Source organism: Pseudomonas sp. KT_2_4 (assembly GCF_041410225.1).
Classification (GTDB): domain Bacteria; phylum Pseudomonadota; class Gammaproteobacteria; order Pseudomonadales; family Pseudomonadaceae; genus Aquipseudomonas; species Aquipseudomonas paracarnis.
In genome coordinates, this window is the sequence record NZ_CP166962.1 from 5837655 (window position 1) to 5951810 (window position 114156).

The 114156-nt window shown below is 60.0% G+C and carries 100 protein-coding genes, 4 tRNA genes and 3 pseudogenes (2 of these 107 running past the window's edge); 65 read left to right on the top strand and 42 right to left on the bottom strand.

Going from position 1 to position 114156, the window contains the following annotated elements:
- On the top strand, nt 1-432 hold the end of the coding sequence (gene glp / locus AB9N64_RS26980) for a gephyrin-like molybdotransferase Glp (RefSeq protein WP_191949245.1). It extends 795 nt beyond the left edge of the window; only the last 432 of its 1227 coding nucleotides appear in the window; the start codon falls outside the window, past its left edge; it ends in the stop codon at nt 430-432.
- A 70-nt stretch (nt 433-502) separates the two neighbouring features.
- On the opposite strand, the gene AB9N64_RS26985 is transcribed toward glp, so the two are convergent.
- Together AB9N64_RS26985 and AB9N64_RS26990 are read right to left on the bottom strand one after the other, a co-directional pair.
- Nucleotides 503-832: an EscU/YscU/HrcU family type III secretion system export apparatus switch protein gene (locus AB9N64_RS26985; protein ID WP_014717698.1), complete on the bottom strand. Its 330-nt coding sequence runs from the start codon at nt 830-832 to the stop codon at nt 503-505.
- Entirely contained in the window at nt 829-2406 is a 1578-nt protein-coding gene (locus tag AB9N64_RS26990; protein WP_014717699.1) for a flagellar hook-length control protein FliK, read from the bottom strand. Before AB9N64_RS26990 ends, AB9N64_RS26985 begins: the two co-directional genes overlap by 4 nt.
- Nucleotides 2407-2606: 200 nt before the next feature.
- Here AB9N64_RS26990 and ccmA point away from each other — a divergent pair, with 200 nt between their 5' ends.
- From ccmA to AB9N64_RS27040, 10 genes are all read left to right on the top strand, one after another.
- On the top strand, nt 2607-3242 hold the full coding sequence (gene ccmA / locus AB9N64_RS26995; RefSeq protein WP_014717700.1) for a cytochrome c biogenesis heme-transporting ATPase CcmA: 636 nt from the start codon (nt 2607-2609) through the stop codon (nt 3240-3242).
- Nucleotides 3239-3907, top strand: coding sequence for a heme exporter protein CcmB (ccmB, locus tag AB9N64_RS27000; protein ID WP_014717701.1), 669 nt, complete (start codon nt 3239-3241; stop codon nt 3905-3907). The genes ccmA and ccmB overlap by 4 nt, the downstream gene beginning before the upstream one ends.
- Nucleotides 3908-3994: 87 nt before the next feature.
- A complete protein-coding gene (locus tag AB9N64_RS27005; protein ID WP_014717702.1) occupies nt 3995-4750 on the top strand; it encodes a heme ABC transporter permease in 756 nt (251 codons plus the stop codon).
- Nucleotides 4747-4923: a heme exporter protein CcmD gene (ccmD, locus tag AB9N64_RS27010; RefSeq protein WP_003172771.1), complete on the top strand. Its 177-nt coding sequence runs from the start codon at nt 4747-4749 to the stop codon at nt 4921-4923. Before AB9N64_RS27005 ends, ccmD begins: the two co-directional genes overlap by 4 nt.
- Entirely contained in the window at nt 4920-5378 is a 459-nt protein-coding gene (ccmE, locus tag AB9N64_RS27015; RefSeq protein WP_014717703.1) for a cytochrome c maturation protein CcmE, read from the top strand. Before ccmD ends, ccmE begins: the two co-directional genes overlap by 4 nt.
- Nucleotides 5379-5381: 3 nt before the next feature.
- Nucleotides 5382-7370, top strand: a complete 1989-nt coding sequence (locus AB9N64_RS27020; RefSeq protein WP_014717704.1) for a heme lyase CcmF/NrfE family subunit — start codon at nt 5382-5384, stop codon at nt 7368-7370.
- Nucleotides 7367-7903, top strand: coding sequence for a DsbE family thiol:disulfide interchange protein (locus AB9N64_RS27025; RefSeq protein ID WP_014717705.1), 537 nt, complete (start codon nt 7367-7369; stop codon nt 7901-7903). The genes AB9N64_RS27020 and AB9N64_RS27025 overlap by 4 nt, the downstream gene beginning before the upstream one ends.
- Entirely contained in the window at nt 7900-8373 is a 474-nt protein-coding gene (locus AB9N64_RS27030) for a cytochrome c-type biogenesis protein (RefSeq protein ID WP_014717706.1), read from the top strand. Before AB9N64_RS27025 ends, AB9N64_RS27030 begins: the two co-directional genes overlap by 4 nt.
- A complete protein-coding gene (ccmI, locus tag AB9N64_RS27035; RefSeq protein ID WP_371359798.1) occupies nt 8366-9556 on the top strand; it encodes a c-type cytochrome biogenesis protein CcmI in 1191 nt (396 codons plus the stop codon). Before AB9N64_RS27030 ends, ccmI begins: the two co-directional genes overlap by 8 nt.
- 16 nt (nt 9557-9572) lie before the next feature.
- The gene (locus AB9N64_RS27040) at nt 9573-9968 is read left to right on the top strand and encodes a hypothetical protein (RefSeq protein ID WP_005786516.1); all 396 of its coding nucleotides are present in this window, start codon (nt 9573-9575) and stop codon (nt 9966-9968) included.
- 454 nt (nt 9969-10422) lie between these two features.
- Here AB9N64_RS27040 and AB9N64_RS27045 read toward each other — a convergent pair whose 3' ends face one another.
- Complete coding sequence (locus AB9N64_RS27045) at nt 10423-11364, bottom strand: transposase (protein ID WP_172832683.1); 942 nt, start codon at nt 11362-11364, stop codon at nt 10423-10425.
- Nucleotides 11365-11691: 327 nt separating this feature from the next.
- Complete coding sequence (locus AB9N64_RS27050; protein ID WP_371359799.1) at nt 11692-13143, bottom strand: MFS transporter; 1452 nt, start codon at nt 13141-13143, stop codon at nt 11692-11694.
- A 216-nt stretch (nt 13144-13359) separates the two neighbouring features.
- Here AB9N64_RS27050 and AB9N64_RS27055 point away from each other — a divergent pair.
- The 6 genes and pseudogenes from AB9N64_RS27055 to AB9N64_RS27080 form a co-directional block, all read left to right on the top strand.
- Nucleotides 13360-13457: pseudogene (locus tag AB9N64_RS27055) on the top strand (hypothetical protein); the annotation flags it as partial.
- 79 nt (nt 13458-13536) lie between these two features.
- Entirely contained in the window at nt 13537-14103 is a 567-nt protein-coding gene (gene phnN, locus AB9N64_RS27060; protein ID WP_014717708.1) for a phosphonate metabolism protein/1,5-bisphosphokinase (PRPP-forming) PhnN, read from the top strand.
- Nucleotides 14104-14508: 405 nt separating this feature from the next.
- Complete coding sequence (locus AB9N64_RS27065) at nt 14509-16074, top strand: M57 family metalloprotease (protein ID WP_371359800.1); 1566 nt, start codon at nt 14509-14511, stop codon at nt 16072-16074.
- 1570 nt (nt 16075-17644) lie between these two features.
- Nucleotides 17645-19351 (top strand): M10 family metallopeptidase C-terminal domain-containing protein, encoded by a 1707-nt coding sequence (locus AB9N64_RS27070; RefSeq protein WP_371360402.1) that lies wholly within the window; start codon nt 17645-17647, stop codon nt 19349-19351.
- A 381-nt stretch (nt 19352-19732) separates the two neighbouring features.
- Entirely contained in the window at nt 19733-21127 is a 1395-nt protein-coding gene (locus AB9N64_RS27075; RefSeq protein WP_371359801.1) for a M10 family metallopeptidase C-terminal domain-containing protein, read from the top strand.
- Nucleotides 21096-21524 (top strand): M10 family metallopeptidase C-terminal domain-containing protein, encoded by a 429-nt coding sequence (locus tag AB9N64_RS27080; RefSeq protein ID WP_371359802.1) that lies wholly within the window; start codon nt 21096-21098, stop codon nt 21522-21524. The genes AB9N64_RS27075 and AB9N64_RS27080 overlap by 32 nt, the downstream gene beginning before the upstream one ends.
- 118 nt (nt 21525-21642) lie before the next feature.
- On the opposite strand, the gene AB9N64_RS27085 is transcribed toward AB9N64_RS27080, so the two are convergent.
- The 9 genes from AB9N64_RS27085 to gcl form a co-directional block, all read right to left on the bottom strand.
- Complete coding sequence (locus tag AB9N64_RS27085) at nt 21643-22848, bottom strand: MFS transporter (RefSeq protein WP_323558752.1); 1206 nt, start codon at nt 22846-22848, stop codon at nt 21643-21645.
- Nucleotides 22849-23099: 251 nt separating this feature from the next.
- Nucleotides 23100-24101, bottom strand: coding sequence for a sulfate ABC transporter substrate-binding protein (locus AB9N64_RS27090; RefSeq protein ID WP_014717712.1), 1002 nt, complete (start codon nt 24099-24101; stop codon nt 23100-23102).
- Between the two features lie 93 nt (nt 24102-24194).
- Nucleotides 24195-25019 carry an ion transporter gene (locus AB9N64_RS27095; protein ID WP_014717713.1) on the bottom strand — a complete coding sequence of 275 codons (825 nt, stop codon included), beginning with the start codon at nt 25017-25019 and terminating at the stop codon, nt 24195-24197.
- A gap of 31 nt (nt 25020-25050) precedes the next feature.
- On the bottom strand, nt 25051-25926 hold the full coding sequence (locus tag AB9N64_RS27100) for an urea transporter (protein WP_038449570.1): 876 nt from the start codon (nt 25924-25926) through the stop codon (nt 25051-25053).
- Between the two features lie 131 nt (nt 25927-26057).
- Nucleotides 26058-27473, bottom strand: a complete 1416-nt coding sequence (gene pyk, locus AB9N64_RS27105) for a pyruvate kinase (protein WP_014717715.1) — start codon at nt 27471-27473, stop codon at nt 26058-26060.
- Nucleotides 27463-28743 (bottom strand): glycerate kinase, encoded by a 1281-nt coding sequence (locus tag AB9N64_RS27110; protein WP_019820389.1) that lies wholly within the window; start codon nt 28741-28743, stop codon nt 27463-27465. Before AB9N64_RS27110 ends, pyk begins: the two co-directional genes overlap by 11 nt.
- A gap of 176 nt (nt 28744-28919) precedes the next feature.
- Nucleotides 28920-29810 (bottom strand): 2-hydroxy-3-oxopropionate reductase, encoded by an 891-nt coding sequence (locus AB9N64_RS27115; RefSeq protein WP_019820390.1) that lies wholly within the window; start codon nt 29808-29810, stop codon nt 28920-28922.
- Between the two features lie 128 nt (nt 29811-29938).
- The gene (gene hyi, locus AB9N64_RS27120) at nt 29939-30721 is read right to left on the bottom strand and encodes a hydroxypyruvate isomerase (protein ID WP_014717718.1); all 783 of its coding nucleotides are present in this window, start codon (nt 30719-30721) and stop codon (nt 29939-29941) included.
- Between the two features lie 10 nt (nt 30722-30731).
- Entirely contained in the window at nt 30732-32507 is a 1776-nt protein-coding gene (gene gcl / locus AB9N64_RS27125; protein ID WP_003189987.1) for a glyoxylate carboligase, read from the bottom strand.
- A gap of 256 nt (nt 32508-32763) precedes the next feature.
- On the opposite strand from gcl, the gene AB9N64_RS27130 reads away from it, so the two are divergent.
- Nucleotides 32764-33204 carry a heme-binding protein gene (locus AB9N64_RS27130; RefSeq protein ID WP_020302584.1) on the top strand — a complete coding sequence of 147 codons (441 nt, stop codon included), beginning with the start codon at nt 32764-32766 and terminating at the stop codon, nt 33202-33204.
- 131 nt (nt 33205-33335) lie between these two features.
- Here the strand turns inward: AB9N64_RS27130 and AB9N64_RS27135 are convergent, their stop codons facing one another.
- Both AB9N64_RS27135 and AB9N64_RS27140 read right to left on the bottom strand, forming a co-directional pair.
- Nucleotides 33336-33794: a transposase gene (locus tag AB9N64_RS27135; RefSeq protein ID WP_014717720.1), complete on the bottom strand. Its 459-nt coding sequence runs from the start codon at nt 33792-33794 to the stop codon at nt 33336-33338.
- Nucleotides 33795-33997: 203 nt separating this feature from the next.
- Complete coding sequence (locus tag AB9N64_RS27140) at nt 33998-34603, bottom strand: TetR/AcrR family transcriptional regulator (RefSeq protein ID WP_014717721.1); 606 nt, start codon at nt 34601-34603, stop codon at nt 33998-34000.
- Between the two features lie 134 nt (nt 34604-34737).
- Here AB9N64_RS27140 and AB9N64_RS27145 point away from each other — a divergent pair, with 134 nt between their 5' ends.
- A complete protein-coding gene (locus AB9N64_RS27145) occupies nt 34738-35658 on the top strand; it encodes a DUF808 domain-containing protein (RefSeq protein ID WP_014717722.1) in 921 nt (306 codons plus the stop codon).
- Between the two features lie 70 nt (nt 35659-35728).
- Here the strand turns inward: AB9N64_RS27145 and AB9N64_RS27150 are convergent, their stop codons facing one another.
- The 3 genes from AB9N64_RS27150 to AB9N64_RS27160 form a co-directional block, all read right to left on the bottom strand.
- Nucleotides 35729-36265, bottom strand: coding sequence for a hypothetical protein (locus AB9N64_RS27150; RefSeq protein WP_371359803.1), 537 nt, complete (start codon nt 36263-36265; stop codon nt 35729-35731).
- Between the two features lie 209 nt (nt 36266-36474).
- Entirely contained in the window at nt 36475-37263 is a 789-nt protein-coding gene (locus tag AB9N64_RS27155; protein WP_014717723.1) for a VacJ family lipoprotein, read from the bottom strand.
- On the bottom strand, nt 37256-38554 hold the full coding sequence (locus tag AB9N64_RS27160) for a serine protein kinase PrkA (RefSeq protein ID WP_003189995.1): 1299 nt from the start codon (nt 38552-38554) through the stop codon (nt 37256-37258). The genes AB9N64_RS27155 and AB9N64_RS27160 overlap by 8 nt, the downstream gene beginning before the upstream one ends.
- 233 nt (nt 38555-38787) lie before the next feature.
- On the opposite strand from AB9N64_RS27160, the gene AB9N64_RS27165 reads away from it, so the two are divergent.
- Complete coding sequence (locus AB9N64_RS27165) at nt 38788-39156, top strand: hypothetical protein (protein ID WP_014717724.1); 369 nt, start codon at nt 38788-38790, stop codon at nt 39154-39156.
- Between the two features lie 106 nt (nt 39157-39262).
- Here the strand turns inward: AB9N64_RS27165 and AB9N64_RS27170 are convergent, their stop codons facing one another.
- Nucleotides 39263-40816 carry a glycosyl hydrolase family 17 protein gene (locus AB9N64_RS27170; RefSeq protein ID WP_014717725.1) on the bottom strand — a complete coding sequence of 518 codons (1554 nt, stop codon included), beginning with the start codon at nt 40814-40816 and terminating at the stop codon, nt 39263-39265.
- 332 nt (nt 40817-41148) lie between these two features.
- On the opposite strand from AB9N64_RS27170, the gene AB9N64_RS27175 reads away from it, so the two are divergent.
- The 3 genes from AB9N64_RS27175 (at nt 41149) to AB9N64_RS27185 (ending at nt 44223) form a co-directional block, all read left to right on the top strand.
- Nucleotides 41149-42000: a glycine betaine ABC transporter substrate-binding protein gene (locus AB9N64_RS27175; protein ID WP_003233255.1), complete on the top strand. Its 852-nt coding sequence runs from the start codon at nt 41149-41151 to the stop codon at nt 41998-42000.
- Nucleotides 42001-42256: 256 nt separating this feature from the next.
- Nucleotides 42257-42568: a DUF485 domain-containing protein gene (locus AB9N64_RS27180; RefSeq protein ID WP_003190001.1), complete on the top strand. Its 312-nt coding sequence runs from the start codon at nt 42257-42259 to the stop codon at nt 42566-42568.
- Nucleotides 42565-44223: a cation acetate symporter gene (locus AB9N64_RS27185; RefSeq protein WP_014717727.1), complete on the top strand. Its 1659-nt coding sequence runs from the start codon at nt 42565-42567 to the stop codon at nt 44221-44223. The genes AB9N64_RS27180 and AB9N64_RS27185 overlap by 4 nt, the downstream gene beginning before the upstream one ends.
- A gap of 228 nt (nt 44224-44451) precedes the next feature.
- Here AB9N64_RS27185 and gltA read toward each other — a convergent pair whose 3' ends face one another.
- Complete coding sequence (gltA, locus tag AB9N64_RS27190; protein WP_014717728.1) at nt 44452-45741, bottom strand: citrate synthase; 1290 nt, start codon at nt 45739-45741, stop codon at nt 44452-44454.
- A 365-nt stretch (nt 45742-46106) separates the two neighbouring features.
- On the opposite strand from gltA, the gene sdhC reads away from it, so the two are divergent.
- The 11 genes from sdhC (at nt 46107) to AB9N64_RS27245 (ending at nt 60224) form a co-directional block, all read left to right on the top strand.
- On the top strand, nt 46107-46481 hold the full coding sequence (sdhC, locus tag AB9N64_RS27195; protein ID WP_014717729.1) for a succinate dehydrogenase, cytochrome b556 subunit: 375 nt from the start codon (nt 46107-46109) through the stop codon (nt 46479-46481).
- Nucleotides 46475-46843, top strand: coding sequence for a succinate dehydrogenase, hydrophobic membrane anchor protein (sdhD, locus tag AB9N64_RS27200; protein ID WP_003172805.1), 369 nt, complete (start codon nt 46475-46477; stop codon nt 46841-46843). Before sdhC ends, sdhD begins: the two co-directional genes overlap by 7 nt.
- 3 nt (nt 46844-46846) lie before the next feature.
- On the top strand, nt 46847-48619 hold the full coding sequence (gene sdhA / locus AB9N64_RS27205; RefSeq protein ID WP_014717730.1) for a succinate dehydrogenase flavoprotein subunit: 1773 nt from the start codon (nt 46847-46849) through the stop codon (nt 48617-48619).
- An 11-nt stretch (nt 48620-48630) separates the two neighbouring features.
- Nucleotides 48631-49335 carry a succinate dehydrogenase iron-sulfur subunit gene (locus AB9N64_RS27210; protein ID WP_003172807.1) on the top strand — a complete coding sequence of 235 codons (705 nt, stop codon included), beginning with the start codon at nt 48631-48633 and terminating at the stop codon, nt 49333-49335.
- Nucleotides 49336-49597: 262 nt separating this feature from the next.
- Nucleotides 49598-52429 (top strand): 2-oxoglutarate dehydrogenase E1 component, encoded by a 2832-nt coding sequence (locus AB9N64_RS27215; protein ID WP_014717731.1) that lies wholly within the window; start codon nt 49598-49600, stop codon nt 52427-52429.
- 44 nt (nt 52430-52473) lie between these two features.
- On the top strand, nt 52474-53697 hold the full coding sequence (odhB, locus tag AB9N64_RS27220) for a 2-oxoglutarate dehydrogenase complex dihydrolipoyllysine-residue succinyltransferase (RefSeq protein WP_014717732.1): 1224 nt from the start codon (nt 52474-52476) through the stop codon (nt 53695-53697).
- Between the two features lie 99 nt (nt 53698-53796).
- Nucleotides 53797-55233, top strand: coding sequence for a dihydrolipoyl dehydrogenase (gene lpdA / locus AB9N64_RS27225; RefSeq protein ID WP_014717733.1), 1437 nt, complete (start codon nt 53797-53799; stop codon nt 55231-55233).
- Between the two features lie 204 nt (nt 55234-55437).
- A complete protein-coding gene (gene sucC, locus AB9N64_RS27230) occupies nt 55438-56607 on the top strand; it encodes an ADP-forming succinate--CoA ligase subunit beta (protein WP_371359804.1) in 1170 nt (389 codons plus the stop codon).
- Entirely contained in the window at nt 56604-57485 is an 882-nt protein-coding gene (sucD, locus tag AB9N64_RS27235) for a succinate--CoA ligase subunit alpha (protein WP_003190013.1), read from the top strand. Before sucC ends, sucD begins: the two co-directional genes overlap by 4 nt.
- A 428-nt stretch (nt 57486-57913) precedes the next feature.
- On the top strand, nt 57914-59227 hold the full coding sequence (brnQ, locus tag AB9N64_RS27240) for a branched-chain amino acid transport system II carrier protein (protein WP_003190014.1): 1314 nt from the start codon (nt 57914-57916) through the stop codon (nt 59225-59227).
- A gap of 256 nt (nt 59228-59483) precedes the next feature.
- Complete coding sequence (locus AB9N64_RS27245) at nt 59484-60224, top strand: DUF599 domain-containing protein (RefSeq protein ID WP_019816707.1); 741 nt, start codon at nt 59484-59486, stop codon at nt 60222-60224.
- Between the two features lie 84 nt (nt 60225-60308).
- On the opposite strand, the gene AB9N64_RS27250 is transcribed toward AB9N64_RS27245, so the two are convergent.
- The gene (locus AB9N64_RS27250; protein ID WP_003190018.1) at nt 60309-60566 is read right to left on the bottom strand and encodes a hypothetical protein; all 258 of its coding nucleotides are present in this window, start codon (nt 60564-60566) and stop codon (nt 60309-60311) included.
- Between the two features lie 157 nt (nt 60567-60723).
- On the opposite strand from AB9N64_RS27250, the gene AB9N64_RS27255 reads away from it, so the two are divergent.
- The 4 genes and pseudogenes from AB9N64_RS27255 (at nt 60724) to AB9N64_RS27270 (ending at nt 64439) form a co-directional block, all read left to right on the top strand.
- Nucleotides 60724-61200, top strand: a complete 477-nt coding sequence (locus tag AB9N64_RS27255; RefSeq protein ID WP_073453057.1) for a PaaI family thioesterase — start codon at nt 60724-60726, stop codon at nt 61198-61200.
- The gene (locus AB9N64_RS27260) at nt 61197-61649 is read left to right on the top strand and encodes a PaaI family thioesterase (RefSeq protein WP_371359805.1); all 453 of its coding nucleotides are present in this window, start codon (nt 61197-61199) and stop codon (nt 61647-61649) included. Before AB9N64_RS27255 ends, AB9N64_RS27260 begins: the two co-directional genes overlap by 4 nt.
- An 89-nt stretch (nt 61650-61738) precedes the next feature.
- Nucleotides 61739-63643: a molecular chaperone HtpG gene (gene htpG / locus AB9N64_RS27265; protein ID WP_014717738.1), complete on the top strand. Its 1905-nt coding sequence runs from the start codon at nt 61739-61741 to the stop codon at nt 63641-63643.
- Nucleotides 63644-63709: 66 nt separating this feature from the next.
- Nucleotides 63710-64439, top strand: a pseudogene (locus AB9N64_RS27270) (dienelactone hydrolase family protein).
- A 99-nt stretch (nt 64440-64538) separates the two neighbouring features.
- Here AB9N64_RS27270 and AB9N64_RS27275 read toward each other — a convergent pair.
- Nucleotides 64539-65405 (bottom strand): pirin family protein, encoded by an 867-nt coding sequence (locus AB9N64_RS27275; protein ID WP_020301699.1) that lies wholly within the window; start codon nt 65403-65405, stop codon nt 64539-64541.
- 62 nt (nt 65406-65467) lie between these two features.
- Entirely contained in the window at nt 65468-65884 is a 417-nt protein-coding gene (locus AB9N64_RS27280) for an OsmC family protein (RefSeq protein WP_014717741.1), read from the bottom strand.
- Nucleotides 65885-66023: 139 nt separating this feature from the next.
- Here AB9N64_RS27280 and AB9N64_RS27285 point away from each other — a divergent pair, with 139 nt between their 5' ends.
- Nucleotides 66024-67046: an amidohydrolase family protein gene (locus tag AB9N64_RS27285; protein ID WP_038449587.1), complete on the top strand. Its 1023-nt coding sequence runs from the start codon at nt 66024-66026 to the stop codon at nt 67044-67046.
- A 96-nt stretch (nt 67047-67142) separates the two neighbouring features.
- On the top strand, nt 67143-68768 hold the full coding sequence (locus AB9N64_RS27290; protein WP_333959123.1) for a methyl-accepting chemotaxis protein: 1626 nt from the start codon (nt 67143-67145) through the stop codon (nt 68766-68768).
- 185 nt (nt 68769-68953) lie between these two features.
- Here the strand turns inward: AB9N64_RS27290 and fabB are convergent, their stop codons facing one another.
- The 5 genes from fabB to AB9N64_RS27315 form a co-directional block, all read right to left on the bottom strand.
- The gene (fabB, locus tag AB9N64_RS27295) at nt 68954-70174 is read right to left on the bottom strand and encodes a beta-ketoacyl-ACP synthase I (RefSeq protein WP_003190033.1); all 1221 of its coding nucleotides are present in this window, start codon (nt 70172-70174) and stop codon (nt 68954-68956) included.
- 11 nt (nt 70175-70185) lie between these two features.
- Nucleotides 70186-70701, bottom strand: coding sequence for a 3-hydroxyacyl-[acyl-carrier-protein] dehydratase FabA (fabA, locus tag AB9N64_RS27300; RefSeq protein ID WP_003190035.1), 516 nt, complete (start codon nt 70699-70701; stop codon nt 70186-70188).
- A gap of 249 nt (nt 70702-70950) precedes the next feature.
- Nucleotides 70951-72852, bottom strand: coding sequence for an ATP-binding protein (locus AB9N64_RS27305; protein ID WP_014717744.1), 1902 nt, complete (start codon nt 72850-72852; stop codon nt 70951-70953).
- Nucleotides 72849-73778 carry an ABC transporter substrate-binding protein gene (locus AB9N64_RS27310; RefSeq protein WP_371359806.1) on the bottom strand — a complete coding sequence of 310 codons (930 nt, stop codon included), beginning with the start codon at nt 73776-73778 and terminating at the stop codon, nt 72849-72851. Before AB9N64_RS27310 ends, AB9N64_RS27305 begins: the two co-directional genes overlap by 4 nt.
- A 1-nt stretch (nt 73779) precedes the next feature.
- Nucleotides 73780-75900, bottom strand: a complete 2121-nt coding sequence (locus AB9N64_RS27315) for a TonB-dependent receptor plug domain-containing protein (RefSeq protein WP_371103639.1) — start codon at nt 75898-75900, stop codon at nt 73780-73782.
- Nucleotides 75901-76095: 195 nt separating this feature from the next.
- Here AB9N64_RS27315 and AB9N64_RS27320 point away from each other — a divergent pair, with 195 nt between their 5' ends.
- The 9 genes from AB9N64_RS27320 to AB9N64_RS27360 all read left to right on the top strand — a co-directional run bounded on the left by AB9N64_RS27320 (nt 76096) and on the right by AB9N64_RS27360 (nt 84382).
- Nucleotides 76096-77121, top strand: coding sequence for an NAD(P)H-dependent glycerol-3-phosphate dehydrogenase (locus tag AB9N64_RS27320; protein WP_014717747.1), 1026 nt, complete (start codon nt 76096-76098; stop codon nt 77119-77121).
- Nucleotides 77122-77131: 10 nt separating this feature from the next.
- Nucleotides 77132-77479, top strand: coding sequence for a DUF4389 domain-containing protein (locus tag AB9N64_RS27325; protein ID WP_014717748.1), 348 nt, complete (start codon nt 77132-77134; stop codon nt 77477-77479).
- Nucleotides 77476-77925, top strand: coding sequence for a phosphohistidine phosphatase SixA (sixA, locus tag AB9N64_RS27330; RefSeq protein WP_014717749.1), 450 nt, complete (start codon nt 77476-77478; stop codon nt 77923-77925). Before AB9N64_RS27325 ends, sixA begins: the two co-directional genes overlap by 4 nt.
- Nucleotides 77926-78447: 522 nt before the next feature.
- Complete coding sequence (locus tag AB9N64_RS27335) at nt 78448-80097, top strand: AMP-binding protein (protein ID WP_014717750.1); 1650 nt, start codon at nt 78448-78450, stop codon at nt 80095-80097.
- Between the two features lie 30 nt (nt 80098-80127).
- Nucleotides 80128-80571 (top strand): hotdog fold thioesterase, encoded by a 444-nt coding sequence (locus tag AB9N64_RS27340; protein WP_014717751.1) that lies wholly within the window; start codon nt 80128-80130, stop codon nt 80569-80571.
- A 97-nt stretch (nt 80572-80668) separates the two neighbouring features.
- Nucleotides 80669-81472: an alpha/beta fold hydrolase gene (locus AB9N64_RS27345; RefSeq protein ID WP_014717752.1), complete on the top strand. Its 804-nt coding sequence runs from the start codon at nt 80669-80671 to the stop codon at nt 81470-81472.
- Nucleotides 81469-82323, top strand: a complete 855-nt coding sequence (locus AB9N64_RS27350) for an alpha/beta hydrolase (protein WP_019816698.1) — start codon at nt 81469-81471, stop codon at nt 82321-82323. Before AB9N64_RS27345 ends, AB9N64_RS27350 begins: the two co-directional genes overlap by 4 nt.
- Before the next feature lie 102 nt (nt 82324-82425).
- On the top strand, nt 82426-83244 hold the full coding sequence (locus AB9N64_RS27355) for a DUF4892 domain-containing protein (RefSeq protein ID WP_019816697.1): 819 nt from the start codon (nt 82426-82428) through the stop codon (nt 83242-83244).
- 73 nt (nt 83245-83317) lie between these two features.
- Nucleotides 83318-84382 carry an AI-2E family transporter gene (locus AB9N64_RS27360; protein WP_003190063.1) on the top strand — a complete coding sequence of 355 codons (1065 nt, stop codon included), beginning with the start codon at nt 83318-83320 and terminating at the stop codon, nt 84380-84382.
- A gap of 156 nt (nt 84383-84538) precedes the next feature.
- On the opposite strand, the gene AB9N64_RS27365 is transcribed toward AB9N64_RS27360, so the two are convergent.
- Nucleotides 84539-85570 carry a HAMP domain-containing sensor histidine kinase gene (locus tag AB9N64_RS27365; protein ID WP_014717755.1) on the bottom strand — a complete coding sequence of 344 codons (1032 nt, stop codon included), beginning with the start codon at nt 85568-85570 and terminating at the stop codon, nt 84539-84541.
- Nucleotides 85570-86334 carry a response regulator gene (locus AB9N64_RS27370; protein ID WP_014717756.1) on the bottom strand — a complete coding sequence of 255 codons (765 nt, stop codon included), beginning with the start codon at nt 86332-86334 and terminating at the stop codon, nt 85570-85572. Before AB9N64_RS27370 ends, AB9N64_RS27365 begins: the two co-directional genes overlap by 1 nt.
- Before the next feature lie 259 nt (nt 86335-86593).
- On the opposite strand from AB9N64_RS27370, the gene pyrF reads away from it, so the two are divergent.
- Nucleotides 86594-87292 carry an orotidine-5'-phosphate decarboxylase gene (gene pyrF, locus AB9N64_RS27375; RefSeq protein WP_003190068.1) on the top strand — a complete coding sequence of 233 codons (699 nt, stop codon included), beginning with the start codon at nt 86594-86596 and terminating at the stop codon, nt 87290-87292.
- 123 nt (nt 87293-87415) lie between these two features.
- On the opposite strand, the gene AB9N64_RS27380 is transcribed toward pyrF, so the two are convergent.
- Nucleotides 87416-88423, bottom strand: a complete 1008-nt coding sequence (locus AB9N64_RS27380) for an NADP-dependent oxidoreductase (RefSeq protein ID WP_014717757.1) — start codon at nt 88421-88423, stop codon at nt 87416-87418.
- Between the two features lie 228 nt (nt 88424-88651).
- Here AB9N64_RS27380 and AB9N64_RS27385 point away from each other — a divergent pair, with 228 nt between their 5' ends.
- The 4 genes and pseudogenes from AB9N64_RS27385 to AB9N64_RS27400 all read left to right on the top strand — a co-directional run bounded on the left by AB9N64_RS27385 (nt 88652) and on the right by AB9N64_RS27400 (nt 93107).
- Nucleotides 88652-89413 (top strand): SDR family oxidoreductase, encoded by a 762-nt coding sequence (locus AB9N64_RS27385; RefSeq protein ID WP_014717758.1) that lies wholly within the window; start codon nt 88652-88654, stop codon nt 89411-89413.
- 200 nt (nt 89414-89613) lie between these two features.
- Complete coding sequence (locus tag AB9N64_RS27390) at nt 89614-91026, top strand: PLP-dependent aminotransferase family protein (protein ID WP_019816696.1); 1413 nt, start codon at nt 89614-89616, stop codon at nt 91024-91026.
- A 995-nt stretch (nt 91027-92021) separates the two neighbouring features.
- Nucleotides 92022-92201: pseudogene (locus AB9N64_RS27395) on the top strand (HAMP domain-containing protein); the annotation flags it as partial.
- Between the two features lie 201 nt (nt 92202-92402).
- Complete coding sequence (locus AB9N64_RS27400) at nt 92403-93107, top strand: methyl-accepting chemotaxis protein (protein WP_370694800.1); 705 nt, start codon at nt 92403-92405, stop codon at nt 93105-93107.
- Between the two features lie 36 nt (nt 93108-93143).
- Here AB9N64_RS27400 and AB9N64_RS27405 read toward each other — a convergent pair whose 3' ends face one another.
- Together AB9N64_RS27405 and AB9N64_RS27410 are read right to left on the bottom strand one after the other, a co-directional pair.
- On the bottom strand, nt 93144-93956 hold the full coding sequence (locus AB9N64_RS27405; protein WP_019816694.1) for an alpha/beta fold hydrolase: 813 nt from the start codon (nt 93954-93956) through the stop codon (nt 93144-93146).
- Nucleotides 93957-94244: 288 nt separating this feature from the next.
- Nucleotides 94245-95003, bottom strand: a complete 759-nt coding sequence (locus AB9N64_RS27410; protein ID WP_019816693.1) for a hypothetical protein — start codon at nt 95001-95003, stop codon at nt 94245-94247.
- A gap of 371 nt (nt 95004-95374) precedes the next feature.
- Here AB9N64_RS27410 and AB9N64_RS27415 point away from each other — a divergent pair.
- The 4 genes from AB9N64_RS27415 to AB9N64_RS27430 all read left to right on the top strand — a co-directional run bounded on the left by AB9N64_RS27415 (nt 95375) and on the right by AB9N64_RS27430 (nt 95789).
- Nucleotides 95375-95450: transfer RNA gene (locus AB9N64_RS27415), tRNA-Glu, on the top strand.
- Between the two features lie 3 nt (nt 95451-95453).
- Nucleotides 95454-95529, top strand: a tRNA-Gly gene (locus tag AB9N64_RS27420).
- Between the two features lie 105 nt (nt 95530-95634).
- Nucleotides 95635-95710: transfer RNA gene (locus tag AB9N64_RS27425), tRNA-Glu, on the top strand.
- Between the two features lie 3 nt (nt 95711-95713).
- A tRNA-Gly gene (locus AB9N64_RS27430) sits at nt 95714-95789 on the top strand.
- Nucleotides 95790-95868: 79 nt separating this feature from the next.
- Here AB9N64_RS27430 and AB9N64_RS27435 read toward each other — a convergent pair.
- Nucleotides 95869-96660, bottom strand: coding sequence for a LuxR C-terminal-related transcriptional regulator (locus tag AB9N64_RS27435; protein ID WP_014717763.1), 792 nt, complete (start codon nt 96658-96660; stop codon nt 95869-95871).
- 137 nt (nt 96661-96797) lie between these two features.
- Between AB9N64_RS27435 and AB9N64_RS27440 the strand changes: the two genes are divergently transcribed.
- The 3 genes from AB9N64_RS27440 to gltS all read left to right on the top strand — a co-directional run bounded on the left by AB9N64_RS27440 (nt 96798) and on the right by gltS (nt 99593).
- Nucleotides 96798-97901: a polyamine ABC transporter substrate-binding protein gene (locus tag AB9N64_RS27440; RefSeq protein ID WP_014717764.1), complete on the top strand. Its 1104-nt coding sequence runs from the start codon at nt 96798-96800 to the stop codon at nt 97899-97901.
- A 28-nt stretch (nt 97902-97929) separates the two neighbouring features.
- On the top strand, nt 97930-98217 hold the full coding sequence (locus AB9N64_RS27445) for a hypothetical protein (RefSeq protein ID WP_014717765.1): 288 nt from the start codon (nt 97930-97932) through the stop codon (nt 98215-98217).
- Nucleotides 98218-98381: 164 nt separating this feature from the next.
- On the top strand, nt 98382-99593 hold the full coding sequence (gene gltS / locus AB9N64_RS27450) for a sodium/glutamate symporter (protein ID WP_014717766.1): 1212 nt from the start codon (nt 98382-98384) through the stop codon (nt 99591-99593).
- Nucleotides 99594-99598: 5 nt separating this feature from the next.
- Here the strand turns inward: gltS and AB9N64_RS27455 are convergent, their stop codons facing one another.
- On the bottom strand, nt 99599-101089 hold the full coding sequence (locus AB9N64_RS27455; RefSeq protein ID WP_019816690.1) for a PLP-dependent aminotransferase family protein: 1491 nt from the start codon (nt 101087-101089) through the stop codon (nt 99599-99601).
- Nucleotides 101090-101166: 77 nt separating this feature from the next.
- Here AB9N64_RS27455 and AB9N64_RS27460 point away from each other — a divergent pair, with 77 nt between their 5' ends.
- Nucleotides 101167-102828, top strand: coding sequence for a M24 family metallopeptidase (locus AB9N64_RS27460; RefSeq protein ID WP_019816689.1), 1662 nt, complete (start codon nt 101167-101169; stop codon nt 102826-102828).
- A gap of 536 nt (nt 102829-103364) precedes the next feature.
- Here the strand turns inward: AB9N64_RS27460 and AB9N64_RS27465 are convergent.
- From AB9N64_RS27465 to AB9N64_RS27490, 6 genes are all read right to left on the bottom strand, one after another.
- Nucleotides 103365-105104, bottom strand: coding sequence for a dipeptidase (locus tag AB9N64_RS27465; RefSeq protein WP_371359807.1), 1740 nt, complete (start codon nt 105102-105104; stop codon nt 103365-103367).
- 95 nt (nt 105105-105199) lie between these two features.
- The gene (locus AB9N64_RS27470) at nt 105200-106417 is read right to left on the bottom strand and encodes a phospholipase D-like domain-containing protein (protein WP_014717770.1); all 1218 of its coding nucleotides are present in this window, start codon (nt 106415-106417) and stop codon (nt 105200-105202) included.
- Nucleotides 106418-106473: 56 nt separating this feature from the next.
- On the bottom strand, nt 106474-107121 hold the full coding sequence (locus AB9N64_RS27475; RefSeq protein WP_019816688.1) for a MotA/TolQ/ExbB proton channel family protein: 648 nt from the start codon (nt 107119-107121) through the stop codon (nt 106474-106476).
- 25 nt (nt 107122-107146) lie between these two features.
- Nucleotides 107147-109432 carry a TonB-dependent receptor gene (locus tag AB9N64_RS27480; RefSeq protein ID WP_019816687.1) on the bottom strand — a complete coding sequence of 762 codons (2286 nt, stop codon included), beginning with the start codon at nt 109430-109432 and terminating at the stop codon, nt 107147-107149.
- Nucleotides 109433-109456: 24 nt separating this feature from the next.
- On the bottom strand, nt 109457-110185 hold the full coding sequence (locus tag AB9N64_RS27485) for an energy transducer TonB (RefSeq protein WP_074059220.1): 729 nt from the start codon (nt 110183-110185) through the stop codon (nt 109457-109459).
- A gap of 2 nt (nt 110186-110187) precedes the next feature.
- Nucleotides 110188-110595: a biopolymer transporter ExbD gene (locus tag AB9N64_RS27490; RefSeq protein WP_014717774.1), complete on the bottom strand. Its 408-nt coding sequence runs from the start codon at nt 110593-110595 to the stop codon at nt 110188-110190.
- A gap of 190 nt (nt 110596-110785) precedes the next feature.
- On the opposite strand from AB9N64_RS27490, the gene AB9N64_RS27495 reads away from it, so the two are divergent.
- Both AB9N64_RS27495 and AB9N64_RS27500 read left to right on the top strand, forming a co-directional pair.
- Complete coding sequence (locus AB9N64_RS27495; RefSeq protein ID WP_014717775.1) at nt 110786-111340, top strand: GNAT family N-acetyltransferase; 555 nt, start codon at nt 110786-110788, stop codon at nt 111338-111340.
- Nucleotides 111337-112911 carry an alkaline phosphatase gene (locus tag AB9N64_RS27500; protein WP_371359808.1) on the top strand — a complete coding sequence of 525 codons (1575 nt, stop codon included), beginning with the start codon at nt 111337-111339 and terminating at the stop codon, nt 112909-112911. The genes AB9N64_RS27495 and AB9N64_RS27500 overlap by 4 nt, the downstream gene beginning before the upstream one ends.
- Nucleotides 112912-113049: 138 nt before the next feature.
- Here AB9N64_RS27500 and AB9N64_RS27505 read toward each other — a convergent pair whose 3' ends face one another.
- Nucleotides 113050-113694 (bottom strand): hypothetical protein, encoded by a 645-nt coding sequence (locus AB9N64_RS27505; protein ID WP_019817272.1) that lies wholly within the window; start codon nt 113692-113694, stop codon nt 113050-113052.
- Between the two features lie 89 nt (nt 113695-113783).
- On the opposite strand from AB9N64_RS27505, the gene AB9N64_RS27510 reads away from it, so the two are divergent.
- Nucleotides 113784-114156, top strand: partial view of a LysR family transcriptional regulator gene (locus tag AB9N64_RS27510; RefSeq protein ID WP_014717778.1) — the beginning only. 560 nt of this gene lie beyond the right edge of the window; the window shows 373 of its 933 coding nt (coding positions 1-373); it begins with the start codon at nt 113784-113786; its stop codon lies beyond the right edge, outside the window.

A 114156-nucleotide genomic window follows, 5' to 3' on the forward strand; every position in this document is an offset into this window, starting at 1 on the left:
TTCCTTGGCATTGCCTTGCGGGAAGAGGGTGAGCTGGCGCTGTGGAAACTGGCGATCAAACCGGGCAAGCCGCTGACCTTCGGGCATTTTCGTGGCGTGCCGGTGATCGGCCTGCCGGGCAACCCGGCCTCGACCCTGGTGACTTTTGCGCTGCTGGCGCGCCCGTATCTGCTGCGTCGTCAAGGTGTGCTGCAGGTGCAGCCGCTGCGCTTCGAAGTGCCGGCAGGGTTCGTCTGGCCCAAGCCCGGCAACCGCCGCGAGTACCTGCGCGGGCGGATCGAACAGGGCAAGGCGATCATCTACCGCAACCAAAGCTCCGGGGTGCTGCGCAGTGCGGCGTGGGCTGAAGGCTTTGTGGAGGTAGTGGAAGGCACCACGCTGGCCATCGGCGACCGGGTCAACTTCATTCCTTTGAGCGACGTCCTGAACTGAACACAGATCAAAAATGTGGGAGCAGGCAAGCCAGCTCCCACAGTTGGATGTGTGGGGAGCTCATGAGCAATCAGTAATCGTCACCCTGCTCAGTGACATCCCGCTCTACTGGCCCTGCTTCCGGGTCGTAGCCGGCCGGGAACTTGCCCTTCAACGTCCAGGCAAACGCAATGATCTCGGCAATCGTGCGGTACAACTCTTCCGGAATGCTGTCCCCCAGTTCCATGCGCGCCAGCAGCTTCACCAACTCGGCGTTTTCATAGATCGGTACTTCATTCTCCCGTGCCAATTTGAGGATGGCTTCGGCCAGGGCGTCGTCGCCTTTGGCCGTCAGGGTGGGGGCCTGTTGGCCGTCGTACTTGAGGGCGATGGCCTGGCGGGGTGGGGCGGCGTTTTTCATGCGGTTTCATCCACCCAGCGTTGCTCCAGCCCGGTTTTTGGCCCACGGGGCGGGGTGCCCAGATGGCAATCCAGGTCGCCGACGTTAAGCCCGGATGACACCAGGCGCTCGCGCAGGCTGCCCAAATGGCTTTCGATCAGGCTGGCGGTGAATGGGCGGCTGGCCCACAGCTGGCTGGACAGTTTGCCTTGAGACAACTGCGCCTGAACCTGCAGTGGCCCCAGCGGCTCCATGTCGAAGGCCAGTTCTACGCGCCAGAGCATCTGTTTCGGGTCTTTTTTATCCTTGCGCTCGGGCTGGTCCTTGTCTGGCGCGGGCTCCTCGCGTTGGAACTTGACCTGCAACGGCACAATGTCTTGCAGGGTGCGCATGGGGATCTCCAACTGCCAGGTCGTTTGCAGGCGGCCATCGGCGGTGATGCCGGTCTGTTCCAGGCTCGACAGTTGATGGCTCTGCAAGCGCGAGATCGCCCCGGCGGCCAGGCGTAGCAGGCTTTCCAAGTCGCCTTCACCTTCCAGTTTTGCCATGAGCCGCTCGGGCAGCGGGAAGCCGGCGGGTATCTGCCGGGCGCCGACCTGGCCGAGGGTGTTCAACGGGCTGCGCACGAAGTGCGGCAACACCTGGGCCAGGGTATTGGCGGCGAGGATCGCATTCAGGTTGGTACTGGCAGGCAAGGCGGGCAAAAGGTCTGCGACCAGGCGTAACAGCGCGCCTTTCATGTCCAGCGGTGGGATTTGCGGGTTCTGCCCGGCAAGCAATTTGGCTTCCAGAAAGGCGCCGCTGTTCTGCACCACCTGGGCCAGTATCTTGGGATTGCTGACCTGTGCCAGATCGGGCAACGCCGCCAGCAAGCGCTCGGCGGCGGCCCGCAGCTCGGCCGATGTGCTGTCGCCACGGGGCAGGTTTTGCAAGGCGGTGAACACCGCATCCAGCGAGCCTTGGCGACTTTGCTGAGTGGCAAGTTGCTGCGTCACGGCCAGTTGGTCCTTCAGGCCGCTTAGCGGTACGAAGTTCAGGGTCTGCGCGTTCTGCACCACGGCGCTGAGCAAGCTGCCCACCCTCAGCGGCTGAGGGCTTTCCAGGGTCAGGGTGGCACCGGCCAGGGCGTTATTGAGCACACTCACCAGCGAGCGATAGATCGCCGGTTGCGCCGTGCCCTGGGGCAGCATCTGCGTGGTCAGCACCTTGGCCTGCAATAACGTACCCACCGGTATTTGGTTAGTGTCGAGGCGGGTGAGGGCGGCCACGTTGGCACTCATGGCTTGCTGCAAGGTAATGGCCAGGTTGCCCGCAGGCGTCTGGCTCACCGCCACATTGCTGCCCAGGGGCAAGGGCTGGGCGCTGCTGGCTTGCACCAGCGTCTGGCGACCGCCGGCGAGGGTCAGTTTGAGCAATAACTGAAAGGCCTCGCCGCCTTGTTTAAGCGCGATGACCTCGGCGTTCACGGTTTTCCCCGGGTCGATCAACCCGGCCTGCGGCTCCAGCAGTTTGAGCAACGCGCCGGCCCCAGGCAGCGGAGTGGGCCCGGGTGCGGAGGTTGGCGGCAGTGGAGGAAGGTTGATCTCGCCGGTCATCGTGCGCATCGTCTCTGGGGAAATTGCCCTCTTTAGAGTAGGACATCGCATGTATAATGCCGTCCGTCTGCAAAGAGAGCGGTAAAAACCTCACAACTATTTGATCCAGCTCTCTAAAATCGGTCGCCAAAGTCGTTATTGTGCATCTCACTATAACGGCCGCTGCACCGCCGACTTGAACCGTAAAGGCCCGCGATCTCTTGACCAGCCCTCTTCTTGAAGCCGTAGCGCTTGCCTGTGAACGCGACCTGCGCCTGCTGTTCGAGCAACTCGACCTGCGGCTTTCGGGGGGCGACATGGTGCAAATCAGTGGCCCCAATGGCAGCGGCAAGACCAGCCTGCTGCGCCTGCTGGCCGGGCTGATGCAGCCGACGGCCGGCGTGGTGCGGCTCAACGGCAAACCGTTGCACGAGCAGCGTAGCGAGCTTGCGCGCAACCTGGTCTGGATCGGCCACGCCGCTGGCATCAAGGACGTACTCACCGCTGAAGAAAACCTCAGTTGGCTCAGCGCCCTGCATCATCCTGCTTCCCGTGACGCCATCTGGCAGGCCCTGGCCGCGGTGGGCCTCAAGGGCTTTGAGGACGTCCCCTGCCACACCCTGTCCGCCGGCCAGCAGCGCCGCGTGGCCCTGGCCCGCTTGTACTTGCCCGGCCCGCCGTTGTGGATTCTCGACGAACCTTTCACGGCCCTCGACAAACAAGGCGTGGCTCAACTCGAAGCACATCTGGCCCAGCACTGCGAGCAAGGTGGCCTGGTGGTGCTCACCACCCACCACACCTTGGCGCGTATGCCCGCTGGCTACCGTGAGCTGGACCTTGGGCGGTGGTCGCTATGAGTGTGTTCGCCCTGTTGGTCGCCCGCGAAGCCCGGCTGTTGTGCCGTCGCCCCGCCGAACTGGCCAACCCGCTGGTGTTCTTTGCCATCGTGATCGCGCTGTTCCCGCTGGCGGTTGGCCCGGAGACTAAACTGTTGCAAACCTTGTCCCCAGGACTGGTGTGGGTCGCCGCACTTTTATCGGTTCTGCTCTCGCTGGACGGGCTGTTTCGCAGTGATTTCGAAGACGGTTCCCTGGAACAGTGGGTCCTTTCGTCGCACCCTTTGCCACTTCTGGTACTGGCCAAGGTGCTGGCACACTGGGTTTTTTCCGGCTTGGCGCTAGTCTTGCTCTCGCCACTGCTTGCCATGATGCTCGGGTTGCCCGTTGAATGCCTGCCGGTGTTGCTCCTGTCCTTGTTACTCGGCACGCCGGTGCTCAGCCTGTTGGGGGCGGTGGGCGCAGCGTTGACCGTCGGCTTGAAACGGGGCGGCCTGTTGCTGGCCCTGTTGATTCTGCCTTTGTATATCCCGGTGTTGATCCTGGGCAGCGGCGCTTTGCAAGCCGCGCTTATGGGGATGCCGGCGACCGGTTACCTCTTGTGGCTGGGTAGCCTGACCGCCCTGGCGGTAACCCTGACACCCTTTGCTATAGCCGCCGGCCTGAAAATCAGCGTCGGTGAATAATGAGGTCTGACCCGGCGTCAATAACGCTGAGTCAGTAAAGACCCTGAGCTTTTCGCCACGACGAAAAGCACCGTGATGGAAACAGCAATGAACTGGACCTGGTTTCACAAGCTCGGCTCGCCCAAATGGTTTTATGGCATCAGCGGCAAGCTGCTGCCGTGGTTGAGTATCGCCGCCATCCTGCTGATCGGCATCGGCCTGGTCTGGGGCCTGGCCTTTGCGCCGCCGGACTATCAGCAAGGCAACAGCTTTCGCATCATCTATATCCACGTGCCTGCCGCGATGCTGGCCCAGTCCTGCTACGTGATGCTGGCGGTGTGCGGCATCGTCGGCCTGGTATGGAAGATGAAGCTGGCCGATGTAGCCCTGCAATGCGCCGCGCCCATCGGTGCGTGGATGACCGCCGTGGCGCTGGTGACCGGTGCGATCTGGGGCAAGCCGACCTGGGGCTCATGGTGGGTGTGGGATGCGCGCCTGACCTCGATGCTGATCCTGCTGTTCCTGTATTTCGGCCTGATTGCCCTGGGCAACGCCATCAGCAACCGTGACAGCGCCGCCAAGGCCTGCGCGGTGCTGGCGATTGTCGGCGTGATCAACATCCCGATCATCAAGTACTCGGTGGAGTGGTGGAACACCCTGCACCAGGGCGCCACCTTCACCCTCACCGAGAAACCGGCGATGCCCGTGGAAATGTGGGCGCCGTTGCTGCTGATGGTGCTGGGTTTCTACTGTTTCTTCGGCGCCGTACTGCTGCTGCGCATGCGCCTTGAAGTGCTCAAGCGTGAAGCCCGTACCAGTTGGGTAAAGGCCGAAGTGCAAAGCTGCCTGGGAGCACGTGGATGAGTTTTGCTTCTTTCAGTGATTTTCTCGCCATGGGCCACCACGGCCTGTATGTCTGGACGGCCTATGGCATCTGCCTGGCGGTGCTGGCCCTCAACGTCGCCGCGCCGATCCTGGCCCGCAAGCGTTACCTGCAACAAGAGGCGCGACGTCTGCGCCGGGAGACCGAAAAGTGAATCCGCTGCGTAGAAAGCGTCTGTTGATCATCCTTGCCATCCTGGCCGGCGTCGGCATTGCCGTGACCCTGGCCCTGAGCGCCCTGCAGCAGAACATCAACCTGTTCTACACGCCCACCCAGATCGCCAATGGCGAGGCACCGGTCGATACGCGCATCCGCGCTGGCGGCATGGTGGAGCAGGGCTCGTTGAAGCGTTCCGGCGATTCGTTGGACGTGACCTTCGTGGTCACCGATTTCAACAAGGCCGTGACCATCACCTATCGCGGCATCCTCCCGGACCTGTTCCGTGAAGGCCAGGGCATTGTCGCCCTGGGCAAGCTCAACGCCGACGGCGTGGTGGTGGCTGACGAAGTGCTGGCCAAGCACGATGAAAAATACATGCCGCCCGAGGTCACCAAAGCCTTGAAAGACAGCGGCCAAACCGCGCCCGCCACCCCAGTCAAGGAGGGCTGAGCCATGACGTCCGCACTGTTTATTCCGGAGCTGGGCCAGTTGGCGATGATCCTCGCGCTGTGCTTTGCCGTGGTCCAGGCCGTGGTGCCCTTGCTCGGTGCCTGGCGCGGCGACCGCCTGTGGATGAGCCTGGCGCAGCCTGCCGCCTGGGGCCAGTTTGCCTTCTTGCTGTTCGCCTTTGGTTGCCTGACCTACGCCTTCATGACCGACGATTTTTCCGTCGCCTACGTCGCCAACAATTCCAACAGCGCTTTGCCCTGGTACTACAAGTTCAGCGCCGTGTGGGGCGCCCACGAAGGTTCATTGCTGTTGTGGGCCTTGATCCTCGGCGGCTGGACCTTCGCTGTATCGGTGTTCTCGCGCCAATTGCCGCAAGTGATGCTGGCGCGGGTGCTGGCGGTGATGGGCATGATCAGCATCGGCTTCCTGCTGTTTTTGATCATGACCTCCAACCCGTTCACCCGCATCCTGCCGCAGATCCCGGTGGACGGTCACGACCTCAACCCGTTGCTGCAGGATATCGGCCTGATCGTGCACCCGCCGATGCTCTACATGGGCTATGTGGGCTTTTCTGTGGCCTTCGCGTTCGCCATCGCCGCCTTGCTCGGCGGGCGTCTCGACGCTGCCTGGGCGCGCTGGTCACGGCCATGGACCATCGTCGCCTGGGCCTTCCTCGGTATCGGTATCACCCTGGGCTCGTGGTGGGCCTATTACGAACTTGGCTGGGGCGGCTGGTGGTTCTGGGACCCGGTGGAAAACGCCTCCTTCATGCCGTGGCTGGTGGGTACCGCGCTGATTCACTCCCTGGCCGTCACCGAAAAGCGTGGCGTGTTCAAGAGCTGGACGGTACTGCTCGCCATCGCGGCGTTTTCCCTCAGCCTGCTCGGCACTTTCCTGGTGCGCTCGGGCGTGCTGACCTCGGTGCATGCGTTTGCCTCAGACCCTGAGCGCGGCGTGTTCATCCTGATCTTCCTGCTGTTTGTGGTCGGCGGTTCCCTGACCCTGTTCGCCCTGCGTGCTCCGGTGGTCAAGAGCCACGTCGGTTTCAACCTGTGGTCGCGGGAGACCCTGTTGCTGGGCAATAACCTGGTACTGGTGGTGGCTGCATCGATGATCCTGCTCGGCACCCTCTACCCGCTGGTACTGGATGCCTTGAGCGGCGCCAAGCTGTCCGTGGGGCCGCCGTACTTCAATGCGTTGTTCATCCCGTTGATGGGCCTGTTGATGGTAGTGATGGCGGTCGGCGTGCTGGTGCGCTGGAAAGACACCCCGGTGAAATGGCTGGCGGGCATGCTGATGCCGGTGCTGCTCGGCAGCGTGGCCCTGGCGGTGATCGCCGGGTTTGCCTACGGCGACTTCAATTGGGCGGTACTCGCCACCTTCCTGCTGGCGGCCTGGGTGTTGCTGGCGGGGGCGCGGGACATCGTCGACAAGACGCGCCACAAAGGCCTGATCAAAGGCCTGCCCACTCTGACCCGCAGCTATTGGGGCATGCAGATCGCCCACATTGGTATTGCGGTGTGCGCCCTTGGGGTGGTGCTGTCCAGCCAGAACAGCGCCGAGCGCGACCTGCGCCTGGCGCCGGGCGAGTCCATGGACCTGGCCGGTTACCACTTCATCTTCGAAGGTGCCAAGCACTTTGAAGGGCCGAACTTCACCTCCGACAAAGGCACGGTGCGCGTGGTGCGCAATGGCAAGGAAATCGCCGTGCTGCACCCGGAGAAACGCCTGTACACCGTGCAAAGTTCGATGATGACCGAGGCTGGCATTGACGCAGGTTTCACCCGTGACCTGTATGTGGCCCTCGGTGAACCTCTGGGCGATGGCGCCTGGGCCGTGCGCGTGCATGTCAAACCGTTCGTGCGCTGGATCTGGTTCGGCGGGTTGCTCACCGGGTTCGGCGGGTTGCTCGCAGCGCTGGACCGGCGCTATCGGGTCAAGGTCAAGAGCCGGGTGCGTGAAGCGCTTGGCCTTTCGGGAGCTGCGGTATGAAGCGTTGGTTGATGGTTGTGCCGCTGGCGATGTTCCTGCTGGTGGCGGTGTTCCTGTATCGCGGGTTGTACCTGGACCCGGCCGAGCTGCCTTCGGCGATGATCGGCAAGCCGTTCCCCGCCTTCAACCTGCCAACGGTGCAGGGTGACAAGACCCTGACCCAGGCAGATTTGCAGGGCAAGCCGGCGCTGGTCAACGTGTGGGCCACCTGGTGCATCTCTTGCCGCGTCGAACACCCGGTGCTGAACAAGCTGGCCGAGAAGGGCGTGGTGATCTACGGCATCAACTACAAGGACGACAATGCGGCGGCCGTGAAGTGGTTGGCGGAATTTCATAACCCGTACCAGCTGGATATCCGCGACGAAGACGGCAACCTGGGGTTGAACCTGGGCGTGTACGGCGCGCCGGAAACCTTCTTCATCGACGCCAAGGGTGTGATTCGTGACAAGTTCGTCGGCGTGATCGACGAAACGGTGTGGCGCGAGCAACTGGCCGCCAAGTACCAGGCCCTGGTCGATGAGGCCAAGCCATGAAGCGTTGGTTGACCGCTGCCGTTTTAACCCTGGGCCTGGCCGGCGTGGCCCACGCCGCCATCGACACCTACGAATTTGCCAACGACGCCGAGCGCGAGCGTTTCCGCGACCTGACCAAGGAACTGCGCTGCCCCAAATGCCAGAACCAGGACATCGCCGACTCCAACGCCCCGATCGCCACCGACCTGCGCAGAGAGATTTTCCGCATGCTGGGGGAGGGCAAGGACGACCAGCAGATCATCGACTTCATGGTCGACCGCTACGGTGATTTCGTACGCTACAAACCGGCACTCACCGGCAAGACCGCGCTGCTGTGGTTTGGCCCGGCCGGGCTGCTGCTGGCCGGCGTGGTGGTGATGGCCGTGATCGTGCGTCGGCGCCGTGTCGCACCGATTGATGGCGCCGATGCGCTGTCCCCTGAAGAGCGTAAACGCCTCGACCAATTGCTGGACACCAAGACTGATGATTGATTTCTGGCTCGCAGCCGGTTTGCTGCTACTGATTGCCCTGAGTTTCCTGTTGATCCCTGTGTTGCGTGGCCGTCGTGCCCAGCGTGAAGAGGATCGCACCGCGTTGAACGTGGCGCTGTACCAGGAACGCGTCGCCGAGCTGCAAGCGCAGCAGGACGAAGGTGTGTTGAATACCGCGCAACTCGACACCGGCCGCGCCGAAGCGGCCCGCGAGTTGCTGGCCGACACCGAAGGTGTGGAAAAACCCCGCGAATCGCGGTTAGGCAAACCGCTGCCGTTTTTGGCGGCGTTTCTGGTGCCTGTGCTGGGCGTGGCGCTGTACCTGCATTATGGAGCGAGCGACGAGGTTGAACTGACCCGTGAGTTTTCCCAACCGCCGGTGTCCATGGCCGACATGACCCGCCGCCTGGAACGCGCCGCCGCCGCGCAACCGGATTCGGCAGAAGGTTTGTACTTCCTTGGGCGCGCCTATATGGCCCAGGACCGTGCCGCCGATGCCGCCAAAGTCTTTGAACGTACGGTTGCGTTGGCCGGGCGCCAACCGGAACTGCTCGGCCAATGGGCCCAGGCGCAGTACTTTGCCGACAACAAACAATGGTCGCCTCAGGTTCAGGCGCTGACCGACGAAGCCTTGAAGCTCGACCCCAAGGAAGTCACCAGCCTTGGCCTGTTGGGTATCGCTGCCTTTGAGGGCCAGCGTTATCAGGAAGCCATCGACTACTGGAACCGCCTGCTCGCGCAACTGCCGCCAGAGGACAATTCCCGTGTCGCCTTGCAAGGCGGAATTGACCGCGCAGCAGAGAAGCTCAAGGAGAGCGGTGGCAGCCTGGCTCAGGCGCCCAAGGCGCTGCTGACCGTGCGGGTGGACGTATCTGCCGAGGTGAAAGCCAAGGCCCTGCCAGGCGACAGCGTGTTCATCTTCGCCCGCGCCGTAAACGGCCCCCCGGCGCCCTTGGCGGCCAAGCGTGTAACCGTCGACGCATTGCCGGTCACCGTCGAACTGGGCGATGCCGACGCGATGATGCCGCAGTTGAAACTGTCCAACTTCCCCGAAGTCCAACTGGTTGCGCGCATATCCCGGGCCGGCCAACCGACCGCTGGCGAATGGATCGGCCGCAGCCAACCGTTGGCCAGCAGCACCACTGCGCTGCAGCAATTGACCATCGACACTCCGGACCAGTAATTCTGAGGACACACCCATGACCGCATTTGCACGCATCACCCTGCTCAGCCTGGTACTGGGCCTGAGCGCCTGTGCGGTCCACCGCCCACCTGCGGCGCCGACCGGCCCGACTATTCCACCGTCTGGCCCCTCGACCCAGCCGAGCACCAAACCATCTGGCCCGGTGACGCCGCCGCCCAAGCCTCTGCCAAGCAAATCGCCGACCTTCGCCCCACCGCCGGGCGCCGCCAGCCACTGGGACGGCAAGATGCAGGTGTACGTGCTGGATGACCAGCCTGACACCTTCTACCGCCAGCGCACCTACTACCGCTGGAGCAACGGCTGGAGCCGGTCCATCAGCCCCAACGGGCCATGGGAAGAAACCAACGTGCAGGGCGTGCCGCCGGGGCTGAGCAAGCAGTACGCGCAATGACAAAAGGCGACCGTGTTCAGGTCGCCTTTTTTATTTCCGATTTGAAATGCTCTCCACTGTGGGAGCGGGCTTGCCTGCGATGACTATAGGTATCTACACAACTTTGTAGATTGTAGCCGCCGTTGGGCGGAACCCTAAGTGGCTGTTACCTCAATAACGGATATGTACTCGGTCTGGATCCAACATATTGGTCGGCTGCCAAGCCGCCTTCGCGAGCAAGCCAGCTCCCACATTTGGATCGCAGCGCTTCAGTTGGCCCAGCGTCGGCTGTCAAGCCGTCACGGGAGCAAGCTCCCTCGCATCGCCCTCTAGTTGGGCGGCAGCTTGCCTGACAGCCGACACCTGACCAATTGTGGGAGCTGGCTTGCCTGCGATGACGGCCTGCCAGCCGATACCTATCTACCTGACGCCCCGCAATCCAAGTGTGGGAGATTCTATGGTTGAGGGGCAACCCTCAACCAACTTTTGGCTGATATTCGCTTTGCCCTTTCAGCAGAGCGAACACCACCCTAGCAAGCTTGCGGGCCAGTATTACCAGCGCCTGTGTGGTGCTATAGCCTCGCGCCCTCTGTGCTTGATAAAACGCTTTCCATGTCTCTGTTCGGCTAGCCGCCATCGCTGCGTTATGCAGCAGGCGCCGAGCTTCTGAGTCGCCGCGCTTACTTAAACTACGACGACCATCCTTCTGTCCTGACTTGTTGACGCGCAAATCCATACCAAGAAAGGCGATAAACGCGTCCGAATTCCTGAACTCTCCCCGTTGGAAGGTGGCAATCAAACGCGCGCCAGTCAAAAAACCGATACCTTCGACTTTCAAGCAACGCTTCAACTGACCCAGTAAACCTGCTTCTTTCAGGCAGTCACTGATCATTTTTTCGATTAACCCTTCCAGTCTCTGCATCGACTTCACCTGCTCGGCAAACGAGGCCTTAAGAAGCGGCTCGTTCGCCCAGCTTTGCGTCAGGCTGACGCGCGCCTGAACCAAGGCTGCGCGCCGACGAAACAGGCTTAGAAGATGGCGATACAGCGGTGATGGAGGTGTCCAGGGACGCAGTTCGTCTGCCTCCTTTCTCAAATAGCGGACGAGCAGCTTGGCATCCAAAGCATCGGTCTTGGCCCGGATCTTCACGCTTTCGCGGTAATGCTTGAGCTCATAACCTCCAACCATGTAAACCACGCAACCAGCTTCATGAGCTAGATCAGCAAACTCCAAGTGGTAGATATTGGTGGCTTCAATTGCGATGGCCACTTTGCAGGACAAGGCCTTCAGCCATTTTTTGATAGCGGCTTTGGTGTTTGGGATTGTTTCTAACAGATCGACTTCAGCGTGATAAATCACCAGTTCATTCTTAGCGACATCGACGCCTACGATTGGCTTTGAGACAGAAACTGGCATTGCCATGGGGCTTCCTCCGGGCTAAGGTTTTGAGCACTTGAAGGGCTCACCCAGAGGCGCAGGCTTGTTCCTATCGTCGGTCATAGCCAGATGCATTCTTTATCGGCGCTTGGGTGAAAGGAGGAGGGGCGAAATCTCCCACGGTCTGTACTGCGTCAACAGTCAGAATCGGGCTTTGTCCCTTCTCCTCCCTTCAAGTCCTAGCATACAAGCGGGCTTGCTCGCGAAGGCGGCCTGACAGTCGATCGGGATGTTGGATCTAACCCGGCGTCCTGTCGGGTTACCCCCGCACTCAAGATGTACTTGGTTCGTCCGCCCGCACCCACTTCACACCGGCGCAGTCTCCTGGCCTTTCAATGTGCGCCTGGCGATGACAATGGCCAGCACCGCCAAGCTGAAGGTGGCCCAGGCCATCAGTTGAGTCCCTCCTACAAATGCCTGTATAGCGTTGCCCATGACTTCACTGGCCTGGTCGTGCGCCAGGGTGGCCGAGATTGCGTGCGCGCCTGCCAAGGTTTCGCTTGCCAGTTGCATTTGCATAGGGCTCAAGAAGTCCGGTAGGTGCAGCGTGCCACGGTAGTACGCCGTCACCAGGCCACCGAGCACGGTGGTGCCGAGTACTACGCCGACTTCATAGGCCGTCTCGCTGATGGCTGACGCGGCGCCGGCTTTGTTGGCTGGGGCGGCCGACAGGATCACGTCGTTAGAGACGGTAGCAATGGCGCCGACGCCAATGTTCAACAAGGCAAACGCAACCACGATCACCGTCAAACTGCTACCGAGGCTGGCCACCAGCAAAAACGCGCCGGCGGTGGAGGCCAGCAGGATGGGAATCAGGACATTGACCGAGACGCGCTGGGCGACCGGGACGATCAGGATCCCCACCACAATTGCCATGAGTTGGCCCGGTATCAGCGCCAGGCTGGCGTTCAAGGGCGACATGCCCAGGACGATTTGCAGCAACTGAGTGGCAAAGAACACGAAGCCGATCAGGAAGGCCAGGCTCATCAGGTTGATGGTCACCGAGCCGCTGAACGTCTTGTTGCGAAACAGGCTCAGGTCCATCAAGGGGGTAGGGAGGCGCAACTGACGGCGTACGAATTGCCAGCCGCTCACGATTGCAACGGCCAATACCGCCAGTGCCCAGGCGTCCGGCCCTTCACTGGCGACATGCTTGATGCTGTACACCAGCGCACTGAGGGCGACCATCGAGAGCGCAATGCTGATGACATCCATCGGCCCCGACGCGTCCGGCTCGGACTCAGGCAGCAGCCAGAGGCCGAGGATCAACAGAGGCACCAGCACCGGTACGGCCAGGAGAAAAATCGACCCCCAACTGAAGAACTCCAGCAATATGCCGCCGACCAACGGCCCAAGCGCAGAACCGACGGTCAAGGTGGTTGCCCAGATCGCCACGGCCAGGCGACGCTCTTCCCGGTCCTCGAACACTGAGCGAATCAGCGCCAGCGTTGACGGCATCAACATCGCCCCGAAAACCCCCATGCATGCGCGTCCCACGACCAGCTGCGTGGCGGTGCTGGAATAAGCGGTCATCACCGACACCAGGGTAAACCCCAGTGAGCCGATCAGCAGGAGTTTGCGATGGCCTTTGCGATCCCCCAGGCTACCCATGGAAATGAGCAATCCTGCCAGCATGGGCGGCGGCATGACCTCCGCCACGATGTCCAGGTCTACCGAAGATTGGGCCAAGGCCATGCCGAAGCCGAGAATGGCTGCATGGGGCAATGCCTGACACAGGGCCATCAATTCATTCGGCACATGCACACTCCCTGAACGGCACGCGCCTACTACAATTACGTCGAACGCTATGTTCTAGATCCTTGTTTAAACTGTCAGCTGTAGGATGAAAAACATTCCCATGTAGGAACGTGCTGAGCTTTCTATAGATTGTGAGTAGGGGCGACCATTGAGCATTTGTTTCATGTTGTATCGTTGTTACAAATTTACATACTCACTCCAATAAGCCCGGAAAGCCTGGTGCACGTGCCGAGCGTGGTGCGCGGTGGGTCACACTCGGGTAATGTGGCCGCCGCCGGCCTGCAAGGGCAGGTTGGCTGGAAATACTTTCCAGCCCTGACGATGGCTTGACGCGCCGAATGCTGACACCGGGGCGCCGGTACAGGTCTGGAGACAAGCGAAGAGGGTGTTTTGATGGCGGGCAGGTTGATCTATCTCATCGGGCCATCGGGGTCGGGCAAGGACAGCCTGCTGGACGCCGCGCGCCCACGCCTGGTCGAGCGTGGGTGTCGCCTGGTGCGGCGGGTAATCACACGGTCAGCGGAGGCGGTGGGCGAAGCGGCGCAAGGCGTGAGCCCCGAGCAGTTTGCGGCGATGGAGGCCGAGGGTGCATTTGCCTTGAGCTGGCAGGCTAATGGCTTGTCCTACGGCATCTCCAAGGACATCGACGATTGGCTGGCCGCCGGCGACGATGTTTTGGTCAACGGCTCCCGTGCCCACCTGGCGCAGACCCGCGAGCGTTATCCGACCTTGCTGGTATTGCTGCTGACGGTGGACCAAGCGGTGTTGCGCCAACGTCTGATTGCGCGTGGGCGGGAGTCGTTGGCGGATATCGAGCAACGCCTGGCGCGCAATGCGCGGTTCACTGCCGAATTGATCGCAGGTCACGGCGCGGGTTTGTTCGTGTTGGATAATTCCGGCCCATTGGCGCACACCGTTGAACGCTTGCTGTGCTGCCTGGACCACCGGCATTGCGTATGAGCCTGACCCAAGTCCCGGTAGGTTAGGACAACCCCGTCATGTAGTGCCTGATGAGGCCAGGTCTCAGATAAAACCCTGGCACTGAGCTTATTTTTTTCTGATGTGTTTGAGTGGGTTGCTGAATGTTTGAAGTTTAACTGTCGACCCGATTAAATTAACGCTTTGCGCGTTTTTACGTCTGTAGTATCAGGGTTTTAGCGTGATTGATAAGGGGCGGCTGTGCTGCGCTGAATAAACTGTGTGCGGATTTTTTGCGGTCGTGTTTATAGGGTTTTCTTGCAAAGAATTAGCGATGGTGAAGGCGTTTTCAATATGGGAGCTTTATCGGGCTGACTACGGAACAGTCGGCATCGATAACTCCTGTACATGGACGATTCATTTCACTGTTCAGAGTAGTAAAGTGCCATGCATATCCCAGTTAGACAGTCTTTCCAGTCGCATCCCCCTGAGACATTGAACTCCAATTTTTCACCTGATGAGAAGCAAGTTATTCGTTGGGCCAATAATAAAAAATCTTTCACCACGGACCAGGCGGCGAAACATATTACGCGCAGTAATGCGAAGTTTAAGGACAGTAATAGAGATGGAAAAGTTGTGGTGGGGTTTAACTTTTCCGGGGGGTTCAATGCGGCGCAGAAAGAGCGAGCCAGGCAAGCCCTTCAATACTGGGCGGATATCGCCAATATCGAATTTGTTGAAAATGACTCAAACACCGATGGCAAGATCACTATCAAGGGGACTGGCGGATCGGGAGGCTGGGCAACCTTTCCGTTCGGTCAGCATGCAAAAGTCCAGGCCAATATAGGCACTTCGGGTGGGCAGAACCCGACCATGGGCAGCCACTTTCTGGGTTTGTTGATCCATGAACTGGGGCATACCCTGGGGCTCAGTCATCCAGGTGAATACAATGGCCAAGGCTTCAACTACGAGCGCAGTGCCGAATATGCACAGGACACCAAGGCACGCAGTGTCATGAGCTATTGGGCCGAGACCCATCAACCGGGGCACAAGTTTGCCGGCCGCAGCCCGGCGGCACCGATGATGGACGATGTCGCGGCAGCACAGCGGCTCTATGGCGCCAATACGAAGACCCGCAATACCGACACTACCTATGGCTTCAATTCCAATGCCGGTCGCGAGGTCTACAGCCTCAAGCAGGGGAGTGACAAGCCGATTTTTACCGTCTGGGATGGCGGCGGTAACGATACGCTCGATTTCTCCGGGTTTACCCAGAACCAAACCATCAACCTCAAGGCTGAGGCGTTTTCGGACGTGGGAGGCTTGCGCGGGAACGTATCGATTGCCAAGGGCGTCATTGTCGAAAATGCCATCGGCGGTGCTGGCAACGATACCTTGACGGGAAACGAGGGCAACAATCGCCTTACGGGCGGCAAGGGTGCCGATAAGTTGCACGGCGGTGCAGGGGCAGACACATTTGTGTATCACCGCATCGGCGATTCGACACCGCAGAACCCAGACGTTATTCAGGACTTCCAAAGCGGGCTCGACAAGATCGACCTCACCGGCGTTCTCCAGGAGGCAGGGATCAAGTCGTTGAATTTCGTTGATAAATTCGGCACAAAAGCGGGGGATGCCGTGCTCGGTCATGACTCGAAGACTGGCCGTTCCACGTTGGCTGTGGATACAACGGGGAACGGCACGGCGGATCTGATGATCGCCAGCCAAAGCCAGATCAAGCAGACGGATGTGATCTGGAACGGTGAGGCGCCGACTGTCACACCGACGCCTGGGCCCACTGTTGTCCCTGTGTCGGAACCCGTTCCGAGTCCCGTTCCCAGTCCCATTTCGGAGCCGACTGACTCCAAGCCTGATCCCAAGCCTGACCCTGACCCACAGCCAGAGCCGAGGCCAAGCCCCGGCCCGGCGCCCCGGTCGGGGAGAAGGTTTATCCAGAAAGTTTTTTCATCGTTCAAGGGGTTTGTAAATAAGGTGCGGTCGATATTCCGGTGAGTCCGGTGGCTATTGGCTAGTCCCTTGATCAGCCCAGAGCATGCCATCGCAGCGTCTGACCAACAACACGCGTACCTTTCACCGCCTTGAGCTTGCAGCTTTTCCTGACGGTGATTGCCTGGGAATGCCAGCCCCTGCAACCCAACGATTGCGCTTGCACCTTTGTGCCGTAGCGCCGCTCTCCCGGTTACCTCTGTCCAGGCTTGAACGCGCGCATCACCGCGTTCAAGCCTGCCTGCCGTACGTTTTCTCCCTTCAGCCGTGTCCTTTGCAGCGGGCTATCAGCGCTCGGTGATCGTTCTGCTTCGTCGCTTCATAGGGCGCCTGCAAGGCTCTGCTCAACCGTCGAACACTCCCGTTGAGGCACACACTGGCCGTATTGCAGTGCGTTTTTCATGTTTCAGTTTTGGAGCGTCAGCCGGATCGGTTGTTGCAGTACATTCAATGACCGTCCTCGGCCAGACTAAAGCCGTTGTATGAGCACTGCAGGTTTTTTCTTTCAATACGAACTCTGCTATTCGTCTGTGCATTGGGTTGTTGTGTAGGACGGGTTAAAAGTTGCCAGTCGGGTATAGGTTTTTGGGCGATTGGGGTGTTGTCTGATTGTGAATAACGCTTTGCAATAAAAATTATGTAAAGTGTGTTTGTGAGGTTTAATGTTCATGCAAAACAAAGAGTTATCATGTTTGCGGTTAAAGTGCTATCTGTTCTGGGGTTTCGGAAGTTTTCAAGTATAAGATGAAAGTGTTTTTAAATTTTAGAGTGTGTCGAGTTGAATTATTTCACCGCTGGTGTACGGCAAGGGAGTGTGCGAATTTAACGCTGTGCCGATAACTACTGCTGCTCTTGGTGGGCGGGAATCGGTATCTCGAACGTGCTGATGTTACAGCCTCGAGTCTGATTTTTATGAGGACGTTGGTTTATGAGAGTGCCAGGACCATCCACACCTAATATTGTTATACCCAAGGAACCAGCTCTTAATAGCAGTATCAGCCCAGAAAGCCCTGCCGGGGCCTATACACTCAATAGTAAAAAGCCGATGTTTACTACGGAACAGGCGGGAAAACACATCACCCGCAACGGTTTCAAGGTTCATGATAATAATGGTGACGGCAAAATTACCTTGTCCGTTCGCGTCTCCAAGGGCTTTACCCCGCAGCAGGCAGAGCAGGTCAGGCAGGCACTGCAATCCTGGCAGGATGTCGCTAACGTTACATTTACTGAAAAACCGCAACATTCAGACGGTCATGTTGATATCAGTGAAATGCCCGGAACACCGGGGGGAGTGGCCTCACTGCCTGATAAGTTCATGACTCGAACCTTCGTAAATATTGGAACGGCGAATGCGGGGGCGAACCCTTCACTGGGTCATTATTTTCGCGGGGTGCTTATCCATGAAATAGGTCATTCAATCGGCCTGGAACACCCGGGGCGTTATGATGGTTTTGGTAACTATGGGCGTGACGCAGTCTATGCAGGGGATACTCGAGCGCGTTCGGTGATGAGTTACTATTCAGAAAAAAACCAGCCAGGCCACGACTTCAAATTGTTGAACCCTTCTGCGCCGATGATGGATGACATCTCGGCTGTCCAGAAACTGTATGGGCCGAATACCAATACGCGCAATACCGATACAACCTATGGGTTTAATTCCAATACGAACCGTGAAGCGCTTAGTTTGAAGTCGACAAATGACAACCCTGTTTTTTGTGTGTGGGATGGTGGTGGGAAAGACACGTTGGATTTCTCTGGGTATTCACAGCCTCAGAAAATCAATCTCAATGCCGAGTCTTTTTCGGATGTCGGTGCGTTGAAGGGTAATGTCTCCATAGCCAAGGGCGTCACACTGGAAAACGCGGTGGGCGGCAAGGGAGATGACGCTCTCATAGGTAACCAGGTCGCCAATCGTCTCAAAGGGGGCGGTGGAGCAGACCGGTTGTCAGGGGGAGGGGGGGCAGACACTTTTGTCTATGACCATGCCAATGATTCCACGCCGGATAACCCCGATGTAATTCTGGATTTTGAAAGTGGTGCAGACAAAATTGACGTCTCCGGGGCTTTGAAAAGGGCCAATCTCAGTGCGCTTAAATTCGTTGATCGCTTAACGGGTCAACCCGGCCAGGCTGTGATGAGTTACAGCGAGGGCAGTAATGAGGGAAGTCTGGCCCTGGACCTGACGGGCAACGGCAAGGCTGACCTGTTCGTAAAAAGCATCGGCCGGATAAACGCGGGTGATGTTGTGGCACACGGCGATACCCCTACGCCAAACCCTGAACCGAAAGACCCCAAGCCTGCGCCGCGGCCTCAATTCGACGAGCCCAAAACCAAGCCTGAGCCCAAACCGAAGGAGCCAAAGCCTGAGGAGCCCAGGCCAAGTCCAGACCGCTGTGAGCCGAAGCCACAGCCAGACCCTTGTGAGCCGAAGCCAAGTCCAGACCGCTGTGAGCCGAAGCCACAGCCAGACCCTTGTGAGCCGAAGCCAAGTCCGGACCGCTGTGAGCCGAAGCCACAGCCAGACCCTTGTGAGCCGAAGCCAAGTCCGGACCGCTGTGAGCCGAAGCCACGGCCAGAGCCTTGTGAGCCGACGCCACGTCCAGACCTGTGTGAGCCAAAGCCGCGCCCGTCCCCGCGTGAACCCAGGCGGCCTGAGACCCGCGAGCCGACGCCACGTCCAGACCCGTGGGAGCCAACGCCACGCCCGAAGCCGCGTGACCCTCGGCCACGCCCGGAGACCCGCGAGCCGACGCCACGTCCAGCCCCGTGGAAGCCCACGCCACGCCCGCACCCGCGTGACCCTTGGCCATGCCCGGAGACCCGCGAACCGACGCCACGTCCAGACCCGTGGGAGCCAACGCCACGCCCGAAGCCGCGTGACCCCCGGCCACGCCCGGAGACCCGCGAGCCGACACCACGTCCAGACCCGTGTGAGCCAACGCCGCGCCCGAAGCCGCGTGACCCCCGGCCACGCCCGGAGACCCGCGAGCCGACACCACGTCCAGACCCGTGTGAGCCCATGCCGCGCCCGTCCCCGCGTGACCCCAGGCCACGGCCTGAGCCCCGCGAGCCGACACCACGTCCGGCCCCGTGTGAGCCCATGCCGCGCCCGAACCCGCGTGAGCCCCGGCCATGGCCGGTGACCCGCGAGCCGACGCCTCGTCCAGATCCCTGTGATCCGCAACCGGATCCTTGCGAGCCGAGAGCTGCCAGTCGAAACGATCAGTCGGCGTATTCAGCGCGGTCTTGGAACGGGCGCCATTCACCGGCAGCCGCACGCTGAATACGTTCAAGTAGCGTGCTGCTTTTATAAGTAAAAAAGTCGCGCTGATTGCTCGATTTAAATCGAGTCTGTTGCAAAATCAAATCATGTATTACGCAGTGTATAAGTGCAAACAATCAGCAATGGCTTGATGTTCGTCAGTAAAGCGGGTGCTGTGATACTTATATAAAGATTGGTTTGTCGGGTAATTAATTTTCTTGGGTTGTGAATGGTTGAATGGGTGGGCGGTTATGCACGGACTGGCCGTAGCGGCTCGGAAGGGGAGGTTGATCGACTTAAAGATTTGAATGGCTATTAATGAAGTTGGATGTCTAGGAATTCACCGGTGACTTACGTGTGAAGTGTTGTGTTGTTGTTTTTAACTAACTGAGAAACGTGATTATGATCAATGCAAATACACCCGCTGCAAATTATTATGTGCCCACACCGAACGCGGCCCCTCAGCCGTCTCAGGTGCTACGTTCTGGCAATCCAGCTGAAAGTGAGGCTGCCAGTTTCCTTCATCGCGACGCGAACTTAGCAGCCGACAAACAAGCCTCAACAAACTCTCAATTGCTTAATCTTTCTGCTCCGCTGATAGGGGCACGCACTCATCAGCAGCGAATGTATGGATTGAGTCTAAACTCGGGGCTGCTTCGACTTGGAGACATCCATTCCGGCAACGTGGTGACGGCCCGTTGCTATCCGATGGCAGAGGAAAATACCAAACCCACTCCTGAGCCCCGGCCAAACGGCGGTACCAAGCCGGCAGCCGATCAGCCCCAGCCAAACGGCGGTACCAAGGGGGCAACAGATCAGTCTCAGCCAAACGGCGGTACCAAGCCGGCAGCCGATCAGCCCCGGCCAAACGGCGGTACCAAGCCGGCAGCCGATCAGCCCCAGCCAAACGGCGGTACCAAGGGGGCAACAGATCAGTCTCAGCCAAACGGCGGTACCAAGCCGGCAGCCGATCAGCCCCGGCCAAACGGCGGTACCAAGCCGATAGCCGATCAGCCTCGGCCAAGTGGCTACACCACGCCAGTAAGTGATAGGCCCAAGCCCAACATCGACACCACGCCAGTCGGTGGTAAGCCCAAACCCAGCGTCGACACCCTGCCAGTCGTTGATAAGCCCAAACCCAGCGTCGACACCCTGCCAGTCGTTGATAAGCCCAAGCCCAACGTCGACACCCTGCCAGTCGTTGATAAGCCCAAGCCCAACGTCGGCACCCTGCCAGTCGTTGATAAGTCCAAGCCCAACGTCGACACCATGTCAGTCGTTGATAAGGCCAAGCCCAACGTCGACACCCTGCCAGTCGTTGATAAGGCCAAGCCCAACGTCGGCACCCTGCCAGTCGTTGATAAGCCCAAGCCCAACGTCGGCACCCTGCCAGTCGTTGATAAGCCCAAGCCCAACATCGACACCCTGTCAGTCGTTGATAAGCCCAAGCCCAACGTCGACACCCTGCCAGTCGTTGATAAGCCCAAGCTCAACGTCGACACCCTGCCAGTCGTTGATAAACCCAAGCAACCCCGTGACACCAGAACCGATGACACCACCTATGGATTCAACTCGAATACTGGCAAGGCGGAAACGACCCTGACGTCCGCGGCCGATAAGCCAGACTTCAACGTATGGGATGAGCGTGGGAACGATACCTTTGATTTCTCTGGCTTCAAGCAGGATCAAATCATCAACTTGCGCGGTGGTTCGTTTTCCAGCGTGGGGGGGGCTGAAGGAAAACGTCAGGATCGGCGAGAAGACGGTGATCGAAAATGCTGTGGGGGGCCATGGTAACGATCGCATCATCGGTAACAGTGCGGATAATGTGCTCACCGGTGGCGCGGGGGCCGATACGTTGGTGGGCGGTGGCGGTTGGAACACCTTCAAGTTCAACGCCTTTAGCGATTCAACCCGTGCCAATGCCGACTTGTTGTTGGACTTCAACACGGGGCAGGACAAGATCGACCTGTCGCAAATGGTGCTCGACGGCAAGGTAGCGTTGAACTTCGTCGAGAACTATACGGGGGCGGCAGGCGACACCATCATCAAGTTTAATCCGCAAACGGGACGTTACTTGCTGGCGGTCGACCTGGATGGCGATGGCAAGACCGACTTCCTGATCAAAAGCACCCGAATGATCAGTCCAGAAGATGTCATCGGGCTCAACATCAAAGAGGGCAGTTATCTCTAATGCCTTGATCGCGCGCCTTTGACGGGCGCCACTGCTGGAAGCAAGGCGGGGGCGGGACTTACTCACGTGTTGATTAAGTCCCGCCCTTTTGTGCGTTTTGAAGTGGCGCACGGGCTTGTCAGGACGCTTGGACGGTGGCCAACGCGGCTTTACGTGCAACGCTCATGAAACGCAACAACGCAACCAGCGCAAATGCACTGCCCACCAGCATGACGGCCAACCAGCCGCCATGTTCATACACGCTGCTGGCAATCGCTGAACCGAACGCACCGCCGATAAAAATGCTGGTCATGTACAGCGCGTTCAGGCGGCTGCGGCTGTTGGCATCGAGGGCGTAGATGGCGCGCTGGCCGAGGACCATATTCATCTGCACGCAGAAGTCCAGAACCACACCGGTGACTGCCAGGCCGATCACGCTGTAAAGCGGGTGTACCAACGCCGGCAGGAAACTCAGCGCGCCAAACAGCATCGCCAGCAACGAGGCGCGGTGGGTATGGCCTGCGTCGGCCAGGCGACCGGCCATGGGCGCGGCGATGGCGCCAAGTGCACCGACCAGGGCAAACAGTGCGATCTCGCTTTGGCTCAGGCCGTGGTTACGCGCCAGTTCCAGTGGTACGGCAGTCCAGAACAGGCTGAAGGCGGCGAACATGCAACCCTGGTAGAACGCCCGCTGGCGCAACAGCGGTTGTTCACGCAACAGGGTGCCCAGGGAGCGCAGCAACTGGCCATAGCTGGCACTGTGATCGGGTTGGCGCTTGGGGATTGTCAGCATCAGCACCACGCTGATGAACGCCATCAGTGCGGCGGCCGCTATGAACATCGCACGCCAGCCGAAGTGATCGGCCACCACGCTCGACACCGGCCGTGCCAGCAGGATGCCCAGCAGCAGGCCGCCCATGATGCTGCCGACCACCCGGCCCCGGGACTCGGCCGGCGCCAGGTGTGCGGCCAGCGGAATCAGGATCTGCACCGAGACGGAACTGAAACCGATCAGCAGCGACACCAGCAGGAACAGGTTCGGCTGTTCGATAAACGCCGCACCCAGCAGGCTGGCGATCGCCACGACGGTGGTGGCGATCATCAGCTTGCGGTTTTCCAGCAGGTCGCCCAGAGGCACCAGGAAAAACAGGCCCAGGGCATAGCCGATTTGCGTGAGGGACACGATCAGGCTGGCCATTGCCGGCGTCAGGCCAATGTCCGGGGCAATCAGCTCGATGATCGGTTGCGCGTAGTAGATGTTGGCGACAATGGCGCCGCAGCAAAACGCGAACAGCATGACCATGCCCCGGGTCATGGTGCCTGCAGCGTGAGAGGTTGCGTTCATGGTGTACTCATAAAGGCGAAGGACGATGGCGTGAGAGAGTAAAGACAAGGCTCGCAAGTGAGTAGACTGCTTGTGGTGATATCACTTATGCCGAGTGATGATACATTCAGACACATCTGCCTTACGCATAAAAGTGGGAGCTGGCTTGTCTGCGATGGCGGTGCACCAGTCACCAGAAATATGACTGATAGATCGCTTTCGCAGGCAAGCCAGCTCCCACAGGTTTGACCGAGTTGATTCAGTCAGATGGATTATTGGCCAGAGTAGATCTGGTCAAACACCCCACCATCATTGAAATGGGTCTTTTGCACTGTGCGCCAGTCGCCGAAGGTCTTCTCCACCGACAGGAAGTCCACCTTGGGGAACCGGTCGGTGTACTTGGCCAGCACCTTAGGGTCCCGTGGGCGCAGGTAATTGTTGGCCGCAATTTCCTGGCCTTCGGGCGACCACAGATACTTGAGGTAGTCCTCAGCCACCGCACGGGTGCCTTTTTTCTCGACCACTTTATCCACCACCGACACCGGCGGTTCGGCTTCGGCGGAGACGCTTGGGTAGACCACTTCGAACTGATCACGGCCAAACTCACGGGCGATCATTTCCGCTTCGTTTTCAAAGGTCACCAGCACGTCGCCAATCTGGTTGGTCATGAAGGTGGTGGTGGCGGCGCGGCCACCGGTGTCCAGCACGGGCGCTTGCTTGAACAACTTTCCAACGAAGGTCTTGGCCTTGTCTTCATCGCCGCCGTTCTTCAACACGTAGCCCCAGGCCGACAGGTAGGTGTAGCGGCCGTTGCCCGAGGTCTTCGGGTTGGGCACGATCACTTGCACGCCATCCTTGAGCAGGTCGGGCCAGTCTTTCAACGCCTTGGGGTTGCCTTTGCGCACGATAAAGACTGTGGCTGAGGTGAATGGCGCACTGTTATTCGGCAGGCGTGTCACCCAGTTGTCCGGCACCAGCTTGCCGTTATCGACCAGGGCATTGATGTCGGTGGCCATGTTCATGGTGATCACGTCGGCGGGCAGGCCGTCGATCACCGAGCGCGCCTGTTTGCTGGAGCCGCCGAAGGACATCTGCAACGTCAGCTTGTCGTCCGGGTGCTCGGCTGCCCAATGCTTCTGGAAGGCGGCGTTGTAGTCCTTGTAGAAATCGCGCATCACGTCGTAGGAGACGTTGAGCAGGGTGGTCGCTGCCTGGGCGGAGCCCGCCAGGGCCAGGCCGGCGGCCAGGAGGGAGGCGCTGAGGATTTTTTTCACTGCTCATTCCTTGTTGTTCGAGAAGAGGGAGGCAATTTGCCAGCGACTATAGCCGGGCCTTCATAGAGCTTTAAAGATTAAAAAGAACTTTGCTTATTCCAGTTTGCGAAACAGATTGCTGCCACAGCGCGCACAAAACGCGGCGTTGGGTTCATGGCTGTCCTTCTTGCACACTGGGCAGTCGGTATGCAGCTGTTCGCCGCGCATGGCACTGGCCAGTTCAGCGGTAAAAATACCCGTCGGCACGGCGATGATCGAGTAACCGGTGATCATCACCAGCGATGAAATAACCTGGCCCAGGGGCGTCTTGGGCACGATATCGCCGAAGCCCACGGTGGTCAGGGTGACGATCGCCCAGTAGATGCCCTTGGGGATACTGGTAAAGCCATGTTCCGGGCCTTCGATCACGTACATCAACGTGCCGAACACCGTCACCAGGGTGCACACGCTGACCAGGAACACCACGATCTTCTGCTTGCTGCCGCGCAGCGCCGCCATGAGGTAGTTGGCCTGCTTGAGATACGGGCTGAGCTTGAGCACGCGGAAGATGCGCAGCATGCGGATGATGCGGATGATCAGCAGATACTGGGCGTCGCTGTAGTACAGCGCGAGGATGCCGGGGACGATGGCGAGCAGGTCCACCAAGCCATAAAAGCTGAAGGCATAGCGCAGCGGCTTGGGCGAGCAATACAGGCGCAGGCCGTACTCGATGGCGAAGATCAGCGTGAAACCCCACTCGATATAGGCCAGCACGTCGGCGTAGTTCTGGTGAATTGTGTCGATGCTGTCGAGCATCACGATCACCAGGCTGGCGAGGATGATCAGCAGCAGGATGCCGTCAAAGCGCCGCCCGGCGACGGTGTCGCTTTGGAACACCATGATGTAGAGGCGCTGGCGCCAGTCGTTGTTGCTGTCCATAAACCCTGCCTGAAACGAATATCGAGCAAGCCTAGGGCGATTCGTACGGGCTGTCCATGTGAGGCTTGTGCAGCATTCGCTGACCGGCGCGCACCAGCCAGCACGCGAGGATAAACGGCGCGGTCAGCGCGGGCAGGTGCAGGGCGGCGAAGCCTGGGGTGAGCAGGATGGCCAGGCCGATACCCAGCAGTGGCAACCAAGGCTGGCGACGCGACGAGCACAGGGCCAGGGCGGCCAGCGCGGGGTTATAACTGTGCAGGCCGAGCAGAGCGCCAGTGGCGTCGTTCAACCACAGGCCGGCCAGCATGCCGAGAGTGGCGCCGCCCAAGGCCCACGCGACGGCGCGACGGTCGGCCAGCAGCAAGCCCAAGGCGATCAGCACACCCGCCAGGGGCTGGTCCAGCAGCATGATTTGCCCAAGGCCGGTGAAGGGCGCGGCCAGTATAGCGACAGTGTCGGGCTCGCTCAGCGCAAGGGTGTTCTGCGGGACCTGGCCGAGCAGCAACCAGCCCAGCCCAACAAAGGGCGCGGTGTACGCTGGCAAATCCAGGGGTTGGGTCGCGTGTTTCAACCAGTGCCGGGTGAGGATGGCACTCAAGCCGCCGCACGCCAGGATCAGCGGCGGCACCAGCGCCGACCAGGCAAAGTGCTGGCTGATCAACAGGCCCAGCAATACGCCGTTGTAGCTATACAGCCCGGCCTGGCGCTCGGCCTTGGGATACCCCCGGCGCTGGGCCGTGAGCAACCCCGCGACACCTCCCAGCAAGGCTCCGCCGAGCAACGCCGGGGCGCCGATCAGGATCGCCAGCAGGCACAGCAGGCCGCACAGCGGGTGGCGCTGCAGGAAGATTTGGCTGAAGCCGTTGAGCAGGGCTTCGGCCCAGTCGGGGCAGGTTGGGTTGTGCATTTGGGTTGAGTCAATAAGACCGAGTTGCCCTCCTCGCAGGCAAGCCAGCTCCCACATTTGATTGATGTTCGACATGCAAACTCGATCAAATGTGGGAGCCGGGCTTGCCCGCGATGAGGCCCTGACAGGCGCTAAATCAGCGTCTCTATACGCAGCGAATTGGTGGACCCCGGCTGCCCGAACGGCACCCCTGCGGTAATCACCAAGGTATCGCCACGCTGCGCCATGCCCTGGGCCTGGGCAATTTCCAGCGCGGTGGAACACACCTCATCCACCTGGCGCAGCCGATCATTGACTACCGAGTGCACGCCCCACGCCACGCTCAGGCGTCGCGCCGTGGACAGGTTGGGCGTGAGGTTGAGAATCGGCGCCACGGGCCGTTCCCGCGCCGCACGCAAGCTGGAACTGCCGGACTCGCTGTAGTTCACCAGCACCGCTACCGGCAGGATGCTGCTGATGCGGCGGATCGCGCAGCTGATGGCGTCCGACACCGTGGCATCTGCCTTGGGCCGGCTGACATCCAACTGTGCCTGGTAGTCTGGGCCGTTTTCCACCTGGCGGATGATCTTGCTCATCATCTGCACCGCTTCCAGCGGGTACTCGCCCGAGGCGGTTTCCGCCGACAGCATCACCGCGTCCGCACCTTCAGCCACCGCATTGGCGACATCGGTGACTTCGGCGCGGGTGGGTGCTGGCGAGAAGCGCATGGATTCGAGCATCTGCGTGGCCACCACCACCGGCTTACCCAGTTGGCGGCAGGTGCTGATGATGTCTTTCTGGATCTGCGGCACGCTCTCGGCCGGCACTTCCACGCCCAAATCACCCCGGGCCACCATGATCGCGTCGCTCAGTTCGGCGATTTCGCGCAGCCGTTGCACCGCTGACGGCTTTTCGATCTTGGCCATCAAAAACGCCTTATCACCAATCAGCTCGCGGGCTTCGCGGATGTCTTCCGGGCGCTGCACAAACGACAGCGCCACCCAGTCCACACCCAGCTCCAGGCCGAAGCTCAGGTCGCGGCGGTCCTTGGCGGTGAGTGGGCTCAGTTCCAACAGCGCTTGTGGGACGTTCACACCTTTACGGTCAGACAGTTCGCCGCCATTGAGCACGGTGGTGTCGATGGCGTCGGCATGCTTGGTGATCACGCGCAGGCGCAGCTTGCCGTCGTCGAGCAGCAGGTCCATGCCCGGCTCCAGGGCCGCGATGATTTCCGGGTGGGGCAGGTTGACCCGGCGTTGGTCCCCCAAAGTTTCATCCAGGTCCAGGCGCAGGGCCTGGCCGCGTACGAGCTGCACCTTGCCTTCGGCAAAGCGTCCCACCCGCAGCTTCGGCCCTTGCAGGTCCATGAGGATACCGAGCGGGTAGTTGAGCTGGCGCTCGACCTGGCGAATCCACTGGTAGCGCTGGGCATGGTCGGCGTGGTCGCCGTGGCTGAAGTTGAGACGGAAGATATTTACCCCGGCCTCCACCAGCTCGCGGATGTCGTCGATACCGTCGGTGGCCGGGCCCAGGGTGGCGAGGATTTTGACCTTCTTGTCAGGCGTCATGGTTGGCAGTCTCAAGGATCAGGATGGCGCGGAAGTCGTTGACGTTGGTGCGCGTCGGCTCGGTGACGATCAAGTCGCCCAGGGCGGCGAAATAGCCGTAGCCGTTGTTGTTGTCCAGCTCATCACTGGCCGACAGGCCCAGGGCTTCGGCACGGCGGTAGCTGCAGGGGGTCATGATCGCGCCGGCGTTGTCTTCAGAACCGTCGATGCCATCGGTATCGCCGGCCAGGGCGTACACGCCGGGCAGGCCCTTGAGGCTGTCGGTGAGGCTCAAGAGGAATTCCGCGTTGCGCCCGCCACGGCCGTCGCCGCGTACGGTGACGGTGGTTTCGCCCCCCGAAAGGATCACGCACGGCGCCGCCAGTGGCTGGCCGTGCTGCACGATCTGGCGGGCGATGCCGGCGTGTACCTTGGCCACATCGCGGGCTTCGCCTTCCAGATCACCGAGGATCAGCGGGCTGAAACCGGCCTGGCGCACTTTTACTGCTACCGCTTCCAGGGATTGCTGCGGGCGGGCGATCAATTGGAAGTGGCTGCGGGCAAGCACCGGGTCGCCGGGCTTGACGGTTTCCGAGGCCGGGTTCTGCAACCAACTGCGCACCGAAGCGGGGGCGTCGATGTGGTAACGCTTGAGGATCGCCAGGGCCTGTTGTGAGGTGCTCGGGTCACCGACGGTCGGGCCCGAGGCAATCACCGTGGCCTGGTCGCCCGGTACATCGGAGATCGCGTAGGTGTACACCGTGGCCGGCCACGCAGCCTTGGCCAACCGACCGCCCTTGATCGCCGAGAGGTGCTTGCGCACGCAATTCATCTCGCCAATGGTGGCGCCGGATTTAAGCAGGGCTTTGTTGATGGCTTGCTTGTCCGCCAGGGTGATGCCCTCGGCGGGCAGGGCGAGTAGTGCCGAGCCACCGCCGGAGAGCAGGAAGATCACGCGGTCGTCTTCACCCAGATGGCTGATCAGTTCCAGCACGCGCTGGGCCACGGCCAGGCCGGCCGCATCCGGCACCGGATGGGCGGCTTCGACCACTTCGATTTTTTTGCATGGCGCGCCATGGCCGTAGCGGGTGACCACCAGGCCCGAGACCTCGCCCTGCCAACAGTCTTCGACGACCAGTGCCATGGCGGCCGCGGCTTTGCCGGCTCCGATCACGATCACACGGCCACTGCGGTCGGCAGGCAGGTAGGGTTCAAGGACTTGCCGGGGGTGGGCGGCGTCGATGGCTGTGGCAAACAGCTCGCGAAGCAGGTGTTGCGGATCGACCGACATAAGCGGGCTCCCGGGGGATTCTTGTTATTAGAGGTGCAGCGATCGTTCCCACGCTCTGCGATCGTTCCCACGCTCTGCGTGGGAATGCAGTCCGGGACGCTCTGCGCCCAAAGCGTGACGCGGAGCGTCACAAGAGGCATTCCCACGCGGAGCGTGGGAACGATCAGCGGTGTGGGTTATTTTTCGCGAATCGAGAAGTTCGCCATATGCTCCAGGCCCTTGATCAGCGCCGAGTGGTCCCAGTTGCCGCCGCCAATTGCCGTGCAGGTGCTGAACACTTGCTGGGTGCCGGCGGTGTTCGGCAGGTTGATCCCCAGTTCCTTGGCACCAGCCAGCGCCAGGTTCAGGTCCTTCTGGTGCAGGTTGATGCGGAAACCCGGATCGAAGGTGCCCTTGATCATGCGCTCGCCGTGCACTTCCAGGATCTTCGACGATGCAAAGCCACCCATCAGCGCTTCACGCACTTTGGCCGGGTCGGCGCCGTTTTTGGAGGCGAACAACAACGCTTCGGCCACCGCCTGGATGTTCAGCGCGACGATGATCTGGTTGGCCACCTTGGCGGTCTGGCCATCGCCATTGCCGCCTACCAGGGTGATGTTTTTGCCCATGCTCTGGAACAGCGGCAACGCGCGTTCGAACGTCTGCGGTTCGCCGCCGACCATGATGCTCAAGGTGCCGGCCTTGGCACCGACTTCACCACCGGACACCGGTGCGTCCAGGTACTGCGCGCCGGCCTGGTTGACCTTGGCGGCGAATGCTTTGGTCGCAGTAGGGGAGATCGAGCTCATGTCGATCACCACCTTGTTCGGTGACAGGCCCGCAGCCACGCCGTCGGCGCGAAACAGCACGTCATCGACTTGAGGGGTGTCGGGCACCATGACGATGATGAACTCGGCTTCCTGGGCCACTTGTTGCGGGTTGGCCAGCGCCACGGCGCCGGCGCTGATCAGTTCAGCCGGAGCCTTGCCGTGATGTTCGGAGAGAAACAGTTGATGGCCTGCTTTCTGCAGGTTGGCGGCCATGGGTTGGCCCATGATGCCGGTGCCGATGAATCCGATTTTAGCCATGATCAAAATCCTCGTTTAATGTGGGAGCTGGCTTGCCTGCGATGGCATTACCTGGGTATGCCTGATACAGCGAGGTGTCCGCATCGCTGGCAAGCCAGCTCCCACAGTGTTTTGTGTTGTGTCAGTTGTCAGATGGCGTTATGGGTTTTGAGCCAGCCCAAACCCGCCTCGGTAGTGGTCAACGGCTTGTACTCACAGCCGACCCAACCCGCGTAACCAATGCGGTCCAGATGCTCGAACAGGAAGCGGTAGTTGATCTCACCGGTACCTGGCTCGTTGCGCCCTGGGTTGTCCGCCAGTTGAATGTGGTTGATCTCGCCCAGGTGCGCCGCCATGGTCCGCGCCAGGTCGCCTTCCATGATTTGCATGTGGTAGATGTCGTATTGCAGGAACAGGTTGGCGCTGCCCACTTGCTCGCGAATCGACAGGGCCTGCGCCGTGTTGTTGAGGTAGAAGCCGGGAATGTCGCGGGTGTTGATCATCTCCATCACCAGCTTGATACCCGCCGCCTGCAGCTTCTCGGCGGCGTACTTGAGGTTGGCGACGAAGGTCTTTTCTACGGTCTCGTCATCAACGCCTTGTGGCCGGATACCCGCCAGGCAGTTGACCTGGGTGTTGCCCAAGACCTGGGCATAGGCGATCGCCAGTTTGACCCCGGCACGGAACTCCTCGACCCGGTCCGGGTGGCAAGCCAGGCCGCGCTCGCCCTTGGCCCAGTCACCGGCTGGCAGGTTGAACAGCACCTGGGTCAGGCCGTTGGCGTCCAGCTGCGCCTTGATATCGGCAGAGCTGAATTCATACGGGAACAGGTACTCCACGCCCTGGAAACCGGCATCGGCAGCCGCTTTGAAGCGGGCAAGGAAATCCTGTTCGGTAAACAACATGGACAGGTTGGCAGCAAAGCGCGGCATAGGGTTCTCCTTAATCGAGCAGGGAAATGGCAGTCGGCGCATCGTTGCCGACCAGGGCCAGATCTTCGAATTCATTGACAGCGTTGATCTCGGTGCCCATGGAAATATTGGTCACCCGTTCCAGAATAATCTCAACGATCACGGGCACCTTGAATTCTTCGATCATCTCTTGGGCCCGGCGCAAGGCCGGTTGGATCTGGCCTGGCTCGAACACACGCAGAGCCTTGCAGCCCAAGCCCTCTGCAACCGCCACATGGTCGACGCCATAGCCGTTGAGTTCGGGGGCGTTGAGGTTGTCGAAGGACAGCTGCACGCAGTAGTCCATCTCGAACCCACGCTGGGCCTGACGGATCAGGCCCAGGTAAGAGTTGTTCACTACCACATGGATGTACGGCAGCTTGAACTGCGCGCCCACCGCCAGTTCTTCGATCATGAACTGGAAGTCATAGTCGCCCGACAAGGCCACCACTTTGCGGCTCGGGTCGGCCTTGACCACGCCCAGCGCTGCGGGAATGGTCCAGCCCAATGGGCCGGCCTGCCCGCAGTTGATCCAGTGGCGGGGCTTGTACACATGCAAGAATTGCGCGCCGGCAATCTGCGACAGGCCGATGGTGCTGACGTAGCAGGTGTCTTTTCCGAACACCTGGTTCATCTCTTCGTACACGCGTTGCGGCTTGACCGGCACATTGTCGAAGTGAGTCTTGCGGTGCAGGGTGGCCTTGCGCTGTTGGCAGTCATGCAACCAGGCACTGCGGTCCTTGAGCTTGCCGGCGGCTTTCCACTCGCGGGCCACTTCAATGAACATCGTCAGCGCGGAGCCGGCGTCAGAAACGATGCCCAGGTCCGGCGTGAACACGCGGCCAATCTGGGTCGGTTCGATGTCGACGTGAATGAATTTACGGCCCTCGGTGTACACCTCGACCGAACCGGTGTGACGGTTGGCCCAGCGGTTGCCGATGCCCAGCACCACGTCCGACTTGAGCATCGTCGCGTTGCCGTAGCGGTGCGAGGTTTGCAGGCCGACCATGCCCACCATCAGCGGATGGTCGTCCGGGATCGTGCCCCAGCCCATCAGGGTCGGGATCACCGGGATGCCGGTCAGCTCAGCGAACTCCACCAGCAACTCGCTGGCGTCGGCGTTGATCACGCCGCCACCGCTCACCAGCAATGGGCGTTCGGCTGCGTCGAGCAGAGCCAGGGCTTTTTCCACTTGCACACGGGTCGCCAGCGGCTTGGCTAGAGGCAGCGGCTGGTAGGCGTCGATGTCGAATTCGATCTCGGCCATCTGTACGTCGAACGGCAGGTCGATCAACACCGGGCCAGGGCGGCCGGAGCGCATTTCATAAAAGGCCTTCTGGAACGCGTAAGGCACTTGGCCGGGTTCCAGCACCGTGGTTGCCCACTTGGTCACTGGCTTGACGATGCTGGTGATGTCCACGGCCTGGAAGTCTTCCTTGTGCATCCGGGCGCGGGGGGCTTGGCCGGTAATGCACAGGATCGGGATCGAGTCGGCCGAGGCGCTATACAGGCCGGTGACCATGTCGGTACCCGCCGGGCCCGATGTGCCGATGCACACGCCGATATTGCCGGCCTTGGTGCGGGTGTAGCCCTCGGCCATGTGCGAGGCGCCTTCAACGTGGCGAGCAAGGACGTGATCGATGCCACCCACCTTCTGCAAGGCCGAATACAGCGGGTTGATCGCGGCGCCTGGGATACCGAAGGCGGTATCCACACCTTCACGGCGCATCACCAGGACGGCGGCTTCGATTGCTCTCATTTTGCTCATGGTTTTGGTGCCTCTTGCGTTTTGTAATTGTATACAAGTGGTGTCTGTCCAAAGTGTATTCACGGCGAGCTACGTTGGTCAATGCCTTTCGTGAACTGACCTTTGCGTTCGTCGGAAGCGCTTTTTTCGACGTATGGAGCCTTTGTTGAAAAATATTGTATACAAAAACAGATATCATTGTGTTCTATTTGTGTCATCGGGCATCTGATCAAACAGACCTCACCGCGTTACCCATAACAAGATAAGGACGGCACCTATGAGCGCTTTAACCTTGAAACTCGCCACCCAGCTGGCCACCCAGGCCCTTACTGCAGGCCGCACCATTTCGGCTGCGCCACTGACCATCGCCGTGCTCGACAGCGGCGGCCATCTGGTCACCCTGCAACGCGAAGACGGCGCCAGCCTGCTACGCCCGCAAATCGCCATCGGCAAAGCCTGGGGCGCCATTGCCCTGGGCAAGGGTTCACGTTTGCTGGCACTGGACGCCCAACAGCGCCCGGCGTTTATCGCGGCCTTGAACAGTCTGGGGCAGGGCAGCGTCGTGCCGGCACCGGGTGGGGTGTTGATTCGGGATCAGAGCGGCATGGTGCTCGGCGCAATTGGGATCAGCGGGGACACGTCCGATATTGACGAGCAGTGTGCGATCACAGCGATAGAGGGGGTGGGGTTGATGGCGGATGCGGGGGTGTCGGCTTGAATCGTTCTGACTGTGAGTAAGCTATCGCAGGCAAGCCAGCTCCCACATTGGCGGTGTTCACAAATCCAACTGTGTGAATCCAATCAGTGTGGGAGCTGGCTTGCCTGCGATGCAGTCGACTCGGTCTACAGTCAAACCCAAATAGCATCCCACAGCGGATAGTCGCCAAACTTCTTTACCAGCCCAGCCCTGAGTGGATTAGCTACGATGTAGCGTGCAATCCCCTCAAGGCTTTCCTCTCGACGCACGGCATGATCATGAAAGCCCGGCTGCCAGAGGCGACCTTGGCGGCCAGCCACCGCATTCACAATTCGGGTGCTCTTGGACTTCACTTGTCGCATCAAGTCGGCAAGCGAACCTTTCTCCAGAGCAACAAGCCAATGGAAATGATCAGGCATTACTACCCAGGCCAATGAGGTTGCGAGCCCTTTATATTGAACGATTCTGAATTGGTGTACGACCAGACGGCCAAGTCTGAAGTCGCTGAAGATGGGCTCACGTTCAAGGGTGTTGGTGGTGAGCAGGTAAATGCGGTTGGATTCGTTATAGCGGCCGATGCGCAGGCGTTTTGAAGCAGGTAGATCAGGCATTCCTTGGCCTCTCTTCAGATGGTGTTCTGAGAGGCTAGACTGAGGGGCGAAGGCTGATCGGCAGGCTTTTAGCAGGATGTGTCTGGATGGGCGCTATCGCGGGCAAGCCCGCTCCCACAGGGGATTATGACCAATTTACATTTTGTGTCCCGCGCAAATCCGTGTGGGAGCTGGCTTGCCTGCGATAGCCTCTGCGCGGTCTATCAATCCGGCTCACACCCCTTGAGCACCAACCGAATGATCGTCTGCGCCGCCGCCTCATAATCGGCCTCATCCAGCTTGGCCTTGCCGGTTACCGCCGAGATCTGCCAGTCGAAATCGGCATAGGTCTGGGTGGCTGCCCAGATGCTGAACATCAAGTGGTTGGGGTCAATTGCTGCGATCAGGCCACGGTCAACCCAGCTCTGGATGCAGTCGATATTGTGCTTGGCCTGGGCATTGAGCTGTTCAACCTGGTCGGTGCTCAGGTGTGGGGCGCCGTGCATGATTTCGCTGGCGAACACCTTGGAGGCAAACGGCAGGTCGCGGGAGATGCGGATTTTGGAGCGGATGTAGTTGCTCAATACTTCCTTGGGCTCGCCTTCGGGGTTGAACGGCGTGGAGGCGGCCAGGATCGGCTCGATAATGCTTTCGAGCACCTCGCGGTAAAGGTTGTCCTTGGATTTGAAGTAGTAATAGACGTTGGGCTTGGGCAGCCCGGCCTTGGCGGCGATGTCGCTGGTTTTGGTCGCGGCGAAGCCCTTGTCGGCAAACTCCTCGCTCGCCGCCCGCAGGATTTTTTCTTTGTTGCGCTCGCGAATGCTGCTCATAAACCAGACGTTTCCTTGCCATGACAGGCGGTTGCGCATGGTAGCACCGGCCATCCGCAAGCCTCAACAATCTGCCCGCAACGCCTTGCGCCGCGCTATGCTCGCGCCATCTCTCTCTAACGGAAGTTCGGTTCATGGCAGGAAGCAGCTTGTTGGTGTTGATCGACGATATCGCGGCGGTACTCGATGACGTCGCGCTGATGACAAAAATGGCCGCCAAGAAGACATCGGGCGTGCTGGGCGATGACCTTGCACTGAACGCCCAGCAGGTCTCCGGCGTGCGGGCCGAGCGGGAAATTCCCGTGGTGTGGGCGGTGGCCAAGGGCTCGTTTATCAACAAGTTGATCCTGGTGCCGACGGCCCTGTTGATCAGCGCCTTTGCTCCGTGGGCGGTGATACCACTGTTGATGCTTGGCGGTGCCTATCTGTGTTTCGAGGGCTTCGAAAAACTCGCGCACAAATTCCTGCACAGCAAGGCTGAAGATCAAGCCGAACACGCACAGTTGGCTGAAGCGGTGGCCGATCCGGCAACCGATCTGGTGGCGTTCGAGAAAGACAAGATCAAGGGTGCCATCCGCACCGACTTCATTCTGTCCGCCGAAATCATTGCCATCACCCTCGGCATTGTCGCCGACGCGCAGCTCACACAGCAGGTGATTGTGCTGTCGGGTATCGCCATTGTCATGACCATCGGCGTATATGGATTGGTGGCTGGTATCGTCAAGCTCGACGACCTGGGGCTGTGGCTGACGCAGAAGCCGGGCCAGGTGGCACGCAGTATTGGCGGCGCGATTCTGAGTGCGGCGCCGTACATGATGAAGAGCTTGTCGGTGATCGGCACGGCGGCGATGTTTATGGTCGGTGGTGGCATTCTCACCCATGGCGTGCCCGTGGTGCACCACTGGATCGAGACGGTGAGCCAAAGCACAGGGGCGCTGGCGTGGCTGATGCCGACGTTGCTGAATGCGGTGGCGGGGATTATTGCCGGTGGGGTGGTTCTGGTATTGCTCACCTTAGTGACCAAGCTCTGGGTTGTTTTAAAATCCAAACCATAACGTGCCCATGCTTTCTCAAAACAAGCAGTGCCAGGCGGCGCTGCTTGTTTTTCAGCTAACAGCGCTTCACTTAATGAAAGACATCGTAACCGTGATCGGCAAAGTTCAGTAGAAGCCTTGCCTCGGAACCCTCGGTCGTCAGATGCTCAGTGGTCAGGCTGTAATAGTACAAACGAGGCAAGGCGCTGCTCATCCCGTTAATCATTTGGTCGCCCACTGTCGAATTGTTTCCTCCTAGGCTATCGATATATTCAAGCACTCGCTCCGCATTCGCGGCGATATCAGCGCGCTCACTGTCGCTGAGGCTGGGATCGTTCCAATTGCCTCCAACCTTATCGTAGAAATCGTCGATCCTGTGTTCTTCAAGCCGCGCTGCATAGGGATTCGTGAATGGATCCAGGTGAGCGGACGTCGGCATTTTATCGGCGGGCAATGGTGTAAGCAGATTGTCGAACAAGGGGTTTTTGGTGATTTCGTCTACGGTCCGATAATCGCCAGCTGCCCGGCCGGTGTTTTCGGTTGGGGCTTGCAGCTTCGGCATACCAAACTGTTGTGCACTGGCGTCTATCGAGCCAGCCGCCAAATTCAAGGTGTTCGGAATGAACATGATGTGTCCTTTTGAAGAAGTTTAATCAGGAATACCTCGGCGGCCTTGGGTGAGCCGCCGGGTCAGTACCTGTGTGTAAACTTTCATTCAAGAGGTTCCACTGTTTTCGCCGTCTGGCGGTGATCAATGGCTCAAAGTGTGACGATAGATGGCGTTTACAGGATTGAGGCCAAGGCCATTGCGATGACCTTGGCTTTGGTCAATGACGTTTACTCGGCAATCTGCAATTTGCGCGATTCCGTATAGATATACCGCACCTTCTCATACTCGAACGGCGAGTTCATCTGGCCGTAGCGGAAGCTGGTCTGGTAGCGCTTGTCCACGGCGCGCAGGGCCCAGACTTCCGGATGGTTGGAGCTGACTTCGGATACGTTGAGGAAGTTGATCTGCGATTCGGCGCTGTAGTCCACCAGCAAGCCGGTGGTGTCACGCAGGTTCGACGGGCCAAAGATCGGCAACACCACATAGGCGCCGCCCGGTACGCCGTAGAAGCCCAGAGTCTGGCCGAAGTCTTCGCTCTGGCGCGGCAGGCCCATGGCGGTAGCCGGGTCCCACAGGCCGGCGATGCCAATGGTGGTATTGACCAGCAGGCGCCCGGTGGTTTCCAGCGAGCGGTGGCCCTTGAGCTGCAACAAGCTGTTCATCAGGTTGGGCACATCGCCCAGATTGTTGAAGAAGTTGCTCACGCCGGTGCGCAGGAAGCTCGGCGTGACGTAGCGGTAACCGTTTACTACCGGCAGGAATACCCACTGGTCGAAGCGATAGTTGAAGTGGTACACGCGGCGGTTCCACGACTCCAGTGGGTCGTAGACGTTAAGCGCGGTGAGCGTGGAGCGTTCGAACTCACGCTGGTCCAAGCCTGGGTTGAACTTGAGCTTGGTCAGCGGCTCCTTGAAGCCGTCGGCATCGACCTTGACGGGTTCTTGGGCCTTGCTGTTGTCGGCATTGGCCACGCCTGCGCACATCAGTGCGGCGAGCAGCAGAAGATATTTAGCCACGGAAGAACTCCAGCATGGCGTCGGCGTTGACGCGGTAATTGAGGTTGCCGCAATGGCCGCCCAGCGGGTAGACGGTCAAGCGATCGCCGAAGGTTTTACGCAGGAAGCCCAGGTCGCCAGGGCCGAGGATTACATCGTCGGCGTTATGCATCACGGCAATTTTCGGGCTGTCGCGCAGGTAGTCCTTGAGGGCGTAGAGGCTGACCTGGTCGATCAGTTGCAGCAGGCTGCCGCCATCGGAACGCGCGCGCCACATCGGGATCACTTGTTCGGTGAGGTAGCAGTCGAAGTCACACTGCAGGGCACGCTTGAGGAACGGCGTGAGGCTGGTGCCTTCGGTGATCGGGTATTTGGGTGGAATGATCAGGCCGCGGCGGTTGATCAAGTCCGAAGTGAACGCAATGTCAGCGGCCGAGAAGCGGAACGAGGTGCCGATCAGCATGGCCATCTGTTCATTGCTCAGGTGCTGCTTGGACTGCTGGAAGTCATAGAGCAAGGCATCGTTGAGGTCGATGTAGCCTTTCTGCTGGAAGTAACGCGTCAGTTTGCTCAGCACCAACTCATAGAAGGTGGTGCTGTTGTTGATGCCCTTGACCTCGGTCTGTACCAGCTTGTCGAGGTTGGTGATCGAGGTGTAGAGGTTGACCGGCGGGTTGAGCAGCAGCACTTTCTTGAAGTTGAAGCTACGGCGGGTCTCATCCAGCTTGCTGACAAACGCCGCATCCAGGGCGCCCAGGCTGTAACCGGTGAGGTAGAAATCAGTCACTGGCAACGAGGCGTTCTGCGCGCGTACGGCTTGCATCACGCGGTACATGTCTTCGGCGTCTTCCTGGGTGATGCCCGGGGTGGCGAAGCGCGAAGCGGCGCTGATGAAATCGAAGCTGGTTGGCGAGGAGAGCTGCACCACATGGTAGCCGGCCTGGTAATACAGCTTTTTCAGGTATTCATTGATGCTGCTATCAAAGCGTGCACCGGTGCCGGCGATCAGGAAGATCAAAGGCGCAGCACGGTCCTGCTTGGCAATGCGGTAAGTGAGTTTCTTCACCGCCCAGAAATTGTCCGGCAGGCTGAACTCGCGCTCGGGGCGCATCGTCAGGGTGTAGTCGGACTGGTTGATCTCGTCATCTGTCGGCAGGGTTGGCCGCAGATCGGGAGGCGTGGTGGCGATGGTTGCTTCGAACGGGTTGGTCAAAGGGTAGCCATAGCTGGCTTGGTCGATATCGACGGCCAGTGCTGACGCACTCAAAAATAGGCTGCCCAGCAAGGCAGCACAGCGCAAGGAACGGAGCATGACTTAATCCCTAAGAGGAACGGGCTGAATGAAGTTCGCAGGCTATGACCACCGCCTTGTCACCGAAGTGCCAGCACTCGGCACGAAAAGTCGGAAAAAACGTCGGAATCGGGGTAATAGTAGCGAGACGATACACTTTGCCATGCTTTGTTGAACAGATATCTGTGCGAACACCTTGCTAACGGCCGCCGTGGGATTAAGCTGGGCGCCGTTTTTGCCTATCGGAGTGCCCCATGTCCCGTCGTTTGCCGTTGATTCTGCTGCTTATTGCCCTGCCGTTATGGCTGGCCGCCAGTTATGCCGCACGCTACGGCTTCATGGAGGATGGGCAATGGGTTGGCATCTGTGCTGATGAGGCCAGCCGCTGGGAATGCCAGGTGCGTTCGAATTTGGGATTGATGATTCATTTCAAGCTGCTGGGGTGGGCGGCGTTGATCACCTCAGTGCTGGGCTTTTTTGTACCGGGGCGTGCGGGATGGGCGTTGGCGGTGGTGGGCTTGGTGTTCGGGTTGCCGGCGCTGGCGTTGTACAACACGACGTTTGCGGTGTTTGCGGTGGTGATTGCGGGGTTGCGGTTGGTCAGGAAGCCGCGCGGCGCCTGATGTGGCCTCAGCGCAGGCAAGCCAGCTCCCACATTTGACCGTGCTCACAGATAGAAATGTGTGAACCCAATCAACTGTAGGAGCTGGCTTGCCTGCGATAGCGGTGTTACGCCTTGCGCACTCGCAAGCAACGCCACAAAGCCGCAACCATCAGCACGCTGACCACTGCCCAACCCCAGGCCTGCTGGTTCAACAGCCCTTCACGGTACAACTGCGGCGCAACGCCGGCACCGATGATAAAGGCCAGCAACGCAATCTCCCGACGTGGTCCGGTCACCGGGCGTACCAGGTACACCAGGGCCGGCAACACCAGCGCCGCGCTTGGGAAGCTGCGATAGCGCGGGTCAAACACCAGCGCTAGCATCATCACCGCACCGGCAAACCCGGCGATTGCCATCAGCCAGCCCGCGCGTTGCTCCAGCCAGCTGAACCCGCGCTCACGCCAGCCTTCCCGTGCGCTGAGGGCGAGTGCGGCGTGGGCCAGCACCAGCAAGTTCAACATCACCAGCAAGCCTGCCCATACCCATTCATCGCTGAAGCGCGCGGTAACGCGGGTCAGTTCGGCCCAACTGCCGATGGAGCACGCTGCGACGGCCCCTAGCAACGGCAGTATTAATGCAGAGCGAGTGCTGCGAACGCGGCCGCCGAGCACCAGGGTGCCAAGCAGGATGAGCCCGCCGACGCCCAGCCACAGCCGCCAGTAGGGCACATTGGTCACCGGGCCGGCGAGGATACCTTTGTCCTGACGGTCTGCATCGAACAGCCCCCAGTAACCACCCACAGCCCCTTCACTCGCACGTTTCCATGGCTGGTCAAAGGCTTCGATCAGGTTGTAGCGCCAGCCATTGGCTTCGGCCATGGCCACGAAGCCGCGCATGAACCTGGCCTCATTGACCCGGCTGGGCACGGCGGTTTCGCGCTGTCGGCCTTCGCTGGGCCAGCCGGTTTCGCCGATCACGATGTCCTTGGGCGCGAATTTATGGCCGAAGGTCTGGCGCACATCGCCCACGTGCTTGAGCGCCTGGTCGATGCCGGACGGCTCATCTTCCCAATACGGCAACAGGTGAATGGTCAGGAAGTCCACCGCCGGCTCGATTTCCGGGTGTTGCAACCAGAACTCCCAGACATCGGCATAGGTGACGGGCTGCTTGATCTGGCTTTTAACCTGATGGATCAGCGCCACCAGTTGCTTGGCAGTAACTTCCTTGCGCAGCAGGGCTTCGTTGCCGACGATCACCGAGGTCACTACATCCGGGCTAGCGTTGGCCGCCGCGATCAACTCGTTGATCTCTTTTTCGGTCGCCACAGGGTCGCTGCTGACCCAGGCTCCGGCCATCACTTTCAACCCATGCTTGCGCGCCATGTCCGGCAGGGCCTCCAGGCCGGTCATGGAATAGGTGCGAATGCATTCAAAGCGCGTAGCCAGTAGCGCCAGGTCGGCGTCCATGCGCTCGGGGCGCAGCGTGAACGGTTGGTCGAATGGGGACTGGTCTTTGTCGAACGGTGTGTAGGACGCACATTGCAGCTTATGGCTGGCGCTGGCGACGTCTGGCAACACCACGGGCCGGCCGAGGCCGTACCAGTAGCCGACAAGGGCAAGCACGCCGAGGATCAAGGCGAAGAAATAGGGCAGGGCAGGGAAGCGGGCAGTCGCGGGCATGGTCGGCTTATCTGGGGGAGCAAAGGCGCGCATCTTACCCGGATTTGCCGCAGCCCAGTGCGGCTGCATAATTTTGACATGCAAACTTCGGGCGGGATTCTGGCGATAACGCCTACAAAGCGTCCTGCTGGCGATGTGATGTCGTTTCCTGCTCAACCAAGGTCGCTGACAGAGCAGGGCAAATGCCTACGCAGGTTGAAGATAAAACTGTCAGTACTCCACTGATGCCTCAGCAACCGGATCGATGCGCGTGAAGGGGGCGCGGTGCACCCTATAACAATAGTTTGACGTCGCTCGGCATCCGTCGGGCGCAGCACTTTCGGGGAAGTACTATGAAGATGCGACGACTCTTGGGCGCAGCTGCCACTCTGGTAGTTGCGATGGGCTCCACACTGGCCAGTGCCGACAGCAAGACCCTGAGCATCGGCTACGTGGACGGCTGGTCCGACAGCGTGGCCACCACTCATGTGGCGGCAGAGGTGATCAAGCAAAAACTCGGCTACGACGTAAAACTGCAAGCGGTTGCCACCGGGATCATGTGGCAGGGCGTTGCCACTGGCAAACTCGATGCCATGCTCTCCGCCTGGCTGCCGGTGACCCACGGGGAATACTGGACCAAGAACAAGGACAAGGTGGTCGACTACGGCCCCAACTTCAAGGACGCCAAGATCGGCCTGATCGTGCCGGAGTACGTCAAGGCCAAGTCCATCGAAGACCTCAAGACCGACACCACCTTCAAGAACAAGATCGTCGGCATCGACGCCGGTTCAGGCGTAATGCTCAAGACCGACGAAGCCATCAAGCAATATGGCTTGGACTACAAACTGCAAGCCAGCTCGGGTGCGGCGATGATTGCCGAACTGACCCGCGCCGAAGACAAGCAGGAGTCGATTGCGGTCACCGGTTGGGTACCGCACTGGATGTTCGCCAAGTGGAAACTGCGTTTCCTGGACGACCCAAAAGGGATTTATGGTGCTGCTGAAACCGTCAACAGCATCGGCAGCAAGGGCCTGGAGAAGAAAGCGCCGGAAGTCGCAGCCTTCCTGAAGAAATTCCAGTGGGCCTCCAAGGATGAAATCGGTGAAGTCATGCTGGCGATTCAAGAAGGCGCCAAGCCGGACGCCGCGGCCAAGGACTGGGTAGCCAAGCACCCCGAGCGCGTTGCCGAATGGACCGCTAAATAAAAGCCACCGATGCAACCCTGTGGGAGGGGGCTTGCTCCCGAAAGCGGTGTGCCAGTCACAGATTTTTGACTGGCACACCGCTTTCGGGAGCAAGCCCCCTCCCACATTCGTTTTGCACTGACTCAAATCTTCCTGCGCCCCAGCAATCCCTCGCTACACTCGATCTACTACTAAGGTCGTCTGGAACCCATTGCGCAGCCGCATACAGTGGATACGTTCCAAAATAATAAAAAGCTGTGCTGCGAGGATAAAAACAATGAACGACAGCATTTACCTCTCGATTCAAAACAGCCCGCGTTTCAAGGAGCTGGTCAGGAAAAGGGAAAGGTTCGCCTGGATTCTCTCGGCGATCATGCTAGGGCTTTACTCCGCTTTCATCCTGTTGATCGCCTACGGGCCACAAGTGCTGGGGGCCAAGATCAGCCCCGGTTCCTCGATTACCTGGGGCATTCCCCTGGGCGTCGGGCTGATTGTGTCGGCCTTCATTCTCACCGGTATCTACGTGCGTCGGGCCAACGGCGAATTTGACGACCTGAACAATGCGATTCTCAAGGAGGCTGCGCAATGATCCGGCGTCTATTGGCTCTATTCGGTGCTTCGCTGTTGGCTCCGGCCGTTTGGGCGGCGGACGCATTGACCGGTGAAGTGCACAAGCAACCGCTGAACATCTCGGCCATTGTGATGTTCGTCGCGTTTGTCGGCGCCACCCTGTGCATCACTTATTGGGCGTCCAAGCGCAACAAGTCAGCGGCGGACTACTATGCGGCGGGCGGCAAGATCACCGGTTTCCAGAACGGTCTGGCGATTGCCGGTGACTACATGTCGGCGGCGTCCTTCCTGGGGATTTCCGCGCTGGTGTTCACCTCCGGCTATGACGGCTTGATCTACTCGATCGGCTTCCTTGTGGGCTGGCCGATCATTCTGTTCCTGATCGCCGAGCGCTTGCGTAACCTGGGCAAATACACCTTTGCCGACGTGGCGTCCTATCGCCTGGGGCAAACCCAGATCCGCAGCCTGTCGGCGTGTGGCTCGCTGGTGGTGGTGGCGTTCTACCTGATCGCGCAGATGGTCGGCGCGGGCAAGCTGATCCAGCTGCTGTTTGGCCTTGATTACCATGTGGCGGTGATCCTGGTGGGTATCCTGATGTGCCTGTACGTGCTGTTCGGCGGCATGTTGGCGACCACCTGGGTGCAGATCATCAAGGCGGTGCTGTTGCTGTCCGGTGCCTCGTTCATGGCGCTGATGGTGATGAAGCACGTCAACTTCGATTTCAACATGCTGTTCTCCGAGGCGATCAAGGTTCACCCCAAAGGTGAGGCGATCATGAGCCCCGGCGGCCTGGTGAAAGACCCGATCTCGGCATTCTCCCTGGGCCTGGCACTGATGTTCGGTACCGCTGGCCTGCCGCACATCCTGATGCGCTTTTTCACGGTAAGCGACGCCAAGGAAGCGCGTAAGAGCGTGCTGTACGCAACCGGCTTCATCGGCTACTTCTATATCCTGACCTTTATCATCGGCTTCGGCGCGATCCTTTTGGTCAGCACCAACCCGGCGTTCAAGGATGCAGCGGGCGCCTTGCTCGGCGGTAACAACATGGCGGCGGTGCACCTGGCCAACGCGGTGGGTGGCAGTATCTTCCTGGGCTTCATCTCGGCCGTGGCGTTTGCCACCATCCTGGCGGTGGTTGCCGGCTTGACCCTGGCGGGTGCTTCGGCGGTGTCCCATGACCTGTATGCCAGCGTGATCAAGAAGGGCAAGGCCAACGAGAAAGATGAGATTCGCGTGTCGAAGATCACTACCGTAGCCTTGGGTGTATTGGCCATCGGCCTGGGTATCCTGTTCGAAAGCCAGAACATCGCGTTCATGGTCGGCCTGGCGTTCTCCATCGCCGCCAGCTGTAACTTCCCGGTGCTGCTGCTTTCCATGTACTGGAAAAACCTCACCACCCGTGGTGCCATGATTGGCGGCTGGCTGGGCTTGATCAGCGCCGTGGGCCTGATGATCCTCGGTCCGACCATCTGGGTGTCGATCCTGCACCATGAAAAGGCGATCTTCCCGTACGAGTACCCGGCGCTGTTCTCGATGATCATCGCGTTCGTCGGCATCTGGTTCTTCTCCATCACCGACAAGTCGGCGGCGGCGGAGAAAGAGCGTGCGCTGTACTTCCCACAGTTTGTGCGTTCGCAGACTGGCCTGGGGGCGAGTGGGGCGGTTAATCACTAAGTCGTCAGCTGCATAAGAGATACCCCGGTCGCAACGCCGGGGTATTTTTTTGCCTGGGCTGGCCTCATCGCGGGCAAGCCCGGCTCCCACACTGGGTCGTGTCCTTTTGTTGGAATGCGGTCCAATGTGGGAGCTGGCTTGCCTGCGATGACGGTAGATCAGGCCACACCAACAAAAACGGCCTCCACTAAGGGAGGCCGCTCTCAATGCAGCTAAGCAGTTGAATGCTTACTTGCGGTCTTCCAGCTTGGTGATGTCACGCGACTCGTAGCCGGTGTACAGCTGGCGCGGGCGGCCAATCTTGTACGGGCTGGAGAGCATTTCTTTCCAGTGGGAGATCCAGCCCACGGTCCGCGCCAGGGCGAAGATCACGGTGAACATGCTGGTTGGAATGCCGATCGCCTTGAGGATGATCCCCGAGTAGAAGTCGACGTTCGGGTACAGAGAACGTTCGATGAAGTACGGGTCGGTCAGGGCGATCTCTTCCAGGCGCATGGCTAGTTCGAGTTGCGGATCGTTCTTGATGCCCAGTTCCTTCAACACTTCGTCGCAGGTCTGCTTCATGACGGTAGCGCGCGGGTCGCGGTTCTTGTAGACCCGGTGACCGAAGCCCATCAACTTGAACGGATCGTTCTTGTCCTTGGCCTTGGCGATGAAGGTGTCGATGTTGGACACATCGCCGATTTCATCGAGCATGGTCAATACGGCTTCGTTCGCACCGCCGTGGGCAGGGCCCCACAGTGCGGCGATACCGGCGGCAATACAGGCGAACGGGTTGGCACCCGAAGAGCCCGCCAGGCGCACGGTAGAGGTGGAAGCGTTCTGCTCGTGGTCGGCGTGGAGGATGAAGATCCGGTCCATGGCCTTGGCGAGCACCGGGCTGATCGGTTTGATCTCGCACGGGGTGTTGAACATCATGTGCAGGAAGTTTTCCGCGTACGTCAGGTCGTTGCGCGGGTACATCATGGGTTGGCCCATGGAGTACTTGTAAACCATTGCGGCCAGGGTAGGCATCTTGGCAACCAGGCGGATCGCGGAAATTTCGCGATGCTGCGGGTTATTGATGTCCAGGGAGTCGTGATAGAAGGCCGACAGGGCGCCTACTACACCGCACATGACGGCCATCGGGTGGGCGTCGCGACGGAAGCCGTTGAAGAAGGTCTTCAACTGCTCGTGAACCATGGTGTGGTTCTTCACGGTGCTGACGAACTGGGCTTTCTGCTCGGCTGTTGGCAATTCGCCATTTAGCAGCAGGTAGCAGGTTTCCAGGTAGTCCGACTTTTCAGCCAGTTGCTCGATCGGGTAGCCGCGATGAAGCAGAATGCCATTATCACCATCGATATAGGTGATCTTCGACTCGCAGGACGCGGTCGACATGAAGCCTGGGTCGAAAGTAAAACGGCCCGTGGCCGTCAGGCCCCGTACGTCGATAACATCGGGACCAACGGTGCCGGTTAAAATGGGCAGCTCGACGGGGGCTGCGCCCTCGATGATCAACTGCGCTTTTTTGTCAGCCATGTGGCCTCCTATTTATGCTTCAAATCATCAGACAGACCCCCCACGCAGGGCCCGCACCACTATATTGATATAAATCCAGATGTCAATTTGCCTAAAGTCTTGCGCCAGAAGGCTTTAACCGTACTTTTTCGTCGAAATTGACTGCCATTTACGCCTTTTATCCCGCCAGCGCAATCAGCTATTAGGGTGAGGTGTGCGCGTTGTCATTAGTAACCTAACTGTCTATACTCGGCCACCGACCGCCAAGGGCTTTTGGGCTTGCTTTCATTGGGGGTCGCACTCCCTGGGTGGTGCTTACCTGACCAGTCGCACTCCCCAACAACTTTGCCCTGATTGTTAGGGGCTCTTCAGTGTGAAAAAAAGCCGTGAATAGCCAACGACCTGTAAACCTAGACCTAAGGACCATCAAACTCCCCATCACCGGCGTTACGTCGTTCCTGCACCGTGTTTCCGGCATCATCCTGTTCCTGGGCTTGGGCATCATGCTTTATGCATTGAGCAAATCCCTGGGTTCCGAGGAAGGATACGCCGAGGTGAAGGCATGCTTGACCAGCCCGCTGGCCAAGTTCGTAGCATGGGGCCTCCTGTCCTCTCTTCTGTATCACCTGGTAGCCGGTGTGCGCCACTTGATCATGGACATGGGCATCGGTGAGACGCTGGAAGGCGGCCGCCTGGGCTCGAAAATCATCGTCGCCATTTCCGTGGTGCTGATCGTTCTGGCAGGAGTTTGGATATGGTAACCAGCGTAACGAATCTGTCGCGTTCGGGCCTCTATGACTGGATGGCACAGCGTGTGTCTGCGGTCGTTCTCGCGGCTTATTTCATTTTCCTGATCGGATACCTCGTCGCAAACCCGGGCATCGGCTATGAGCAATGGCACGGCCTGTTTTCCCACAATGCGATGCGAATCTTCAGTCTGCTGGCCCTTGTAGCCCTGGGCGCTCACGCCTGGGTTGGCATGTGGACCATCGCGACTGACTACCTGACGCCGATGGCGCTGGGCAAGTCCGCGACTGCAGTACGTTTCCTCTTCCAGGCAGTATGCGGCGTCGCGATGTTCGCTTACTTCGTCTGGGGTGTGCAGATTCTTTGGGGTATCTGATTCATGGCTAACATTCCAACTATTTCATTCGACGCCATCATTATTGGTGGCGGCGGTGCTGGCATGCGCGCTGCGCTGCAGCTGGCCCAGGGCGGTCACAAGACTGCCGTGATCACCAAGGTGTTCCCGACGCGTTCCCACACCGTATCGGCCCAGGGTGGTATCACCTGCGCCATCGCCTCCGCCGACCCGAACGATGACTGGCGCTGGCACATGTACGATACCGTCAAGGGTTCCGACTATATCGGTGACCAGGACGCTATCGAATACATGTGTCAGGAAGGCCCGGCCGCGGTGTTCGAGCTGGACCACATGGGTCTGCCGTTCTCCCGTACCGAGCAAGGCCGTATCTACCAGCGTCCATTCGGTGGCCAGTCCAAGGATTACGGTAAAGGCGGCCAGGCTGCCCGTACTTGCGCTGCGTCCGACCGTACCGGTCACGCGCTGCTGCATACCCTTTACCAAGGCAACCTGAAAGCCGGTACCACGTTCCTGAACGAGTACTACGCGGTTGATCTGGTGAAGAACGGCAAGGGCGAGTTCGTCGGTGTGATCGCCATCTGCATCGAAACCGGTGAAACCACCTACATCCGCGCCAAGGCGACTGTGCTGGCGACCGGTGGTGCAGGTCGTATCTACGCTTCTACCACCAATGCCCTGATCAACACCGGTGACGGCGTCGGCATGGCCCTGCGTGCTGGCGTACCGGTACAAGACATCGAAATGTGGCAGTTCCACCCGACCGGCATCGCCGGCGCCGGTGTACTGGTGACCGAAGGTTGCCGTGGTGAAGGTGGTTACCTGATCAACAAGCACGGCGAGCGTTTCATGGAGCGTTATGCTCCGAACGCCAAAGACTTGGCTGGCCGTGACGTTGTGGCACGTTCGATGGTTAAAGAGATCATCGCCGGTAACGGCTGTGGTCCGAATGGCGACCACGTACTGCTCAAGCTCGATCACCTGGGTGAAGAAGTGCTGCACAGCCGCCTGCCTGGTATCTGCGAGCTGTCCAAGACCTTCGCCCACGTTGACCCGGTAGTTGCTCCGGTTCCAGTGGTTCCAACTTGCCACTATATGATGGGCGGCGTGCCGACCAACATTCACGGCCAGGCAATCACCCAGAACGCCGACGGCCAGGACGAGATCATCCATGGTCTGTTCGCAGTAGGTGAAGTGGCTTGCGTATCGGTTCACGGTGCCAACCGCCTGGGCGGCAACTCGCTGCTCGACCTGGTGGTATTCGGCCGTGCGGCCGGCCTGCACCTTGAGAAGGCGCTGACTGACGGCATCGAATACGATGACGCCACCGACGCCAACATCGAAGCGGCCCTGGCGCGTCTGAACGCTCTGAACGAGCGCACGGATGGCGAAGACGTAGCAACCCTGCGTCGCGAGCTGCAAAGCTGCATGCAGAACTACTTCGGTGTGTTCCGTACCGGCGAATACATGCAGAAGGGCATCGCCCAGTTGGCTGACCTGCGCAAGCGCATCGCCAACGTCAAGATCAACGATAAGAGCCAGGCGTTCAACACTGCTCGTATCGAAGCCCTTGAGCTGCAAAACCTGCTGGAAGTGGCTGAAGCGACGGCGATCGCCGCCGAGGTTCGTAAAGAATCCCGTGGTGCTCACGCTCGTGAAGACTTTGAAGATCGCGACGACGAAAACTGGTTGTGCCACACCCTGTACTTCCCGGGTGACAAGCGCGTAACCAAGCGTGCCGTGAACTTCTCGCCGAAGACGGTGCCGACGTTTGAACCGAAGATTCGGACTTACTAAGGGTGGCTGCCATGTTGAAAGTCAGTGTTTATCGCTACAACCCTGATCAGGACGCCGCGCCGTTCATGCAGGAGTTCCAGGTCGATACCGGTGGTAAAGACCTGATGGTGCTGGATGTACTGGCACTGATCAAAGAGCAGGACGAGGGTTTCTCCTATCGTCGCTCTTGCCGTGAAGGTGTGTGCGGTTCCGACGGCATGAACATCAACGGCAAAAACGGCCTGGCGTGCATCACGCCGCTGTCCGCCGTGGTCAAAGGCAACAAGCTGATTGTTCGTCCACTGCCAGGTTTGCCGGTTATCCGTGACCTGGTCGTCGATATGAGCATCTTCTACAAGCAATACGAGAAAGTTAAGCCGTTCCTGCAGAACGACACGCCGGCTCCGGCCATCGAGCGTCTGCAGTCCCCGGAAGAACGTGAAAAACTCGATGGCCTGTACGAGTGCATCCTGTGCGCTTGCTGCTCGACATCCTGCCCGTCCTTCTGGTGGAACCCGGACAAGTTCCTGGGTCCAGCTGCGCTGCTGCAAGCCTACCGCTTCCTGGCAGACAGCCGTGATACCAAGACGTCCGAGCGTCTGGCTTCGCTGGATGACCCGTTCAGCGTATTCCGCTGCCGCGGGATCATGAACTGCGTCAACGTATGTCCTAAAGGCCTGAACCCGACTAAGGCCATTGGTCACATCCGTAACATGCTGCTGCAGAGCGGCGTGTAACTGACGTTGTAGTAAAAGCAGGACCGTTGTGCCCGTAAATGCTGCGGCGCAGGCTTCAACCGGCGCCGTAGTTTTAACTTGAGCAGCGACTTACAAAGCCGCGGCTCTTATTTTGAAGAAATGAGACAAGCAGGGGCATTCGGGTTGGTACCCGAACTATCAGCGTGATCCTAAGTGGCTTGTTTTGGTCGCTGCACTTGGCCTTTTGCAAGCAAACTCGGTGTTTTCGCCGGTGGTGTCCCCAAATCGAGGGTGACCAAGCATGCAAGAAAGCGTGATGCAGCGCATGTGGAACAGCGGCTATCTTTCAGGTGGTAACGCTGCCTATGTGGAAGAGCTTTATGAGCTCTACCTGCACGACCCTAACGCTGTGCCAGAAGAATGGCGCACCAAATTTCAGACGTTGTCTTCAGACGGCAACGCTGCCACCGATGTATCGCACGCAACAATTCGCGATCAGTTCGTGCTGCTGGCAAAGAACCAGCGCCGCGCCCAACCGGTTTCCGCCGGCAGCGTGAGCAGTGAGCATGAGAAGAAGCAAGTTGAAGTACTGCGACTGATCCAGGCCTACCGTATGCGTGGCCACCAGGCAGCCCAGCTTGACCCGCTGGGGCTGTGGCAGCGTCCTGCACCTGCAGACCTGTCGATCAATCATTACGGCTTGACCAATGCCGATCTTGATACGACCTTCCGTGCCGGCGACCTGTTCATCGGCAAAGAGGAAGCGAGCCTACGCGAAATTCACGAAGCGTTGCAGCAGACATATTGCCGCACCATCGGCGCTGAATTTACGCACATCACCGATTCCGAGCAGCGCCAGTGGTTCCAGCACCGCCTGGAAGGCGTGCGTGGCCGTCCGGTATTGTCCGCCGATGTGCGCGGCCACCTGCTGGAGCGCGTGACCGCGGCCGAAGGCCTCGAGAAATACCTGGGCACCAAATACCCAGGCACCAAACGTTTCGGCCTGGAAGGCGGCGAAAGCCTGATTCCGATGCTCGACGAGCTGATCCAGCGTTCCGGTTCCTATGGCACCAAGGAAATCGTGATCGGCATGGCTCACCGTGGTCGCCTGAACGTGTTGGTCAACACCTTCGGCAAGAACCCGCGTGAGCTGTTCGACGAGTTCGAAGGCAAGAAGAAGGTCGAGCTGGGTTCCGGTGACGTTAAATACCACCAGGGCTTCTCGTCCAACGTGATGACCACCGGCGGTGAAGTTCACCTGGCCATGGCATTCAACCCCTCCCACCTGGAAATCGTTTCGCCAGTGGTCGAGGGTTCGGTACGTGCTCGCCAGGATCGTCGTAACGATTCCACCGGTGAGAAGGTTCTGCCGATTTCCATCCATGGTGACGCGGCATTCGCCGGTCAAGGCGTGGTCCTGGAAACGTTCCAGATGTCGCAGACTCGCGGCTTCAAGACCGGTGGTACCGTTCACATCGTCATCAACAACCAGGTGGGCTTCACCATCAGCAACCCGTTGGACGCGCGTTCCACCGAGTACGCCACCGACGTTGCCAAGATGATCCAGGCGCCGATCCTCCATGTGAATGGCGATGATCCGGAAGCCGTGCTGTTCGTGACCCAACTGGCTGTCGACTACCGCATGCAGTTCAAGCGTGACGTGGTCATCGACCTGGTTTGCTACCGCCGTCGCGGTCACAACGAAGCGGACGAGCCAAGCGGCACCCAGCCGTTGATGTACCAGCAGATCACCAAGCAGCGCACCACCCGTGAGCTGTACGCCGAAAGCCTGACCAAGGCCGGCGTGGTTGACGATGCGCGTGTTCAGGCGAAAGTCGACGAATACCGCAACGCGCTGGACAACGGCCTGCATGTAGTGAAAAGCCTGGTCAAGGAGCCGAACAAAGAGCTGTTCGTTGACTGGCGCCCATACCTGGGTCACACCTGGACTGCACGTCACGATACCTCGTTCGATTTGAAGACGTTGCAGGAACTGTCCGCCAAGCTGCTGGAAATTCCCGAAGGCTTCGTCGTACAGCGCCAGGTTGCGAAGATCTACGAAGACCGTCAGAAGATGCAAGCCGGTGGCCTGCCGATCAACTGGGGTTACGCCGAAACCATGGCGTACGCGACCCTGGCGTTCGAAGGTCACCCGATCCGCATGACCGGCCAGGACATCGGCCGCGGTACGTTCTCGCACCGTCATGCTGTATTGCACAACCAGAAAGACGCGGGCACCTACATCCCGTTGCAGAACCTGTACGAAGGCCAGCCACGTTTCGACCTGTACGATTCGTTCCTGTCCGAAGAAGCCGTACTGGCGTTCGAATACGGTTACTCGACCACCACGCCGAACGCGCTGGTGATCTGGGAAGCCCAGTTCGGCGACTTCGCCAACGGTGCCCAGGTGGTTATCGACCAGTTCATCACCAGCGGCGAGCACAAGTGGGGCCGTCTGTGCGGTCTGACCATGCTGCTGCCACACGGTTATGAAGGTCAGGGCCCTGAGCACTCCTCGGCCCGTCTGGAGCGTTACCTGCAATTGTGCGCCGAGCACAACATTCAGGTGTGCGTGCCGACGACCCCGGCGCAGATCTACCACTTGCTGCGTCGCCAGGTGATCCGTCCGCTGCGCAAGCCGCTGGTGGTACTGACGCCGAAGTCGCTGTTGCGTCACAAGCTGGCCGTTTCGACCCTGGAAGATCTGGCCCAAGGTTCGTTCCAGACCGTGATTCCAGAGATCGATACGCTGGACGCCGCCAAGGTCACTCGCCTGATCCTGTGCAGCGGCAAGGTCTACTACGATCTGTTGGAAAAACGCCGTGCCGAAGGCCGCGAAGACATCGCCATCGTGCGTATCGAGCAGCTTTATCCGTTCCCGGAAGATGACCTCATGGAGATCATCGCGCCTTACACCAACCTCACGAACGTAGTGTGGTGTCAGGAAGAACCGATGAACCAGGGCGCCTGGTACAGCAGCCAGCATCATCTGCGTCGCAGCATCGGCAACCACAACAAGGCTTTGGTCCTTGAGTACGCCGGTCGTGATGCTTCTGCTGCACCTGCCTGTGGTTACGCGTCGATGCACGCCGAGCAGCAGGAAAAACTGCTGCAAGATGCTTTCACTGTTTAACGCCTTCGCGCTGACTGAAACCGAATTTTAAGGACCTACAGATAATGGCTATCGAAATCAAAGCCCCGTCATTCCCGGAATCGGTTGCCGATGGCACCGTTGCCACCTGGCACAAGAAACCAGGCGAGGCCGTCAAGCGTGACGACCTGATCGTCGACATCGAGACCGACAAAGTCGTTCTGGAAGTGTTGGCCGAAGCTGACGGCGTGCTGGGCGCAATCGTTGCTGAAGAGGGCGCTACCGTTCTGTCGAACCAGGTACTGGGCTCGATCGAAGAGGGCAGCGCTGCTGCCGCTGCTCCTGCTCCTGCCGCTGCTGCACCGGCTGCTTCTGCGCCTGCCGCACCGGCTGCGGGTGGCGAAGATCCAATCGCTGCACCGGCTGCGCGTCAACTGGCTGAGGAAAACGGCATCAACCTGGCTTCCATCAAGGGCACCGGCAAAGATGGCCGTGTGACCAAGGAAGACGTGGTTGCCGCAGTTGAAGCCAAGAAGAACGCTCCGGCTGCCGCACCTGCCAAGGCTGCAGCGCCTGCTGCTGCTGCGCCTGTGTTTGCCGCTGGCGACCGCACCGAGAAGCGCGTACCGATGACTCGTGTACGTGCCACCGTGGCCAAGCGCCTGGTTGAAGCTCAGTCGAACATGGCGATGCTGACCACCTTCAACGAAGTCGACATGACCGAAGTCATGGCCCTGCGTTCGAAGTACAAGGACCTGTTTGAGAAGTCCCACAACGGCGTGCGCCTGGGCTTCATGTCGTTCTTCGTGAAAGCGGCCACCGAAGCGCTGAAGCGCTTCCCGGCAGTCAACGCTTCGATCGACGGCGGCGACATCGTTTACCACGGCTACTCGGATATCGGCGTTGCCGTCTCCAGCGACCGCGGCCTGGTGGTTCCAGTCCTGCGTAACGCCGAGCTGATGAGCCTGGCCGAAATCGAAGGCGGCATCGCTGGCTTCGGCAAGAAAGCCCGTGACGGCAAGCTGACCATCGACGAGATGACCGGCGGTACCTTCACCATCACCAACGGTGGTACCTTCGGTTCGATGATGTCGACGCCGATCGTCAACCCACCGCAGGCCGCGATCCTGGGCATGCACAACATCATCCAGCGTCCGATGGCCATCAACGGCCAAGTCGTGATCCGCCCAATGATGTACCTGGCACTGTCTTACGATCACCGCCTGATCGACGGTAAAGAAGCCGTGACGTTCCTGGTGACCATCAAGAACCTGCTGGAAGACCCGGCTCGCCTGCTCCTGGACATCTGATAGAAGCAGTTGCACGTTGCGAGCTACAAGCTGTAGGAAAAAGCAGCTTGGCTTGCAACGTGTGACTAGAAGCTTGTCGCAAATAGAGGATCTATTTTCATGACACAGAAATTTGACGTTGTAGTGATTGGTGCAGGCCCTGGCGGCTATGTTGCCGCCATCAAGGCTGCGCAACTGGGCCTGTCCACTGCTTGCATCGAAAAATACACCGACAAGGAAGGCAAACTGGCGCTGGGCGGTACTTGCCTGAACGTGGGTTGCATTCCGTCCAAGGCGCTGCTGGACAGCTCCTGGAAATTCCACGAAGCCCAAGACGGCTTTGCGATCCACGGCATCAACCATGCTGGCGTGACCATGGACGTACCCGCAATGGTCGGCCGTAAAGCCAACATCGTCAAAGGCCTGACTTCCGGCGTTGCCACCTTGTTCAAGGCCAACGGCGTGACTTCCATTCAAGGCCACGGCAAGCTGCTGGCCGGCAAGAAAGTTGAAGTCACCAAGCCAGACGGTTCGGTTGAAGTCATCGAAGCCGAAAACGTGATCCTGGCACCCGGCTCGCGTCCAATCGACATTCCGCCTGCTCCTGTTGATAACAACGTGATCGTTGATTCGACCGGCGCCCTGGAATTCCAAGCTGTGCCTAAGCGTCTGGGCGTCATCGGCGCTGGCGTGATCGGTTTGGAACTGGGTTCGGTATGGTCCCGCCTGGGTGCTCAAGTCACCGTGCTGGAAGCCCTGGATACATTCCTGCTGGCTGCCGACACCGCGGTGTCCAAGGAAGCGCTGAAAACCCTGACCAAACAAGGTCTGGACATCAAGCTCGGCGCCCGTGTTACCGGTTCCAAGGTCAACGGCGAAGAAGTCGTAGTGACCTACACCGATAAAGACGGCGAGCAGACCATCACTTTCGACAAGCTGATCGTCGCCGTGGGCCGCCGCCCAGTGACCAACGACTTGCTGGCTTCCGACAGCGGCGTGAACATCGACGAGCGTGGTTTCATCCACGTTGACGATCATTGCGCCACCACCGTGCCTGGCGTCTATGCCATTGGCGACGTGGTTCGTGGCATGATGCTGGCCCACAAGGCTTCCGAAGAGGGCATCATGGTCGTTGAGCGCATCAAGGGTCACAAGACCCAGATGAACTACGACCTGATCCCATCGGTTATCTACACCCACCCGGAAATTGCATGGGTCGGCAAGAACGAACAGCAGTTGAAAGCTGAAGGCGTTGAAGTTAACGTCGGCACCTTCCCGTTTGCCGCTTCTGGCCGTGCCATGGCAGCCAACGACACCGGTGGTTTTGTCAAAGTCATCGCTGATGCCAAGACTGACCGCGTATTGGGCGTCCACGTGATTGGCCCAAGCGCTGCAGAACTGGTTCAGCAAGGCGCGATCGGCATGGAATTCGGCACCAGTGCCGAGGACTTGGGCATGATGGTCTTCTCCCATCCGACCCTGTCCGAAGCGCTGCACGAAGCTGCGTTGGCAGTGAATGGCGGCGCCATCCACATTGCCAACAAGAAGAAGCGCTAAGCGAGATAATAAGAAACCACGGCGGAGTTGCCCGTCGTGAGCCTTGCGCGCAAGACTCACCGCGGAATATCCGCTGGACGCAGCCTTGCGCAGCTTTACGGGCCATAAGCCCCGCAAGTTGCGCGAGCAGCAGTCACAGGTGGCGCGGCACTCATAATGAGCGCAGCGCCGAATGCGCAGTACCTAACGAAGACGGTAAAAAGCATGAATCTTCACGAGTATCAGGGTAAGCAGCTGTTCGCTGAATACGGCCTGCCAGTTTCCAAGGGCTACGCAGTAGACACCCCGGAAGCAGCAGCAGAAGCTTGCGACAAAATCGGCGGCAGCGAGTGGGTTGTCAAAGCCCAGGTCCACGCCGGTGGTCGCGGTAAAGCGGGCGGCGTCAAGCTGGTTCGCAGCAAAGAAGACGCCAAGGCCTTCGCACAGCAGTGGCTGGGCAAGCGTCTGGTGACTTACCAGACTGATGCCAATGGCCAACCAGTCACCAAGATCCTGGTTGAATCGTGCACTGATATCGCTAAAGAGCTGTACCTGGGCGCTGTCGTTGACCGTTCGAGCCGTCGCATCGTGTTCATGGCTTCCACCGAAGGTGGCGTGGACATCGAGAAAATTGCTCACGAAACCCCAGAAAAAATTCTGAAGGCCACTATCGATCCACTGGTTGGCGCTCAGCCATTCCAGGGTCGTGAACTGGCTTTCCAGCTGGGCCTGGAAGGCAAGCAAGTTGCCCAGTTCGCCAAGATCTTCGTAGGTCTGGCCAAACTGTTCCAGGATCACGATCTGGCCCTGCTGGAAGTGAACCCGCTGGTGATCAAGGCTGACGGCGATCTGCACTGCCTCGATGCCAAGATCAACATCGACGCCAACGCCATGTACCGTCAGCCTAAGCTGAAGACTTTCCACGATCCGTCGCAAGACGATCCGCGCGAAGCGCACGCTGCCAAGTTCGAACTGAACTACGTAGCCCTGGAAGGCAACATCGGCTGCATGGTCAACGGTGCCGGCCTGGCCATGGGTACCATGGACATCGTCAACCTGCATGGCGGCAAGCCAGCCAACTTCCTCGACGTAGGTGGTGGCGCTACCAAGGAGCGCGTTACCGAAGCGTTCAAGATCATCCTGTCCGACTCCAACGTCGCTGCAGTACTGGTCAACATCTTCGGCGGCATCGTTCGTTGCGACATGATTGCCGAAGGCATCATCGGTGCAGTGAAAGAAGTCGGCGTTAAAATCCCGGTTGTTGTTCGCCTTGAAGGTAACAACGCTGAACTGGGCGCTAAAGTACTGGCAGAAAGCGGTTTGAACATCATCGCGGCTACCAGCCTGACCGACGCTGCTCAACAAGTTGTCAAAGCTGCGGAGGGCAAGCAATGAGCGTCCTGATCAATAAAGACACCAAAGTTATCTGCCAGGGTATTACCGGTTCGCAAGGTAGTTTCCACACCCAGCAAGCCATCGAATACGGCACCCAGATGGTTGGCGGCGTAACTCCAGGCAAAGGCGGCACCGAGCACCTGGGCCTGCCCGTGTTCAACACCGTGAAAGAAGCAGTAGAAGCCACTGGCGCCACCGCCAGCGTGATCTACGTTCCAGCTCCTTTCTGCAAGGACTCGATCCTGGAAGCGGCATTCGGCGGCATCAAGCTGATCGTCTGCATCACCGAAGGCATTCCTACCCTGGACATGCTGGACGCTAAAGTTAAGTGCGACGAACTGGGCGTAGTCCTGATCGGCCCTAACTGCCCAGGCGTGATCACCCCAGGCGAATGCAAGATCGGCATCATGCCAGGTCACATTCACTTGCCAGGTAAAGTCGGTATCGTTTCCCGTTCCGGCACCCTGACCTATGAAGCTGTCAAGCAGACCACTGACGCCGGTTTCGGTCAGTCGACTTGCGTCGGCATCGGCGGTGACCCGATCCCAGGCTCCAACTTCATCGACATCCTGAAGCTGTTCCAGGAAGACCCGAAGACCGAAGCGATCGTAATGATCGGTGAGATCGGCGGTTCGGCTGAAGAAGAAGCGGCTGCCTACATCAAGGCACACGTGACCAAGCCGGTTGTTTCCTACATCGCGGGTGTGACTGCCCCTGCGGGCAAGCGCATGGGCCATGCTGGCGCAATCATCTCTGGCGGCAAAGGCACTGCAGACGAGAAATTCGCTGCACTGCAAGACGCAGGCGTTAAAACCGTGCGTTCGCTGGCAGACATCGGCAAGGCCCTGGCCGAGCTGACCGGTTGGGCTGTCAAGTAAGCCTCGCGCTTAGCTGACGCTTCACCACACAAAGGCCACCTTCGGGTGGCCTTTGTGCTTTCTGGGTATACCCAGATTTGGGGATGTACTCGGTTCAATGTGGGAGCTGGCTTGCCTGCGATACAGACAACTGGGTGCATCAGCCAAACCGAGTCGATGCCATCGCAGGCAAGCCAGCGCCCACAGGGTTCTGTGTTGCCCAATTAAGTATGAAAACGCGACATTGAAATGTCGCTTATCGGACAGTCCGCCCCGCAACAGTGCGTTTGTCAGCCTAATTCTGTACTCTAGCCGCCTCTTTATGCGTCCGCATCCCAAAAGGAAGCTGCGCGCTAGACCGGTCGGTCCCCACAAGGGCCGGCAGCATTTCCCTCATCCATAGGGAAGCCCTCTCTAAATTCCGATTCAGTAGTGTGGTATTTCCTCAAATGAAAGTGTTGAAAAGCCAGGATATCCTGGCGCTGGGCTTTATGACCTTTGCCCTGTTCGTGGGCGCCGGCAACATCATCTTCCCGCCTATCGTTGGTTTGCAGTCCGGGCCGCATGTCTGGATGGCGGCGCTGGGCTTTCTGATCACCGCGGTCGGTTTGCCGGTGGTCACTGTGATCGCCCTGGCCAAGGTCGGTGGTGGCATGGATGCGCTGAGCAGCCCGATTGGCAAGATCGCCGGTGGCCTGCTGGCGGCAGCGGCCTACCTGGCAGTGGGCCCGCTGTTTGCGACCCCGCGCACCGCAACAGTATCGTTTGAAGTGGGCCTGGCGCCCTTGACCGGTGAGAGCCCGTTGGCACTGTTCCTCTACAGCTCGGTGTATTTCCTGGTGGTGTTCTTTGTCTCCCTGTACCCGGGTCGACTGCTGGACACCGTGGGCCGTTTCCTGGCGCCGCTGAAAATCATCGCCCTGGCTATTCTCGGCATCGCTGCGTTTGCCTTGCCCGCCGGTGAGGTGGGGGTTGCCACGCCGGAATACGTTGCCGCGCCGTTCTCCCAAGGCTTTATCAATGGTTACCTGACCATGGATACCCTGGGCGCCCTGGTGTTCGGCATCGTGATCGTCAACGCGATTCGCTCCCGTGGCGTCGAGTCACCCAAGCTGATCACCCGCTACGCGATCATTGCCGGGCTGATTGCCGGCGTGGGCCTGGCACTGGTGTACGTCAGCCTGTTCCGCCTGGGTTCGGGCAGCCATGCCGTGGCCGCGGGTGCCAGCAATGGCGCGGCGGTACTGCACGCCTATGTGCAATACACGTTCGGCTCCCTGGGCAGTGGTTTCCTCGCCGTGCTGATTTCCCTGGCATGCCTGGTGACCGCCGTGGGCCTGACCTGTGCCTGCGCCGAGTACTTCAGCAAGATCCTGCCGCTGTCCTACAAGACCCTGGTGGTGATCCTGGCACTGTTCTCGCTGTTTGTGTCCAACTTGGGCTTGACCAAACTCATTGCCTTCTCGATCCCGGTACTGACCGCGATCTACCCGCCGTGCATCGTGTTGGTGGCCTTGAGCTTCTGCAAAGGGTTCTGGCAGGAACAGGGCCGTATTGTCGGCCCGGTGATGCTGGTGTCGTTCATCTTTGGCTGCATCGACGCACTCAAGGGTGCGGGCCTGGCGGGTTGGATGCCTACGCAACTGGTAAACCTGCCGTTGAGCGAACAAGGCCTGGCGTGGCTGGTGCCGTCGGTGATGACGCTGGTCGTGGCCGTGGTGATTGACCGTATGCTGGGCAAGCGCAGCGAAGCCATCGCGTAACGCGCAGTTGAGCTCTACTGAAATGCCCCGTATCAAACGATACGGGGCATTTTTTTTGAGTCGCTGGCAGTGTCTTTTTTTTGGGAATGGCGTCAAAAATCTCAAGTTGAAAACACTGGTCGGTGTGGGAGCTGGCTTGCCTGCGATGGCGGCACATCGGTTGTGCGCGGTGGTGACTGCAAAGACGCTATCGCAGGCAAGCCAGCTCCCACATTTGGACTGTGTCGGCCCTATCATCCTGTGTACAAGGACCTGCATGTCGTTCGTTGAAGTCAATTGGATCCATTTGATCGCCGCACTCTGGTTTGTCATCTGCTGGGGCGGCTACACCCGTTACGCAACGTGGAAAGCCCGGGACACGGCGTGCCTGGCCAGTGTGTTGCACCTGTACCGTGAAGACTGGATGCGCCGCATGCTGCTGCGCGACAACCGTATCGCCGACGCCAGTGTGATCGGTAACCTGGAGCGCAATGCCTCGTTCTTTGCCTCCAGCACCTTGATCATCCTCGCCGGTATTCTCACGGTGCTGGGGGCTTCGGAACGCGCAGTGTCACTGCTGGCGGACATTCCCATGGTGCAGCAGGCATCCCAGGGCATGTCGGAGATCAAATTGCTGTGCCTGGCACTGGTGTTCGTCTATGCCTTTTTCACCTTCAGCTGGTGCATGCGCCAGTACAACTTCGCGGCGGTGCTGGTGGGCTCGGCGCCCATGATCGGTGAACGGCACGTGTCAGAGCAGGAGCGCAAGGCGTTTGCTTTGCGGGCGGCGCGAGTGATTTCGATGGCGGCCAACCAGTTCAACTTTGGCCTGCGCGCCTATTACTTCGGCATGACCATGCTGGCCTGGTTTGTCAGCCCCTGGTTGTTCATGTTGATGAGTAGCGGGGTGGTTCTGGTGCTGTATCGCCGCGAGTTCCATTCCGATGTATTGCAGGTGATGGTGTATACCCCGACCGATATGCCGGGAGCCGACGTTGTAAAAGACGGCGCACAGTAGCGCTGCAAGCAAATCGCAGACAAAGAAAAGCCCGCTTTAATCAGCGGGCTTTCTTTTGCTGCAATACTGCTTTAAACCCTGCGATTACTGCTTGGCAGGTTCTGCAGGTGCGGCAGGTGCAGCTTCTTTTGCAGCAGCTTCGTTCGATTCGGCCTGAGCTTTGGCAGCTTCAGCGTTTTCTTTCGCAGCGTCGTTCACTTTATCCTGTGCTTTAGCCATGTCTTGCTGTGCTTGCTCAGAGTGTGCAGCGGCATCTTGGGCTTTGTCTTCGGATTTCTTGTCGCAGGCAGCCAGACCGAGAGCAGCGGCCAGCATCATGGAAATAGCTAATGTCTTACGCATGGGGTGTTTCTCCTTATTGAAGATATCTACTGGCCTTTCGAACCCAAGGGGCCAGCATTAGTTCCTTATGTCCCACAGATATATAGCATGTTTCGTACAGGAACTTTACCCAGTCATTCCAATCCGCCGAATTCACACTAATAAGAGTCTAAAAACAATGACCGAAAACCCTTTGTTAGAGCGTGCCGTGCGCTTCGTTTCGGCCCTGCGCCATTGCCATGTGCTGGGCGTGACGGTGCATGAAGCCAGCGAGGAGGGCATGACCCTCGTACTGCCTTATGGGCCGCATATCGTCGGTGACCCCCTGAGCGGGGTGATCCACGGCGGCGCCCTGACCTCATTGATGGACACCGCGTGCGGCATGGCAACCCTGTGCGTACTGCCCGAGTTCGAGGTGTGCCCCACCCTGGACCTGCGTATCGACTACATGCATCCCGCCGAACCCCATAAGCCGGTGTATGGCTTCGCGCAATGCTACCGGGTGACCACCGACGTGATCTTCACCCGTGGCGTTGCCTATCAGGATGACCCGCAACAACCTATCGCCCATGTGGTAGGCACGTTCATGCGCATGGGCAAGCGCCTCAAAGGCACCCAAGGCTTGGGCACTGTCGTCAAGGGAGAACAGGCATGACGCATCGGTTCAAGACGCGCCTGGAGCAAGCCCTCGATCGTGGCGACTACGATGCGCTGCTCGAGCTGGTGCCCTATGCCAGGCTGATCGGCATCGAATGCACCCGCCTTGGGGATGAGTTGCTGTTTCGCCTGCCGGCCAGCAAGGACAATATTGGTAACCCCATATTGCCGGCGTTGCATGGCGGGGTGATCGCCGGCTTCATGGAGTTGGCAGCCGCCCTGCATCTGATGGTGTTCACGGGCGCTCCGGGCCTGCCGAAAATCATCGACTTCTCCCTGGATTATCTGCGCGCCGGCCAGTTTCGTGACACCTATGCCAAGTGCCAGGTATGGCGCCAGGGCCGGCGCGTGGCCAACGTGGCGATTACCGCCTGGCAGAGCACACCGGCCGAACCGATTGCCACCGCCCGCGCACATTTCAAGATTGAGGAATTGGCCCGCCCTTGAAATCCTGGCCTGAGCCCCCAACTTTGATGACAACCCGCCGCCAACCCTTTCGGGCGCGGCCACTGCCATCCAATTGGAGTTTGATGACCATGAGTGTGGAAACTCAAAAGGAAACCCTGGGCTTCCAGACCGAGGTGAAGCAACTGCTGCACCTCATGATCCATTCGCTGTATTCCAACAAGGAAATTTTCCTTCGCGAATTGATCTCGAACGCCTCTGACGCTGTCGACAAATTACGTTTCGAAGCCCTGTCCAAGCCTGAGTTGCTGGAAGGCGGCGCGGAACTGAAGATCCGTGTGAGCTACGACAAAGACGCCAAGACCGTCACCCTCGAAGACAACGGTATCGGCATGAGCCGTGACGATGCGATCACCCACCTGGGGACCATCGCCAAGTCCGGCACCGCAGATTTCATGAAGAACCTGTCGGGCGACCAGAAAAAAGACTCTCACCTGATCGGCCAATTCGGCGTGGGCTTCTATTCGGCCTTCATCGTCGCCGACAAGGTTGAAGTCTTCAGCCGCCGCGCCGGCCTTGACGCCAGCGAAGGCGTGCACTGGGCTTCCAAGGGCGAGGGCGAATTTGAAATCGCCACGATCGACAAGGCTGACCGTGGCACGCGCATCGTGCTGCACCTGAAAGCCGGTGAAGATGAATTCGCCGATGGCTGGCGCCTGCGCAACATCATCAAGAAGTACTCCGACCACATCGCGTTGCCGATCGAGTTGCCCAAGGAACAGACCGTTGCCGAAGGCGAAGAAGCCCCGGCGGTAGAGTGGGAAACCGTCAACCGCGCCAGCGCCCTCTGGACCCGTCCGCGTACCGAGATCAAGGACGAGGAATACCAGGAGTTCTACAAGCACATCGGCCACGACTACGAGAACCCGCTGAGCTGGAGCCACAACAAGGTTGAAGGCAAGCTCGAATACAGCTCGCTGCTCTACGTACCGGCCCGTGCTCCGTTCGACCTGTACCAGCGTGAAGCGCCAAAAGGCCTGAAGCTCTACGTGCAGCGCGTGTTCGTAATGGACCAGGCGGAATCCTTCCTGCCACTTTACCTGCGCTTTATCAAAGGTGTGGTCGACTCCAACGACCTGTCGCTGAACGTGTCGCGGGAAATCCTGCAGAAAGACCCGATCATCGACTCCATGAAGTCGGCGCTCACCAAGCGCGTACTCGACATGTTGGAAAAGCTGGCGAAGAACGAGCCTGAGCAATACAAGAGCTTCTGGAAAAACTTCGGCCAGGTCATGAAAGAAGGCCCGGCGGAAGATTTTGCCAACAAGGAAAAAATCGCCGGTTTGCTGCGTTTTGCCTCGACTCAGGGTGAAGACGGCGAGCAGGTTGTGTCCCTGGCTGACTACCTGGCACGTGCCAAGGAAGGTCAGGACAAGATCTACTACCTGACCGGCGAAACCTACGCCCAGGTCAAGAACAGCCCGCACCTGGAAGTCTTCCGCAAGAAAGGCATCGAAGTGCTGCTGCTGACCGACCGTATCGATGAGTGGCTGATGAGCTACCTCACCGAGTTCGACGGCAAAACCTTCGTCGACGTAGCCCGTGGTGATCTGGACCTGGGTAACCTGGACTCCGAAGAAGAGAAGAAAGAAGCCGAAGAAGTCGCCAAGTCCAAAGAGGGCCTGGTTGAGCGCATCAAGGCTTCCCTGGGCGAAGCGGTGAGTGAAGTGCGGGTTTCCCACCGCCTGACCGACTCTCCTGCGATCCTGGCCATCGGCGAGCAGGACCTGGGCATGCAGATGCGCCAGATCCTGGAAGCCAGCGGCCAGAAAGTGCCGGATTCCAAGCCGATCTTCGAATTCAACCCGTCTCACCCGCTGATCGAGAAACTCGATGGCGAGCAGAGCGAAGAGCGGTTTGGTGACCTGTCGCACATCCTCTTCGACCAGGCCGCCCTGGCAGCCGGCGACAGCTTGAAGGACCCGGCCGCGTATGTGCGCCGACTGAACAAGCTGTTGGTTGAATTGTCGGTTTAACACCGTTGTAGAAAAACCCGCTTCGGCGGGTTTTTTCGTTTGTGCGCACCTCAACTGGAGTGAATCATGAGCCAAGTCACTGTACGTTCCGTGGTCTATCAGATTGATGGCCAGTCTTATGAAAGCCGTCTGGCGTTCGATGCCAGCCACAAGGGCCCGTTGCCGGGACTGCTGATGGCGCCGAACTGGATGGGCGTGAGTGGGGGGGGCCGAAGAGATCGCGAAGGCCGTTGCCGGCAAAGGCTACGTGGTGTTGATTGCCGACCTCTACGGGCAAAACGTACGTCCTTCAAATGGCGATGAAGCGGGCGCGGCGATGATGCCGTTGAAGAATGATCGCCCGTTGCTGAACAAGCGCATGCAAGCAGCGTTAGAGCAACTGCAAGGCCAGACTGAGGCAGCAGTGGACACCTCGAAACTGGCCACCTTCGGCTTCTGCTTTGGCGGTTGCTGCTCCCTGGAGCTGGCCCGTACCGGCGCGCCGCTGAAGGCTGCCGTGTCGTTCCATGGCACCCTGGATACACCGAACCCGGCGGATGCGAAGAACATCAAGGGGTCAGTGCTGGTGCTGCATGGCGCCTCGGACCCGTTGGTGCCCCAAGAGCAACTGCCGGCGTTCGAAGATGAAATGAACGCGGCGGGTGTGGATTGGCAGTTGCTCAGCTACGGCGGTGCGGTGCATTCCTTCACCGACCCCCATGCCAATGTGCCAGGCAAGATGATGTACGACGCCAAGACCGCTGCGCGGGCTTTCCAGTCGATGCATAACTTGTTGGATGAAGTGTTCAAGGGCTGATTCCTCAGCGCCTGATCGGACGCCATCGCAGGCAAGCCAGCTCCTACATTCTAAAATGTGTATACCCATCAAATGTGGGAGCTGGCTTGCCTGCGATAGCTATTTCACAGGCAACTCGATTCTTTCTGACTCCCCCGGCACAGTGGGCCAATCCCCAGCCGCCCAACGCTGTCTCGCCTGCTCGATCACCGCCGGATCACTCGCCACAAAATTCCAGTTGATCCGCCGTGGCCCATCCAGCGGCGCCCCGCCAAATACCATCAGGTGGCAATCACTCTCGGCATACAGGGTCATCTCCTGCCCAGTCGGCAATACCACCAAGCTGTTGACCTCCAGGGCTTCACCGTCCAACTGCACCTCACCCTCCAGCACATACACCGCACGTTCCTCATGTTCATCAGGAATCAACAGGGTGGTGGCGGTTTGCATCTGTACCTCGGCATACAGCGTCGGCGACAGTACCGGCACCGGTGACCTGAGGCAAAAACCATCACCGGCGATCAAACGCACCTGCACGCCGAGGTTATCGCTTTTCGGCAAGCTCGCCGCTGGGTGATGGCTGTAGTGTCCCGGCCCGGTCTCGTGGTCCTTGGGCGAGGCCAGCCATACCTGCAGGCCGTGCAGGTTGAAGCCACTGGCCTTGACCGCTTCAGGTGTGCGCTCGACGTGGGCAATCGCGCTGCCGGCGGTCATCCAGCTGACATCGCCGGCTTGCACCACCTGGTCCGAGCCAAGGCTGTCCTTATGCTGCAAGACGCCTTCAAACAGGTAAGTAAGGGTGGACAGGCCGATATGGGGATGCTGGCGGATATTCATGCCGTTACCCGGTGCGTAGCGGGTCGGCAGCATGTGGTCGAAAAACACAAAGGGCCCGACGCTGCGGCATTCACGCGAGGGCAGGGGCCGCAGGATAGGCTGGCCTTCTACATCTTCGGGGCGAGGGCGAATCACGGTGAGAGTGGTCATGGGCATCCCAGTCTGAGCGGGTTAGATGCTTTGAGCATAACCCGCTCGATGGGAAGGTGGGGCTATTGGCTGAAGGCACCTTCCGACAATTTTGTCTCGATAGTGACTTCGGCAGTGGTCATCAGCTTATGTACCGGGCATTTATCGGCGACGCGGTGCAGTTCATCGCGCTGGGCGTCGGTGAGTACGCCCTTGAGGGTCAGCTTGACGTTGAGCTTGTATTTACCCTTTTGCTCTTCGGCGCTGTCGTGAGTGACCTCCACGGTCACGCCGGTCAGCGGGATAGCTTTTTTCTGCGCGTAGAGCCTCACGGTCAAAGCTTTGCACGACGCCAGCGCAGCATCGAAATAATCGTGGGGGGAGGGCGCCGAATCGTCACCGCCCAGGCTCTTGGGCAGGTCGGTAAACAGCTCGTGATTATTGATATTCACGCTGTGACGAAAGTTTTCAGCGTTCAGCGTATTGACGGTAACAGGCATGGCAAACCTCATAAGGGCGCAGGATGAAGGTCATGCAGTTATAGAGCATGCTGGCACTCCAGTGTTCCGGTTTTTTCCATGCTGAACCCTGAAGGCTGGCGCAAGGTCTACCCGTATCAGCCCATATTGAGGTTTTACCGTGTCTGGAACCCGCCTGAGTCTTGCCTTGTTGCTTGCCATCAGCAGCCTTCCCGCGCAGGCCCGTGACTATGCCTACAGCGACGCGCACCTGCATTACGTGGATTTCTTTCAGGAGAGCGCCGGCATGGACAAGCTGCTCAAGGCCATGGCGGACAACCGCATTGAGCACGTCATGATTTCCGGGATTCCCGTGGCCAAGAAATGGCACGAAGACGAGCCCAAGCGTCCGCGCTATTACGCCGGTGACGACGCCGATGCTTATTGGTACAGCGCCACGGATGTGATCGTCGCGGCGGCAGTGAATAAACTTTCTCCTGCGCAACGCCAGCACTTTCACCCGTTCCTCGCCGGTTTCAATCCCAACGACAAGAACTCCGCCGCCCACATCCAGCGCATGCTCGACCTCAACCCTGGGCTGTGGCAGGGCATCGGTGAAGTGTTTACCCGCCATGATGACCTCACCGCGCTGACTTCCGGCGACACGCCGCGTGCCAATAACGAAGCCATGACGCGCATCTACCACCTGGCGGCCGAAAACGACCTGCCGGTGATGCTGCATTCCAACATTACCTCCAAACGTGAGCGCAACCCACTGTACCTGGCGGAAGTCGAGCAGCCGTTACGCAACCACCCGCACACGCGTTTTATCTGGGCCCATGCCGGTACCAGCAAGGAAATTCACCGTCATCAGGTGCAGATGGACTTTTTGTTGCCTACCCTGACGCGCCTGCTTGAGGCGTACCCCAACCTGTATATCGACCTGTCCTGGAGCATGCTCACGCCCTATCTGCTGGATGACGCCGGCAAGCCACGGCCGCAATGGGTTGCGCTGGTGGAGCGCTTCCCGGATCGCTTCATGCTCGGCTCCGATGTTGTGGGGCGCTTCAATAAGTTGGGCAAAGAGATGCGCCGTTTCGATCCTTTCCTCGATGCGTTGCCCGAAGACGTTGCCCACAAGGTTGCGCGCGACAACTTCCTCGCCATCCTGCCCAAGCCGCATCGCGATGGCGACGCGCGTTGATATCGCGTTTTGATCTTACGCCAATGACCTCAGGTGCCGATAACGTCCAAGAGACCCGCTGCAGGTGGATGCAGTACTTTTGGAAGGAACGCTGGCATGAATATCCGCAGTTTGAATATCGCCCCTCGCGCCGGCCTGGGCTTTGGTGTGCTGGCGTTGATGGTGTTCGTCTTGGGCGGCTTTGCCCTGTTGCAGATGGCTAATATGCGCCAGCAGTCGGACCAGGTGGAGACCAACTGGCTGCCCAGCGTCATGGCGGTGGGGGAGATGAATCAGGATGTGTTGCGCATTCGGGCGCTGACGTTGCGCTTGCTGGTCAACCGCGACCCCCAGGCGGTGGCGCAGAACGAGCAGAAAATCGCCGAGATCAAAACCGGCTTGCATCACGCTGAAGGCGTGTACGAGGCATTGATCGTCTTGCCTGAGGAGCGGGTGCTGTTTGATCGCTTCAAGCTCGAGGAGCAGCAGTACCTGCAACGCCAGGAGCAGGTGGTGGGCTTATCCAAGGCTAATCGGCTGGAGGACGCCATTGCGGTGGTCAATGGCGAAATGAATCAGATGGCCGACCAGATGGCCGTGACGCTGCGTGAGTTGGTCAATCTGAACAAGTCCAGCGCCAACGAGGCCGCCCGGCTGGCACAGCAGGTGTTCAGCCAGTCGCGGGTCTGGGTAATGACCATGATTGGCGTCACGGCGTTGATCACGATTGGCCTGGCGGTGTGGCTGACGCGCAGCATCGTGCTGCCGCTGGCACAGTCGTTGAAAGTGGCCCAGGGCGTTGCCAGTGGCGACTTGACGGGCGACATCAGGCTCAGTGGCAGCGACGAGCCGGCGCGCTTGCAACAGGCGCTCAAGCGTATGCAGGAGAGCTTGCGCGACACTATCCGGCGCATATCAGAATCATCGAACCAATTGGCGTCGGCTTCCGAAGAACTCAGTTGCGTCACCGAGGATGCGACCCGTGGTTTGCACCAGCAGAACCAGGAAATCGAACAGGCGGCCACGGCCGTCAATCAGATGACGGTGGCGGTGGAGGAGGTGGCGAGCAATGCCGTGGCCACGTCCCAGGCGTCTCGCGAATCCGACCGGATTGCCCAGCAAGGGCGTGAACAGGTGCAGCAGACGGTGGTCTCGATTGAAGCCCTCGCCACCGATGTGACCGCCAATGTGACCCAGGTCGAAGCGCTGGCGCAAAAGGTCTATGGCATCAGCACAGTGCTGGATGTGATTCGCTCGATTGCCGAGCAAACCAACTTGCTGGCACTGAACGCGGCGATTGAAGCGGCGCGAGCAGGGGATGCCGGGCGCGGGTTTGCGGTGGTAGCCGATGAGGTGCGGGCCTTGGCTCATCGCACACAACAGTCGACCCAGGAAATCGAGCAGATGATCAGCGGGATTCAGCAGGGCACCGACCAGGCTGTCAGCTCGATGCAACAGAGCAACACACGGGCGCGCTCCACACTGGAGATCGCCAAATCGGCGGGCATGGCCCTGGAAGAGATTGCCTCGGCATTCACCTTGATCAACGAACGCAACCTGGTGATTGCCAGTGCCTCGGAGCAGCAGGCGGCGGTGGCGCGGGAGGTGGATCGTAACCTGATGAATATCCGCGACCTGGCACATCAGACCTCTACCGGCGCTAATCAGACCAGCGCAGCGAGCCAGGAGTTGTCGCGGTTGGCGGTGGATCTGAATTCGATGGTGGCGCGGTTTTCGGTGTAGGGCGGGGAACCGGGTTGGCCCAATCGCAGGCAAGCCAGCTCCCACACTGGACCGCGTTTCTTCAAGGTGAGCACGGTCGAATGTGGGAGCTGGCTTGCCTGCGATGAAGGCGACGCGGTTTCAAATCAAACGCAAAAAAAAGCCCCGAACCAGTCGGGGCTTTTTCGTGTGATCAACCTGCGGGCTTACTTGCCCTGCCAGCGCTTGAGTACCAAGGTGGCATTGGTGCCACCAAAACCAAAGCTGTTGCTCATCACGGTGTCGATCTTGGCGTTTTCAACGGTCTTGGTCAGGATCGGCATATCGGCCACAACCGGATCAATCTCGTCGATGTTGGCCGAGCCGGCCATGAAGTTGCCTTCCATCATCAGCAGGCAATAGATCGCTTCGTGAACGCCAGCGGCGCCCAGGGAGTGACCCGACAGGCTCTTGGTGGAGCTGATTTTCGGAGCCTTGTCGCCAAATACCGCACGCACGCCTTCCATTTCCTTGGCATCGCCGACCGGGGTCGAGGTGCCGTGGGTGTTCAGGTAGTCGATTGGGGTGTCGACGGTGGACATTGCCATCTGCATGCAGCGGATGGCGCCTTCACCGCTTGGCGCAACCATGTCGTAGCCGTCGGACGTCGCGCCGTAGCCAACGATTTCCGCGTAGATCTTCGCGCCACGGGCCAGGGCGTGTTCCAGCTCCTCGACCACCACCATGCCACCACCGCCAGCGATGACGAAACCGTCACGCTTGGCGTCGTAAGCGCGGGAGGCTTTTTCTGGGGTTTCGTTGTACTGGGTGGACAATGCACCCATGGCGTCGAACAGGAACGACTGGCTCCAATGCTCTTCTTCACCGCCGCCGGCAAATACGATGTCCTGCTTGCCCAGTTGGATCTGCTCAACGGCAGTCCCGATGCAGTGGGCGCTGGTGGCGCATGCGGAGGAGATCGAGTAGTTCACGCCCTTGATCTGGAATGGCGTAGCCAGGCAAGCGGAAACGGTGCTGCCCATGGTCCGCGTGACACGGTAAGGGCCGACGCGCTTCACGCCTTTTTCGCGCAGGATATCCAGCGCTTCCATTTGGTTGAGGGTCGATGCGCCGCCGGAGCCGGCGATCAGGCCGGTGCGTACGTTCGAAACCTGGTCTTCGCTCAAGCCGGAGTCCGCGATCGCGTCTTTCATGGCCAGGTAGGCGTAGGCGGCAGCGTGGCCGACGAAGCGATAGATCTTGCGATCGATCAGTTCTTCGAGGGGCAGGTCAATGGAGCCGGAAACCTGGCTACGCAGACCCATTTCGGCATATTCCGGGTTGAAGCGGATGCCAGGGCGACTTGCACGCAGGTTAGCGGTGACGGTCTCTTTGTCATTGCCCAGGCAAGAAACGATGCCCAGACCAGTGATAACGACGCGGCGCATGCGGATAACCCTTAAAAGTTGTCAGTGGAAGTAAATACGCCGACCCGAAGGCCTTCGGCAGTATAGATCTCGCGACCGTCGACAGTCACCGAACCGTCGGCGATGGCCAGGTTCAGCTTGCCCTTGAGGACGCGCTTGATTTGAATGTTGTAGGTGACTTTCTTGGCGCTCGGCAGTACCTGGCCAAAGAACTTCACTTCGCCCGAACCCAGGGCGCGACCGCGGCCCGGCAGGCCTTGCCAGCCCAGGTAGAAACCGACCAGCTGCCACATGGCATCAAGGCCCAGGCAGCCTGGCATCACAGGGTCGCCTTCGAAGTGGCAAGCGAAGAACCACAGGTCAGGGGTGATATCCAGCTCGGCGACCAATTCACCTTTGCCGTACTTGCCACCCTCTTCGCTGATATGGGTGATGCGATCCACCATCAGCATGTTCGGGGCGGGCAGTTGCGCGTTACCTGGGCCGAACAGCTCACCGCGACTGCAGCGCAGCAGGTCTTCCCGAGTAAAGGCGTTTTGTTTGGTCATGCGAGCTCCTCAATAATCCCATGCGGCTGGGTTGGGCAAATCTTCCCGAACCGAATGAAGCGTTCATGCCTCATAGCGGCAGCCTACACATAGACTATTGCGTTGTAGTGAAAGTCACAGCGGCAAGGCACTGAATGTACACTTGTTCACTGAAATTTTAAACCGGGCCTGTTTATCAGCCCGTTCGGGTGCCTAAGACTGCCCCACTTTCGTCTTTCACGCCAGTCGCAGTTGGCTGATGGCGCGGCGCTATTGCACCCAGCGCTGCAGGATTTGCTGCAAATCCGTGCGTTTGAACGGCTTGGCCAGGTAATCGTTCATTCCGGCTGCCAGGCAGGCTTCGCGATCGCCCTGCAAGGCGTTGGCCGTCAGGGCGATGATCGGCAGATCGGCGCAGCCAGGCAGTTGGCGAATCTGCCGCGTGGCCTCGTAGCCATCAATCAAGGGCAGGCGGCAATCCATCAGGATGGCGGTGAAAATCAAGCTCTCGGCGCTGCGGATCGCCTCGGCGCCGTCCGTGGCCAGGCTGACTTCGAAGCCCAGGCTGCGCAGCATCGCTTCGACCACGGTGCGGTTGACCGGGTTGTCCTCCACCAACAGTACGTGGCGCCCATCGCCCGCGCTGGCTTTGCCAAGCGCATCAGGAGCGGCGACCGGCACATGCTGCTGGTCAATGGCCAGCGGAATCTCCAAGGTGAACACTGAGCCTCGACCTTCTTCGCTCTGGGCGCGCAAGGTGCCGCCCATACGTTCGGCCAGGGTGCGCGCAATCGGCAGGCCCAGGCCCGTGCCACCGTAACGCCTGGAAATGGAGCTGTCGGCCTGCTGGAAGGCATCGAACATCAAATCCAGGCGTTCGGCAGAAATACCGATGCCGCTGTCGCGCACGGTGCAGGTGAACCACAGCAACTCATGGTCCAGGGTTTGCCAGTGGGGCTCGACGGTCACGCTGCCATGTTCGGTAAATTTCAATGCGTTGCCGATCAGGTTTACCAGAATCTGGCGGATCCGCGTCGGGTCGCCGCGCACCCGCAGGGCTTCCAGGCCCATGGGGATGGGCAACTCCAGGCTCAGCCCGCGCTGTTGGGCACTGTGCTGGAACGCTTGGGCGCAGCTGCTGATCAGGTCCGCCAGGTTGAACGGAATATGCTCCAGCTCCAGTGCGGCGCGTTCAATGCGTGAGAAGTCGAGGATGTCATTGATCACCTTGAGCAAGTGCTCGGTAGACTCCGAAGCCAGCGCCGCATACTCGGTCTGCTCCTCGGTCATCTCGGTGGTTTCCAGCAGTTGCAGCATGCCCAGCACGCCATTCATGGGCGTGCGCAGTTCATGGCTCATCATCGCCAGGAAATCCGACTTGGCGTTGTTCGCCCGCTCGGCTTCTTCACGGGTCTGGATCAACTGGGCCATGGCTTGTTGCTGTTCGCGACTGGCCTGGTGAAGGCCCTCGGCCAGGTTGTTGATATGCCGCGAGAGGTCGCCCAGTTCCGAGTCATCGACGATGGGCAGTGGCGTCTTGTAATCGCCTTGCTGGATGGCCTTGACCGCATGCCCCATGGCGCTGATCGGCTTTGACAGGCTCGCCGACAAGCGCCGCGCCAGCAGGAAGGTAAACAGCAGGGCGAACAAGGCCAGGATCCCGGCCTTGAACAGGATCTCCTGCTGGCGCTGGCTGAACGCATCATTGGACATGCCCACGATCACCCGCCCCAGGTAGTCCGCGCGGGGGGCCTTGGGTTCGTTGAGGTTGTCCTGGAAAAAGTCATTGTTGAGCTGGATGTGTTGCAGGCGGATCGGTGCCTGGAACACCTTCACCGACAGCGAGCGATCATGTCGCTCGGACGGCTGCTCCACGTACACCAGGATATTCTCGGCGCTGTCCTGGATCTCCAGGAAGCGTACATGGGGCGTGGCCAGGGTTGCACGCAGCAGGGATTCAAGCACGTCGTTGTTGCCGGAAATCACGCCGTACTCAGTGGCGGGCGCCAGCTGGTTGGCGATCAATTGACCGGTGTGGTCCAGTTCCTGGCGCAAATCCTGGATGCGCACAAAGGTGAAGAAGGTGATGAGCAGCAGGGTCAACAGCAGCGCGGGGCCCAGGGTAATGAGCTGGGTGCGGGTGTTGATATCCCAACGACGACGCAAGGTCATGGACGTTGTTCTCCTTCGGCCAAGCGGGCGGCAACGGCGACTTCATCGACCTGTTCGATGCCCAGTGAGCGTGCGACTTGCGGGTTGCCCACGACTTTGAAGTGTTCAGGGTAGAGCGTGTGCGGCCAATTGGCCGGCGGCTGGTCCAGCAGATGGTCCAGCACGGCGAGCCAGTCGGCCTGATCGCTGTAGGTGCTGGCCAGGCTGCCGGCCCGCACAAAGCCGGCATTGGGCCCCACCAACGGCAGTTGTCGGGCGTAACTGCTCAGCAACAGGTTTTTTACGGTTTTGGGGTTGTACAGGTTCGGATCGTCCAGGCCCAGTAGCACGTCGCTGTTCCTGAACAGGTTTTGCAGCGGGCGGCTGTCACTGGTGTTGTCCCAGAGCTGGGGCACGATTTCCAGGCCTATGGGCTTGGCGGCCTGCATCAGTTCGCGCAGCAGGAACTCACTGCCGGCATCGTAAAGCACGCCAACGCGCTGGGCCTGGGGCAGGATATGGGCGATCAGGCGCAACTGACGCTCCAGCGGCGGGTCGCTCCAGAGCAGGCTGATTTTCGCCGGGTGCGTGTTGCCCAGGCGTTGCCGGGCCTGGAGGCGGCTGATGCGCAACACCAGAGCGGGCGGCCCCTGGGCATCCTGCAGGCGCCAGTCGAGGCCGGGCAGGTCGAGGAGGATCAAACGGGTGCTGGCGGGCAAGTCCCTGGGCGCCGGCAACTCGTTGAGGGGGGTAAAGCTGACCTGGTCGTTGGGGCGCTGTTGGGCAAGGGCCTGAGTAAAGGCGCGCATACCGGCACCGTCCTCGGCGGCCGTGAGCAGGATGCTGGCACTCCAGGCCGGCGCTGCCAGCAGCAGGCACGCCAGCAGCAGGCCGCGGCGCCACAATCGTGAAACCAGGAGGCATGTCATCCGTGACTGATCGGCCATGTCAGAAGTCCAGCTCGGCGCTGAAGTAGAGAACGTGGCGATGGTCGTAGTTGTTGTCCGCCCAGGTGGTGGGTTGGTTATCCAGGCGTTGTTGCAACATGCCCGCCAGCTCCACGTTGGTTTTGCCTACGGCAATGCGCTTGGCCACCCGCAGGTCGACCCGCTGGAAGCGATATTGGTTGAGTGCGTCGTCGCCATAGTAGAACAAGGCGCTGGACCACCCCTGGCCCCATTCACGCAGCCAACCGGCCGAGCCGCTGTTACGCGCGGTTTGCGCTTTGTCCAGCGGGTTGCTGGAGGCGGCGTCTACATAAGCATAGGTCAGGCGCAGGCGGTCGGCGCTACTCACGCGCCAGTCGAACTGTGACTCGGCACCGGTGAAGCGCGAGCTGTTGGCGTTACTGGCGATGTACTGGTTGTTGCGCAGCGGCGAGCTGATCATGTCGGTGATTTCGTCATAGAACAGCTTCACGTCGACATTCAGCCCCAGCTCGGCAAAGAAGCCGTTGTAGCCCAGCTCGCGTGAGCGCATCAACTCTTTGTCGAGGTTGCCGGGGCCGCGCGTCACGACAAAATATTGCCCGGCGTTTTGCCCGTAGGTCGGGGAGCTGAGATTGGTGACACGGTAGCTCCAGTTGACGTTGTTCTCGAACATGTCCGGCGAGCGGATCGCCTCGGAGTAAACCGCGCGCAAGCCGTGGCGGGGGTTGATCAGGTAATTGACCGCCACACGGGGCGTCAGCGAGTTGCCGCTCAGGTGCGTGTCTTCGTACATGGCGCCACCTTGCAGTAGCCAGTGTTCGCTGGCGCGCCATTCCAGATGCCCGAACAGACGCCAAGTGGTGTCGTCCAAGGTGCCATTGAAATAGGTCTCGGAGTCGGCGCGGTCGTAGCGGTAATTCATGCCGCTGACCAGGCGCAGGCTGTCGGAGAGGCTGAGCGTGTCCTGAATCTCCACGTCGTAGCGGCTTTCACGGGCGCTCTGGTCGATATCGCCGCACACGCTCTGGTTGGCGCCGTTGCGCCACTGGCCCAGCACCTGATTGGCCAAGGCCTGTTCGGCGGCGCTGCCGGGTGGTGCGGAGCCTTGGCTGTAGGTGTCCATGTGCCGCGCCAGCTGTTCGGCATAGTTGGGGTTGAGCTGCCATAGCTGGGTCAGCTCCGGGCTGAACGAGACCTTGGCGTCACAGGCTTTCCAGATTTGCTTGCGGTCCCATTGCTGTGCCGAACCTTGGATATACAGGCTGTGGTCGGGGTTGAAGTCGAAGTTCCAGCGCAGGGAGCCCGCATAGTCTTTGGCGGTGGCGTCGGAATTGCTACCGCCTTCGGTAATCCCGGCAAACACCGGGGTGTAGGTATAAGGGCGCTGGTTCGTGCCTTCCTTGACGTTCAGTTGCCAATCGAGGCTTTGTTGCCCATTCAAGGTCTGGCTCACCGCCAGGCTGAAACGGTTGAGACGGCGCCCGTCACGGCGGTCGGCGCCGGCTGCGTCGCTGTCAAAACCATCGTCCTGTTGCCCGGACAGGGACAAGCGCAAATCGCCGGTCTCCCAGCCCACACCCTGGCTGGCATAGAAGTCATTGATGCCACGTTCGCCACGGACCACCTTTATCCGTGAACCCTGGCTGTTGGCCGGCGAGCGGGTGAGGATATTCACCACCGCCATCAGTGCATTGGCGCCGTAGCTGACGGTGTTGGGGCCGCGAAAGACCTCGATGCGCTCGATATCCTCCATGGCCACCGGGATATCGCTCCAGTCCACCGTGGCCAGGCCAGCGCGGTAGACCGAGCGCCCGTCGATCAACACCTGCATGCGCCGGGCATCACTGGCGCTGGTGCCGTGGTAGTTCACCGAGGCCTGGTTGCCGCTGGTGTAGCCGACCATCATCCCGGGAACCAGTCGCAGCAGTTCCGAGATGTCCCGGGCACCACTGGCCTTGATCAGCTCGCTGTCGATCACCGTCATGCTGCCGGGCACGGCGGCGGCCGATTGCTTGAGGCGCGTGGCGGTCAAGACCTGGGGCAGCGGCTGGCTGTCGAGGAACAGATCGTCGGCCTGTGCGCAGGTAGCGCACACCAGCATCAATAACAGTGATGAGCGAGGAGGAGGGCCTAGATACACGGCACGGCCTTGTTAATTGCGGATAGCCGACCATGTTAACCGAGGCGCGGCTATTTGCCAGTCGTCGGACTTGCATTTACTTCGCACACCCGTGGCATTTTCTGACAAAACCGCGAATTGATAGGGGGGCTGGCCGCAAGCCGGGCGCCCCGTATAATGCCGCCATCGCCACTGGTATGGATTAACGGATTGCATATGACTGAACAGCGCCCTATTGCGGTCCTGGGAGGCGGAAGTTTTGGTACCGCCGTGGCTAACCTGCTGGCCGAGAACGGCCACGCGGTGCGTCAGTGGATGCGCGACCCCGAGCAGGCCGAAGCCATTCGCGTGCATCGCGAAAACCCCCGTTACCTTAAAGGTATCAAGATTCATCCTGCCGTCGAACCGGTGACCGACCTGCTGGACACCCTCACGGCTTGCGACCTGTGCTTCGTCGCGCTGCCTTCCAGCGCCTTGCGTTCGGTATTGGCGCCCCACGCCGAACGCCTGGCTGGCAAGTTGTTGGTCAGCCTGACCAAGGGTATCGAAGCCCACACCTTCAAGTTGATGAGTGAAATCCTCACCGAGATCGCCCCTCAGGCGCGCATTGGCGTGCTGTCCGGGCCAAACCTTGCGCGGGAAGTCGCCGAGCACGCGTTGACCGCCACCGTGGTCGCCAGTGAAGACGAGGCCTTGTGCGAGCGCGTCCAGGCGGTGCTGCATGGCCGTACTTTCCGGGTCTACGCCAGCGCCGATCGCTTCGGCGTCGAATTGGGCGGCGCCTTGAAAAACGTCTACGCGATCATCGCCGGCATGGCCGTGGCCCTGGGCATGGGCGAAAACACCAAGAGCATGCTGATCACCCGTGCCCTGGCCGAGATGACGCGTTTTGCGGTGAACCAGGGCGCCAACCCCATGACCTTCCTCGGCCTGGCGGGCGTGGGTGACTTGATCGTCACCTGCTCATCGCCTAAAAGCCGCAACTATCAGGTTGGATTTGCCCTGGGCCAAGGGCTGAGCCTGGAGGAGGCGGTGACGCGCCTGGGTGAAGTGGCCGAAGGGGTCAACACCCTCAAGGTTTTGAAGGCCAAGGCCCAGGAAGTGGGCGTGTACATGCCGCTGGTCGCCGGGCTGCACGCGATCCTGTTCGAAGGGCGCACCTTGAACCAGGTCATCGAGTTACTGATGCGGGCCGAGCCCAAGACCGATGTCGACTTCATTTCCACCAGTGGTTTTAACTGAGGAGCGCGTCATGAACGATCCCAAAGCTGCCCCCCCATACGAGTCGATTGTCTTGCGCATCCTGTGGATGCTGGTGTTTGCGCTGGTGTGGCAGGTGGCGCAATTCCTGCTCGGCGCGTTGGTGGTGGTGCAATTGATTTACCGGCTGGTCTACGGAGCGCCGAACCTGGGCCTGATGAACTTTGGCGACAGCCTCAGCCAGTTCCTGGCGCAGATTGGCCGCTTCGGCAGCTTCCACACCGAGCAAAAGCCCTGGCCGTTCGCCGATTGGCCAACCCCACGTGCGCCCGAAGGCGAAGCGGCCCACAGCGTACCGCCGGCACCGCACCCGGTGCGTGATGAAGAGCCGAAGCTATGAAGGTATGGATTCTGCGTCACGGTGAAGCTGAAGGGCACGCACCCACGGACGCCGAGCGCAACCTTACCGAGCATGGGCGTGCCGAAGTCTTGCGCAGTGCTGCGCACCTGATTGGCCAGCCCTTGGGCGCCATCATTGCCAGCCCTTATGTAAGGGCGCAACAGACGGCGCAGTTGGTGCGCGATGTGCTGGGGTTTCAGCCCGAAATCCGTACTGTGCCGTGGCTGACGCCCGATGGGGATGTTCAGCGAGTGCTGGAGAAACTCGACAGCGATGACGACGTGCTGTTGGTCAGCCACCAACCGCTGGTGGGCAGCCTGATCAGTTTTTTGCAGCATGGGCATCAGCGTCAGCCACAGCCGATGTACACGGCCAGCCTGGCGGAGCTTGAGGGTGATTTTCCATTGGCGGGGTTGATGAGTCTGGTGGGTGTGAAGAATCCCTAGGCATCGTGCGACGCTGTGGCGAGGGCGCTTGCCTGCGCGACAGCCTGCCGCCGACGCCTATCTCGCTGACACCCCGCGATCCAACTGTGGGAGCTGGCTTGCCTGCGATGACGGCTTGACAGCCGACGCCTATCTACATGACACCCCGCAATCCAAATGTGGGAGCTGGCTTGCCTGCGATGACGGCTTGACAGCCGACGCCTATCTACATGACACCCCGCAATCCAAATGTGGGAGCTGGCTTGCCTGCGATGACGACCTGACAGGCGACACCGTTATACCGAGTACATATCCATTCCTGCGGTAACGGCCACTTAGAGTTCCGCCCTGACTTTTGGAAAAGGACCCGGAATTCCGGCCAGCGTGGTTCGACAGGGCGCCTGAGATCAAGATCAAGAGCAGATCAAGAGCGGCTCGCTTCGCATCGTGGTTAGCGACAAGCCATTTCCTTTACCTGTGCTATACCGTCAACCAAGCAAGTGCTTGCTCAGCTGTATCTCGGATCACAAAGGAGCGCGTCCCATGCCTGTCGCTTTTCGTTTGCCGTTGCAGGTCTTCTTCGAGCGTGAAGCGCGGCACCCGCGCAAAGTCTTCCTCGTTCAGCCCATCGGCGGCGGTGAGGTGCAGGCCCTCACCTGGGGCGATGTCGGCCACCAGGCCCGTTGCGCCGCGCACTGGCTGCGCGCGCGGGAGTTGCCCCAGGGTTCGCACATTGCCTTGATTTCAAAAAACTGCGCCCACTGGATCATCGCCGACCTGGCGATCTGGATGGCCGGGCATGTGTCGGTGCCGCTTTATCCCAACCTCACCGCGGACTCAGTCGCCCATGTGCTGACTCACTCGCAGGCGCGGTTGGCGCTGATCGGCAAGCTTGATGATTGGTCGGCGATGGCGCCTGGCATCCCTGCGGGTGTCCCGACTATCAGCCTGCCGCTGTGTCCTGACGGGGCTTTCGATTTCAACTGGGCGAACCTGCAAGCCTGCTCGCCGATTCAGGACAACCCGCTACCGGATGCCGACAGCCTGGCTACCATCATCTACACCTCCGGCACGACCGGCCTGCCCAAAGGGGTGATGCACAGTTTCGGCGCCTTGGGGTGTGCTGCCACGCGCGGTACTGAGTTGTTTGGCCTGGGAGAGGATGACCGGTTGCTGTCGTACCTGCCGCTGTGCCATGTGGCGGAGCGAATGTTTGTGGAAATGGCGTCGATCTATACCGGGCAAACCGTTTTTTTTGCTGAGAGCCTGGAGACCTTCCTGACCGATTTGCGCAGGGCGCGGCCGACGGCCTTGTTTGGCGTGCCGCGCATCTGGACCAAATTCCAACTGGGCGTCTACGCCGAAATCCCGGAAAAAAGGCTCGATATGCTGTTAAGCCTGCCTTTTATCGGCAAGCGCGTCGGCCATAAAGTCCTCGCCGGTCTGGGGCTGGATGCGCTGCGTATCGCTCTTTCCGGCGCGGCGCCGGTGCCCGAGGCGTTGCTGCGTTGGTATCAGCGCCTGGGCCTGGATGTGCTGGAGGTGTATGGCATGACCGAAAACTGCGGCTATTCCCATGTGTGTCGCCCAGGTGGGCAAACGCTTGGTTGGATCGGCCAGCCCTGCCCAGGCGTGCAAGTGCGTATCGACCCGTCAGGCGAAGTGCAGGTACACAGTGGCGCGACCATGTTGGGCTACTTCAAGGACCCGCAGAAAACCGCGGATACGCTCACCGCAGATGGCTTCCTGCGCACGGGTGACAAGGGCGAGCAGGACGCGGACGGTCGCCTGCGCCTGACCGGACGCCTCAAGGAAATTTTCAAGACCAGCAAAGGCAAATACGTGGCCCCGGCGCCGATTGAAAACCGCCTGGCCGAACATGCACGTATTGAACAGGTGTGTGTGGTCGGCGAGGGGCTCAGCGCGCCGATAGGGCTGTGCGTGTTGTCGGCACCCGGCGAGGACCGCCAAGCCCTCGGCAGTGGTCTTGAACGCTGGCTGGCACAGGTGAACGCGGGTCTGGACAAGCACGAACGCATGGGGCAATTGGTGGTGGTGAAAGACCACTGGGCGGTGGAAAACGGTTTTCTCACGCCGACCTTGAAGATCAAACGCAACGTGATCGAGTCGACGTACGGGCCACAATTGCAAGCATGGAGCGCGCGCGCCGAAACCGTTCTGTGGCAGGATTAGGGTCGTAATAAAACCAACAAGGACAACCGTATGAGCCTGTGGCGTACCCAACCGAATATCGAACACCTCAACGCGATCCAGAAAAACACCATCGGTGAAATGCTGGATATTCGCTTCGAAAGCTTCGACGACGAATCCCTTACCGCCAGTATGGTGGTCGACCACCGCACCCATCAGCCCTACGGCCTGCTGCACGGCGGGGCCTCGGTGGTGCTGGCCGAAAGTGTCGGCTCCATGGCCGCCTACTTGTGCATTGATGCAAGCAAGTTCTATTGCGTGGGCCTGGAGGTCAACGCCAACCATCTGCGCGGTGTGCGCAGCGGTCGGGTGACGGCGGTGGCCAAGGCTATTCATATCGGGCGCACTACCCAAGTGTGGGACATCCGTTTGAGCAGTGACGAGGGCAAGGCCAGTTGTGTCTCGCGCCTGACCATGGCCGTGGTGCCGCTGGGTGAACAACCGCCGGCGCGATAGGCGTGGCGTGAGTGTCATCATTCCTGGCAGTTACAGTCATTGCTGTAGAGGCCGGGCATGGTGACAATCCCCCTCTGTTTTTGTTGATGGAACCTGTATGTCGCAGCACGTGTTTTTTACCCACGCCAATGGCTTCCCTTCGGCCACTTACGGCAAGCTGTTTGCCGCCCTGGCCCCGGAATATGCGGTGGCACATCTGCCGCAGCACGGTCACGACCCCAGGTTCCCGGTGGATGATAACTGGCAGAACCTGGTGGACGAACTGATCCACCATCTGGAGCAGCAGCCAGAACCGGTATGGGGCGTGGGCCATTCCCTGGGAGGCGTGCTGCATTTGCACGCGGCCATGCGCTGCCCGCACCTGTACCGGGGCGTGGTGATGCTGGATTCGCCGGTGCTCACCCGCGCAGACCGCTGGGTGATCCGCGCTGCCAAGCGCTTTGGTTTTATCGACCGCCTCACCCCGGCTGGGCGCACGCTTGGCCGGCGCGAAGAATTCACCGACCTGGACACCGCGCGCAGCTATTTCGCCGGCAAGACCCTGTTCCGTGGCTTTGACCCCGATTGCTTTGACGCGTACCTGCAACATGGTCTGCAGCAAGTGGGCGATCGCCTGCGCCTGCGGTTCGACCCAGCCACCGAAATCAGCATCTATCGCGGCGTGCCCCACACCAGCCCGGGCCAGGTGCGCCAGTTGAAGGTGCCGCTGGCCGTGGTGCGTGGCCGCCAGAGCCGGGTGGTGATGCGTCACCATGCCAGCGGTGTCGACCGCTTGCCCATGGGCGAAATGCTCACCATGCCCGGGGGCCATATGTTCCCTCTTGAACGCCCCCAGGACACCGCTGCCTTGATCAAAAACCTGTTCGCCCGCTGGCAGGCCCGCGAGCGCAGTTGCGCATGAGTACGCCTGTCGAAGAGGTTCGCCTGAGCTTGCCGCACATCGAATTGGCCGCGCATCTGTTCGGGCCCGAGGATGGGCTGCCGGTGATTGCTTTGCATGGCTGGCTGGACAACGCCAACAGCTTTGCGCGCCTGGCGCCCAAGTTGCACGGGTTGCGCATCGTCGCCCTGGACATGGCGGGGCATGGGCATTCGGCGCACCGCCCGGCTGGCGCCGGTTATGCCTTGTGGGATTACGTTTACGACGTGCTGCAGGTGGCCGAGCAACTGGGCTGGAAACGTTTTGCCTTACTTGGCCACTCCCTTGGCGCCATAGTCTCCCTGGTGTTGGCCGGGGCCTTGCCGGAGCGGGTGACACACCTGGGCCTGATCGACGGCGTGATCCCACCGACCGCCAGCGGCGAGAACGCGGCCGAGCGCCTGGGCATGGCGTTGCAGGCGCAATTGAGCCTGCAGGACAAGCGCAAACCCGTCTACAACAGCCTTGATCGGGCCGTTGAGGCGCGGATGAAAGGCGTGGTGGCGGTCAGCCGTGAAGCGGCGCAACTCCTGGCCCAGCGCGGTTTGATGCCGGTGCCGGGCGGTTACACTTGGCGCAGCGATAGCCGCCTGACCCTGGCGTCGCCGATGCGCCTGACCGATGAACAGGCCATGGCTTTCGTGCGAAGGGTAGGGTGCCCTACGCAGTTGGTGGTCGCGGCTGACGGCATGCTGGCGAAACATTCCGGATTGCTTTCTCAGCTACCCTTCACGGTTACCACGCTGCCAGGCGGCCATCATTTACACCTGAATGACGAGCCCGGTGCAGCTCTTGTTGCAGACTGTTTCAATCGGTTCTTCTCCACGCCTTGACTTGGCGGGGTCAACTGCCGAGGCTGGGCGGATTGAAAGGGAGTCAACCATGAACACACTCGATATCGCTGTGACCACCATTGGCCAGGGCTCGCTGATCCGATGAGCCTGGGTAAAGGATGTATCCGTGCCCTAGGCCTTTGCTGTTTCAGCCCCCTGGTATTTGCCGCCGATCTGCCCGGCAGCCAGGATCTACCGGCGGTAGCCCGTCAGGTTGATGCGCAAATCGTCGATTACCGCCCCGCTGAAGACAAGGAACGCATCTACCCCATGGGCGCAATCCGCAAGATCAGCGGCCAGTTGCGCTACGAAGGCCAGGCCATCGCACGCGGCCCAGCCACTGCCATCACCTATGAACTACCCGCCGAACACAGCTCCAGCGCCGCCTTTACCGCAACACGCGAAGCCTTGCAGGCCAAGGGCGCGCAGTTGTTGTTCTGGTGCAAGGCCCGCGATTGTGGCGAAAGCAGCCTGTGGGCCAACGAGGTGTTTGGTAACGCCAAGCTAGTGGGCGCCGACGGCCAACAGGAGTACCTGCTGCTTCGCCTGGCCGCCCCGCAGGACAATTCCCTGGTCGCGCTGTATGGCATTACCCGCGGTAACCGTCGCGCCTACCTGCATGTGGAGCAACTCGACGCCAGCGCGCCTCTGGGCAACCTGCTGCCCACCTCGGCCACCCTGCTGCGTGAACTCAAAAGCACCGGCGAGCTGGATTTCCCCGCGCTGGGCGCCGAGCCTGATGACACCTGGCTGACCTTGATATCCCGTGCCTTGAACCTCGACACCACCCTGCGCGTGAGCCTGAGCGGGCCGCACACCGAGGCCTGGCGCCAGGCGCTGGTGGAGAAGGGCGTGCGCACCGCCCGTCTGGAAACCGGCGCCGGTGAAACCCAAGGGCTGCATCTGCATCTGATACGCTAAGCATCACACGGGCGAACGGACCCGCGCCGTTCGCCTAAGCTCTCTTCCTACAGCCTTCTTCTCGAGATACCCGATGCTCAATAACGATCGCCTGCTGGTGCAAATCCTGCTGCTGGTGCTGTTTGGTGCCAGCTTCTGGGTCATGGCGCCGTTCTGGTCGGCGCTGTTCTGGGGCGCGGTGCTGGCATTTGCCAGCTGGCCGCTGATGCGTTTGCTCACCCGTTGGCTCGGCGGCCGGGAGTCCCTGGCCGCTGGCATCTTGACGTTGGGCTGGATGTTGCTGGTGGCGGTGCCATTGGTATGGCTGGGGTTCAACCTGGCGGACCATGTGCGTGATGCGGTGGCGCTGATCAAGGACATCCAGGTCGACGGCTTGCCCGAGGCGCCGACCTGGTTGGGGTCGATCCCCTTCGTAGGCGAGCGCCTGGTGGCGACCTGGGACAGCATTGATCAACAAGGCGCGGCGCTGATGGTGAGCATCAAGCCGTACCTGGGCCAGGTCGGCAATTGGTTGTTGGCGCGCAGTGCGCAAATTGGCGGCGGCATTCTCGAGCTGACCCTGAGCCTGGTCTTCGTATTCTTTTTCTACCGTGACGGGCCGCGCCTGGCGATGTTTGTGCACCGCCTGTTGGAGCGCCTGATCGGCGAACGCGCCGGCTATTACATCGAACTGGTGGCTGGCACGGTACAGCGAGTGGTCAATGGTGTGATCGGCACCGCTGCGGCCCAGGCGCTGCTGGCGCTGATCGGCTTTCTGATCGCCGGCGTACCGGGCGCGCTGGTGCTGGGTATCGTGACTTTCCTGCTCAGCCTTATTCCCATGGGGCCGCCGCTGGTGTGGATCCCGGCCACGGCGTGGCTGGCGTGGAAGGGCGACTACACCTACGCGGTATTCCTGGGCGTGTGGGGCACGTTCGTGATCAGCGGCGTGGATAACGTGCTCAAGCCGTACCTGATCAGCCGTGGCGGCAACCTGCCGTTGGTGATTGTGTTGTTGGGTGTATTTGGCGGGTTGATAGCGTTCGGCTTTATCGGCCTGTTTATTGGCCCGACGTTGCTGGCGGTGGCCTACAGCCTGTTGACAGACTGGAGCGCGAGCCAGGCGCAAGTGCGTCGTGAAGACAAACCGTGTAACTGATGGGTGTACCTAACTGTGGTGCGCCGCGGTACTTGTGGGAGCTGGCTTGCCTGCGATAGCGGTGGGCCAGCCAACACTTCATCGACTGACACTGCGCAATCGCAGGCAAGCCAGCTCCCACATTTGGATCGCGGCGCGTCAGGTAAATGGGAGTGCTTAAACCCTCGGCAACCACATCACCGCCGTCAACCCACCGCCCGGTGTATCTTCCAGGCTCAGGTGGCCGCCGAGTCGCTCGACGGCCTCCCTGGCAATGGTCATCCCCAAACCGACCCCTCCGGAATTGCGGTTGCGCGACCCTTCCAGGCGAAAGAACGGCTCGAACACCGCTTCGCGCTTATCGGCGGCGATTCCCGGGCCGTGGTCGATCACCCGGATTACCAACGCACCGCGGCTGTCGGCCAGTTCCACCCGGGCGGTGCCGGCATAGCGCAGGGCGTTATCGATCAAATTGTTCAGGCATGAACGCAGGGCCATCGGCTGTACCTGCAACGGTGTACAGGTGCCGGCAAACTGCACGTCGCGGCCTTGGTCCTGGGCGTTTTCACTCAGGGATTCCACCAACGCCTGTACATCGAGCCAATGCCGTGTCTCGCTGGTGCGCTGTTCGTGCAGGTAGCTCAAGGTGGCATCGAGCATGCCGATCATGTCGTCCAGGTCCTGGCGCATCTGGCCTTGCAGCTTGGGGTCTTCGATTTGTTCCAGGCGCAACTTGAGGCGCGAGAGCGGGGTGCGCAGGTCGTGGGAGACCGCGCCGAGCATGCGTGCGCGCTGGCTGACTTGTTCGCGGATGCGCTTTTGCATCAGGTTGAAGGTCGAGGCCGCTTGGCGTGCTTCGCGAGGGCCGGTTTCCACCAGGGGCGGGCTGTCGAGGTCGACGCTCAGGCGCTCGGCCGCTGCGCTCAGGCGCTGGATTGGCCGGCTCAGCAGTTTGGCGCCGTACCAGGCAGCGATGATCAGCGAGATAAATTGAAATGTCAGGGGCACCACCGGGCCGCCGAACCAGGGGCGAGGCGCTTTGCGCAAGGGCGTGAGGCTGCCATCTGGTTGTTCGACGAAGGCCGCGCGGGGTGGTGGCGGCGGGCCGTAGTGGTGGAACCAGAAGAACGCCAGCACATGGGCCAGCACAATCGCCACCAGCAACAGGCCGAACAGTCGCCCGAACAGCGTGTTGAAGGGCGCGCGCATCAACCGATATCCCGGGCGTCGAACAGGTAGCCTTCGCCGCGTACCGTCTTGATCAATTGCGGAGCCTTGGGGTCATCCCCCAGCTTCTGGCGCAGGCGCGACACCAGCAGGTCGATGCTGCGATCAAAGGCCTCGATGGAACGCCCACGGGCCGCGTCCAGCAGCTGTTCGCGGCTCAGCACACGGCGGGGGCGTTCGATAAACACCCACAACAAACGAAACTCGGCGTTGGACAACGGCACCACCAGGCCATCATCGGCCACCAGCTGGCGCAGCACGCTGTTCAGGCGCCAAGTGTCGAAACGGATATTGGCCCGCTGTTCGGTGCGGTCATCACGCACCCGGCGCAGGATGGTCTGGATACGCGCGACCAACTCCCGCGGCTCGAACGGCTTGGACATATAGTCATCGGCGCCCAGTTCCAGGCCGATAATGCGGTCGGTAGGTTCGCAGCGGGCGGTGAGCATCAAAATCGGAATATCCGACTCGGCGCGTAGCCAGCGGCACAATGTCAGCCCGTCTTCGCCCGGCAGCATCAGGTCGAGCACCACCACATCGAAGGTCTCCGCTTGCATGGCCTGGCGCATGGCGGTGCCGTCGGTGACGCCCGAGGCGAGAATATTGAAGCGTGCCAGGTAGTCGATCAGCAGTTCGCGGATCGGCACGTCGTCGTCGACAATCAGCGCGCGAGTATTCCAGCGCTTGTCTTCGGCGATCACCGCGTCTTTTGGCGCTTCGTTTACAGGGTCGCAAGGGGTATGCATAGCGAGGTCATCTGCCTGAGTGTGGCTGTCAGCATAGGCGCCCAGTTCCAGGGCTGGAAGTGCTGGGCGGACGGTCATGTGCGCGAGGCTAGCCGGGCGGCGTATTGGGGGCGTGTCGTGAATGTATCGGGGTTGAAACAATTGCTCTGAATCGCCGGTATTGGGCGCTTGATCAGTATTTACCGATCATCGGATCCCGCAACGGCGCTGCTTGCGCTACAATCCGCGCCGATTTCGACTTGCCTGAGAGCCCATTCCAATGTCCGTCTGCCAGACTCCTATCATCGTCGCCCTGGATTACCCCACCCGTGACGCCGCACTGAAGCTGGCTGACCAGTTGGACCCCAAGCTTTGCCGGGTCAAGGTCGGCAAGGAACTGTTTACCAGTTGCGCGGCGGAAATCGTCGGCACCCTGCGTGACAAAGGCTTCGAAGTGTTCCTGGACCTGAAATTCCATGACATCCCCAACACCACGGCGATGGCCGTCAAAGCCGCGGCCGAGATGGGCGTGTGGATGGTCAATGTGCACTGCTCCGGTGGCCTGCGGATGATGAGCGCCTGCCGCGAAGTGCTGGAACAGCGCAGCGGCCCAAAACCGTTGTTGATCGGTGTAACCGTGCTCACCAGCATGGAGCGTGAAGACCTGGCAGGTATTGGCCTGGATATCGAGCCGCAGGTTCAGGTGTTGCGCCTGGCAGCCCTGGCGCAGAAAGCCGGCCTCGACGGCCTGGTGTGTTCGGCCCTGGAAGCCCAGGCCTTGAAGAACGCTCACCCGTCGTTGCAACTGGTGACACCGGGTATCCGTCCCACCGGCAGCGCCCAGGATGACCAACGCCGCATCCTGACCCCACGCCAGGCCCTGGATGCGGGCTCGGATTACCTGGTGATTGGCCGTCCGATCAGCCAGGCGGCGGATCCTGCCAAGGCGTTGGCAGCGGTCGTCGCCGAGATCGCCTGATTTTTAGAGTGAGCAAAAATGTGGGAGCTGGCTTGCCTGCGATAGTATCAACTCGGTATCACTTAGAAACCGAGTTGCTTGCATCGCAGGCAAGCCAGCTCCCACATTTGTTTTTGTGTTGTTTCAGCTGACTTTGAGCACCAACTTCCCGAAGTTCTCGCCATTGAACAGCTTCATCAGCGTTTCCGGGAATGTCTCCAGCCCTTCGACAATATCTTCCTTGCTCTTGAGCTTGCCCTGGGCCATCCAGCCGGCCATTTCCTGGCCCGCCGCCGCGAAGTTCGCCGCGTGGTCCATCACCACAAAGCCTTCCATGCGCGCACGATTGACCAGCAATGACAGGTAGTTGGCCGGACCTTTGACCGCTTCCTTGTTGTTGTACTGGCTGATTGCGCCGCAAATCACTACGCGGGCTTTGAGCGCCAGGCGGCTGAGCACGGCGTCGAGAATATCCCCGCCGACGTTATCGAAATACACGTCCACGCCTTTGGGACACTCGCGCTTGAGGGCGGCGGGCACGTCTTCGTTTTTGTAGTCGATGGCGGCGTCGAAGCCCAGCTCATCCACCAGGAACTTGCACTTTTCGGCGCCACCGGCGATCCCCACCACGCGACAGCCTTTGAGCTTGGCGATCTGCCCGGCGATGCTACCCACGGCACCGGCAGCACCAGAGATCACCACGGTGTCACCGGTTTTCGGTGCGCCGGTGTCCAGCAGGGCAAAGTACGCCGTCATGCCGGTCATGCCCAGGGCGGACAGGTAGCGGGGCAGGGGCGCTAGCTTGGGGTCCACCTTATAGAAACCACGGGGCTCGCCAAGGAAGTAATCCTGCACGCCCAGTGCACCGTTCACGTAGTCCCCCACCGCGAAGTTCGGATGCTTCGAGGCAATCACCTTGCCTACGCCCAGGGCGCGCATCACTTCGCCGATGCCTACTGGTGGGATGTAGGACTTGCCTTCATTCATCCAGCCACGCATGGCCGGGTCGAGGGACAGGTATTCATTGCGCACCAGCACCTGGCCTTCCTGGGGTTCGCCCACCGGTACTTCCTGGTAAGTGAAGGTCTCGCGCGTGGCGGCACCGACCGGGCGTTTGGCGAGCAGAAATTGGCGGTTGGTCTGGGCGGTCATGGCAAGGACTCTTTAGAAATGGAACATGAGTGATAGACCCTCAGTGGCAGAAGGGCAAGGGTGTGCGGCGCAGGCGAATGCCCGGCAATAGGCCTCATTGATAATCAGCCGGTCCGCTTTATCACTGCGATTCATGCAGCGCCAACCGGCCTTCTGATAGTGCTGACGTGCGGCTCCCGGCGTTGGCTAGACTCGCTCCATCGCTACTAACCCCACAGGACAGTTCCCATGAGCATGACGTTTTCCGGCCAGGTCGCCTTGGTGACCGGCGCCGCCGCTGGTATTGGCCGCGCCACCGCGCTGGCATTCGCCGCCGAAGGCTTGAAGGTGGTGGTCGCTGACCTTGATGTGGCGGGAGGTGAGGGCACTGTGGCATTGATCCACCAGGCCGGTGGCGAAGGGATATTTGTGCGCTGCAACGTCACGCTCGACGCGGACGTGCAGCAATTGATGGCTCAGACCGTCGCCACCTATGGACGCCTGGACTACGCCTTCAACAACGCCGGCATCGAGATCGAGAAGGGCAAGCTGGCCGACGGCAGTCTTGATGAGTTCGATGCGATCATGGGGGTTAACGTCAAAGGCGTGTGGCTGTGCATGAAGTATCAGCTGCCGTTGCTGTTGGCCCAGGGCGGTGGGGCCATCGTCAACACCGCATCGGTGGCGGGGTTGGGGGCGGCACCGAAGATGAGCATCTATGCGGCGTCCAAGCATGCGGTGATCGGGCTGACGAAGTCGGCGGCCATCGAGTATGCGAAGAAGAAAATCCGCGTGAATGCGGTCTGCCCGGCCGTGATTGATACCGACATGTTTCGCCGCGCCTATGAGGCCGACCCACGCAAGGCTGAGTTTGCCGCCGCCATGCACCCGGTCGGACGCATTGGCAAGGTTGAGGAAATCGCCAGCGCCGTGTTGTACCTGTGCAGTGATGGCGCAGCATTTACCACCGGTCAGGCCCTGGCGGTGGACGGCGGCGCGACAGCGATCTAGGACGGCAGGTCGCGTGGCATTCGAAAACAGAGCCAGGTGCTGTGGGGCGTTTCCATGGCGGGCAGTGGGCTGCGCCCGAATATGTTTCACTAGGTAAATAACCCAATAAAATCAATACTTTAATAAAAGTTGGCGGCCGGTTTTACTGAGCTTCTGTGCTTAACTGTTTTGGGTTAACAGACAGTTGAAGTGAGTGGCTCATGGATTTAGGGATCGATCGACAAGCCCTGGTACCGGTTGTTCAGCAGATCGTCAGCGCGGTGGCAGAATGGATTCGCAAGGAGGGGGTGAGCCCTGGCACACGCTTGCCGTCCATTCGCCAATTGGCCCTCGATAACCTGCTGAGCCAGGCCAGTGTGATCGAGGCATTCGAACGATTGGTGGCCCAGGGGCTGCTGGCCCCCCGACATGGCTCGGGGTTTGTGGTGGCGTCACCCACGACGGTCCACGAAAACCATTGGTATGAGGGTGCGGAACAGGGCTGGGGGGCATTTACCGATGGCCCACTGGGCCAGCTGAAGCTGGGCTGCGGCTGGCTACCCGACACCTGGCGCGAAAGCGATGACATCAACTACGCGGTCCGCGAACTGAGCCGTACCGACACTGGCGGCCTGTTCAACTACAGCACACCCTTGGGGTTGCCGGCGTTGCGCGAACAACTGCTCAAACGCCTGACCCAGATACACGTGCCCACCAGCCTGGACCGTATTCTCACCACCCACGGCGCCAGCCATGCCCAGGACCTGCTGATACGCACGCTGCTCAAGCCAGGTGATAAGGTGGTGGTCGAGACACCCGGGTATGGCAATCTCTATCGCCAACTGGCCTTTCAGGGCGTTACGCTGCTGCAAGTGCCGCGCACCCGTGGTGGCCCGGATATTCCGGCATTGGAAGCGCTGCTGCACATCCACCGGCCCAAGTGCCTGTTCATCAACAGCCTGTATCACAACCCCACGGGGACCAGTTTGAGTCGTCCGGTGGCGGAGCGCTTGTTGGAGTTGGCACGCGAGCGCGACTTCCTGATTATCGAAGAGGACGTTTACGGCGACCTGCAACATGCCAGTTGCACACGCTTGTCGGCGCTTGCCCATGATGAGCGGGTGATCTATGTGTCGAGCTTTTCCAAGACACTGAGCAGTGCCCTGCGCGTGGGTTACCTGTGCGCCAATGCCGCGATCATCACGCAATTGGTCCAGCTCAAGACCCTGACAGGCATCGGCACCTCACGGTTTGCCGAAGCCATGGTGGCGACGTTGCTGAGTAACGGCACTTACCGTAAGTGGATGCAGCGCCTGCGCAAGCGCCTGACTGCGCAGATGGCTGCCACTCTGCAGGTGCTGGAGGATGAAGAGTGGCAGGTATTTGCCGCACCCGCGGGCGGGATGTTCCTGTGGGCACGACCAGGCTTGGCCGACCCCTTGCGATTGCAAGCCTGCGCCCAGCGGCTGGGTGTGTTGCTGTCGCCGGGTGCGTTGTTCAGCCCCACGGGTGAGCGCAGCGAATGGCTGCGCATCAATGTGGCCTATGCCGCTGATCAACGCGCATTGACGCTGTTCCGCGCTATGGGTGCAGCGAGATCGACCTCGACCATTCTGAAAACGACGCACATGTAGCTTTTTGCCATTATTCCGGCGCCAGCGGCTTGTGCTCAGTGCCTCGGGGTTGCGAATCTCGCTGCTTGTAAACCTGGCTTATGGCATTTGCCATCGCAAGAGGATCAAGTGCAATGATTTCGGGCGTGCAACGACGTTTCGCCAACCTCGGTATGGCAAAAAAACTCGGCTTGGGTTTTACCCTGGTACTGCTGTTGACGGCCCTGGTAGCGGCCATCGGTGTGTGGTCCCTGCAGACCATCGGCCAGCGCTTCGAGGGCCTTACGTCGATGTCGACGCTCAACAGCGACCTGCTCAAGGTGCGCTTGATCGAGCAAGACTATGCGTTGCACGCCGACCCCAAGGCCGTTGAGGCCCTGCATGCCAGTGTCGATGCGCTGATGGCCCAGGCCACGCGTCTCAAGGCACGGTCCGCCAGCAACGAGCGAGTGATGGGTGATGTTGAGCAAGCTTTGGTCGCCTATCGCCAGGCATTCGATGAGTTCGTCGAGTTGACCCAGACCAAAGACCTCGCCCTGGAAATGGCCAGTTGGTCGGTGTCCAGCGTGGCCAATAACCTGGATGTGCTGCAAGCCGGGCTGGCGGACGACGGCGCCTATGGCCTCAAGGAAAGCCAAGGCAAGGAGGGCGCGGCGTTTATCGAGCAGGCAGGGCAGGTCAGCCAGGTGTCGCGGCTGATGTTGCAGGCCATGAACGAAGCGCGGGTGCGCCTGGATCAGAGCCGCAGGGCGGACGCAGACGACGCCGCGCAGGGCAAGATCGAGCAAGCCGACCAGGCCCTGGCTGAAGTCGAGACACTCAAAACCACGGTCAAGGACCCCGGCTACCAGACCGTGCTCAACGAAGTCGCCGGGCATATCGCGTCGTTCAGTGAAAAGCTCGGCGAATACACCGGGCTGCTGGCCCAGGAAAAAGTGGTCTACACGCAATTGCATGACCGCGCCGAGCAAGTGGTCAGCCGGGTCAACCAGGCGTATGCCGCCGAAGACCAGTCCATGCAAACACAGTTGCAGCACAGCACGTTGCTGATCATCGGCTCATCCGCCCTGGCGCTGCTGGTGGGCTTGATCGCTGCATGGGTGATCACTCGCTTGATTGTTGCGCCGTTGCGCGCGGTGATCGCCGTGGCCCAGCAGATCGCCTCGGGTGACCTGAGTGGGCGCATGGAGATCAGCCGTCGTGATGAAATCGGCCAGTTGATGCAGGCGATGCAGCAGATGAGCAATAGCTTGAGCCAGATGGTCAGCGGGTTGCAGGCGGGGATCGAACAGCTCGCCAGCTCCGCGCATTCATTGTCCAGCGTCACCGAGCAAACCACTGCCGAAGTCAGCAACCAGAAGGACGAAACCGAGCAAGTCGCCACGGCGATGAACCAGATGACCGCCACGGTGCACGATGTGGCACGCAATGCCGAGCAGGCGGCCCAAGCCGCGCAGACCGCGGATGCCAAAGTCGATAGCGGCCAACAGGTGGTACGCATGAGCCTTCAGCGTATCGAATTGCTGGCGACGTCGAGCAACAGTGCCAGCGCCAGCATCGAAAGCCTCAGCGCGCAAATCCAGAATATAGGTACCGTCTTGAGCGTGATCCAGAGCGTGGCCGAACAGACCAACTTGCTGGCTTTGAACGCTGCGATTGAGGCGGCGCGTGCCGGTGAGCAGGGCCGTGGCTTTGCGGTGGTGGCCGATGAAGTGCGGGCACTGGCCAAGCGCACCCAACAATCGACCGAGGAAATCGAACGGCTGGTCAGCACGCTGCGCAGTGCGGCGCAGTCCTCGGTGCAGCAGATCCAGCAGAGTGGCGAGCTGGTGAAACTGGCGGTCAGTGATGCACTGGAGACCGAAGGGGCCTTGGGCAGCATTGCGGCGGCTGTTTCATTGATCCAGCAGATGAACCAACAGATCGCCGCCGCCGCCGAGGAGCAAAGCTCGGTGGCCGAAGAGATCAACCGCAGTGTCACCAGTATTCGGGCGAGTGCCGATCATTCTGCGTTGAGCATGCAAGGCAATGCCGCCTCGAGCATCCAGTTGGCGCAGTTGGGCGCGCAACTCAAGGGGATGGTGGGGCATTTCCGCCTTTGATCGCAGCGTAGACGCTGCGATCTGAGGGCAGGGCGATCAGGCGTGGTTGGCGAGGAAGGTCAGCAGCGCCTCGTTGACGAAATCCGGGTTCTCGCGGCTGGAGATATGCCCGGCTTCGGGGATCAGGATCAGGCTGCAACCGATCAGGTCGGCCATTTCCTCGGACTCGGCGGGTGGCCGGGGTTTGTCCTGCTCGCCGCACATCACCAGGGTGGTGTCGGAGTCCAATGCAGGTAAGTGCGCCAAGATGTCTTTGCGGCTGAAGATCAGGCGGCCCAGTGGCACGATACTGTCCAGCAAGCGTTCTTTGGGGAAGCCTTGCAGTGACTGGCGAAAGTCCTGGTACAGCGCGGATTCGCGGTCGATGTTCGGGCGGAAGAAGATCGGTGCGATCACATCCAGCAACGGTTCGGGGATCGCCCCGGCGTCTTCAATCATCTTGAACAGCGAGAAATAGTACTGGCGCGTTGCTTCGGGTTCAGCCCCGAGGTAAGTGTCCATCAGCACCACGCTGTTGATGCGCTCGGGAGCCAGCAGCGCCAGGCGTGCGCCCCACATGCCGCCGACCGAGAGGCCCACCAGGTTGGCTTGTTCGATGCTCAGGTGATCCAGCAGCGCCAGGGCCTGGCGGGCGAGGTCATCCAGGGAATGGGTGTTTGCTGGCAACGGCCCGGACTCACCGTGGCCCCACAACTCGGGGACGATCACGCGGTACTGCCGCGACAGCGCTTCAATCTGCGGCGCCCACATGTCGCTGGCCCACAGGTAACTCGAACCCAGTAGCACGACGGGGCCGGCGCCCTGGTCGATATAGTGCAGCGGTTGTCCATCAATCACGGCGACAGGCATAACAGGCCTCTAGTTTCACGGAGTGAGGGGCACTTTTTTACGCTAGTCGGGGGCAGGAGGATAGGTGCACATTGATGGCATGTGATGATTTCACTGTGGGAGCTGGCTTGCCTGCGATGAAGGCCTGCCAGCCGATGCTCACCTACCTGACACCCCACAATCCCACTGTGGGAGCGGGCTTGCTCGCGAAAGCGGTGTGTCAGTCAACATCAATGTTGCTGAGCCGACGTCTTCGCAGGCAAGCCAGCTTTGATGTTCGTTGCTTTGAGCATTGCGTTCGCGATGCCATCAATCGTAGATAGCTTTCTTCTTCCACTCGGCATCGGCGTCGACGACTTTCAAGCCCTCGGTCAACTCGTTGACTTCGTCCTCGGCAGGCTGGCTGTTGGTCAGCACTGTGGAGTTGGCGCGCGCCAATTGGGACTCCAGCAGTTGCAACTGGGCGCTGTAGAGCACCGGCTCCGGCTGTTTGCGCAGGTACTGCACGCCGCGCTCGAACGCCAGGCGTGCCTGGCCGGGTTGGCCTTGCAGCAGGGCGTGCTGGCCGAGGTTGTTGAAAAACTCGATGTGCAGCAGCACCAGGATATGACGGATTTCCTTGATCCAGTGCTTGGCTTCGTTGGTCGGCAGGAAGCCATCCTGCGCGGCGCGGGTGACTTGGCCGTGCAGGGCTTCGAGCAGGAAGCGCACGTCCTTGGCCTTGGCCTCGGTCTGGATCGGTGCCGGTGGGTTGGCCACCGGAATCGATTCGCCTTGGGCGATCAGCGCATTCAGTTCGGTGATACGCGCCTTGAGCGGTGTGCTGGACTTGTTGAGATTCAACAGGCGCTGGTTGACGTTCAGTTCCAGGCGAGCCAGCAATAGCTTGAGCGCTGGGGTCATCAGTTGGCCGGGGAAGGTCTCGGTAATTTCACCGCAGCGACGCAGCCGATCGTTAAGCTCGATCTCGGTACGCTTCTTTTCCAGCTTGTTGTTTTCCACCACGTGGTTCATGTAGCCAATGGCGATCAGTATTACGATCCCGGCTATTACCAGCAGGGTGATCATGAGTGGTGTCACTGGTGTGACCTCTTTAATAGGGTTTGCTGTGGAGTGTAGTGACTGGGTCATCCGGCGGATAGGACCGATCGACCAGTTGCCCAGGTGATTTCTTCTATATAGGTAGGCGTTCCCTGAATGGATGCACATTGCCATCATTTGCCTGGGTGAACTATAGCGTCTTGTCGAACGCCAGAATATAGGCGTCAAGGCTCGGACGGTGCCAATGCCCGCGAAGGCCGTGAAACCATGGCGAAGTCATTGATTTAAATAAATTTATCCTTGGGGGTTGACGACCTTTCAATCCATCCATAGAATGCGCGCCACTTACAGCGTAAAGCACACAGCGAAACGCGGTAGGGAGTGAATGTTGTACGTGTGTCCCCTTCGTCTAGTGGCCTAGGACACCGCCCTTTCACGGCGGTAACAGGGGTTCGAGTCCCCTAGGGGACGCCATATGCGGGAATAGCTCAGTTGGTAGAGCACGACCTTGCCAAGGTCGGGGTCGCGAGTTCGAGTCTCGTTTCCCGCTCCAATTTACAAGCAGTGTGGCCTTCGGGCGGCATTGAGTGAAACCAGGACCAAGTCTTCGGACAAGGCCTCTGGGCACTGGAACACACACCATGTGTTTCAGTAGCGTGTCCCCTTCGTCTAGTGGCCTAGGACACCGCCCTTTCACGGCGGTAACAGGGGTTCGAGTCCCCTAGGGGACGCCATTTGCGGGAATAGCTCAGTTGGTAGAGCACGACCTTGCCAAGGTCGGGGTCGCGAGTTCGAGTCTCGTTTCCCGCTCCATATTTAACGAAAACGCCGATCAGTGATGATCGGCGTTTTTGTTTGTGCGCAATTTACTTCGCCAGCGCACCGCCCCCGTTCAAAGCGTCGAAGGAATCTCCTGCCGTGGCATAAAAAACCGCGCAAACAGTTCGGACTGCGATTTGATATTCAGCTTGCTGTAGATGTTGCGGCGGTGAACCTTGATGGTTTCCGTCGACAGCGACAGCTTGCCGGCGATCTCTTTGTTGGAGAACCCACTGAGCAGTAACTTGAGTACGTCCTTTTCACGTGCCGTTACTTGTGCTTCCAACTGAGTAAGTGCCTCAGCCCATGGGGCCGGCTCGGCAAGATTTTTTGCCGGGTCAGTTTCAAAGCCCATGCGTTGATGCATCATTGCCGTTACCCACGGCTTGATCATGTCCAATACCGTTATCTGCGCCTGGGTGAATCGCAGGTTGCTGCCAAACGACATGCACAGCGTTGTACCGGCATCGAGCCTTACATTGTATTGCGCCTCATCGACCGAGATGTATTGCGCGAAATATTGCTGGTAGTACTCGGTTTCCCGGAAGTGTTCCGGCGCAATGTCGAGCAGATGGAAGAACCCGCTCTGTGGGTTTTCTCGATCAGCGATATAAAACGGGTCCAGCAGATACAGGCCTTTCACATAGCGGTGAATAAAGGCGTCGATTTCTTCGCTGTCTGCTACTTCGGGCAGGCTGATCACACGCACTGCGTGGTCGCCAAAAACCAGCACCACCCAATTGTCTATCTGCACATATTCATTCAATACGCGAATCAACGAACTCCAGAACTCAGGGCGATTGAGCTGCATGATCAGTTTTCCAACCGATCGGTGCCAAGCCAGGCTATGAAGGTCAAGCGACATGTTCTACCCCTTTAGGGTTAGGGCTTTGCAGGCCAGAGCTAAGTACTTGTAGGTATTTACTATTCGTCGAGGCTCGGTATATTCACCCCGAGCTTACGATAGCCATGAGGGCGCGTCGTGTGGACAGGGATAGTCATATGAGTCGAGCACACTTGCGAGCTATTTTTTTAGCTTCGCTTATGGGCGCTGCAATCAGCACGCCCGCAGCCGCCGCTGAATCTTCGGTGTATCTGTATAACTGGTTCGGGTTTCTTGAACCGCAGACGCCCAAGCAATTCCAGCAGGAGACCGGCATCAAGCTGCATATGGATGCTTTCGACAGCGCCGAAATCATGCAGAGCAAGGTCATGGCTGGGCGCACCGGCTATGACCTGGTGGTGGCCACCTCCAATGTATTGCCGGGCTTGATCAAGGCCGGGGTGCTGCAGCCGCTGGATCGCGCGCAGTTGAGTAACCTTTCGCACATCGACCCTGACATCCTCTCCCTGCTGGCGGTCAATGACCCCGGTAACCGCTACGCCGTGCCCTATGTCTGGGGCACCACCGGCATTGGCTACGACGTGGATAAAGTCAAGGCGGCGCTGGGCGATGACGCCCCGGTGGACAGCTGGGACCTGATCTTCAAAGAAGAAAACATCAGCAAGCTCAAGTCTTGTGGCGTGGCCATGCTCGACTCCCCCAGCGAGATCATTTCCATTGCCTTGCACTACCTGGGGCTGCCCAGCAACAGTACCGATCCAGAGGATTACCAGAAGGCCCAGGCGCTGTTGTTGAAAATCCGCCCCTATGTGCTCTATTTCGATTCGTCCAGAATCGACACCGACCTGGCGGACGGCAATATCTGTGCAGTCGTCGGCTGGGCCAATGGTGCCCTGGCGGCGCAGGCGATTAATGAAAAGTCCAACAGTGGCCGCAAGATTGCCTACAGCCTGCCGCGCGAAGGCGCCTTGGTCTGGTCTGAAAACTGGGTGTTGCTCAAGGACGCTCGCCACCCAAAGGCAGCTCTGGCGTTCATCAACTACATGCTGCGGCCACAGGTGATAGCCAAGACATCCAACTACATGCTCTATCCCAACGCCAATAAAGACGCCACTGAGTTCGTCGAACAAAAGTTGCGGGATAATCCTTGGATCTATCCCGATAAAAAGACCATGGCCACACTGGTTCCGCTTGAGCCCTTGCCGCTGAAGGCGGAGCGCATTCGCACACGAGTCTGGACCAAGGTCAAAAGCGGTACGTGACGGGGACGAGGTCGGGGAGGGAGACAGCATGCGCCAGGGTGGTGATCAGCGCTATTTAGAGTCGGACGACTACAAGGCCTACAAAGAGATTGAAGAGCAGATCGGCCTGTGTACGCCAGAACAGGCCTGGGCCATGTACTACGTTTCGACGGGCATGGTGCGGGAAAACATTACCCTGGCGGTGATGGAGCACATTGGCCGGGGCAATCGTGCCCTGTTGCTTGAGTTTCCAGACCTGGTGCGAGTCGCAGGGCGTGACGCTGAGCCGGGTGAGATCGCCTCAAACTGGCCTCTGCTGCGAAGGCGTCGTCGATAAGTCTACTGTGCGTATCTCTGGATGGGCGAGGTGCAGGCGGTTGTAGGTTATTATTGTGAAGCTTGTAGGGAAAGTCTGTGTTTTTTGTAGGGTGGATGCCTTTTCGCCCTGTGCTCTCTACTCTGGCCACCCATTCTCCTTGTCCACTTCAGAGAACTGACCGGATGCTTCAACTCGATTTCTATTCAACCCTCGTTGCCGCTTCACTGGTGCTATTGCTGGGGCGCGGGCTTGTGGCTCGCATCGGCTTCTTACGTACCTACAACATTCCGGAACCCGTAGCCGGTGGCCTGTTGGTCGCCATGCTGCTCCTGGCGTTGCGCGGGTTTGCCGATATCGAAGTACGCTTCGATCCTTCATTGCAAACCCCCTTGATGCTGGCGTTCTTTGCCACCATCGGTTTGAACGCCGATTTTGCCAGCCTGAAGAAAGGCGGGCGGATCCTGGCGGTGTTTCTGCTGGTGGTAACGGGCTTGCTGGTGGTGCAAAACGCCATGGGTATCGCGCTGGCCTCGGCGCTCGGGCTTGACCCATTGATGGGCCTGCTTGCGGGTTCGGTGACCTTGTCCGGTGGGCATGGCACCGGTGCGGCCTGGGGCGCGGTGTTCAGTGAGCAGTATGGCGTGGCGTCTGCGTCTGAACTGGCGATTGCCTCGGCGACCTTTGGCCTGGTGCTCGGTGGCCTGATCGGCGGGCCCGTGGCGCGTTTTCTGATCAAGCGGGTCGAGGTGCCAGGTATTGGGCAACCGCAGTCGAGCCTGGCCAAGGGGTTCGAACAACCGAATGAAGAGCGCCTGATCACCGCGTTTTCGTTTATCGAGACCCTGGCGCTGGTGGCGATCAGTCTGCAGGGCGGCAACTTGTTGAATGCCGCCATCCAAGGCACCGCGTTCGAATTGCCGACGTTCGTGTGCGTATTGTTCGTCGGTGTGGTGCTGCGCAATGGGCTGTCGATGCTCGGCTGGCATCAGGTGTTCGAGCGCGAAGTCTCGGTGCTGGGCAATGTCAGTTTGTCGTTGTTCCTGGCGATGGCGCTGATGTCACTCAAGCTCTGGGACTTGGCGGCACTGGCTTTGCCGATTGTCATTCTGCTGGCCGCACAGGCATTGCTGATGGCGCTGTTCGCGATTTTCGTGACGTTCCGGGTGATGGGCCGCAACTACGATGCGGCGGTGCTGGCGGCAGGCCATTGCGGCTTCGGGCTTGGCGCAACGCCCACGGCGATTGCCAATATGCAGGCGGTAACGCAGCGCTTCGGGCCCTCGCAGATCGCGTTTCTGGTGGTGCCGATGGTGGGCGCGTTCTTCATCGATATCGCCAATGCGGTGGTGATCAAATTGTACCTGGCGCTGCCGTTCCTGGGGGCCGCTGGGTAAGTTTTTCAACGCCTGCCTACGGCGTTCATCGCCTGGGCCAGGCGCCGCGTGGCTTGCTGGATTTCATCCCGGTCGAGGGAGGCAAAGCCCAGGCGCAGCGCGTTTACCGGCTGGTCGTTGGGTGAAAACTGACGACCGCTGCGCACCACGACGCCGTGGTCCAATGCGGCGCTTGCCAACTTATCGACGTCTATTTCTTCCTCGAAACGTACCCATAGCGCCAAGCCCCCCTCGGGTTCGCGCACCTGTATGCGAGCGCCAAACGCCTGGTCCAGGCAGTCCTGCAGCACGGATCGGCGCGCCCGATATTCTTTCGACACGCGGCGCACATGCTTCTTCAACTCCCCGTCATTGATCAGGTCTGCCAGCATGGCTTGAGCGACCGCATCGGCATCGCCCAACATCAGCGCGGCATTGCGCTGCAGGGCTTCAATCACAGAGGTGGGCGCGACGATATAGCTGCAGCGGAACGTCGAGCCCAGCACTTTGGACAACGAGCCGATATACAGCACATGGCGTTGGGCGCGGTCACTGGCCAGCGGTAGGTAAGGGCGGCCACTGAAATGATATTCGTGGTCGTAGTCCTCTTCGATAATGCACAAATCATGCAGCGCGGCCAACGCCAGCAAGTGTTGCCGGCGGGCGGCATGCAGGCTCACGGTGGTGGGGAATTGGTGATGGGGCGTGAGGTAAATCATGCGCACCTTGTGCTCACGGCATAAGCGCTCGACCTGGTCGGTGCGGCAACCTTCATCGTCGATGTCGACCGTGACCAACTGAGCCCCGAGCTGACGGAAAATTTCCCAGGCCGGTGGGTAGCTCAAGCGTTCCACCAGTACCACGTCGCCGGGCTTGAGCAGCAGGCTGGCGCTCAGGTACAGGGACATCTGGGTGCCCTGGGTCAGGCAGATATTTTCGGCAGTGACCGTCAGCCCACGGTTGTTACGCAGCATCTCGGCCAGGGCACAGCGCAAATGATAGCCGGTGCCCTCACTCCCGTAACGCACGGTATTGGAGGCGAAACTGTTGCGCAATGCATGGCGATAGTAACGGTGCAAAACGGCCTGGGGCAGCAGGCGGTGGTCGCTGGTGCCGTTGTCGAAAAACAGCGCGCCGTGTCGATGCTCAAGCGCGACCACTTGGGCGTTATGGGTGAAATAGGGTACCGCTGGTTGGTGCAGTAACTGCGGTGCGAAAGACGGTTGTGTAACGCTGGGCAGTTGCGTGGGTGTCAACTGCGCATTGACGAAGGTGCCACGGCGCGGCTCGCTGATCAGCCAGCCCTTGGTCATGGCTTCTTCGTAGGCCAGGATCACCGTCTTGCGGTTGACGTCGAGCAAGTGTGCCATTTCCCGCGTGCCCGGCAGTAACGTCCCGGGCGGCAGGCGGCCTTCGAGGATGGCATTGACCAAGCCTTCGGCGATCTTGCGGTAAGTCGCCTGGCTTGCACCTTCTTCAAGCCGGAGCAGTGGACGCCATTTACGCATCTGGACCATCTGAAGTATCCAAATCTGGAGGTTTTAATGGGCCTAGTCTAGCGCAACAATCAAGCCTTACTTATCCCGAGGTCTTTATGAATAAACGTCATGTCATCGAACTGTCGCCCTCGGGGAAAACCTTTGAAGCGGGCGATGAACTCTTGCTCGACGCCATGCTCGCCAGCGGCTTGGCCGTGCCGTTCTCCTGCCGCCGTGGCGCCTGCGGTTCGTGCAAGGTGGTGGTCGCCGAAGGTGCGTACCGGGCCAAGCGCCTTGCGCCGGGTGCGCCGGCGCCTTCTTATCCTCTGGCAGCCAATGAAATGTTGTTATGCCAGAGCCACGCCTGCGGCGACATGCGCCTGCGTATTCCCGGCTGGTCGCTGGATACGCCCGCGCTGGTAGTGGCGGCGCAAGTGCATAGCAAGCGTGCGCTGGGCCCCGATGTGATCGAGTTGGTATTGATACCCGAAAGCCCAGTGGCGGTGCGGCCTGGTCAATACCTCAAGTTCCGCCTGGCGGACGCTGACACGCGCTGCTTTTCGGTTGCCAACCTGCCCGCCGATGATGAAGGGCGGTTGATCTTCCAGATTCGAAGGGTGAGTGGCGGGTACTTTTCCGAGGGTATCCTGGGTGATCTCGGCGCGGGTGAGCGTCTTCACGTGGAAGGGCCGTTTGGTGCCTGTACCTGGCAGGACGATGAGGCGGCGCCCGTGGTCCTATTTGCCACGGGCACTGGTTACGCGGGCATCAAGCCTATCCTACTGACCGCGCTCAAGCGCGATGTCGAAGTGACGTTGTATTGGGGTGGCGCGCAATCGGCGGACTTTTATGACAGCGCCTTCCTCGACCACGCGATGCTTGAGCATCCCCGTTTTCGCTGGCATCCCGTGCGGTCATCAGAGGGCAGGGTGCAGGAGGTTGCATCGGGTCACGGGCATCACTGGGAGCAGGTCCAGGTGTATGCGTGCGGTAATGGTGCAATGCTCAGCCAGGTGCGCACCCATTGCCTTGAAGCGGGGTTGGCTAGCCACCGGTTTATCGCGGAGGCGTTTGTTGCCAGTGGTCGGTCAAGTGCGGAAACGGTTTCCCTGTCGTTCGACCCGGTCTGGGAGAAAGTCGGCCCGCGTTATTCCTTGGACGGCATGTTGGCTGCGCGGGAAAAATCCATGCGTGCCCTGGGGGCCATTGCCAGCCAGTTGAAGATCGGCATGACCACCGGCGAGGCCCTTGAGATGGCCGCAAGGCAACTGCAGGCCATGGGCGCTTCGCACACCTGGCATCCGACCTACATTCGTTTTGGCGCCGACACTGTGCGCCCACCGCGCGAGGGTGTTGATCGTCAGCGCAGGCTGCGCGCTAATGACATTGCCGTGGTCGATCTTGGCCCGGTGTGGGATGGCTACGAAGGGGACTATGGCGATACGTTTGTGTTCGGCGATGCGCCGTTGCACCAGGCCTGCAAAACGGCCGTGCACGAAGTGTTTGATGAAACACGCCAGGCGTGGCTGCGTGGCCTGACTGGGCGTGAACTCTACGACTTTGCCGAGCAGAGCGCCCTGTCCAAAGGCTGGAGATTGGCACGCAACCTGGCAGGGCACCGCCTTGCAGATTTCCCCCATGCGTTGTTCGAGAGCAAAGTGTTGGCTGACCTGGAGATCCCACCGAGTGAAATGGCCTGGGTGCTGGAAATACAGCTGTGCCATCCCACGGAGCCGGTCGGTGGTTTCTTTGAAGACATGCTGATGTTGCAAGGCTGATGTTGCCAAGTTGTGTTTGGCGCGATAGCCCTGCAAAGCGAGATCTCACCCACACCGCCGATCTCCTGTGGGAGCTGTCGAGCTTTAGCGAGGCTGCGAAAGCGGTGGTTCAGGCGCTGAAGAGGGTGCCTGTGCCGCCGCCATCGCAGCCTCGCCGGGGCTCGACAGCTCCCACATTGGGGCGGTGTTGTTGTCGGGAGTTGTGCTTGGCTCGATGGCCCTGCAAGGCGGGATTCCACATACACAGCCGATCCCCTGTGGGAGCTGTCGAGCTTTAGCGAGGCTGCGATAGCGGTGGTTCAGGCGATGAAGAGGTTGACTGTGCCGGCGCCATCGCAGCCTCGCCGGGGCTCGACAGCTCCCACATTGGGGCGGTGTTGTTGTCGGGAGTTGTGTTTGGCTCGATGGCCCTGCAAAGCGTGATTCCACATACGCCGATCTCCCGAGCTTTAGCGAGGCTGCGAAAGCGGTTGTTCAGGCGCTAAAGAAGTTGCCTGTACCGCCGCCATCGCAGCCTCGCTGGGGCTTCAACTGGGTCAGAGCTTCGGCAATTGCCCGACGCGGCCCATCATTTCGGTGACGATCTGCAGGTCCAGCAAGAACTGTTCAACCGTCTTGAACTCACTGTCAGTGTGCCCGGTGTACTTCTCTTCCGGGCGGGCCAGGCCGAATTGCACGCCGTTGGGCAGGTCGTGCACCGAGGTTGCGCCGGCCGAGGTGCCGAACTTGTGCGCCATGCCCAGGTTTTCAGTGGCCACTGCCAGCAAGGCTTTTACCCATTCCCCTTCAGGGTTGCGGTACATCGGCGTGTCCAGCGAGTAAGTGAAGCTCACGTTGACCTTGGCGTTCTTGTCCCAGGTGTTCAGCTTCTGCTCGATTTGCGCCTTGAGCGCCTCCGGGGTTTTACCTTTCGGTGCGCGCAGGTTCACGGCCAGTTTGAAGGCTTTGTCATCCTGCCCCACAAACGTCAGCGAGGTGGTCAACGGCCCCATGAAATCATCCGCGTAGCCCACACCCAATTTGCCGCCCAGGTAATCCAGGCCCCAGTTGTCGGCGGCATACCGCGCGGCATCGGTGATGTGGTTGTGCTGGAGGGCGACCTTGCCGTCGAGGCTGTGGATCAGGTCCAGCATACGCGCCACCGGGTTGACCCCGGTTTCAGGCTCGGAGGAGTGAGCGGATACGCCGGTAACCGTGAGTTTGACGTCCTTGCCATCGACCTTGGCCGTCACCTGGAAATTGCCACCATTGCGCTTGGCATAGTCGTCACCGGCCTGTTGCAAGCTGGCGGCCAATTCGGCTGGCGTATCGCTGACCAGCGTGGCCACCGAGGCCGATGGAATCTGGTTGTTCGCCTTGCCGCCGGTCATCGCGATGATTTGCGCGCCTTTGCCTTCGCCCTTGCGCACCGGGAAGGTGGCCATGACCGTACCCGAGCCTTTCTCGGCGATCACCACCGGGTAACCGCCATCCAGCGCCAGGTTGTATTGCGGCACGGGATTGCGTTCGAAGTAGTAAGGAATGGCATCACCGGCGGTTTCTTCAGTGGTGTCCACCAGCAGCTTGAACGTGCGCGCCAATGGCAGTTTTTCTTCCTTGATGACTTTCATGGCGTACATCGTCACCACGATGCCGTTCTTGTCATCCTCGGTACCGCGGCCATACATGCGGTCGCCAATCAGCGTGACCTTGAACGGGTCGAGTTTGGTACCGTCTTGCAGCACCCAGTTTTCCGGAGTCACGGGCACCACATCGGCATGGGCATGCACACCCACGACGTCATCACCGCTGCCCTCCAGGGAAATTTCGTACACGCGATTATCGACGTTACGGAAGTTCAGGTTGAAGGACTTGGCCAAGGCCTCGATCTTCGCCGCGATCTTGAGGAATTCCGGGTTTTTATACTGTGGCAGGCCGTCCACGTTGAACGTGGGGATTTCCACGAGTTCGCGCAGGGTTTCGAGCGCGGCTTTGCCGTACTTCACGCGGGTATAAATGCCCAGCAGGCGATTGATCTCGTTCTGCTGCTCGGCGCTCAGGGTTTTGTTGCCCAGAAACGCGCTGATAGCAGGGCCGGTGTCAACCGATTTGCCCAGTTCGCTCTTGGCCAGGGTGCCGAGGAAACTGCGAAAATCGGTGGCCGAGTTCTCGCTGAAATGCTTCAGGATGGCTGCGCTTTGGTCTGCGGTGATGTTTGCGGATGCGGGAGTGGCAACTGCCGACAGGCTCGCGGCGAACAAGGTGGCAGCCACCAGTTTTTTCAGTGGAAAGTGCATGGTTAAAGGCATTCCTTTGCAGGTAGTGAGTAGGAGGTTTCTGACGGAAGAGTCAGAAACATTTCCACACACTACCATTACTCAGGTGCCCAAGGTCAATGCTGGCCAGGATGGGCCGCGGGATACTCCTCCGTCACGCTCAAGGCTCTAGCGTAAGGCCCATCCCACAGTTGTTCATGCAATTGGCCTACGCGCTTGGCCATCGCCTCACTGCGCATCACCACTTCCAGATTGCGCGAATTATCCAGGTAGCCGCCCAACCAATTGCTGGTGCCGACCCACGCCACTTGGCCGTCGATCTCCATGGTTTTGCTGTGGATCACCCGCGCATAAGGGATGAAGCCTTGCTTGGCTTCGGGCAGGGTGACGATCTTGATCTCGACATTGGGCAGTACCGCCAGGCTCTTGAGATAAGGCAGTTCCAGCGGGTCGGTGTTCCAGTTGGATACCATCAGCTTGATCAACACGCCACGGGCAGCAGCAGCGCGCACGGCGTTGTCGATCACCGCGTAGTACGGCCGGGTTCGATCCGGTCCGTAGGACAGCGGCGCGTAGTCGAGCAATTGCACGCGTACTTCTTTTTTGGCTTCGCCCAGCAGGCGCGGCAGTTCCAACTGTGAGTCGCCCACGCCGGGCGGGTTGTAGCGTTGCGGGCTGGCCACCAGGTAGTTGCCGGTACGTGCGGGTGCCGGGCCACTGGCGGGTAGCGGCACCGGTTGTTTACCCGCCAGCGCGGCCTGGGCTTGCCAGTCTTGCTCGAAGATCGCCTGCACCTGGCCCACCACCGTTTCGTCAGTGATGCGCAGCCCGGTTTCGTGGATATGCTCCAGGGCGCGCCAGTCGAAATTCTGACTGCCGACAAACGCCTGCTTGCCATCCACCAGCAGGTACTTGGCGTGGATGATGCCGCCGCTCAGTTGCCCGTAGGGCAGCACGCGCAAGGTCAGGTTGGGAATGGCGCGCAAGCGTTCCAGGGTGGCGGCATCCGACAGCTTGATGCCTTTTTCTTCGAGCAGGAAACGAATCTTCACGCCGCGTTTGCCGGCGGCTTCCAGGTGTTCAAGCACCGTGTTCATCACCGAACCAGGGTGGTCCGCGGCGTAGAACTGGCCGATATCAATGCGGCTTTTGGCGCCGTCGAACAGCTCGATCCATACCGGGCCGGGCTGGCGCAGATCGTCGGTGCCCAGGGCGGTGTCCACGGGTACGGTATGCACCAGTTCAAAGCCTGGAATGGAAAAGTCCGCCTGGGCCAGCGGACTGAGGAGCAAGCCGGTCAGGCCGGCGATACGCAACTTCATCGAAAGGGACATAAGCGTCTCATCGCACCAAAGGAAAAGGCGAGCGCCCAAGGCGCCCGCCCTGTAGGTCAAGCCGTGCGGCTGTGCAGCGGGGTGGGCACGCGATGGGGCACTTCATCCTGTGCGCGGGCACCGGTGGCGGCGCGGATCAACAGGATCTTCAACTGGTCGTTGATGCGCTCCAGGCTGTCTTGGAAGAAGTTGTGAAACACCACGCAAAACAGTGCGATGGCGATACCTAATCCCGTGGCGAACAACGCCGTCCCGATACCCCCGGAAATCTGCCCTGGGTCCGACACGCCCGCGGTGGCCAGTGCCTTGAAGGTGTCGATGATGCCGAGAATGGTGCCCAGCAGGCCCAGCAGCGGGGCGGCGGTGGTGATGGTCTCGATGATCCACAGGCTGCGGGCCAGTGGGGCGCGCGTCTTCAGGTACTGGGTATCGATTTCGTCGTCCAGGTCTTTGCGCGAACCGTGGGTTGCCTTCTGGGCCAGCACCGGCAAGATCATGTTCAGCGGCAGGCTGTCGCGACGGGTCAGGTTCTCCGGCAGGTCACGCTCGCTGTGCACATTGGCGCTCAGGGCGTCGATCAATGCGCGTGCCTGGCGGCGTACGTAGGCGAAGTAGATACCGCGTTCGATGGCGATGAAGATCGCAATGGCCATCGCCGCGTACATCACATAGAAGGTGACGTCGTGGAGCAGGTTCATATCCATGATGGTGTTCCTCTTGGGGTGAGTCTTAGAAATTCGCTTCCAGCGAAACCGTGACGGTGCGGTCCAGGCCGACGATGTACGCGGGGTCGCCATCGCGGAAACCGCTGTAGCTGGCCGCGTTGGTCTTGGTGGTGTACACGCCGTCCAGGTATTTCTTGTCGAACAGGTTGTCGACGTTCAGGCGCAGGGTCGCGTCCTTGACCACCTTCTTGTCCACCGGCAGGTAAATACCGGCGCCGAGGTTGAACACGGTGCGACCGGAAATCGCCTCGTCGTTGGTCAGGTCGCCGTAGAGCTTGCTGGTGTACTTGCCGCCGAAGGTGCCGTAGAAGCGCCCGTCGTCATAACCGATGTTGGCCGCCAGCATGTTCTTGGGCACGTTGGCGAACTGCTTGCCGCTGGTGGGCAGCACGATGGGTTTGCCGGCGTTGTAGACGGTCAGGTCATCCTGCTGCTCGGCCTTGGTGTAGGTGTAGGAGGTGTAGTAATTGAAGTGGTGGGGCAACTGGCCGCTCCACTCCAGCTCCAGGCCTTTGTTGACCACGGAGCCGGCGTTGATGTCGGCAAAGTCGCCGTTGATGTCCCGGGACGACACCTGGCGGTTCTTGAAGTCCATGTAGAACAGGGTGGCGGCCAGGCTCATGTCGTCGCCGCTGTAGCGCCAGCCCAGTTCATGGTTCCAGCTGGTTTCCGGCTCGGCGTCGATCGAGCCGGCGCCTTTGTCGTAGAGCACGTAGTTCTGCGGCACGCGCATGTTGCGCGACACGCTGTAGAACAACTGGTCACGCTCGTCCAGCTGGTATTTCAGGCCGGCGTTGGGCAGCAGTTTGTTGTAGGTCTGGTTACGTTTTTCCGGGCGTTCGTTGAGGCTGCCGTGGTTGGTGCCTTCACGCTCGACGTTCATGTAGGCCAGGCCTGCGATGAAGGTCCAGTCCGGGTTGATGTACCAGGTGTCCTGGGCCCAGACCTTTTGCGCTGGCGTCACGGTGAAACGGTCGCGGCCCTGCACGGTGTTGCCGTTGGCATCGACGATGGCGCTGTTGGAGTCCGGCCAGGTGTCCACTGGCTTGCCGTTGCTCTTGAGCGGAATGAACGGCTGGGTTTGACTCTGGCGTGCGCGCTCGTACCAGTAGCCGAATTGCAGGCTGTGGTCGCCAAGGTCCCAGGTCAGCTTGGTGGTGATACCCGGACGCCAGGTTTGCGTGCGTGAAGGGCGGTAGTACACGCCGCTGTTGGGTGTGCCGTCGGCGTTGTATTGGGCGGCCGTGGGCAGGTTGCCGAGGTCGAACACACCGCCCTGGTTGGAGCCACGGTTGAGGGCATAGCTGGATGAACCGACGCCGCTGCCATTGCCCCAGTAGTAATACGGGATCACGGACAGCGCGAGGTTATCGGCCAGTTTGAACTGGGTGTTGAGCACGGCGGTGAAGGTCTGGAACGGGTTCTGCGCCAGGGCGTAATAGCTGTTGTATCTGCCGTTGCTGCCCACGCTCGGGGTGGCAGGGTAAGGGTCGTACTTGCGGCCATATTGCTGGAACTGCGCCTTGGTCAACTGGCTATAACTGTTGTTGTCCTGCTCGTGGTACTTGAGGATCAGGTTGGCGGTGTTGCCATTGCCAGCGTCGAAAAAGCTGTTCCACTCCACCTTGTCCGCGCGTACCGCGCCCGAGCCGCGCCACATTTCACCTTCTGTGTGGGACACCGACAGCCAGTTGCTCAGGCCGTTGATTTCGCCGGTGTTGAGGCGGGCAAAAGTCTTGCGCGTGGCGTTGCTGCCGACGACCTGTTTGACGAAGGCACCGGTTTCCTTGGTCGGGCGAATCGTGACGATGCCAATGTTGCCGCCGCTGGAACCAATGTGCGGGCCGTCGGATTCCGCAGCGCCCTGGGTGACGAAGATCTGGTCGATGTTTTCCGGATCGCCCAGCAGGTTGGAATACAGCGCGTAGTTGCCCGAATCATTGATCGGCATGCCGTCCACCGACATGCCCACCTGGTCGGAGTTCATGCCGCGCATGGTGAAGCGAAAGCCCGACAGGCCAGTGTTGTCTTCACTGGAGATGTTCAAGCCCGGGGTGTACTTGAGCTTGTCGATGGCATTGCCGGTGGCCGCCTGTTTATCCAGTGCTTCCTTGGTTACCGTGGAGCGGCCCTTGATGCTTTCCTCCGGCACCATGTAACCGCCTCCTGCGGTCGCCTTGCCTTGTACCCCAATGGTGCCGACGTCACTGTCGCTGGTCTCTGCCATGACCATTGCCTGGGTCATGCTGGTCGCGGCCACTAGTGCCAGATGAATACGGGTGAACTTCATCACTGTCGTCCTGGTGTCGGGTGCTTATTGCACGCTGTAGTTGAAGGTGGCGGTGAAGCGCTGCTCATTGCGCCCCCCGAAGGCTTGCTCGGGGAACGGTTTGACTTGCTTGATGCGACGCAAGCTATTGGTGGCGGCCCGGTTGAGCAGCATGCTCGAGGCCTGGGTTTGTAAACCCGAGTCGAGGACACGGCCTTGACGGTCTACCAGCAACCACACCACCACCTCGCCGCTCGGGCGTTCGAGGGACGCCTGGCGCCCGGTGGGGTACTGCTTGTAGGTGTCCAGTTCGTTGCGCAAGCCTTTGAGGTAACCGCTTTCCAGGGCCTGGCCATCGACCTTCGGTGGCGCCGGTGGGGCAGGCGTCGGTGCCGCTTGGGTGACGACGGCCGGGGCTGGCTTGGCCGCCACCGGTGGCGGCGCCGGCACGGGCTTGGCGACCACGGGGGCAGGCTTGGGCACAGGTTTTGGCTTGGGTTCAGGTTTGGGTTTGGGCAGCGGCTTGGGCGGTGGCGGCGGGGGCGCCGGCTCGGCCTCTTCCTCTTCGATCATCGGCGGCGGCGGTTCTTGCTCCACCACCGGTTCCGGTATGACTTGCGGTTCCGGCTCGACCAAGGCCAATTCGACCGCCGACTCGTCATACACCGGCTCGACCTTCAATGTCTGGGACTGGATACCCAGTGCAATCAGCACCAAGGCGATCAGGGCCGGCACACTGCCCAGCAGCTGACGCACGCGAAACAGAGCGTACATGGTCAGGACTTACGCGTAGCAATGGACACGGAGGTGAAGCCACCCAGGCGCAGGGTGTCCATCACTTCCACCAGGCGCGAAACCTCCACGCCTTTATCGCTGTTGACGATGATCGTCGACTTGGTATCGGGCTTCTCGGCCGCCTTCAGCGCCGGCACCAGGGCCTCCACCGTCAGGTCCTTGCCGTCCAGTTGCAACTGGCCTTCCAGGCCCAGGGTGAGGATGAATTTGTTCTGCGGCTTGAGCTGCTGCGAACTGCTGGCGCTGGGCAATTGGGTCTTCATGCCGAGCGCGGGAATCACGTTCAGGCTCACCAGTACGAAAAACACCAGCAGGAACATCATCACGTCGATCATCGGGATCAGCTCGATGTGCGCCTTGCGTTTCTTGGGTTCGTCCCAGGTTCTCATTCCGTTACCCCGTCATTGAATTAGGGGCAAAACGCTAACAGCCAAAAATGACCGATTGGTTAACTTTAATTGACCGTTTAGAGGCTCTAGGACGCGTCTTTCAGAAAACTTACCGGCTAGTTTTCGGGCGTAATGAAACTGACACTCGGGGCCTCCATGCTTGAGAAATTTATCTTGAGAGCCGGCTCCCATGCCCACTGCACTGCCTCAATTGACGACCCCGCGACTGCTGTTACGCGCCCTGCATATGCACCAGGCGCAGGTGCTTTTCACGCTTGCCAACGGGCCGAAAATTGCCGACAACACGGCGAACATTCCATCGCCCTACACCCTGGAAACCGCCCAGGATTTTATTGCCGGGGCCGCCGACAAGTACCGCACTGGTGAACTGCTGAACCTGGGGATGCATGTGCGCGGCACCGACGAATTGGTCGGCATGGTCAGCCTGCGCATCAATGCTCGCCATCACTATGGGCACTTGGGTGGCTGGGTGGCGGCGCACTGCCGTAACCAGGGGTATGCGGCAGAAGCGGCGAGCGCGGTGATGGATTTCGGCTTCGAGGCGCTAGGGTTGCAGCGCGTGGGCAGCCAGTGTTTCGCGCGCAACAAGGAATCGGCGCGGGTCATGGAGAAGATCGGCCTGCGCTATGAAGGCTGCATGCACCAGGCGTTCCTGAAGAACGGCGTGTATGAGGACTTGCTCGGGTTTGCCAGCGTGCGTGATGACTGGGAGCGCTGCTTGTGAGCGGCGACGTCGACCACGGCCGACGCCGGGTCCTCGGCGGGTTGGTGGTCGCTACCGCCTTTTCCATCCTCAGCCCGTTTGCGCGCAGTGCCGGGGTGGATTATCCGTTCACCCTCGGCGTGGCTTCCGGCGACCCGTTGCCAGATGGCTTTGTGATCTGGACGCGCCTGGCGCCGTTGTTCAACGCCGCGGATGGCCGTGGCGGCCTGAGTCGCTCGGTGCCGGTGCGCTGGCGGGTGGCCAGCGATGCGGCGATGACGCGCATTGTGAAGCAGGGCGAAGTATTGGCGACGCCGCGTTTCGCTCATGCGGTGCATGTCGAGGTGGCGGGGCTGGCGGCAGATCGGCCGTATTGGTACCAGTTTGAAGGGCTCGGTGCGCAGAGCCCGGTGGGCCAGTCGCGCACGATGCCGCCGCTGCAGGCCATGGCCTCGGCCCGGCTGGGGTTTGTGTCCTGCTCGCATTGGGAGCGCGGTTACTTCAGCGCCTACCGACACCTTGCCGCCGAGCACCCGGACCTGGTGTTTTTCCTCGGTGATTACATCTACGACAGCTCCTATGCGGCGGAGTCGGGCAAGGTGTTTCGTTCTCACGGCAGCGGCAACGCGCAAAGCCTGAGTGATTACCGCAACCGCTACGCACTCTACAAGACTGATCCAGACCTGCAGGCCCTGCACGCCGCAGCCCCTAGCATCGTTACCTGGGACGACCACGAAGTACAGAATGACTACGCCAACCGCTGGTCCCAGGACCCGAAAGTGGCGGTGGCGCAGTTTCTCAAACAACGCGCGGCGGCTTATCAGGCGTTTTACGAACACATGCCCCTGCGTGCCAGCAGCGTGCCGAAGGGGCCGGACATGCGCATTTACCGGCGCGTGGATTACGGCCGGCTTGCGCGTTTCCATGTGCTCGACGGTCGCCAGTACCGTTCCGAGCAACCGTGCATCGCGGCCAATGGCAGCCACCAGGGGCATATTGTCACCACCCCTTGCAGCGACCTGCGTGACCCTGGCCGCACGTTGCTCGGCTGGCAGCAGGAAGCCTGGCTGGACCAGGGGTTTGCCCAGTCTGGAGCGCAATGGAATGTGATCGCACAAGACCTGCTGGTGGCGCCGCTGATGCAGCGTGACCTCACCAACCATAAGCTTGGCCGCTGGACCGATGGCTGGGATGGCTACATGGCGAACCGCTCACGGATGCTGGCGTCGATCGTGCGCAATCGCGTGAAGAACCCGGTGTTCTGGGGAGGGGATATTCATTCGTTCTGGGCCACCGACCTGCATGCCGACGCAGAAAGGCCAGACTCGGCGGTGGTCGCCACCGAGTTCGTCGGCTCGTCGGTCACCTCAGATGGCCCTCCCTACGACGCGTTCATGAAGATCATGCCGCTCAACCCCCATGTGAAGTTTTTCGACAGTCGCCAGCGTGGGTATGTGTCGGTGGAGTTGGCGGCCAATAGCATGTTGACGAATTTTCGTGCGATCAGTGATCCGCGTGACCCGGCGGCGACGGTGTCGACGTTGAAGTCGTTCGTGGTTGAGCCGAGCAGGGCGGGGGCGATTGCCGTGTAGCCTGTTTCTCTGGGGCGATCCAATGTGGGAGGGGGCTTGCCCCCGATAGCGGTGTGTCAGTCACTGCATCTGCTACTGCACTAACGCTTTCGCAGGCAAGCCAGCTCCCACAGGGGAACTGAGCTTAACTGAATGGCATTAAGGCAAGCCTCCTCCCGCATTGATTTCATAGCGCACCGAGAGCGCGCCTTTTTTCTCCGACAACGCCAGGATCGTTACCTGGCCCAGTTCGCTCAGCGCTTGGACATGAGTGCCACCACAGGCGTAAGCCGGTAATTCGCCGAAGCCGACTTCGCGGGTGCCATCTTCCAGCGTCATATAGCGGGGATAGTCGGCGGCGATCCATGTGTTGACCCACTGCTGGAGCGTCTGCGCATCCATGTCTTGCGCGGTCTGGCCACGGATAAAGGTGATCTTGCCTTCGCCGGGCCAGTGGTGAGCCTTGATCGGCATCCAGCCCAGGCGTTCGCCGGCATTGCCAATTAAGTGCCCCGCCGAATGCAGACGAGTGTGCAAGGCGCGCCGCTGTGCGTCGACTCGTGCAATGGCGGGTCCTGGTTCCAGGGGCTGGTCGACGTAGTGCACCACCTGTTCGGCTTCCTGCACGACCCGCAGTACCTGGCTATCGCCGAGCCAGCCGGTGTCGAACGGCTGGCCGCCGCCTTGGGGATGGAAAATGGTCGACTGCACAATCACGGCGAATTGCTCTTCGTGCGGGGTGCAACTGAGCACTTCCAGCTCGGCCGTCAGGTGGTCGTGGGTAAAAAACAGGCGCTCGGTCATTATTTACATCCGCATCAGGGTTCTGTGGGCAGTATAAATAGTGCGCAGATGGGTGATAATCCGCTCAATTATCAATGGACCTGTGCGTCATGAGCATCAATCTTCCTTTACCGTTATTGGGTGAAATGGCGATTTTCGTCAAGGTCGTGGAAACCGGCAGCTTCTCCGAAGCGGCGCGGCAACTCAGCGTTTCACCTTCGGCGGTGAGCCGCAGCATCTCGCGCCTGGAACAAGCCCTGGCCACGCGCCTGCTGCAACGCACCACGCGCAAGCTGCGCCTGAGCGAGGGCGGCGAGGAGGTGTTCAAGCGTTGCCAGGAGATGGTCAATGCGGCGCGCTCGGTGATGGAAATCAGTGGGCAATTTACCCATGAAGCCGAGGGGCTGGTGCGGGTTAGTGTGCCCAAGGCGGTGGGGCGATTTGTGGTGCACCCGCATATGCCGGAATTTTTGCGGCGCTATC

Bases quoted from the DNA above. Each gene is read 5' to 3' on its own strand.
- AB9N64_RS27470 (WP_014717770.1), bottom strand. From the start codon at position 106,417: ATGTCCCTTTCGATGAAGTTGCGTATCGCCGGCCTGACCGGCTTGCTC.
- AB9N64_RS27305 (WP_014717744.1), bottom strand. From the start codon at position 72,852: ATGACCTTGCGTCGTCGTTGGGATATCAACACCCGCACCCAGCTCATT.
- gcl (WP_003189987.1), bottom strand. From the start codon at position 32,507: ATGAGCAAAATGAGAGCAATCGAAGCCGCCGTCCTGGTGATGCGCCGT.
- AB9N64_RS27145 (WP_014717722.1), top strand. From the start codon at position 34,738: ATGGCAGGAAGCAGCTTGTTGGTGTTGATCGACGATATCGCGGCGGTA.
- AB9N64_RS26990 (WP_014717699.1), bottom strand. From the start codon at position 2,406: ATGACCGGCGAGATCAACCTTCCTCCACTGCCGCCAACCTCCGCACCC.
- AB9N64_RS27170 (WP_014717725.1), bottom strand. From the start codon at position 40,816: ATGCCCGCGACTGCCCGCTTCCCTGCCCTGCCCTATTTCTTCGCCTTG.
- AB9N64_RS27360 (WP_003190063.1), top strand. From the start codon at position 83,318: ATGCTCAATAACGATCGCCTGCTGGTGCAAATCCTGCTGCTGGTGCTG.
- AB9N64_RS27310 (WP_371359806.1), bottom strand. From the start codon at position 73,778: ATGGCCGATCAGTCACGGATGACATGCCTCCTGGTTTCACGATTGTGG.
- AB9N64_RS27075 (WP_371359801.1), top strand. From the start codon at position 19,733: ATGATCAATGCAAATACACCCGCTGCAAATTATTATGTGCCCACACCG.
- AB9N64_RS27150 (WP_371359803.1), bottom strand. From the start codon at position 36,265: ATGTTCATTCCGAACACCTTGAATTTGGCGGCTGGCTCGATAGACGCC.
- pyk (WP_014717715.1), bottom strand. From the start codon at position 27,473: ATGACGCCTGACAAGAAGGTCAAAATCCTCGCCACCCTGGGCCCGGCC.
- AB9N64_RS27165 (WP_014717724.1), top strand. From the start codon at position 38,788: ATGTCCCGTCGTTTGCCGTTGATTCTGCTGCTTATTGCCCTGCCGTTA.
- AB9N64_RS27025 (WP_014717705.1), top strand. From the start codon at position 7,367: ATGAAGCGTTGGTTGATGGTTGTGCCGCTGGCGATGTTCCTGCTGGTG.
- gltA (WP_014717728.1), bottom strand. From the start codon at position 45,741: ATGGCTGACAAAAAAGCGCAGTTGATCATCGAGGGCGCAGCCCCCGTC.
- ccmB (WP_014717701.1), top strand. From the start codon at position 3,239: ATGAGTGTGTTCGCCCTGTTGGTCGCCCGCGAAGCCCGGCTGTTGTGC.
- AB9N64_RS27140 (WP_014717721.1), bottom strand. From the start codon at position 34,603: ATGAGCAGCATTCGCGAGCGCAACAAAGAAAAAATCCTGCGGGCGGCG.
- AB9N64_RS27180 (WP_003190001.1), top strand. From the start codon at position 42,257: ATGAACGACAGCATTTACCTCTCGATTCAAAACAGCCCGCGTTTCAAG.
- fabB (WP_003190033.1), bottom strand. From the start codon at position 70,174: ATGCGCCGCGTCGTTATCACTGGTCTGGGCATCGTTTCTTGCCTGGGC.
- AB9N64_RS27255 (WP_073453057.1), top strand. From the start codon at position 60,724: ATGACCGAAAACCCTTTGTTAGAGCGTGCCGTGCGCTTCGTTTCGGCC.
- AB9N64_RS27455 (WP_019816690.1), bottom strand. From the start codon at position 101,089: ATGGTCCAGATGCGTAAATGGCGTCCACTGCTCCGGCTTGAAGAAGGT.
- AB9N64_RS27290 (WP_333959123.1), top strand. From the start codon at position 67,143: ATGAATATCCGCAGTTTGAATATCGCCCCTCGCGCCGGCCTGGGCTTT.
- gltS (WP_014717766.1), top strand. From the start codon at position 98,382: ATGCTTCAACTCGATTTCTATTCAACCCTCGTTGCCGCTTCACTGGTG.
- AB9N64_RS27045 (WP_172832683.1), bottom strand. From the start codon at position 11,364: ATGCCAGTTTCTGTCTCAAAGCCAATCGTAGGCGTCGATGTCGCTAAG.
- AB9N64_RS27405 (WP_019816694.1), bottom strand. From the start codon at position 93,956: ATGCCTGTCGCCGTGATTGATGGACAACCGCTGCACTATATCGACCAG.
- AB9N64_RS27215 (WP_014717731.1), top strand. From the start codon at position 49,598: ATGCAAGAAAGCGTGATGCAGCGCATGTGGAACAGCGGCTATCTTTCA.
- AB9N64_RS27340 (WP_014717751.1), top strand. From the start codon at position 80,128: ATGAGCCTGTGGCGTACCCAACCGAATATCGAACACCTCAACGCGATC.
- AB9N64_RS27245 (WP_019816707.1), top strand. From the start codon at position 59,484: ATGTCGTTCGTTGAAGTCAATTGGATCCATTTGATCGCCGCACTCTGG.
- fabA (WP_003190035.1), bottom strand. From the start codon at position 70,701: ATGACCAAACAAAACGCCTTTACTCGGGAAGACCTGCTGCGCTGCAGT.
- ccmI (WP_371359798.1), top strand. From the start codon at position 8,366: ATGATTGATTTCTGGCTCGCAGCCGGTTTGCTGCTACTGATTGCCCTG.
- brnQ (WP_003190014.1), top strand. From the start codon at position 57,914: ATGAAAGTGTTGAAAAGCCAGGATATCCTGGCGCTGGGCTTTATGACC.
- pyrF (WP_003190068.1), top strand. From the start codon at position 86,594: ATGTCCGTCTGCCAGACTCCTATCATCGTCGCCCTGGATTACCCCACC.
- sucC (WP_371359804.1), top strand. From the start codon at position 55,438: ATGAATCTTCACGAGTATCAGGGTAAGCAGCTGTTCGCTGAATACGGC.
- AB9N64_RS27185 (WP_014717727.1), top strand. From the start codon at position 42,565: ATGATCCGGCGTCTATTGGCTCTATTCGGTGCTTCGCTGTTGGCTCCG.
- AB9N64_RS27175 (WP_003233255.1), top strand. From the start codon at position 41,149: ATGAAGATGCGACGACTCTTGGGCGCAGCTGCCACTCTGGTAGTTGCG.
- AB9N64_RS27475 (WP_019816688.1), bottom strand. From the start codon at position 107,121: ATGGATATGAACCTGCTCCACGACGTCACCTTCTATGTGATGTACGCG.
- AB9N64_RS27160 (WP_003189995.1), bottom strand. From the start codon at position 38,554: ATGCTCCGTTCCTTGCGCTGTGCTGCCTTGCTGGGCAGCCTATTTTTG.
- AB9N64_RS27320 (WP_014717747.1), top strand. From the start codon at position 76,096: ATGACTGAACAGCGCCCTATTGCGGTCCTGGGAGGCGGAAGTTTTGGT.
- AB9N64_RS27130 (WP_020302584.1), top strand. From the start codon at position 32,764: ATGAGCGCTTTAACCTTGAAACTCGCCACCCAGCTGGCCACCCAGGCC.
- AB9N64_RS27350 (WP_019816698.1), top strand. From the start codon at position 81,469: ATGAGTACGCCTGTCGAAGAGGTTCGCCTGAGCTTGCCGCACATCGAA.
- ccmD (WP_003172771.1), top strand. From the start codon at position 4,747: ATGAGTTTTGCTTCTTTCAGTGATTTTCTCGCCATGGGCCACCACGGC.
- AB9N64_RS27485 (WP_074059220.1), bottom strand. From the start codon at position 110,185: ATGTACGCTCTGTTTCGCGTGCGTCAGCTGCTGGGCAGTGTGCCGGCC.
- AB9N64_RS27345 (WP_014717752.1), top strand. From the start codon at position 80,669: ATGTCGCAGCACGTGTTTTTTACCCACGCCAATGGCTTCCCTTCGGCC.
- AB9N64_RS27100 (WP_038449570.1), bottom strand. From the start codon at position 25,926: ATGCACAACCCAACCTGCCCCGACTGGGCCGAAGCCCTGCTCAACGGC.
- AB9N64_RS27490 (WP_014717774.1), bottom strand. From the start codon at position 110,595: ATGAGAACCTGGGACGAACCCAAGAAACGCAAGGCGCACATCGAGCTG.
- AB9N64_RS27210 (WP_003172807.1), top strand. From the start codon at position 48,631: ATGTTGAAAGTCAGTGTTTATCGCTACAACCCTGATCAGGACGCCGCG.
- AB9N64_RS27380 (WP_014717757.1), bottom strand. From the start codon at position 88,423: ATGACCGCCCAGACCAACCGCCAATTTCTGCTCGCCAAACGCCCGGTC.
- AB9N64_RS27400 (WP_370694800.1), top strand. From the start codon at position 92,403: ATGACCGCCACGGTGCACGATGTGGCACGCAATGCCGAGCAGGCGGCC.
- sucD (WP_003190013.1), top strand. From the start codon at position 56,604: ATGAGCGTCCTGATCAATAAAGACACCAAAGTTATCTGCCAGGGTATT.
- AB9N64_RS27135 (WP_014717720.1), bottom strand. From the start codon at position 33,794: ATGCCTGATCTACCTGCTTCAAAACGCCTGCGCATCGGCCGCTATAAC.
- hyi (WP_014717718.1), bottom strand. From the start codon at position 30,721: ATGCCGCGCTTTGCTGCCAACCTGTCCATGTTGTTTACCGAACAGGAT.
- AB9N64_RS27260 (WP_371359805.1), top strand. From the start codon at position 61,197: ATGACGCATCGGTTCAAGACGCGCCTGGAGCAAGCCCTCGATCGTGGC.
- AB9N64_RS27505 (WP_019817272.1), bottom strand. From the start codon at position 113,694: ATGACCGAGCGCCTGTTTTTTACCCACGACCACCTGACGGCCGAGCTG.
- AB9N64_RS26985 (WP_014717698.1), bottom strand. From the start codon at position 832: ATGAAAAACGCCGCCCCACCCCGCCAGGCCATCGCCCTCAAGTACGAC.
- AB9N64_RS27115 (WP_019820390.1), bottom strand. From the start codon at position 29,810: ATGGCTAAAATCGGATTCATCGGCACCGGCATCATGGGCCAACCCATG.
- AB9N64_RS27325 (WP_014717748.1), top strand. From the start codon at position 77,132: ATGAACGATCCCAAAGCTGCCCCCCCATACGAGTCGATTGTCTTGCGC.
- AB9N64_RS27040 (WP_005786516.1), top strand. From the start codon at position 9,573: ATGACCGCATTTGCACGCATCACCCTGCTCAGCCTGGTACTGGGCCTG.
- AB9N64_RS27030 (WP_014717706.1), top strand. From the start codon at position 7,900: ATGAAGCGTTGGTTGACCGCTGCCGTTTTAACCCTGGGCCTGGCCGGC.
- AB9N64_RS27280 (WP_014717741.1), bottom strand. From the start codon at position 65,884: ATGCCTGTTACCGTCAATACGCTGAACGCTGAAAACTTTCGTCACAGC.
- AB9N64_RS27275 (WP_020301699.1), bottom strand. From the start codon at position 65,405: ATGACCACTCTCACCGTGATTCGCCCTCGCCCCGAAGATGTAGAAGGC.
- AB9N64_RS27385 (WP_014717758.1), top strand. From the start codon at position 88,652: ATGAGCATGACGTTTTCCGGCCAGGTCGCCTTGGTGACCGGCGCCGCC.
- AB9N64_RS27355 (WP_019816697.1), top strand. From the start codon at position 82,426: ATGAGCCTGGGTAAAGGATGTATCCGTGCCCTAGGCCTTTGCTGTTTC.
- AB9N64_RS27365 (WP_014717755.1), bottom strand. From the start codon at position 85,570: ATGCGCGCGCCCTTCAACACGCTGTTCGGGCGACTGTTCGGCCTGTTG.
- AB9N64_RS27495 (WP_014717775.1), top strand. From the start codon at position 110,786: ATGCCCACTGCACTGCCTCAATTGACGACCCCGCGACTGCTGTTACGC.
- AB9N64_RS27370 (WP_014717756.1), bottom strand. From the start codon at position 86,334: ATGCATACCCCTTGCGACCCTGTAAACGAAGCGCCAAAAGACGCGGTG.
- AB9N64_RS27390 (WP_019816696.1), top strand. From the start codon at position 89,614: ATGGATTTAGGGATCGATCGACAAGCCCTGGTACCGGTTGTTCAGCAG.
- sdhD (WP_003172805.1), top strand. From the start codon at position 46,475: ATGGTAACCAGCGTAACGAATCTGTCGCGTTCGGGCCTCTATGACTGG.
- AB9N64_RS27250 (WP_003190018.1), bottom strand. From the start codon at position 60,566: ATGCGTAAGACATTAGCTATTTCCATGATGCTGGCCGCTGCTCTCGGT.
- sixA (WP_014717749.1), top strand. From the start codon at position 77,476: ATGAAGGTATGGATTCTGCGTCACGGTGAAGCTGAAGGGCACGCACCC.
- AB9N64_RS27460 (WP_019816689.1), top strand. From the start codon at position 101,167: ATGAATAAACGTCATGTCATCGAACTGTCGCCCTCGGGGAAAACCTTT.
- AB9N64_RS27480 (WP_019816687.1), bottom strand. From the start codon at position 109,432: ATGAAGTTCACCCGTATTCATCTGGCACTAGTGGCCGCGACCAGCATG.
- AB9N64_RS27095 (WP_014717713.1), bottom strand. From the start codon at position 25,019: ATGGACAGCAACAACGACTGGCGCCAGCGCCTCTACATCATGGTGTTC.
- AB9N64_RS27020 (WP_014717704.1), top strand. From the start codon at position 5,382: ATGACGTCCGCACTGTTTATTCCGGAGCTGGGCCAGTTGGCGATGATC.
- AB9N64_RS27005 (WP_014717702.1), top strand. From the start codon at position 3,995: ATGAACTGGACCTGGTTTCACAAGCTCGGCTCGCCCAAATGGTTTTAT.
- AB9N64_RS27445 (WP_014717765.1), top strand. From the start codon at position 97,930: ATGCGCCAGGGTGGTGATCAGCGCTATTTAGAGTCGGACGACTACAAG.
- odhB (WP_014717732.1), top strand. From the start codon at position 52,474: ATGGCTATCGAAATCAAAGCCCCGTCATTCCCGGAATCGGTTGCCGAT.
- AB9N64_RS27065 (WP_371359800.1), top strand. From the start codon at position 14,509: ATGCATATCCCAGTTAGACAGTCTTTCCAGTCGCATCCCCCTGAGACA.
- AB9N64_RS27110 (WP_019820389.1), bottom strand. From the start codon at position 28,743: ATGTCGGTCGATCCGCAACACCTGCTTCGCGAGCTGTTTGCCACAGCC.
- lpdA (WP_014717733.1), top strand. From the start codon at position 53,797: ATGACACAGAAATTTGACGTTGTAGTGATTGGTGCAGGCCCTGGCGGC.
- AB9N64_RS27440 (WP_014717764.1), top strand. From the start codon at position 96,798: ATGAGTCGAGCACACTTGCGAGCTATTTTTTTAGCTTCGCTTATGGGC.
- phnN (WP_014717708.1), top strand. From the start codon at position 13,537: ATGGCGGGCAGGTTGATCTATCTCATCGGGCCATCGGGGTCGGGCAAG.
- AB9N64_RS27410 (WP_019816693.1), bottom strand. From the start codon at position 95,003: ATGATCACCCTGCTGGTAATAGCCGGGATCGTAATACTGATCGCCATT.
- AB9N64_RS27070 (WP_371360402.1), top strand. From the start codon at position 17,645: ATGGATGACATCTCGGCTGTCCAGAAACTGTATGGGCCGAATACCAAT.
- AB9N64_RS27085 (WP_323558752.1), bottom strand. From the start codon at position 22,848: ATGAACGCAACCTCTCACGCTGCAGGCACCATGACCCGGGGCATGGTC.
- sdhA (WP_014717730.1), top strand. From the start codon at position 46,847: ATGGCTAACATTCCAACTATTTCATTCGACGCCATCATTATTGGTGGC.
- AB9N64_RS27335 (WP_014717750.1), top strand. From the start codon at position 78,448: ATGCCTGTCGCTTTTCGTTTGCCGTTGCAGGTCTTCTTCGAGCGTGAA.
- htpG (WP_014717738.1), top strand. From the start codon at position 61,739: ATGAGTGTGGAAACTCAAAAGGAAACCCTGGGCTTCCAGACCGAGGTG.
- AB9N64_RS27435 (WP_014717763.1), bottom strand. From the start codon at position 96,660: ATGTCGCTTGACCTTCATAGCCTGGCTTGGCACCGATCGGTTGGAAAA.
- AB9N64_RS27465 (WP_371359807.1), bottom strand. From the start codon at position 105,104: ATGCACTTTCCACTGAAAAAACTGGTGGCTGCCACCTTGTTCGCCGCG.